Below are 113,902 nucleotides of genomic sequence, written 5' to 3'. Positions count from 1 at the left end.
CCCAGGGCGAGGCCGGCTCGGAGACGAGTTACGGCGACCCGGTCGACGCGGCGGCGGAGTGGGCGGACCAGGGCGCGGAGTGGATCCACCTGGTCGACCTGGATGCGGCGTTCGGCCGGGGCGACAACCACGCCATCCTGAAGAAGGTCATCAAGCAGGTCCGCGGCGTGAACGTGGAACTCTCCGGCGGCATCCGCGACGACGCCTCCCTGGAGTCGGCGCTCGAGATCGGTGCGAAGCGCATCAACCTCGGCACGGCGGCGCTCGAGAACCCCGAGTGGGCGGCGAACGTGATCGGCCAGTACGGCGAGGCCATCGCGGTCGGCCTCGACGTGCGCGGCACCACCCTCGCCGCGCGCGGCTGGACCCGCGACGGCGGCGACCTGTGGCAGGTCCTCGACCGCCTCGAAGACGCGGGATGCGCCCGCTACGTCGTCACCGACGTCACCAAGGACGGCACCCTCCGCGGCCCCAACCTCGACCTGCTGCGCGAGGTGATGGACCGCACGACGCGCCCGGTGGTGGCCTCCGGCGGCATCTCCAACCTCGACGACATCGCCGCCCTGCGCGAACTGGTTCCGCGCGGACTCGAAGGCGCGATCGTCGGCAAGGCCCTCTACGCCGGCGCGTTCACGCTGCCCGAGGCGCTGGATGTCGCAGGGAACTGAGCCGGGCGACGGGTCGGGCGACGACCACGCATCCACGGGCCCGAGCGCGAAGGGCGCCGCGCGGCTGAGCGGGTTCGCGGCGCAGCTGGCGGCTGACGCCGGTCGCCTGGCGGACTCGGCGGGCCAGCCGTGGGAGGGCCGGGAGTTCGACGAAAACGCGTTCGGCGACGACGACGGCAGCGCGCCTCCCGCGCTGCTCGGCGCCCTGGCGGCGTTCCGAGCCGGCGAGGTGGGTGCGGAGGCCGTCGTGGACGCCGTGCGTGCGTCGCGGTTGCTGATCCCGCTGATGGCGCGGCTCGGCGAGAGCGACACCACCGACGACGGGCTGCTGATCGACAAGACCCAGGAACTCGCCATCGTGACCGTCGCCGGTCCGGACGGACGCACCGTGCTGCCCGTGTTCTCGTCGGTGACCGCGATGCAGACCTGGAACCGGGATGCGCGTCCCGTGCCGGCAGACGGGATGCGCGTCGCGCTCGCCGCCGCCGCGGAGGACACCGAGCTGGTCGTGCTCGACCCGACCTCGGAGACGGAGTTCGTGCTGCGGCGCCCAGCGCTGTGGGCGATCGCGCAGAGCCGCCCCTGGCTGCCGAGCGACCGCGACCCGGAGGTGTTCACGGCGTTCACCGCATCCATCGGGTCGGAGCTCGGCGTGCACGACATCGAGCTGATCGCCGGCGACCCCGGCGCCCGGCTGGCTGGGGAAGAACTGGTTGTGCGCCTCTCGCTCTCCGCCGGGCTGACCAGGGAGGAACTGGATGCGGTCCTCGGCCGGCTCGCTCAGCGCTGGGCCGCCGACGACGTGATCGCGACCCGCGTGGACTCGCTGCGCGTGCAGCTGCGCGCCGCCGACTGACGCGAGCCGCAGGAAGCGCCGCGCGGGTCCGCCCGCACGGCGCTCCGATCCACCCCGCCCCGCTCAGCGGCGCAGCATCCGCAGCCCGCCCGCGAGCGACAGCGCGCCCACCACGATCACGAACACCACCAGCACCGGCACCACCGGCCACACGATCAGCGCCACCCCCACCAGCAGCACCGGCACCGCGAGGCCGACGTACGCGATGAGGAAGATCGCCGCGAGCACCTCGCCGCGGTGATCCGGAGACGACAGCGAGGCCGCGACCGCGATGGAGGAGCGGAACAGCAGGCCGACACCCGCCCCCGCGATCACGCCGCTCGCCACGAACAGCCAGAGTCCGGCGACCAGCACCCCAACCGCGAGACCGGCGAGGCCGAGCACCACCAGCGGGATGGCCAGCACCAGCTGGGCGTGGGAGGACAGCCGGGCGAATACGATCTGCGACACCGCGGACGCGGCGAACACCGAGAACGGGACGGCGCCGGCGACGAGGCGCGAGGTCTCGTGCAGCACGCCGGAGAGCACGGTCGGCGCGAGCGAAGTGAAGAGCCCGAACACCGCGAAGCCCGCGAACGCCGCGACGGCTGCGGCGGAGAAGGTGCTCCGCGCATCCCGTGGCAGCGAGATCCGCTGGGGCCGGTATGCGGGGCGCTCCTCAGCACGCTCGACCGTCTCCGGCACCAGGGCGACCGCCACCGCGGCGACGGCGAGGATCACCAGGAACACCGCGTACGGGAGCACCAGCGGGGCGGGGAGGAACTGCGCGAACGCTCCGGCGATCAGCGGGCCGACGGCGAGTCCGCCGGTGTTCACGACGGTGGAGACGGTTCCGGCGAGGCGGGGACCTTCCTCCGGGCGGGCGGTGGAGCGCAGTTCGCTGAGGTGTGCGGTCGCGCTGGCCGTCAGCGCCCCGACGCCGACGCCGGAGATGACGCGCGCCACCAGCAGGCCGGGGATGTCGTTCCAGAACAGGAACAGCACGGCGGCGACGATTTCGAGGGCGATGGCGACGAGGATCATCCGGCGGCGTCCGGCCCAGTCGCTGATGTGGCCGATCAGGAACAGGCTCGCGAGCACGCCGATCGCGTACGCAGCGAACACGACAGTGACCACCCAGGTCGGGAACCCGTCGCGCTGCTGATAGAGCGCGTAGAGCGGGGTCGGCAGGGTGGAGAACGCCATCACCGCGAGGAACGCCGCCGCGATCACCCAGAACCCGGCGCCGTGACGAAGCCGCCACGGCCCACGAGGGGCGCCGGGTTCGCCGGAGGCGCCGGATGCGCGGGAGCTGCTGGATGCGCTGGTGGGGGAGGTCATGAGTGCCATACCGCTATCGTGCTCCCACCCGGCAATCGAGTCCAACGAATATCCCCGATGCTGGTGATCGACCACTACGATTACCCCGTGGACACCCGCCAGCTCGAATACTTCGTCGCCGTCGCCGACGAACTCAACTTCACCCGCGCCGCCGACCGGGTGTTCGCCGCCCAGTCCACCGTCTCCGCCGGCGTCCGCTCGCTGGAACGCGAGCTCGGCGGCGACCTGTTCGAGCGCGACAGGCACCGGGTGCGGTTGACGCCGCTCGGCCGCCAGGTGCTGGATGCGGCCCGCACCACCCTCGAGGCCACCGAGCGGATGCGCCTGCTCGCCGACAGCACGGGCGGCCTGCGCGGCGAGGTGCGGGTCGGGATCTTCACCAATCTCACCACCATCGACCTGCCGGGCATCATGGGCGAGTTCCACGAACGCCATCCCCTGGTCGATCTGCGGCTGGGGCCGTCGCCCAGCGGGTCCACCGGGCTGGCCAGGGATGTGCGGCTCGGCAGGATCGACGTGGCCTTCCTCGGGTTGCCCGGCCGGGTGCCCGACCTGCTCTACCGGGATCTCGCGGTGTCGCCGTTCGTTGCCGTGCTGCCGGAGGAGCATCCACTGGCCGCCGCGCAGAGCGTGTCGCTGGCCGAGCTCGCCGACGAACGCTGGGTGGATGCGCGGGAGGGGTTCGGCAACAGGGCGACGCTCGACCGCGCCCTCGACGAGCGCGGGATCGCGAGGCGGGTGTCGACCGAGCTGTCCGACCTGGGGGAGATCCCGCGGTTCGTCGCCGCGCGCCTAGGCGTGGCCGTGATGCCGGAGCTGACCGTGCTGCGGGCGGACGGGACGGTGGTGGTCCCACTCACCGAGCGCATCGACTGGGTGCTCAGCGCGGTGGCGCGCACGCGTCCGAGTGCGGCGGCCGTGGCGTTGCTCGACCTGCTGAGCGAACGGTTCGGGGCGCACTGACCCTATCCACCGCACCGCGCGTTGGCGTACTCTTTCCCCGTCTCACGCCGCATCCGGATCGGAGCAGATCATGGGCTGGACAGCACGCAACCTGACGGACACGTTCCACCTCCCGCCCGGCATCTTCGCCCCGTCGGCGTACGACTTCCCCGACGACCGGACGCGGCACGTCATCTACCTCGGCGGCACCGGCGTCTCGGACAGCACCGGCGTGCTGCACGAGCTGTACTGCGGGACGGACGACGTCTGGCACGAGAAAGACCTGCTGGCGGAGAGCGGAGGACCGCACGCGTCATCGGCCCCGCGCGCCTACCTGTTCGTGCTGGAAGGGACGCAGCACGTCCTCTATCTGGGCACGGCGGGCGACGGACGCCTGCGCGAGCTGTACCAGGACGACGGCTGGCACGCGAACGACCTCACTGCCGACTCCGGTTCGCAGCCGGCGCGGAAGGTCGCGCAGGGCTTCGAGTACGCGTCGGGGCGCGCGCAGGTGGTCGTCTTCCAGGGCATCGACAGGCACGTGCACGTGCTCACCAGGAAGTCGCGCGACGACGGTGACCCGAGCTGGGTGCACAAAGACCTCACCTCGGATCATGGCGGCCCGGTCTGCGCGCGGGCTCCCGGCGGGTACTCGTTCTCCCCGGGCGGGACCATGCACGTCGACTACCTCGGCGACGACGGCCGCCTCTACGAGTACACGGGAACCGCGAACCTCACCTGGGGCGAGCCGGTCGACATCGGCGCGGGGCTCGACGGGCCGGGCGGGTTCGCGGACGACGCGTACCGCGGCTACGGATTCGCGGCGGACGGCACGCGCCAGGTGGACGTCGTCGACACGGCGGGCGACGTGTGGGAGTACCGCTACGACGGGAGCTGGTCGGTCGAGAACCTCACCGGGCCGCTGGGCGCCGGCCCGGTGCTGGCGGGCACGAGCGTGTCCGCGTACGCGTTCGAGGCGACGGATGCGGTCCCCGTCCCCACGCAGCACGTCGTCTACGCCGGAGCGGACCACCTCATCCACGAGCTGTGGCGGGATCCGACCGGGTGGCACGAGAACCCGCTGACCGGTGCGGGGCAGCCGCCGGCCGCATCCACCCCGTCGGCGTTCGTCGACCACGCCAGCTCGACGCAGCACGTGTTCTACACGTCGCAGGCCAACGAGGTGGTCGAGCTGCGCTGGACGGACCGGCCGACCCTGTCGGAGACGGCACGCCCGCGGCACCGGCTCGACTGAGCGGACGCGCATCCACCGTCTCCTAGGCTGGAGACACCATGACCGTCTTCGCTGCCATCGTCCTGTTCGTCAACGCCGCCTTCAACGTGTTCGCGTGGCCCCGGTTCTTCGCCAGGGTCGCCAAAGACACCAGGGCACGGGATGCGGCGGGCACGCCGACGCCGTTCCTGATCGTCCACGGGGTGCTGATGGGCGTCGCGCTGCTGATCGCGCTGGTGTCGCTGGTGGCCGGGGTGCTGTTGCTGGTCGCCTGACCGGATGGCACCATGAACTCATGGCTGTGAACATCACCGGCGACCCCGAGGCTGACGCCGTCCTCGACCAGTCCGACTTCGCGCTCATCCTGGGGATGCTGCTCGACCAGCAGATCCCGATGGAGACGGCGTTCTCCGGTCCGGCGAAGCTGCAGGACAGGCTCGGCTCTCTCGACCCGGCGACCGTCGCGGCCGTCGAGCCGGAGAAGCTGGCCGAGGTGATGAAGCAGACGCCGGCGGTGCACCGGTTCCCCGGCTCGATGGCGGGGCGCGTGCAGGCGCTCGCCGCGGCGATCGTCGACGACTGGGGAGACGACACCTCCGCGATCTGGACGAAGGGCGACCCGGACGGCCCCGAGATCCTGCGCAGGCTGAAGGCACTGCCCGGCTTCGGGGAGCAGAAGGCGAAGATCTTCCTCGCGCTCCTCGGCAAGCAGCGCGGGCTGACGGCGCCCGGCTGGCGCGAGGCCGCGGGGGACTACGGAACGGAAGGCTCGTTCCGTTCGGTGGCCGACATCGTGAGCCCGGAGTCTCTGACGAAGGTGCGCGAGTTCAAGCGCGCGGCGAAGGCGGCGGCGAAGAAAGGCTGAGGCTGGCCGGGACTGTCGCGCCGGGCACTGGCGCGGAGCCCGGGATGCGGTCCACACTGGGGCGATGACCGACGAGAGCCGCGAAGGCATCCCACCCGTCGTCGCCGAGGCGATCGACGCGGCGAACGCGCACGACACCGAACGCTTCATGGACACGTTCGCCCCGACGGGCAGCGTGGACGACTGGGGCCGCGTGTTCACCGGCCGCGAGGCGATCCGCGGGTGGAGCGACGGCGAGTTCATCGGCTCGGCCGTGACGCTCGACGACCTCCAGTTCAGCGCGGTGCCGGACGGGGTCGCTGTGACGGCGCTGGTCGGCGGCGACGGCTTCAACGGACCCTCGACGTTCACCTTCCTGGTCGGCTCCGCGGGCATCGAGCGGATGACGATCACGGCCTAGGCAGGCCGCCGGGCAGTGTCGGTGGGTCCGGATAGGCTCGCAGACAGCGGCGGCCGCAGGGGCCGTCGGCGTCGCCGGAAGGAGCGGACGTGTTCCTTCTCGACGGGGTCATCGTCACGAGCGCCAGCGACCTGACCGAGGCGTCGAAGTGCGAGTTCGCCTTCCTGCGCACGCTCGACGTGAAGCTCGGCCGCATCGAGAAGACCGACGAGGTCGAAGATCCGATGTACGTGCGGTCGTCACGGCTGGGGGATGAGCACGAGCAGCACATCCTGGAGCGTTACCGCGAGCGGTTCGGCACAGGGGTGGCCGAGATCGAGCGTCCGGATCGCCTCGACGCCGACAGTCTCGCCGCCGCGGTCGCCGCGACGGCCGACGCCTTCGCCCGCTCGGCCGAAGTGGTGTTCCAGGCCACCTTCTTCGACGGCTCGTTCGTGGGGTTCGCCGACTTCATCGTCCGCCGCCCGGACGGCCGCTACCGGGTGCAGGACTCCAAGCTCGCCCGCAGCGCCAGGGTCACCGCGCTGCTGCAGCTCGCCGCATACGCCGGCCAGCTGCGGCGCATCGGGGTCGACGTGGAGGACACGGTCGAGCTGCTGCTCGGCGACGGCTCCGTCAGCGAGCACAGGGTGTCCGAAATCGAGCCCGTCTACCGCAAGCGGCGCGCCCGCCTGCTCTGGATCATCGAGCAGCACCTCGCCGAGGAGGGTCCGGTCGCCTGGGGAGACCCGCGCTTCACCGTCTGCGGGCGCTGCGACACCTGCGACGCCGAGATCCAGGCCACCAGGGACGTGCTGCTGGTCGCCGGGATGCGCGTCACCCAGCGGGCGAGGCTGTTCGAGGCCGGGGTGTTCACGATCGACCAGCTCGCAGCATCCACCGGCCAGATCGACGGGGTGCCGGAGGGAACGCTCGACGGTCTGCGCGAGCAGGCGCGCCTGCAACGGGATGCCGTCGAGGGCGAGCCGCCGCCGATCCGGGTCTTCAACGCGCCGGTCCTCGCCGTGCTTCCGCATCCGGATGCGGGCGACATCTTCTTCGACTTCGAGGGCGACCCGCTCTACACCGAGGGCGCTGGGGAGCGCTGGAACCTCGACTACCTGTTCGGGCTGGTGGACGAGAACGCCGAATTCACGGCGTTCTGGGCGCACGACTTCGCCGCGGAGCGGGTGGCGCTCGAGGCGTTCCTCGCGTTCGTGCGCGAGCGGAGGCAGCGCTACCCGAACCTGCACATCTACCACTACGCCGCATACGAGCAGACGCACCTGCTCGCCCTCGCCGCCCGGCACGGCGTCGGCGAGGAGGAGGTCGACGCCCTGCTCCGCGACAACGTGATGGTGGACCTCTACCCTCTGGTGCGCAAGGCGGTGCGGGTCGGTTCCCGCTCCTACTCGATCAAGAAGCTGGAACCGCTCTACATGGGCGACGAGCTGCGCGAGAGCGACGTGACGAACGGCGCGGACTCGATCACCCAGTACGCCAACGCGCGCGACCTCATCGCGGTCGGCCGCGAAGACGAGGCGCAGCCCATCCTGGATGCGATCGGCGACTACAACAGGTACGACTGCGTGTCGACGCTGCGGCTCCGCGACTGGTTGATCGCGCGGGCGCAGGAGAACGGCGTCCCGATCGGCCAGGCGCCGGTCGACGATCTCGAGATCGCTCCCGAGGAGTCCCCGCTGCGTGCCGGGCTGCTCGCCTACGCCGGCGATCCGCTCGACCCGCACCGCACGCCGGACAGGGAGGCGATGGCGCTGGCGGCAGCGGCGATCGACTTCCACCGCAGGGAGCAGAAGAGCTTCTGGCAGTCCCACTTCTCCCGGCTCATCCAGCCGGTGGAGGAGTGGGCGGACAACCGGGATGTGCTGGTGGTCGAGTCCGCACAGGTGCTGCGCGACTGGTACCAGGACGACGGCCAGCGCGTCGAACGCCGGGAGCTGCTGCTGAGCGGGCGGTGGGGGCCGGGGAGCGCCATCCGGGTCAGCGAGCGCACCGGGCCGTTCCTGCTCTACGAATACCCCGGACCGTTCCGCCAGCCGCGCTCCCAGCCGGGCGCGCGGGCGGTGCGGTCTGTCGCCGTGATCGCGGCGACGGATGACGGCGCGGTGGTGGTGCGGGAGACCCTGCCGAAAGACGTGCTGCCCTACGACGACCTGCCGAGCGCGCTGACGCCCGCCGGGCCTCCGGATGCGCGCCGCCTGGCCGAGGCGATCCGCGAGTGGGGAAGCGACCTACTGGAGGCGCGGCGCGCGGGGGATGCTGGCGCCACCGCCGAGTCGCAGCGCGCTGGGAACGCTGCTGGCGCATCCCGCGCTGACGGGTGGCCGCGCAACGCGATGGTCGACGTGCTGCGGCGTACGCCACCGCGCACCCGCTCCGGACGCCTCGCCCCCGAAGGGCCGGACGACGGCAGCGGGCGCATCGACGCCGTCATCGCGAGCCTTCTCGACCTCGACCGCTCCTACCTCGCCGTGCAGGGGCCTCCCGGCACCGGCAAGTCGTATCTCGGGGCGCACGTGATCGCCGGCCTCGTCCAGCGGCACGGCTGGCGCATCGGCGTCGTGGCGCAGTCGCACGCCGTCGTCGAGAACCTGCTCGACCGCGTCGTCGCGGCCGGGCTGGATGCGCGGCTCGTCGGCAAGGTCCCCGGCGGCGACAGCGACAGGGAAGCGCACGCCTTCACCCCGCTGGAGCACGACGGCCAGCTGCTGTTCGCCCTCGACAACGAGGCGACGGGCTACGTGGTCGGCGGCACGGCGTGGGACTTCGCGAACGCCGCGCGCATCCCGCGCGACAGCCTCGACCTGCTGGTGGTCGACGAGGCAGGCCAGTTCTCGCTCGCCTCCACCATCGGTGCGGGGGTGTCCGCGGCCAACCTGTTGCTGCTCGGAGACCCGCAGCAGCTTCCGCAGGTCAGCCAGGGCCAGCATCCGGAACCCATCGACGGCTCCGCCCTCGGCTGGGTGAGCGACGGGCACGACGTGCTGCCGCCCGAGTTCGGGTACTTCCTCGCCGAGAGCAGGCGGATGCATCCCGAGCTGGCGGCCGCGGTGTCCCGGCTGTCGTACGAGGGCAAGCTGCACGCGCATCCGGAGGCGGCGCGCCGGTCGCTCGACGGGGTGACGTCCGGGCTGCATCCTGTCCCGGTGGAGCACGTCGGCAACTCGACGGAATCGCCGGAGGAGGCGGCCGTGGTGGTCGCCATCGTGCAGGACGTGCTCGGGCGCGCGTGGACAGACCCGAGCGCAGGCCGGGAACGGGACGCGCTCGGCGAGGAGGACGTGATCGTCGTCACGCCGTACAACGCGCAGCTCGCCGCGGTGCGTGCGGCCCTCGACGATGCGGGGCTGGAGCGAGTGCGGGTCGGGACGGTGGACAAGTTCCAGGGCCAGGAGGCCGCCATCGCCATCGTCAGCCTCGCTGCGTCGTCGTCGGCGGACGTGCCGCGCGGGATGTCGTTCCTGCTCATGAAGAACCGGCTCAACGTGGCCGTGTCCCGCGCGAAATGGGCGGCGTACCTCGTCCACTCGCCCGAGCTGACCGAATACCTGCCGCACACACCAACCGGCCTCACCGAGCTGAGCGCGTTCATCCGGCTGGTCGAGCAGGACGCGTGAGCCGGTGGGCGGCGCGGGATCGGCCCGGACCGCTGTGCGGGCGCGGTGCTACGCTCGTGGCGTGTCACCGGAGGAGATCGAGACGCTCGTGCACCTGCGCAGGGCGCGCGACCTGATCGACCGCGAGTATGCGCGGCCGCTCGACGTGCCCACGATCGCCAGCAAGGCGCTCATGTCTCCCGCGCACTTCTCCCGCCGGTTCCGGGCTGCGTACGGCGAGACCCCGTACAGCTACCTGATGACCCGCCGCATCGAGCGCGCGATGGCGCTGCTCCGGTCCGGGATGAGCGTGACCGACGCCTGCATGACCGTCGGCTGTACGTCGCTCGGGTCGTTCAGCTCCAAATTCAGCGAGATCGTCGGGATGTCGCCCACCGCGTACCGCGCCCGCGAGCATCAGGCCGTCGAGGCGATGCCGTCGTGCGTGGCGAAGCAGCGCACCCGCCCCGTGAAGTCCGCCTCCGCCTGAGCCGCATCTCGCCTCATCGAGCAGGTTTGGAGAAGCGTCCGCGCGCCGGGATTTCTACAGTGGACCCATGACCGTTTCACTGCAGTACTACCAGATCACCGTCAGCGACCCCGAAGAGTCGCTCAGCTTCTACCGGGACGCCCTCGGGCTCGATGTCGTGCGCGACGTCGAGTCGGGCGGCCACCACTGGATCACCCTCGGCAGCGCCGACCAGCCGGGGTTGGAGATCGTGCTCTCCGACCCGTACGGCGGCCGGTCGAAAGCCGACGGCGACACCATCCTCGAACTGATCACCAAGGGCGTCCTGCAGAACATCGTGTTCCGCACCGACGACATCGACGGCGTGTTCGAGCGGGTCCGCGCATCCGGGGCCGAGGTGTTGCAGGAGCCCATCGACCAGCCGTGGGGTCCGCGGGACTGCGCGTTCCGCGACCCGTCCGGCAACATGGTGCGCATCCAGGCCGCCATGCAGCCGCAGAACGCCTGACCGGAAACGAGAAGCCAGTAACTGTGCGGAATCCGTGCGATTTCGCGACAGCTACTGGCTTTTCGCTGCCTCGGCCGGGTCGGCGGGGCCAGCAGCGCCGGCTGCACCGCCGGCCGCACCGCCGGCCGTAAGCGACGCGAGCAGCGCCGCCGGAGTCTCCGGGTCGGCGAGCGTCACCGCGAAATACTTATCCGCCGTCGTTCCGACCACGAGCGCCGGTCCGCGGCGCAGCACGATCGCCGAGCGCCCGGGCATCACCCGGTAGCCCCAGCCGCCCCACTGCGCGGGCCGCAGGTCGTCCTCGGCCGACACCGTCGCCACGCGCGACAGCGGGATGCTCTTCACGCGCATCCCGAACAGCAGCGGCAGCGTCACCCGCAGGCCGCGCCCGTCGACCGACACCCGGATGCGCGTGAAACCGCACAGCAGCACCACGCAGACCACCATGACCACCGTGCTGAACGCGGCCCCGGCGACGCGGGCGCCCTGGTCCTCGCCCGGACCGGCGTCGACCAGCAGCAGCGGGAGCACGCACACCACCCCGACGAGCACCAGGGCAGCGGCCGCCCACCCGAAAAGTTTCGCCGTCACCGTCTGGGACCAGGAATCTGACATTCCACCAGCCTATCCCACGCGGGCTGTCACATTTCGGAACACGGTTTGGGCATCCGGCGCACAGCAGGCAGGCTCGAATAGCCGCCAACCGTTCGCCGGCACACCCCCACCCCTTCACAAGAGAGGCACAGCCATGTCCGAGGCCACCCCGCCCACCCCATCCCTGCCGGAGAAGCCGAAGTCGAAGACCGGCTGGATCGTCGGCATCGGGATCGCTGTTGTCGCGATCGTCGTGGCCGTGGTGCTCGTCGTCGTGAACCTGTCGGCTCCGGCATCGAGCGGCGCGGAGAAGCGGGTGAGCGTGAAGATCGGCACCACCGAGCAGTCGGCCCCCTACTGGCCGATCCTGAAGAAGGCGGCGGCGAAGGAGGGCATCGACATCACGGTCGTCGGCTTCCGCGACTACACGCAGGCCAACCCGGCGCTCGCGGACAAGCAGATCGACCTGAACCTGTTCCAGCACCTGCAGTTCCTCGCGAACTACAACGTGAACGCCAACCAGCACCTGGTGCCGGTCGCCTCGACCCTCGTCGTGCCGCTTCCGCTGTACTCGAAGAAGTACACGAAGTTGGACGAGATCCCGCAGGGCGCGAAGATCGCCATTCCGAACGACGCGACCAACCAAGCCCGCGCGCTTCTCGTGCTGCAGGAGGCCGGGCTGCTGAAGCTGAAGGACGGCGGCAGCACCCTGGCGACCCCCGCCGACATCGTCGCGTCCGACTCGAAGGTCTCCGTCATCCCCGTGGATGCGGCGCAGACCGCCCCCGCGCTCGACTCCGCCGACGGCGCGATCGTCAACAACAACTTCGCGCTCACCGCGGGCATCGACCCCACGACCGCGCTGTTCCAGGACGACCCCAAGAGCGACGCCGCCGAGCCGTACATCAACGCGTTCGTCGCCCGCGAGGCCGACAAGAACAACAAGACGTACCTGAAGATCGCCGAGCTCTACCACACCACGGCGGTCACCGACGCGGTGCTGGCCGAGTCGAAGAACACCGCGGTGATTGTCGACCGTCCGCAGTCCGACCTCCTCTCGATCCTCGACAAGCTCGAGACCACCATCAAGGCGGCGAAGTAGCGCGGATGAGCCCCATCATCGAGTTCCGCGACGTCTCGAAGGCGTTCCGCTCCGGCGACACGACCATCACGGCGGTCGACGGTGTCAGCCTCGCGATCGAGCGCGGTGAGATCTTCGGCATCATCGGATACTCGGGGGCGGGCAAGAGCACGCTGGTGCGCCTCATCAACGCGCTCGAGCGGGCGACGTCCGGCAGCATCCTGATCGACGGCCAGGACATCACGCAGCTTCCCGAACCGAAGCTGCGTGCTGTCCGGGCCCGGATCGGGATGATCTTCCAGCAGTTCAACCTGTTCCGGTCGCGCACGGTGTTCGGCAATGTCGCGTACCCGCTCAAGGTGGCCGGCTGGCCGAAGGAGAAGCGCAAACAGCGTGTCGCGGAGTTGCTGGCGTTCGTCGGACTCACCGACAAGGCGTGGGTCTACCCCGACCAGCTCTCCGGCGGCCAGAAGCAGCGCGTCGGCATCGCCCGCGCGCTCGCGACCAACCCGGCGATCCTGCTCGCCGACGAGTCCACGTCGGCGCTCGACCCGGAGACGACGGCCGACGTGCTGCGGCTGCTCAAGCGCGTCAACGACGAGTTGGGCGTCACCATCGTGGTCATCACGCACGAGATGGAGGTGGTCCGCTCGATCGCCGACCGCGTCGCCGTGCTCGACTCCGGCCGGGTGATCGAGACCGGCAGCGTGTTCGAGGTGTTCTCGGCCCCGCAGACTGGCACGGCGCAGCGCTTCGTCGGGACGGTCCTCAAGAACCGGCCGGACGAGACCGAGGTCGAGCGTCTGCGCGGCAAGCACGCCGGACGCATCGTCTCCGCGCGCATCCACGACGACGGGCGGCTGGGGGCCGTGCTGTCGGATGCGGTCGGCAGGCACAACGTGCGGTTCGAGATCGTCTACGGCGGCATCTCCGCGCTGCAGGGCCGCTCGTTCGGCAGCCTCACCCTGGAACTGATCGGCGACGACGCCGGGGTGGATGCGCTGATCGCCGACCTCCGCCAGGTCACCGAGGTGGAGGAGGTGGCGGCATGAACGACTGGGACACCCTGTGGCCGGTCTTCGTCCAGTCCATCGGGCAGACGCTCTGGATGGTCGTGGCGACGCTCGTCCTCGGCGGCATCCTGGGCCTCGCGCTCGGCGTGCTGCTCTACACGACCAGGCGCGGCGGGCTGCTGGAGAACCGGGTGCTCTCCGCGGTGCTGAACGTGGTGGTCAACTTCATCCGGCCCATCCCGTTCATCATCTTCATGACGGCGGTCGCGCCGCTGACGCAGCTGGTGCTCGGGACGTTCCTCGGCACCCCGGCGGCCATCTTCCCGATGACGATCGCGGCGACGTTCGGCATCTCCCGCATCGTCGAGCAGAACCTGGTGACGATCGACCCCGGCGTGATCGAGGCGGCACGCGCGATGGGTTCGAGCCCGTGGCGGATCATCACGACGCTGCTGATCCCCGAAGCGCTCGGCCCGCTCATCCTGGGATACACGTTCGTGTTCGTGGCGATCGTGGACCTGTCGGCCATCGCGGGCAGCATCGGCGGCGGCGGACTCGGAGACTTCGCGATCTCGTACGGATACCAGCGGTACAACTGGGCGGTGACGTGGATCGCGGTGATCACGATCGTGGTGCTGGTGCAGGCGGCGCAGTTCCTCGGGAACTGGCTGGCGCGGAAGGCGCTGCGGCGGTGAGTGCTGCGGCGCTGGGGGTGCGGCGGTGAGGCGCGGTCAGCCGACGTAGCGGCCGACGGGGCGCAGGCGTAGCGGCGGCTGCTCGTACTCGTCCAGGGCGTGCACGACCCAGCCGATGGCGCGGGCGGTCGCGAAGACCACCTCGCCCGCGTCGTCTGCCATCCCGGATGCGATGGCCAGCGCGGCGATGGCCAGGTCGATGTTGGGGCGCAGCCCGGTGCGGCGGTGGACGATGGCGGCGACCTGGTTGACGGCTGCGGTGGCGACTGCGGCTGCGGTGGCATTTGCGGCTGCGGAGGTGTCCCCGAGCATCCCGAGCAGGATGCGCGCCCGCGGGTCGCCCTGCGGGTAGAGGACGTGGCCGAACCCGGGGACGGGACCGCGCCCGGCGACCACCGTGTCGGCGACAACGCGCTCGGCCGGTTCTCCGGCGACGACGCGGGCGAGCATCCGGTGGGCGGCGCGGCTGGCGTTGCCGTGCAGGGGCGAGTCGAGGGCGCCGAGCCCGGCGGTGACGACCGCATACGGGTTGGCGCGCGCCGACGCCGCGGCCCGGGCGGCGAGGGTGGAGACGGCGAGATCGTGGTCGAGGAGGAGCACGAGCGCGGCGTTCAGTGCGGCGAGCGACGTCGGCGGTACGTCGGTCATGGCGGCCCAGAGGCGCGCGGCCAGGGATGCGGCGGCGGGGTCCAGCGCGCCGCGGGCGGGCAGCGCATCCACCATCCCGGCCACCAGTCCCTCTGCCGCCCCGACCACCGTGGCGCGGTCGAGCGAGTATCGCAGCGGGTCGGCGGCGGCCAGCGCGGTCACCGCCACCTGTTGCCGGTCGCGTGTGGTCGCCGAGTCCGGCAGGGCGTCGCCCACCCGGCGGGCGGCGGTCAGCCCGGCGGCGGCAGGGAATCGCGCGCCCGCATCCCACTCTCCGGTCAGCGCCCAGTGCGCGACGGTCTCGAACCGTTCGCCGAAGAGCGTGCCGACGTTCCTGCCGCGGTAGAACAGTTCGCCGTCCTCGATCAGCGCGAACGAGGTGTCCACCACCATGAGAGGGCGTCCGTCCGAGTGCCCGTGCGGACCGGCGACCGGCCGCCGCCTCCTGTCGGCCGCAAACCGTTCGACGTCGAGCGGGTCGAAGGTCGACCCGTCCGGGGTCCGGATGCGGTCGAGCCGGCCGCGCGCCACGTACGCGTACAGGGTCTCGAGCTTCACGCCGAGCCGCTCGGCGGTCTGCTCCGCCGTGAGCCGGGGGAGCGCAGGGCCGAGCGTGCCGTCGTCGCCGAGTGCACCGACGCTCTGGTGCGCCCCACCATCCTCGCGTTCCACGTCAGACGCCTCCTGCATGGCACTCCCCACATTGATCCAATCAACGTTGACGCACCGAGAATCCATGCGCATGCTCATACTATGCAGAACGCACGGATGGACGACACCCTCATCGACGTTCCCCGCGGCCTCACGAACGTGGTCGCCGCGGAGACCGCCCTCGGCGATGTGCGCGGGCACGAAGGCTTCTATCACTACCGCCAGTACTCCGCGGTCGAGCTGGCCGCCGAGCGCAGCTTCGAGGAGGCCTGGCACCTGCTGCTGTTCGGCACGCTCCCGGATGCCGCAGACCTCGCCGCCTTCCGCGCTCGCATCGCCGCCGCCCGCACCATCCCCGACGAGGTCGCGGAACTGCTCCCCGCCATCGCGCGACTCACCACCGGGACCCCGGACGCCCTCGCCGGCGTCCGCATGGCGCTCGCCGCCGTGGCAGCGGCCGACCGCATCCGGCCCCTGTACGACGAGGACGCCGACGCCCGCATCGCCGACGCGATCCGCGTCAGTGCCATCACGCCCGTGCTGCTCGCCGCCCTGCACGCGCTCGCGTCCGGCCGCACCCCGCTGCCCAGCCGCGACGATCTGGGGCACGTCGCCAACTACCTCTACCTCGTCACCGGACGGGTCCCGGATGCGCGGAGCGAGCACGCGGTGAGCGCGTACATGACCGCGGCGATCGACCACGGCTTCAACGCATCGACGTTCACCGCGCGCGTCATCGCCTCCACGGGCGCCGACCTCGCTGCCGCCGTGACGGGCGCGATGGGCTCGCTGTCCGGACCCCTCCACGGCGGCGCGCCGAGCAGGGCGCTCGACACCCTCGACGAGATCGCCACCCCCGACCGCATCGACGACTGGGTGACCAGCGCCGTCGAGTCCGGTGGGCGCATCATGGGGTTCGGGCACGCCGTCTACCGCACGGAGGATCCACGTTCCCGGATGCTGCGCGGCATCGCCGAGGGATTCGGCGGGCAGAGGGTGGCGTTCGCCGTGCAGGTGGAGCGCAGGGTGCAGGAGCTGCTGGACGAGCTGAAGCCGGGCAGGGAGCTGCACACCAATGTCGAGTTCTACGCGGCCGTGGTGATGGAGGCATGCGGCATCCCGCGCAGCATGTTCACGCCCACGTTCGCGTCGGCCCGCGTGGTCGGCTGGACGGCGCACATCCTGGAGCAGACGGCCGAGGGCAAGATCGTGCGGCCGTCGTCCCGGTACGTCGGGCCGCCGGCGCCCGCGCCGCTGCCAGCGCAATCCGCGGCTTGAGCGTAGACCCAGGAAGGACCATCCTGGTACCAAGGCGGTGGTCGGGATGCGCGGAGCGGTCAGGCAGGTCGAGTGGGTCGGCGACGACGACCCCGAGCGGGTGGAGGCGGCCACGATCACGCTCGCGGCCGACCGGCTGGATGCGCTGGGCACGTCGCGCAGCACCGACTACGTCACCAGCTGGTCGCTGGAGACAGGGCCGGACTGGGTCACCAGCAGGCTCGATGTCGCCGTGTTCGGCCGCGGGTTCACCCGCCGTCTGGCGCTCGCCCGGGATGCGCACGGCCGCTGGACCAGCGAGGCGACCCAGGAGGGCGTCGGCGTCTACCACGACGAGGAGCTGGCCGATCCCGGCATCGACGCCCGGGATGCGGCGGACGGCGCATTCGACGGAGCGCTGGACTGCGACCTCGCGCTCTGCCCGGTGACGAACACCATGCCGATCCTGCGGCTCGGCGCCAACCGGCACGAGGTCGCAGAGACCAGGTTCGTGATGGCGTGGGTCGCGCTGCCGTCGCTCGCGGTGAGCCGCAGCGAGCAGCTGTACAGCGCTACCCCGTACGACGAGGAGGCCGGCCACGCCGTCGTCCGCTACAGCAGTGAGAGCCGCGACTTCACCGCCGACCTCACGGTCGACCCGGACGGCATCGTCATCGACTACCCCCAGCTCGCCCGGCGTATCCGGACCCGCGCCCGCCCGTAGCGCACAGCAGAGTGCGCAGCGCACCCCTACGGCGTCGGCGCCAGCGCGTCATACCGCCGGAACGCGCCCTGCACCCGCACCACCGTCGCCACAAGCACCATGATCACCAGCCCGCCGAGGAGGGGCGGGAACCACAGCGCGCCGGTGAGGGCGAGCAGTCCGATGTACAGGTCGCCGAGGCGCGGGCCGCCGGTGACGACCACCGTGAACACGCCCTGCAGTCTGCCGCGCATCGCATCCGGTGCCGAGGCCTGCAGGATGGTCATGCGGAAGATCGAGCTGATGTTGTCGGCCGCGCCCGACCCGGCGAGCAACAGGGCGGCGAGGATCAGCGCCGGGAGGTTCGCGTCGGCGAAGTTCTGGTCGCTGCCGCCGAGCCCGGCGAACGCGATCACCGCCAGCACGATCCCGAAGCCCAGGATGCACGCTCCGTAGACGATGATCGCGCGCGCGACGGCCCTGCCCTGCCAGCGCACATGTCCGAGCCGTCCGGAGAACACGCTCGAGAGGAGGGTGCCGACGGCGCCCGCCGCGGTCAGGATGCCGACCGTGACAGGGCCACCGCCGATCAGCAGGGCGCCGACGGCGGGGAAGAGGGCGCGCGGCTGGCCGAAGGTCATCGCGATCAGGTCGAGCACGAACGTCATCGACAGGTTCGGCGCCGTCTTCAGGAAGCGCAGGCCGTCGAGCACGCCCGCGATGCCCGCGCGCTGCTGCTCGCCCTCCGGGACGATCTTCGGCAGGGTGAAGATGCCGAGGAACGCCGCCGTGAAGAGAACCACGTCGACCGTGTACGTCCAGCTGATGCCGACGCTCGCGACGAGGAGCCCGGCGAGGGCCGGGCCGATCGTGACCTGCACGCCGAAGCCGATGCCGCCGAGGGCGCTCGCCGCGGGGAGCAGCCTGGCGGGGAGGAGGCGCGGAGTGATGGCCTGCCTGGTGCCGCCGATGACCACCGTGGCGACGGCGTTGATGGTGGTGAGGACGTACAGCGGCCACACCACCTGGATGTCCAGCCAGGCGAACGCGGCGATGCCGGCCGTCGACACCCAGGCGACGATGGCGGTGACCAGTGCGACGAGGCGGCGGTCGAACGCGTCGGCGAGCACGCCGCCGTAGAGTCCGAACACGACCATCGGCAGCAGGGCGAACAGCGCGACCAGCGAGACGGCGAGCGTCGACTGGGTGAGGTCGTAGATGTGCAGGCCGACGGCGACGATGGTCATCTGGCCGCCGATGCCGGCGATCGAGCCGCCCACCCAGAGCCGGGCGAAGGCGGGGGACTCTTTCAGCGGCGAGAGGTCGACGAAGTGACGGCGGCGCGCGAGCGTCGTGCCGTCAAGCTCGGTCGGCCGTCCGGGTCCGGACGTGCGGGGAGCTGGGTGGTCCGCTTCGGAGCGGCCGGTGCGGGGGCCTGAAGGCTCGCCGCTCAGAACCGCGGCTTCTTGCTCAGCGCAACGGCAGCGGTGGAGAAGACGACGCCGGCGGCCATGATCATCACGGTCACACCCTGCAGGAGGGTCTGCCAGAACGGCTCGAACGGGGTGACGGACACCCAGAGCCAGAGCACAGCGCCGATGAGGGTGATGACGTAGCTGAAGGTCCTGTACGCGAACAGCGCGTTGAGCGAGACGACCGTGCCGGCCACGAACACCTGGAAGAGCGGGAGGAACGCGTCAGGGTCGCCGCTCCAGGTGAAGACCAGGCTGATCACGAAGAAGACCGCCGACACCAGTGCGACCAGCGTCGCGATGAGCTTGCCGACCGGGCCGGGCAGCACAGCGCTCAGGCTGCGGACGAGGCTGCCGTGCTCGTCGTCGAGGTCTGCGGTGCGTGGTTCTTCAACGTGTGTGCTCACGTCCACGATCCTAGCGCCGAGGGACCCCCAGCCAGAAAAACGGCACGGTTCGCGGCGAGGCTATGGTGGGGGACATGTGGCGAGTGCGAGTGCGACGCGTGGACGAACGAGTGGCGCAGCGGGTGAACGCGCGGAAGACCGGCAGGGGGGTCGACACCTTCTGGCGTCGCGTCTCCTCGGCGGCGAACCACGGCAAGCTCTGGTTCGTGGCCGCTGCGGTCCTCGCACTGCTCGGCCGCCCGCGTGCCGCTGTGCGCGGCCTGGCGTCGCTCGGCATCGCCAGCCTGGTCGCCAACCTGATCGGCAAACGGCTGGTCGGCGGGGAGCGGCCGGCGCTCACGTCCATCCCGATCAGCAGGCGGCTGCAGCGCACGCCGACGTCGCCGTCGTTCCCGTCCGGGCACACCGCCAGCGCGGTCGCCTTCGCCACCGGCGCTGCCCTCGAATCCCCGGTGGCCGGTGCGGCCCTCGCCCCGGTGGCCGCCGGCGTCGCATACTCGCGGCTGCACACCGGGGCGCACTGGTTCTCCGACGTGGTCGGCGGCGCGGCGATCGGCGCGGGCGTCGCCCTCGCGCTCAAGGCGGTCGTCCCTGCGCCGAAGCCCTCCGCGCTGCTCAACGCGGAACCGCCGACGGCCACGACCATCGACCTTCCAGCGCTCGCCGACGGGGACGGAGCGTTCATCCTGGTCAACCCCGGCTCCGGCCGCGGGCTCGGCCGCCCGGACCCCCGGCCGCTGCTCGCCGAGCGCCTCCCGAAGGCGACGGTGCACGAGCTGTCCGACGGCGACGATTTCGCCGAGCTGGTGGATGCGGCTCTCGCGTCCCCGAACCCGCCGCGCGTCATCGGCATCTACGGTGGGGACGGTTCCGTCGGCGCACTGGCGACGATCGCCCGGAAGCACGACCTCCCGCTGCTCGTGTTCCCCGGCGGCACGTTCAACCACTTCGCGAAGGCCGCGATGCTCGACAGTGTCGACACGGCCATCGACGCCCTGCAGACCGGAACCGGCAGGGCGGTCGACATCGCCGAGCTCCGCTTCGCTACCGGCGACCCCGTCGTCGTGCTCAACACGCTGTCCGTCGGCATCTACCCGTCGTTCGTGGAGGAGAGGGAGAAGTACGAGAAGCGCATCGGCAAGCCGCTGGCTGCGCTGGTCGCCGCCATCCGGGTCGTCCGCCGCACCAGTCCGCTGCGCGTGGAGATCGAGGGCGGACGCCGCACGATCTGGTCCGTCTTCGTCGGCGTCGGCCGCTACTACCCGGTCACCGCCGCCCCGATCGAGCGCAGGCGCCTCGACGACGGCGTGCTCGACGTGCGCGTACTGTTCGCCGGCGGTAAGCCGCGCACGCGCGGGACGGTCGCGCTGGCCCTCGGCGGCCGGGTGGACGCACTGGTCGCGCGCCTGCCGTTCCTGCAGGGCCCGCCGGTCCTGGACGCGTTCACCAGCACCGGCCTGACCATCCGCTCCCGCGACGACGACCCCGGATATGCGCACGACGGCGAGGCGTCGACGGAGACGCCAGGCGGCACGGACGACGACGGCGCGAAGCGCCTGAACGTCACCCTCGTGCCCGGCGGCCTCCGCGTCTACTCGCCGGTCACTCCACGTTGATGTCTTCGACGGACTTGTCCGGCCGCAGCCCGCGCCACGACGGCTGACGCAGCCTGGCCGTCGGCGTCCACTCGGCGAACTCCACCTCGCCGACGAGTTCGGGCCGCACCCAGTGCGCATCCCGGGCGTCGGCGGACGGCACATCGGTGAGCGGGCTGGTCTTCCGTGGATGCGCTGCCAGGCGTTTCGCGAGGTCGTCCAGCATCGCGTCGGTGAACCCGGTGCCGACCTTGCCGACGTAGCGCAACCCGTCGCCGTCCGGGATGCCGAGCAGCAGCGACCCGACGGTGTTCGCCCTCCGGCCGTTGCCCGGCTTCCACCCGGCGATCACGACCTCCTCCGTGCGGTGGTGCTTGATCTTGATCCAGGTGCGGGAGCGGCGGCCGGTGGCGTATGTTGCGTCGCGCTGCTTGGCCATGACGCCTTCGAGGTCGAGCTCCCTGCTCGCATCCACGGCGTGCCGGAGGTCGCCGTCGAACGCGGGCGGCACCTGCACGGGGTCGCCCTTCGGCGGGCGGAGGACGTCTTCGAGGGCAGCGCGACGCTCGTCGTAGGTCTTGCCGCGGCAGTTCTCGCCGTCGAGTTCGAGGAGGTCGAAGACCATGTAATGCACGGGCGCCCTGCTGACAGCCGCATCCACGTCGGACGGCCTGGTGAGGCCCATCCTGGTCTGCAGCAGGCCGAAGTCGGGGCGGCCGGTCTTGTCGAGGGCGACGATCTCGCCGTCGAGCACCAGCTCGTGCCCGTCGGCGACCTCGGTGAGCGTGCGCAGCTCCGGATATGCGACGGTGACGTCGTTGCCGTTGCGGGTGCTCAGCCGGAGCGCATCGCCGCGCACCTCCGCGATGGCGCGGATGCCGTCCCACTTCATCTCGAACGCCCACTCGGACTCGTCGTGCACGTCCTTCTCGGAGCCGAGAGTGGCGAGCATGGGGGAGATGGGCTTGGCGGAGAGCCTGGCGGGTGTGGTGCGGTTAGGTGTGGTGCGGGTGGGCGCGTCGGCCTTGGCGGCCTTCGCGGGCTTGGTGCCCTGGCCTTTCGCCGCATCGTCTTTCATCAGGTGGATGAGCCAGTTCTGCTCCGCCTTGCCCGCCCCGCCGGTGTGGATGAGTGCGAACTTCCTGTCGCCGCCGAGCCCGCCGCCCTTCGTGCCGTGCAGGGTCACGATCACCTCGTCGTCGCGCCACTTCTCGAGGTCGTAGTCGCCCGCATCCCAGATCGTCACATGCCCTGCGCCGTACTCGCCGTGCGGGATATCGCCCTCGAACGCACCGTATTCGAGCGGGTGGTCCTCCACGTGCACGGCGAGATGGTTCTGTCCGGGATCGGTCGGCGGGCCCTTGGGAAGCGCCCAGCTGACCAGCACGCCGTCGTGCTCCAGGCGGAAGTCCCAGTGCAGGCGACGGGCGTGGTGCTCCTGGATCACGAACGTGCGCCCGCTGGTCGAGTGCTGCAGCTTCTCCGGAACAGGTTCCGGCGTCTTGGCGGCGTCGCGCTTGCTGCGGTAGGTCGTCAGCCTGTCCTCCGCCGCGCCGTGCACCTCCTCGTCGAGGTGCCCGGCGGACAGATCGGCGAGCGGGTCGCCCCTCCGCTTCACGCGGGCGAGCGCCTCCGTGAAGTCGAGCTGGGCGAGGTCCTTCCGCGCGAGCTCCCGCCAGGTGCGGGGCGCCGCGACGGTCGGGCGGAACCGCCCGCGCAGCGAATACGGCGCGATCGTGGTCTTGGCCGCGTTGTTCTGGCTCCAGTCCACGAGCACCTTGCCGACCCGCAGCGCCTTCTTCATGTCGCTCACGACGAGGTCGGGATGGTCGGCTTCGAGCACCCGGGCGAGTTCGTGGGCGACGGCGGAGACCTGCTCGCTGGTCTGGCTGCCGTCGAGCGCCGCATACAGGTGGATGCCTTTGGACCCGCTGGTCACCGGCATCGGGTCGAGCCCCATGTCGGTGAGGATGCCGCGGGCGAGCACGGCGATCTCGGCACAGTCGGCGAGCGTGACCCCCTCGCCGGGATCCAGGTCGAGCACCAGCCTGTCCGGATTCTTCGGCGTGCCGTTCCTGGACACCCGCCACTGCGGCACGTGGATCTCCAGCGATGCGATCTGCGCCAGCCAGATCAGCGTCGCTCTGTCGTTGACCAGCGGATAGTCGTTGGAGTGGCTCTTGTGCGTGATCGTCCTCCGTTTGACCCACGACGGCGTCGACGACGCATCCAGGTTCTTCTGGAAGAACACCTCGCCGGGTTCATCCGGCGTCCCCACCCCGTGCACCCACCGCTTGCGGGTGACCACCCGATCCCGGATGTGCGGCAGCATGACCTCGGCGATGGCGTTGTAATACCCGATCACATCGGCCTTGGTGGTACCGGTCTCCGGGTACAGCACCTTGTCCAGATTGGTCAGCTTCAGCCGATGCCCATCGATCTCGACGGACTCGGTGTCAGTGGCGGCCATGCGCCAGATCGTACGCCGGGACGCGAGGCGCGTCACCTGGTGCGTCGCCGGCCGGGGGTGCGAACTACGGGTCTCTGCGGTCCGGATCCTGGACACCGGCCGCTCTGACGAGCATCCAGGTCGCCAGCCCCAGCATCGTCCCGGCGGCCAGCCAGAGCACGGCGGCCAGAGACTGGGCCACCTGACTCAGGGCCGTGGCACCGCCCGCCGCGATCAGGAAGCCCACTCCGAGGCTCCGGTATGTGCTGCTTTTCGTCACGGATGCGCCCGAGGAGCACGTGCTCCCACGTTTTCGTGAAAGCCCTTGCTGATCATGCCGCCAGCATAGGAAGGGTCTGAAACGACAGCACGACAAATGCCAAAGAATACTGAAGTTGTCTACGGGGCCCCGGCCAGCGCTGAAGGTTCACCATTTCTCTAGTCCCTCCCTGGCGTGCCATAGCCTGGAACACATGTCTTTCGTCGTCGAATCACTTCCCCCTCTCACCTGGAGCAACGGCACCGGCACCGCCGAGCAGGCGGGTCCCGGCCAGCTGACGCTGACCGCCGCCGCGGGCACCGACTGGACGAACAGTGCGCTCGGCGGGCCGCAGCAGCACGCCGCGACGTCGCTCGGGTTCGTGCCGACGGAGGACTTCACGCTGTCGGCCCGGGTGAGCGTGCAGCACCCGCGCAGCACGTTCGATGCGGGTGTGCTCGCCATCTGGGGCGACAAGGATCACTGGGCGAAACTCTGCTTCGAGTATTCGCCGCAGGGGGAGGCGATGGTCGTCTCCGTCGTCACCAACGGGTTCTCCGACGACTGCAACTCCACCGTCGTCACCGCCGACCACGTCTTCCTGCGGGTGGTCAAGACCGGCGCCGGATGGGCGTTCCACTCGTCGGCCGACGGGGTCACCTGGGATTTCGTCCGCGTCTTCCGGCTGGACTGGGACGGCGACGTGAACGTCGGGTTCATGGCGCAGGCTCCGCTCGGCGACACCTGCGTCGCGCGGTTCGACGCCATCCGGTACGCGAACACGGTGCCGGGCGACCTCAGAGACGGTTCGTAGGCCAAACCTCGATCACTGGTTGAAAATCGCGCCGTCCACGGTCACGATGGGGGCATGAGGGCCATATGGACGGGTGCGATCACTTTCGGGCTGGTCAACGTGCCGGTGAAGGTATACAGCGCGACCGAGGATCACGATGTCGCGCTGCACCAGGTGCACGACGCAGACGGCGGGCGCATCCGGTACAAGCGGGTGTGCGAGATCGACGGCAAGACGATCCCGTACGAGCACATCGCGAAAGCGTACGACGACGGGGAGCGCACCGTCGTGCTCACCCCCGACGACCTGGCGTCGCTGCCCGCTGAGCGCAGCAGGGAGATCGACGTGGTCGAGTTCGTGCCGAACGATCAGCTCGACCCGCTGATGTTCGACCGCAGCTACTACCTGGAACCGGACTCCAAGTCGCTGAAGGCGTACGCGCTGCTGCGGCGCACCCTCGAAGACTCGGAGCGCACCGCCATCGTCAACTTCGCGCTGCGGCAGAAGACCAGGCTCGGTGCGCTGCGGGTGCGCGGGGATGTGCTCGTGCTGCAGACCCTCCTGTGGAACGACGAGGTGCGCGAGGCGAGCTTCCCGTCGCTGGAGGACAGCCCGCGCATCACCCAGCGGGAGCTCGACCTGTCCGCCGCGCTGATGGAGAGCTTCGCCGGCGACTTTGAGCCGGAGAAGTTCAGCGACGAATATCAGGATGAGCTGCGGAAGCTGATCGAGGCGAAGCTCGAACAGGGCGACACGATCGACACGGCGGAGACGTTCGGCGAGCAGGAGGAGAAGAGCTCGGGCGGCGGTGAGGTGATCGACCTCATGGAGGCGCTGCAGCGCAGCGTCGAGCGCAGCAGAGGTTCGGGCAGTGGGAAGGGCTCCGGCGGGGAGAAGTCCGCGGCGAAGACGTCGACGGCGAAGAAGTCCGCCGCAGCGAAGTCCGGCGCGAAGTCCGCGAAATCGGCCACCGCGAAGTCCGCAGCGAAGTCCTCCGGCTCGGCGACCGCGGGCAAGACGGCGAAGACCGCCGCCAAGAAGCCCGCGTGACGCGCCTCCGCCGCAGCGACCCGTCCGGGCCCGGCTACCGCAGGATCAGCACGAAGAAGGCGCCGACGTACCAGGACGAGGCCGGCAACACGATCGTGGACGAGCGCGAGCTGGAGCGCATCCGGTCGCTGGTGGTCCCGCCCGCCTGGCAGGACGTGTGGATCTCGCCGGACGCGCGGGGGCACATCCAGGCCGTCGGCTACGACCAGGCCGGGCGGAAGCAGTACCTCTACCACGAGTCCTGGCGCCTGCATCAGGACAGGGTCAAGTTCGAGCGGGCGGCCCAGCTGGCCGAGACGCTGCCCGCCGCGCGCCGCCGCGTCACGATGGACCTGCGGCAGGAGGGCTTCGGCAGGGACCGGATCCTGGCGGCGGCGCTCAGGATCATCGACCTCGGCTCGCTCAGGATCGGCAGCGAGGAGTATCTGCACGCCAACGGCAGCAGGGGACTCACCACGCTGCTCTGCCGCCACGTCGCCATCGACGGGGACGACGTGACGCTGACGTTCCCGGCCAAGAGCGCGCAGAAGTGGACGAGCACGATCACCGATCCGGATGTGGCGGCTCTGCTCTCCGAGATCGTCGCGGCGCGCGGCCAGCGCTCGCGGCTGCTGTCCTGGAAGGACGGCACCTGGCACACGATCCGTCCCGCGTCGCTCAACGAGTACATCCGGCGGCAGACGCGCGGCGAGTTCACCGCGAAGGACTTCCGCACCCTGCACGGCACGATCACGGCGGCGGCGACGCTCGCCGGTCTCGGAACGGGCGGCACGGAGCGGGAGCGGACGAAGCGCATCACCGCGGCGGTCGCTGCGGCAGCGGACGCGCTCGGCAACACCCCGGCGATCGCGCGCAACAGCTACATCGACCCGCGCATCTTCGACCGCTACCGGCAGGGTGAGGTGATCGACCTGTCCAACGGCCGCGCACCGGAGCCCGCACTGCTGGAACTGCTCGCCTAGCGCTTCGGAGCGTCCTCCGTCGCGCCCTCCGACGCCTCCGACGACAGCGGAGCAGCGATGTCCTCCAGCGACTTGCCCTCCGCATCCACGCCGAGGAACAGCTCGACCAGCCCCGCCGCGATCATCAGCCCAGCGCCGATGTAGTACCCGATGGCCACCGCGTGCATGCCGTCCTCGATCAGGTGCCCGAACAGGATCGGGCCGATGATGCCGCCGAGGCCGGTGCCGACCGCGTAGAAGAACGCGATCGCCATCGCCCTGGTCTCCATCGGGAAGACCTCGCTGACGGTCAGGTATGCGCTGCTCGCGCCGGCGGAGGCGAAGAAGAACACCACCATCCAGCACGCCGTCAGCCAGAACGCGTCGAGGATGCCCGCGTCGAACATCAGGGCGGTGCCCACCAGCAGCACGCCGCTTCCGACGTAGGAGAGGGTGATCATGAAGCGGCGGCCCACCGAGTCGAAGAGGTGCCCGAGGAGGGCGGGGCCGAGGAAGTTGCCGATCGCGATGGGAACGAGCGCCCACGGGGCGACGTCGTCCGGCACCCCGAGCAGCTTCGTCAGCACGAGCGAGTATGTGAAGAACACGGCGTTGTAGAGGAACGCCTGACCGATGAACAGCGAGAGCCCGAGCACGAACCGCTTCGGGTAGCGGGTGATCGCAACGCGCACGATCTCGCCGAACCCGGTGGACCTGCGCTGCTTGATCCGGATGGCCTTGTCGGCGGGCACGGCGTCGAGGTGCTTCCCCGTGTCCTCCTCCACATCGTGCTCGATCTCGCCGACCAGCTTCTCCGCCGCCTCGTCGCGACCGTGGATGAACATCCAGCGCGGCGACTCCGGCACGTTGCGGCGGACCAGGAGGATCACCAGGCCGAGCACGGCGCCCAGGCCGAACGCGATGCGCCAGCCGATGTCAGCGGCGAAGATGTCGGTGTTCAGCAGGAAGACGGTGAGCACGGCGCCGAACGCCGTGCCGAGCCAGTACGAGCCGTTGATCGCGAGATCCACCAGGCCGCGGCGCCGGGCGGGGATGAGCTCGTCGATCGCCGAGTTGATGGCCGCGTACTCGCCGCCGATGCCCGCGCCGGTGAAGAAGCGGAACAGGAAGAACATCCACGGCGCGAAGGAGAACGCGGTGAGCACCGTCGCGAGCAGGTAGAGGCCGAGCGTGACGATGAACAGCTTCTTCCTGCCGAAGCGGTCGGTCAGATAGCCGAACACGAGCGAGCCGACGCAGGCGCCGGCGACGTAGATGGCGGCGGCGAGACCGATGTCGGCGGTGGACAGCCCGAGACCGCTGGACGGCTCGGTCAGGCGGGAGCCGATCGCGCCGACGATGGTCACCTCTAGCCCGTCGAGGATCCACACGGTGCCGAGACCGATCACCACGAGCCAGTGGAACTTCGACCAGGGAAGTCTGTCCATCCTCGCCGGGATGGTCGTTTCGATCGTCTTCAGCGACGGTTCCTGGGTATTCGATGTATGCGCGCTCACGTCGCGCACGATACGACGTGCATCCCGATCCCAGCAGGGGCTTGACAAATGGATGCATTGGAAGCGCTTTCCGACACGCCTAGCGTCTGGTTACCACCCTTGTCAACCCCTTGTTGGGGGTCAAGCCGATTTGCTTACCTGTCAGAAGATTCCCCGCCCGACCGCGGGACTCGCACCGCAGTGATGCAGAGCGAAAAAATGAACACGAGTGATGGGAAGACGAGACATGACAGTCCTCGAAGTGACCAACGATCCGGTGCGCGACTACCTGAACTCGATCGGGCGCACGCGCCTCCTGACCGCCGAAGAAGAGGTGTCGCTGGCCAAGCGCATCGAGATCGGCGTGCTCGCCGGAGAGCGCCTCGCCAAGCGTCCCGGCCTCACCCCGGTGGAGCGCCGCGAGCTGCAGTGGCTCGCCGACGACGGCAAGCGCGCGTTCGAGCGTTTCATCGAGGCGAACCTCCGCCTCGTGGTCAGCATCGCCAAGCGGTACGCGGGCCGCGGCCTGCCGGTGATGGACCTCATCCAGGAGGGCAACCTCGGCCTGGTGCGCGCGGTGGAGAAGTTCGACTACCGCACCGGCAACAAGTTCTCGACGTACGCCACCTGGTGGATCCGCCAGTCGATCCTCCGCGGCATCGCGGACACCGCACGGCTCATCCGCATCCCGGTGCACACGGTGGAGAAGATCGACAAGCTCGACCGCATCCGGCGCGACCTGGGCGGTGAGCTCGGTCGCACCCCCACGCTGGAGGAGATGGCCGAAGCGTCCAACCTGACGCCCGCCGAGGTGCACAAGCTGCAGATGAGCGACTCGGAGACGGTGTCGCTCGCGGTGCCCGTCGGCGAGAACGAGGGAGCGGAACTCGGCGACCTGATCGAGGACGACGACTTCCCGACGCCCGCAGAGGCCGTCGAGGTCGGCTTCCGCCACCGCGACCTCGAAGAGCGCCTCAAAGACCTGCCCCCGCGCGACGCGAAGGTGGTCAGGATGCGCTTCGGGCTCGACGGCCAGAAGCCGATGACGCTGGATGAGGTCGGCGAGGTCTACGGCATCACCCGCGAGCGCGTGCGCCAGCTGGAGACCCGCAGCCTCAAGCGCCTCCGCTGCCCCGAACTCCTCGAGTACCTGCGCTGAGCGGGCCGTTGGCCGGCCAGTGCACGACAGACATGGACGAACCCCGCGCCTGGCGCGGGGTTCGTTCGTCTTCGCTCCGGGACTCAGCGGCCGGGAGGAGTGTCCGCGTTGACTTCGTCGGCGCCGAGCGCGCCGATCTCCTCGGTCAGCTGCAGACCCTGGGCGCTGTTGGACGACAGGGTGAGCGCTTCCAGCCACACCTTGTTGATCTTGGGAGGGCGGCCGCCGCTGTAGCGGAACAGCAGAGGAACGGACGGGTCGATCCAGATGGCGCTGCGGCCGTCTCCGACGCCCTGCTCGTCACGCCAGGAGAAGAAGAACCCCTCTTTGCGTCGCAGCTTCAGGCCGACGACGATCTGCAGATGCGCAAGAACCCGATCGTCGAAACCGATCTCCGTCGTTCCAGCGTAGACAAGCTTTCCCATGCCTCGAAGTTACAGGACGGGCGAACGCACCGCGCGCATCCGGCGCCGGGACACGAGCGTATGGTCGCAGCATGACAGGCAGACGCGCACTCGTCACCGGAGCGACGGGCTACATCGGCGGCCGGCTGGTGCCCCGGCTGCTCGCCGACGGATTCACCGTGCGCGTGCTCGCGCGCTCGCCGCAGAAACTCACCGACGTGCCCTGGCTGCAGCAGGTGGAGGTGGCGGAGGGCGACCTGCACGACCGGGATGCCGTCGCAGCAGCCATGAAAGACGCCGATGTCGTCTACTACCTCGTCCACTCGATGCGGGCGTCGGGGGACTTCGACGAGGAGGAGGCCGACGCCGCGCGCATCGTCGCCGAGGAGGCCGCCACCGCGGGCGTCAGCCGCATCGTCTACCTCGGGGCGCTGCACCCGGAGGGCGAGCTGTCCAGGCACCTCCGCTCCCGGGTGGCCGTCGGGCGCATCCTGCTCGACTCCGGCGTGCCGACGGTCGTGCTGCAGGCGGGGGTGGTGATCGGCTCCGGCTCCGCGTCATTCGAGATGATCAGGCACCTCACCGAGGTGCTGCCGTACATGCCCGCGCCGCGCTGGGTGCGCAACCGCATCCAGCCCATCGCGATCCGGGATGTGCTCCGCTACCTGATCGCGGCGGCCGACCTGCCGCCGGAGATCAACAGGGCGTACGACATCGGCGGGCCGGACATCCTGCGCTACGGGCAGATGATGAACGGGTTCGCGCTGGAGGCCGGTCTCCGGCAGCGTCCGATCGCGTCGCTTCCGGTGTTCACGCCGTGGCTGGCGTCGCAGTGGGTGAACCTGGTCACGCCCATCCCGCGCAGCCTCGCCGTGCCGATCATCGAGTCGCTGCAGTACGACTGCGTGGTGCGTGAGCACGACATCGACGAGGTCATCCCGCCGCCGGAGGGCGGACTCACGGGCTACCGCACCGCCGTGCGCCTGGCGCTCGCCCGGATGCGCGACGGCGACGTCGAGACGAGCTGGCGGAACTCGACGGTCGGCAATGCGCCGAGCGACCCGCTGCCGAGCGACCCGGACTGGGCGGGCCACACCGTGTACACCGACGTGCGGGAGCGCAGCAGCAGCGCATCCGCCGACCGGCTGTGGCGCGTCGTCGAAGGGATCGGCGGGGAACGCGGCTGGTACTCGTTCCCGCTGGCGTGGGCGCTGCGCGGCTGGATGGACAAGCTGGTCGGCGGCGTCGGGCTGCGCCGCGGCAGACGCGACGCCGACCGGCTGCAGACCGGGGACGCGCTCGACTGGTGGAGGGTCGAGCGGATCGACAGGGGCAGGGAGCTGCGGCTGCGCGCCGAGATGCTGGTGCCGGGGAAAGCCTGGCTGGAGATGCTGGTGGAAGAGGCGGGGGAGGGCTCTCGCTATCGGCAGAGGGCGATCTTCTTCCCGAAGGGGCTGGACGGGCGGCTCTACTGGTTCGCGATCCTGCCGTTCCACGGCGTGATCTTCAACGGGATGGCGAACAGGATCGTGGCCGAGGCCGCGGAGGAGCCTTCGTCAGAGTCGGCGTCGGCGAGGGAGCCTGCCGGCTGATGGTTCAGCGTGCGGGGGTCTCGGCCGCTTCCGGTTCCTCGGCGTCTTCCGGATCCTCCGGGAGCTGCGGGATCGCAGCGAGGTCGGTGAGGAAGCGGATCACGACCTCGCGCTCGTCGCTGTTCAGTCCTTTGGCCACCTCGAAGCGGTGCGCGTGCTGCGCCCCCATCACCCGCCGCACCTCGCGGTGCGTCTCCTCGGTGATCGCGACCGTCACCGCGCGGCGGTCTGTCGGGTGCGGACGCCGCTCGATGTGGCCTGCACGCTCCAGCCGGTCGAGCATCTTGGTCGTCGACGCCGTCGAGATGTGCAGGTGCTCGGAGAGGGCGCCCGCCGTGACGGCGACGTCGGCGTTGGCCGACGCGATGATGTACCGGAGCGCCTTCATGTCCGTGTCGTTGAGCTTCATCTTGCTGCGCGAGTCGAAGCTGAGCTTCTGCTCGGCCTCCCGCCAGGATCGGAGCGCGGTGAGGAGCACGACCACTCGCTCGAGGTCGACCTCGGTGAGGTCGTCGTGGCGGACGAGTTCCTGCCGAGGGTCGATCACGCGGGGGTCGAGCATCGACCCGGAGACGCGGCGTGCGTCCTCATTGAAACCCATGCGCACATCCTATGCCCGCTAGTAAGAAGCGTGCTAAGTTATTTACTTACTTGGCTAGACAAAGGAGCGTAGGATGACCCAGATCCATCAGGGAGCACCGCGCATCGGTCTGCCGGAGGTGGATGCCAGGCTCGCCGCTTTCTTCACGGAGCGGTCGGAGCAGGCGACCCGGTACGGCAGCGAATACCAGCGTCTGTGGAGCAGCGCGCGGAGCGCCAGCGAGGGAGGCAAGCGCATCCGTCCCGGCTTCGTGCTGAGCGCCTTCGACGCCATCGGCGGCGAGGCCTCCGGCGTCGCGACCGCGGCCGACGCCGTGGACACGGCCGTCGCCTTCGAGCTGCTGCACACCGCGTTCCTGCTGCACGACGACGTGATCGACGGAGACACGGTGCGGCGAGGACGCCCCAACGTGGCCGGCGAGTTCGCCGGGGATGCCGCCGCCCGCGGCATCGACGGGGAGCGTGCCACCCTCTGGGGCGAGACCGCCGCCATCCTCGCCGGCGACCTGCTGCTGCACGCCGCGGCCTCGCTGATCGCCCGGCTGGATGTGCCGTCGCCGACCCGCACGGCGCTGCTCGACCTGCTCGACCACAGCATCTTCGTCACGGCGGCGGGGGAGCTGTCGGACGTGTCGTACAGCCTGCGACTGGACGAGGCGCGACTGCCGGATGTGCTCGCCATGACCGAGCGCAAGACGGCCGCGTACTCGTTCGCCGGGCCGCTCGCCGCCGGCGCCATGCTCGCGGGGGCGGGCGGCGACGTGCTGGCGGCGCTGGGTGAGTACGGCAGGCTGCTCGGCATCGCCTTCCAGCTCGGCGACGACCTCCTCGGCGTGTTCGGCGAGGAGGATGCCACCGGGAAGAGCATCGTCAGCGACCTGCGCGAGGGCAAGGAGACCTCCCTCATCGCGTACGCGCGCGCGACCTCGGCCTGGCCGACCATCGAGCAGCACTTCGGACGGCCGGACCTCGATCACGACGACGGTCGCCGTCTCGCGGCCCTGCTCGACGCGTGCGGTTCGCGCGCCTTCGTGGAGGGGCTCGTCGCCGAGTACGCGGACGCCGCCGTCGCGGCCCTCGCCGTCCCCGGGCTCCCTTTGTCGCTGACCGACGAGCTTTCGGCGGTGGCCCGCTCCTGCGTCGGGAGGATCGCGTGACCAGGGAGGCCGAGCTCACCACCGCCGGCGGTGCCCGACCGGCCGCCCCCACCGATCTGTCCCTCTACACGCGGGCAGCGCACACCAGCTCCGCCACGATCATCCACGAGTACTCCACGTCGTTCGGGATGGCGACCAAGCTGCTCTCCCCGGAGGTGCGCCCCCAGGTCGAGGACATCTACGCCCTGGTGAGGATCGCCGACGAGATCGTCGACGGCGCGGCGGCGGAGGCCGGTCTCGCCGTCGACGACCAGCGCGCGCTGCTCGACGCGCTTGAGGCGGACACCGAGCGGGCGATGCGCACCGGATACAGCGCCAACGTCGTGGTGCACTCGTTCGCGTGCACGGCCAGGGCCGTCGGGATCGAGCCGTCGCTGACCGCGCCGTTCTTCGCGTCGATGCGCCGCGACCTCAGCCCGGTGGACTTCAGCTCGGACGAGCTGAGCGCATACATCTACGGGTCGGCCGAGGTGGTCGGGCTGATGTGCCTGCGCGCGTTCCTCTCCCACGAGCAGGTCGCCACCGACCGCCGGATGCGGTTGGAGAGCGGCGCCCGCCGACTCGGCGCGGCCTTCCAGAAGATCAACTTCCTCCGCGATCTGGCCGTCGACTGGACGGAGCTCGGCCGCAGCTATTTCCCCGGCATCGACCCGGGCAGGCTCACGGAGCGGCAGAAGCTGGAGCTCGTGGTGGACATCGAGCGCGACCTCGGTGCCGCCCAGGACGCCATCCCGGAGCTGCCGGACAACTGCCGCCGCGCCATCGCCGCGGCGCACGGCCTGTTCGCGGAGCTGACCGACCGCATCCGGTCGACGCCGGCCCCTCTGCTGCTGTCGACGCGTGTCAGCGTCCCGACCAGGACGAAGCTTGCGATCCTGATGCGCGCGACGGCCGGATGGGGCGCGGGGTCGTCGCGATGACCGGCGACCGCCCCAGCGCTGCCCCGGCGTCGGTCGTCGTGATCGGCGGAGGCATCGCCGGTCTCGCGACCGCCGCCCTGCTCGCCGTGGACGGCCACCGGGTCACCCTCCTGGAACAGCACGACCAGCTGGGCGGCCGGGCGGGAACCTGGTCAGCGGACGGTTTCCGCTTCGACACCGGGCCGTCGTGGTTCCTGATGCCCGAGGTCTTCGACCACTTCTTCCGGCTGCTCGGCACCAGTTCGGCCGAGCAGCTCGATCTCGTCACCCTGGATCCCGGATACCGCGTGTTCTCGGAGTCCGGTGCTGCGCCCCTGGATGTGCGGGCGGACTACCCGGCCAACCGCGCGCTCTTCGAGTCCGTCGAGCCCGGCTCCGGCCCCCGCCTCGACCGGTACCTGGCCAGCGCCCGCGAGACGTACCGGATGGCCGTCGACCGGTTCCTCTACGGAACGTTCGCTTCCTTCCGCCCGCTGTTCTCCCGCGACCTGGTGACGAAGCTCGGCCGCCTCGGCCGTCTGCTTCTGGAGTCTCTGGAGCGTCGGGCGGCGCGGACGGTTCAGGACACCCGGCTCCGCCAGATCCTCGGCTACCCCGCGGTGTTCCTCGGCACGTCGCCCGACAGGGCGCCGAGCATGTACCACCTGATGAGCCACCTCGACCTGGAGGACGGCGTCCGCTACCCGCAGGGCGGGTTCGGCACCATCATCGACAGGATCGCGGCGATCGCCCGCGCCGACGGCGCCCACCTGCAGACCGGCGCCCGCGTGACGGCGATCCGCACGGAGCCGGGCGCCGCCCGCGCCAGGGTCACCGGAGTGGAGTACCGGGATGCGTCCGGCGGCCTGCACTTCGTCCCTGCAGACACCGTCGTCTCGGCCGCCGACCTGCACTTCACGGAGACCACCCTGCTGCCCGAGGCGCTGCGCACATACCCGGAGTCGTACTGGGAGCACCGCGACCCAGGCCCCGGCGCCGTGCTGGTGATGCTCGGCGTCCGCGGAGCCCTCCCGGAGCTGACGCACCACAACCTCTTCTTCACCACGGACTGGGCGGACAACTTCGACCGCATCTACGGCGCGGAGCCGTCCATCCCGGATCCGGCGTCGCTCTACGTCTGCAAGCCGAGCGAGACGGACCCGACCGTCGCCCCGGACGGCAGCGAGAACCTGTTCGTGCTCGTCCCCGTGCCCGCCGACGTCTCCATCGGTTCGGGCGGCGTCAACGGCACGGGCGACCGCCTGGTGGAGCGGACGGCGGACGCCGCCATCGCACAGGTCGCCGCCTGGGCGGGCATCCCGGACCTCGCCGACCGCGTCATCGTGCGCCGCACGGTCGGCCCGGACGATTTCGCCACCGATCTCAACTCCTGGCGGGGTGGAGCCCTGGGACCGGCGCACACACTGCGGCAGAGCGCCTTCTTCCGCGGACGCAACGCTTCGGCGAAGGTCGACGGCCTCCTCTATGCCGGAGGATCGACGATCCCCGGCATCGGCCTGCCGATGTGCCTGATCAGCGCCGAGCTGGTGCTGAAGCGTCTCCGCGGCGACACCAGCACCGGACCCCTGCCGGAGCCACTCGCTGCGGAGACCCGCTCGGAGTCGGTGGCGTGAGCATCCTGTATCTGCTGTTCATCCTCCTGTCGCTGGGGGCGATGGTGCTGATCGACCACCGCTTCCGTCTGTTCTTCTGGCGGGATGCCCGCCGCGCCACGTTCGTGCTGGTGGCCGGGGTGCTGTTCTTCCTCGCCTGGGACCTGGCCGGCATCGGCCTGCACGTCTTCGCCCGCGGAGAGTCTGGCTACATGACCGGCATCGTGCTCGCCCCGGAGCTCCCGCTCGAAGAGGTCTTCTTCCTCACTTTCCTCTGTTACCTCACGATGGTCCTGATTACCGGCGCCCGTCTTGTGCTCGACCGGCGTGGCGACCGTGGCAGCGATCGTGACCGCAACCTCGCCCGCGACCGTGACCGCCTCCGCGATCGGGGGCGCGCATGACCTACCTCCTCCTCAGCCTCGCCTTCCTCGCACTCGCACTCGTCGTCCTGGCCGTCGCGCTCGCCACCGCCAGGGACCGCGCAGCCATCGTCCGCCGCTGGTGGCTGCCCGTCCTGATCGCCGGTGTGCTGCTGGCTGTCCTCACGGCCGTCTTCGACAACGTGATGATCGGCTCCGGCCTGATGACGTACGGCGAGACCACGATCAGCGGCACCCGCATCGGGCTCGTGCCCATCGAGGACTTCGCGTACCCGCTGGCCGGTCTCCTGCTGCTTCCCGCCCTCTGGCTCCTCGTCCGGAAGCGGAGACCGGAATGACGATGGCAGCCCAGACGTCCTCCCCGTTCCGCCAGCTCGTGCTCGCCTCCCGCCCGCTCAGCTGGATCAACACCGCCTTCCCGTTCGCCGCCGCCTATCTCCTCACCACCCGGCAGCTCGACCTCACCTTCGTGCTCGGCACCCTGTACTTCCTCATCCCGTACAACCTCGCGATGTACGGGATCAACGACGTCTTCGACTACGAGTCCGACCTGCGGAACCCCCGCAAGGGAGGCGCGGAGGGCGCCGTGCTCGACCGCGGGATGCACAGGCGCATCCTGATCGCCGCCGCCGTCACCAACCTCCCGTTCCTCGTGTATCTGGTCATGGTCGGCTCCCCGCTGTCGTGGCTGGTGCTCGCGGTGAGCGTGTTCGCGGTGATCGCGTACTCGGTGAAGGGCCTCCGCTTCAAGGAGATCCCGTTCCTCGACTCGGTCACTTCGAGCACCCACTTCGTCAGCCCGGCCGTGTACGGGCTGGTGCTGGCGGGCGCCGCCTTCACCCCGCAGCTGCTCGCGGTGCTGCTCGCATTCTTCCTCTGGGGGATCGGAAGTCACGCGTTCGGCGCCGTGCAGGACGTCGTGCCCGACCGGGAGGGCGGCATCTCCTCGATCGCCACGGTGCTGGGTGCGCGCAGCACCACCCGCTTCGCCATCGCGGCCTGGGCGCTCGCGGGCCTCGCGATGCTGCTGACCGCGTGGCCGGGACCGATCGCCGCCGTCCTCGCCATCCCGTACATCGTCGCCGCCGCGCCGTTCTGGTCGGTGAGCGACGAGGACTCCGCGTCGGCCAACCGAGGCTGGCGCCGCTTCCTCTGGATCAACTACGCGTGCGGCTTCGTCGTGACGATGCTCCTCATCCTGTACGCGACGCTGACCGCCTGACGCGCCCGCCGCGGGCCGCCGCCCCGCCCCCGGGCTCACCCCCGCTTCGGCAGCTCCTGCAGTGCCCACGTGTTCCCATCCGGGTCGGAGAACGTCACGAACCGCCCCCAGTCCAGGTCGGCCACGCCCTCCGCCGCCACCCCGTTCTCACGCAGGTGCGCGAGGGCGTCGTCGGCGCTCTGCACCACGATCTGCAGTCCGCGCTGGCTGCCGGGCTCCATGTCGGTGAGCCCTTCGCCGAACGCGATCGAGCACGCGGAGCCGGGAGGGGTGAGCTGCACGAACCGGAGGGTGTCGGAGACGCGGTGGTCGTGATCGGCGATGAAGCCGACCTGGTCGACGTAGAACGCCTTCGCGCGGTCGACGTCGGTGACCGGGATGGTGATGAGCTCGATGCGCCAGTCTGTGATGGCCATGATCGGTGCCTTTCTGTCGGGTGCTGCCCTGTTCTTTCTTCGTACTTCCACGCTAGAGAGCAATGCGGACAAGAACCGGCCTCAATAGGAAATTGTGGATAACATCTCTCTCCCGGCCGCTGGGGAGGAAGCTCACAGCGCAGGGACGGTATCGTCGGAAGACACGCGCAGCAACAGCACGCACCACACCGGCCGAGAAAGACGAACGAGCGATGAGCGACAGCCCGGCTTCGCCCACTCCATACGAGGTGCTCGGCGTCGCATCCACCGTCAGCCACGAGGAGCTGCGCCGCGCCTACCGCAGGCTCCTGCGCGAGACGCACCCGGACACCGGCGGGACTGCCGCCCGTTTCCAAGCGGTGCAGGACGCCTGGGAGCTCGTCGGAGAGCCGGACGACCGCGCCCGCTACGACCGCGGCGAGGCGGCATACGCCGGCGACGTCAGCGTCGACGGGGCGGCGGGCAACGGCTTCAGCGCCACCTTCCACGCCACCCGATCCCAGTCCCGCGGCGCCACCGTCCGTGCCCGCAGCTACGGCCACCCCGGCGGCCAGGCCCGCGAACGCTACCTGCACCTGATACGCGAGTGGATGGGCAGGGGCACCGAGCTCGACGACCCGTACGACCCTGGACTGGTCCGCTCGGCGCCGCGCGAGATCCGCCATCTGCTCGCCGTCGCGCTCGCCGAGGAGGCCACGGCGCGCGCCGTCGCCGGGCTCGGCATCGGGTTCACGATCTGGAACGACGTCTCCGTGCATCCCCGCTCCGACGCGAAGCTCGATCACGTCGTGCTCGGCCCGGCCGGCCTGTTCGCGATCCGCTCCGCCGACTGGGGCAGCGAGGTGAAGCTCTCCAAGGGTGACATCGTCGGTGAGGCCGTCGACCGCGACGAGGAGCCGTTCCACGACCTCCTGCGCGACTCCAAAACCTTCTCGCGCCAGGTCGGCGTGCGCTTCACCGGCCTGATCATCGTCGTCCCGGACGACGCGCTGGCCGTGCCGTATGACCGCATCGAGCGTGGCCGGCTCTCCGGATCGCTGCTCGTGCGCCGGTCCCTGCTGCCGCAGGTGCTCCGCAACGGCGCGAACGCGGCGGGCAGGGAGAGCGTCGACCGCGCGTTCGAGCTGCGCACCCGGCTGCAGGAGAGCATCCGGTTCGTTTGACCCAGGATGTCGGGCACCAAGACCTCGGCCCCTGGACGCGGCAGGCGCGGGGGAGCAGAGTGGGCACATGGTCACTTCACTCGACATCTTCAGCGGTTTCAGCGTCGACGACATCCCTGCGGCGAAGGCGTTCTACGGCGACACCCTCGGCCTGAACATCACCGACGGCCCGATGGGCAACCTCGACCTCGCCCTGCCGGCCGGCGGTCACGTGTTCATCTACCCCAAGCCGGATCACAGCCCGGCGAGCTTCACCATCCTGAACCTGGTGGTGCCGGACATCGACGCCGCCGTCGACGAGCTCAACGCCAAGGGCGTGAAGACCGACATCTACGACGACCCGAACCTGCCGACCGACGCCAAGGGCGTCCTGCGCGGCAAAGAGGTGGACCGCGGCCCGAACATCGCCTGGTTCCGCGATCCGGCCGGCAATGTGGTGTCCGTGATCGAGGACTGAGCGCTCAGCCGGCCAGGAGCGCCCGCAGCGCCATCGCGTCGACGGGTGAGCGCACCTTCGCGTCGTTGTCGAAGTACGCGTACACGTCCAGCCCGTCGCTGAGCCAGCCCCGGATGTCCGCGGCCCAGCGCGCGAGCGCCTCCGGCGTGTACCCGCTCGTGTACAGCTCCTCGTCGCCGTGCAGCCGCACGTACTGGAAGTCCGTGGTGGTCTCCCGGATCACGGGGAAGCGCCCTGCGGTGTCCGCGACGACGATGGCGACCCCCGCATCCCGCGCGATGGCGGTGAACTCCGGAACGTCGAACGACGGGTTCCGCACCTCCATCGCGTGCCGGATGGGCCGCTCCGCGCCCGGGTCGAGGAACGTCCTGTCCTCGTCCAGGCTCGTCTCCGCCGCGAGGGCGGCAGCGGCGGTCGTCGTGCGGGGGAGCATCGCGAAGAACGCGGTCACAGCCTCCGGGTCGAACGCGAGGTTCGGCGGCACCTGCCAGAGCATCGGCCCGAGCTTCGCGCCGAGCGCGAGCACGCCGGACGCGCAGAAGTTCGCCACCGCCTCCCGCGCGTTCTTCAGCCGCAGGATGTGCGTGATGTACCGCCCGCCCTTCACGGAGAACACGAAGTCGTCGGCCGTCTCCTCCGCCCAGCGCCGGTAGCTCGCCGGTTTCTGCAGGGCGTAGAAGCTGCCGTTGATCTCGATCGAGTCGAGCCGCTCCGCTGCATATTCAAGCTCCGCCCGGTGCGGAAGTCCCTTCGGGTAGAACGTGCCGCGCCACGGCGCATACGTCCAGCCGGAGATCCCGATCCTGGCGACCGCCATCAGCGCCCCCGCAGCTGATCCAGGATGCGCCTGTCGCGCTTGGTCGGACGCCCGGCGCCGCGCTCGCGCAGCACGGCGGACGGCGCCTCCACCTTCGGGGGAGGCGGGGGAGTCAGGTCGTCGAAGCACTCGGCGGCGACGACGGCGCCCACCCGCTTCACGATCAGCCGCTTGGCGATCAGGATGCGCTCGGTGTCGCCCACCCTCGCGCGCACCTCGTCGCCGATCCTGACCGGCGTCGCCGGCTTGGCCTTGTCGCCGTTCACCCGCAGGTGCCCGGCTTTGGTGGCAGTGGATGCGGCGGAGCGTGTCTTGTAGAGGCGCACGGCCCACGCCCAGGAGTCGACGCGGACGCTCGCAGGTTCGGCCACGATCAGACCGCTTCGGTCAGCTGGCTCTTCCACTTCACGAGGCTGCGGACGGTCTTGCTCCTGTCAGTGGCGAGCTTGTCCATCACGTCGGCGGGCACGAAGTAGTTGATCGCCACCCAGCCGCGCACGGTCTCGGAGCGGTCGTCCGCGAGCATCCGGAGGATGTCGCAGGGGGTGGCCTCGTTCTTCGCGACGCAGCCGCGCACGCCGGCGTCCGGGTCGTTCGCGAGGGTGAGGAAGAGGTCGTCCGGGGTGTTGTAGCTGCTCGCGACGCTCTCCCGGATCTTGGGGTTCGGGTCGGAGGCGAGCAGCCTCAGCCGACGGATCTTGCTCTCGGTGACCGGGGGAGACGGGTGCAGTGCCGCCGCCTCCTCCGCGGTGAGCATCGCCGGTCGGTGCTCACGCATCGCCTGACGCTGGGCCGGGGTGTTGAACCGAATGCACGACATGCGTCAACGGTACGCGCTCGGTCCGACCTTCGCGCGGCTGGCACGCCGGGGCCGGCACGCCGCGGTCACGGAGCAGCGGGTGCCGGCTCGTCGCCGTTGCGCCGCGGCGGCCACGGCACGATCGGCGACGTGCGCCGCTGGTACTGCGCGTACTCGGGGTAGCGGGACACCGAGATGCTCTCGGTGAAGACCGTCGACCCGATGAACAGCCCGGTCAGCAGCAGCGGCCCGATCACGGTCCACTGCAGGATGGACCCGGCCGCCACGCAGCCGAACAGGAAGAGCACCCACCACTGGGCCTGCTCGAAGAAGAAGTTGGGGTGCCGGGAGACACGGAACAGCCCACTCTGCAGGAAGCGCGGCTGCGGGTCGCGCCCCGCAGCCTTCTCCGCGTTCTTCCACTGGTGGAAGTTCCACTGCTGCTGGTCGGCCACGGTCTCGCCCACCAGGAACGCGAGGAACACCACGGCGCAGACGATGTCGAGCACGCCGAGCGGCGTCTGGTGCAGGTAGGCGGTCCAGGCGGGGAGGGTGATGAGGAACAGCAACACATTCTGGTAGATCACGATGAAGAACAGGTTGAACAGCCAGAACTGCCAGCCGGGCATCCTGCCGCGCAGCACCGCCCAGCGGTAGTCCTCTCCGCCGGGCGCGTACCCGCCCTTGCGCGCGAAGTTGAAGGTGAGCCGGATGCCCCAGAGGGTGACGAGGATCGCCATCAGGTCGAGCCGCGCATCCTGCAGTCCGGCGAATCCGGCGTACACCCAGACGTATGCGACGGGCACGATCGACCAGATGCGGTCGACCCAGGAGTGCTCGCCGGTGATGAGCGAGAGCACCCAGGTGACGACGCAGACGCCGACGAGTATCCAGAGACTGACGATGAATGGCTCCACGCCCACATCTTATGCACGCATTCGCCGCGCGCCGGGGAGCCTCCCGGCACGGAGAACGGAATCACTAGACTCGTATCCCGTGGATGGTGTCGGTGCGCGCGAGGTCAGTTCGCGGGTCCTGACGATCCCGAACATCCTGAGTTTCTTCCGGCTCGCCCTGGTGCCGGTGTTCCTGGCGTTCGTGATCGACGGTCAGGATGCGTTCGCGCTGCTCGTTCTCGTGGTGTCGAGCATCACCGACTTCCTCGACGGTTTCCTCGCCAGACGGCTCAACCAGGTGTCGAGGCTCGGTCAGCTGCTCGACCCGGCCGCCGACCGCCTGTACATCTTCGCAGCCTTGATCGGGCTGGCCTGGCGGGACGTCATCCCGTGGTGGCTGGTGACGATCATCGTGGCGCGGGATGTGATGCTCGCGGTGCTCGGGGTCATCCTCGCGAACCACGGCTTCGGCCCGCTTCCCGTGCATCACCTGGGGAAAGTGGCCACATTCTGCCTGTTCTGGGCGCTCCCGCTTCTCATGCTCGGAGAGGCATTCGATGCTCTCGCGCCCTTCTCCCTGCCGCTCGGCTGGGCGTTCGCGCTGTGGGGGGCCTTCCTCTACTGGTGGGCCGGTTTTGTGTATATCGGAGAAACAGCCCGCGTAATCCGCCTTCCGGCGAACGACGGGGCCGGACGATCCGATACGCTGGAATAAGAGGAGGTTGACGGTGCCTGACGAGACTTACCCGAATGGGCCGGCGGATGACGCCGAGAACAACCCCCTGCGTAATTCAGCCGCGGGGAACGAAGACACGACCGCACGCTTCGGCGAGGAGTTCGTGTCGAAGATGTACCCGATGGATGGGGAGATCTCACCGGAGGAGCAGGAGGCCATCGCGGCCCTGCCGTCCGGTTCGGCTCTGCTGATCGTCCGCCGCGGTCCGAACACCGGCGCGCGCTTCCTGCTCGACGCCGATGTGACGAGCGCAGGGCGACACCCCAACGCCGACATCTTCCTGGACGACGTGACCGTCTCCCGCCGCCACGCGGAGTTCACGCGTCGCGGCACGGCGTTCGAGGTCCGCGACCTCGGGTCGCTGAACGGCACGTACTACGACGGGGTCCGCATCGAGAGCGCTCTGCTCTCCGACTCCGCCGAAGTGCAGATCGGCAAGTTCCGCCTCACGTTCTACGCCTCGCGCCTCGACCTCGCAGCGTCGGCCCCGAACTAGTGGCACGGCAAGCAGCGAGCGCACGGGCTGGCTCGCCTGCGCTGCTCAGTATCGGCCAGGTGCTCGCGCGTCTGACGCCCGAGTTCCCCGACCTGTCGTCGTCGAAGCTGCGCTTCCTCGAGGAGCGCGGGCTGGTGTCCCCGGCGCGCACAGCATCCGGGTACCGCAAGTTCTCGCCGGACGACGTCGAGCGACTGCGCATCGTGCTCGGGATGCAGCGCGACCACTACCTGCCGCTGAAGGTCATCAAGGCGTACCTGGCCGACCTGGATGCAGGCCTCAACCCGCCGATGCCGGGCGCAGCCCCCAGTGCTGGGCCGTCGATGCTGCCGACCGGCAGGCGGTTCAAGCGCGGCGAGCTGCTGCGCGAGGCGCAGGCCACCCAGGAGCTCCTGCAGGACGCGATCACCGCCTCCGTCATCGCTCCCGCCGAGGTCTACGGCGAGGAGACGCTGGCCGTGCTCCGCGCGCTCGTCGAGCTGCAGCGGCACGGCATCGAACCCCGCCACCTGCGCGGCTTCCGGGCCGCAGCGCAGCGCGAACTCGGGCTCATCGAGACGGCCCTCGTGCCGATCGCCCGGCGCAACGACGTGTCGAGCAGGGCGCAGACCGCCGAGCTCGCCCGCGAGATCGCCGGACAGCTGGATGTGGTGCGCGGCAGCATCATCCGGTCGGCTCTGTCGCGCATCCAGCCGTGACCGCGCGACCCCCACTGACGGATCGGCTCGACACGCCGATAGTCAAACTGCGAATGTCGTTGCCCGCGACCCTGAGCATGGGTACCGTGGATGATGCGCCTGTCGAACATGCGCATCCCAAGATCGGGCGAGAGGCGAACCCATGAGTGAACTGAGTCGTGACAACGACGCGGCCCGGTACGATCTGGGGTTGCTGTTCACCGACGGCCTCCCCGAGATGGACGACGCGAACGGGTACCGAGGAGCCGTCGCCGCCCGCGCGGCTGGCATCTCGTACCGCCAGCTCGACTACTGGGCGCGCACCGGACTCGTCGAACCGACGGTCCGCGGTGCCGCGGGCTCCGGCTCGCAGCGCCTCTACGGCTTCCGCGACATCCTGGTTCTGAAGCTCGTCAAGCGCCTCCTCGACACCGGCATCTCGCTGCAGCAGATCCGCACCGCGGTCAACCAGCTGCGCGAATCCGGGGTCAACGACCTCGCCCAGACCACGCTGATGAGCGACGGCGCGAGCGTCTACCTCTGCACTTCCAACGACGAGGTCATCGACCTCGTCAGCCGCGGCCAGGGCGTCTTCGGCATCGCCGTCGGCAAGGTCCTCCGCGAGGTCGAGTCGAGCCTCGTCGAGCTCGACACCCAGACCGACTCCATGGACGAGCTCGCCGCTCGTCGCGCCTCCAAGGCCTCCTGAGCCGAACCCTCAGCACGCGCGGAGGGTCAGCCGACTCTCGGGCGAGTGCCCGGCTTCCGGCAGGGCTGGCTAGGGCGCGACCGCGTACTCGCCGATGCGGGCCGTGCGCAGCACGCGCTCCAGCAGCATGTCGAAGTTGTGCGCCATCTCCTGCGCGCTCTCGCCCGGCCAGACGTGCAGCGGCTTCGCCGCGCCCTGCGCCTGCTGCAGCGACGTGCGCTCCGGCAGCTGAGGGGAGAGCACGAGCGGGCCGAACATGTCGCGCAGCTCCTTGATGCGGAACTGGTGCTCCAGCGACTGGACGCGGGCACGGTTCACGATGATGCCGAGCGGCTGCAGGCGGGGGGAGAGGCCGCGGCGGATCTCCTCGATCGCACGCAGCGCACGGTCGGCGGCGGCGACGGAGAACAGGCCGGGCTCCGTGACGACGGCGACGCGGTCGCTGGCCGCCCACGCCGTGCGGGTGAGCGCATTCAGCGACGGGGCGCAGTCGATCAGCACGAGCTCGTAGTCGTGCTCGACGTTCGCCAGCGCCTCCTCCAGCTTCCAGATGTCCCGGATGCTCGGGTGCGGGCCGTCGAAGTTGATCGCGGACGGGCTGCCGATCATGACATCGATCTTGCCGCTGCGGCCCTTCGTCCAGCCGGAGGGGGCGATCGCCGCACGGACGATCTTCTCCTTCGGAGACGCCAGGACGTCGGCGACATTGAGGTGGCCTGCCACCTGGATGTCCATGCCCGTGGACACGTCCGATTGCGGGTCGAGATCGACCACGAGCGTTCGGAGCCCCTTGGCGAACGCCGCGGAGGCCAGTCCAAGCGTCACTGTGGTCTTTCCGACACCGCCCTTGAGGGAACTAACGCTGAGTACGTGCACAAGAAGCCACGTTACCTTCACTAGTCTTAGAGAACCTAACCGTTTGCTGTGTGGCGTAGCCCCCTGCTCGAAAGGTCCCCATGTTCCGTAAGATCCTCGTTGCCAACCGCGGTGAAATCGCCATCAGGGCCTTCAGGGCCGCTTACGAGCTCGGCGCTCAAACTGTGGCGGTGTTCCCGTATGAGGACCGCAATTCCATGCACCGCCTCAAGGCGGACGAGGCGTACCAGATCGGCGAGCCCGGCCACCCGGTGCGTGCGTACCTCGACGTGCAGGAGATCATCCGCGTCGCGAAGGAGTCCGGCGCAGACGCGATCTATCCCGGATACGGCTTCCTCTCCGAGAACCCCGAGCTGGCGGAGGCCGCCCGCGAGGCCGGCATCACGTTCATCGGCCCGCCGCCGCGCGTGCTCGAAATGGCGGGGAACAAGGTCACGGCCAAGGAGCACGCCATCGCTGCCGGCGTCCCCGTGCTCAAGTCGACGCCCCCGTCGAAGGACATCGACCTCCTGATCTCCCAGGCGGACGAGATCGGCTTCCCGATCTTCGCCAAGGCGGTCGCAGGCGGCGGCGGACGAGGGATGCGCCGCGTCAACACCAAGGACGACCTCCGCGGAGCCCTCGAAGAGGCGATGCGCGAGGCGGACAGCGCGTTCGGCGACCCGACCATGTTCCTGGAGCAGGCCGTGCTGCGCCCGCGCCACATCGAGGTGCAGATCCTCGCCGACTCGCACGGTGCGACCATGCACCTGTTCGAGCGCGACTGCTCCGTGCAGCGCCGTCACCAGAAGGTGATCGAGATCGCTCCGGCGCCGAACCTCGACGACGCCACCCGCCAGGCGCTCTACGCCGACGCGATCGCGTTCGCGAAGTCGATCGGCTACGAGAACGCCGGAACCGTCGAGTTCCTGCTCGACACCGCCGGCGAGCGCGCAGGCGAGCACGTCTTCATCGAGATGAACCCGCGCATCCAGGTGGAGCACACGGTCACCGAGGAGATCACCGACGTCGACCTCGTCCAGTCGCAGATGCGCATCGCGGCGGGGGAGTCGCTGGCCGACCTCGGCCTCAGCCAGGAGACGGTGCACATCCGCGGCGCCGCCCTGCAGTGCCGCATCACCACGGAGGACCCGACCGCGGGCTTCCGTCCGGACACCGGCAAGATCACCACGTACCGCTCGCCGGGTGGCGGCGGCGTCCGCCTCGACGGCGGAACGATCAACCCGGGCGCGCAGATCAGCCCGCACTTCGACTCGATGCTCGCCAAGATGACCTGCCGCGGCCGCGACTTCGCCGCTGCGGTCAGCCGCGCGCGCCGCGGTCTGGCCGAGTTCCGCATCCGCGGCGTCGCCACGAACATCCCGTTCCTGCAGGCTGTGCTCGACGACCCGGACTTCATCGCCGGCGACGTCAGCACCTCGTTCATCGAGGAGCGCCCGGAGCTGTTCAAGGGCCGCGCATCCAAGGACCGCGGCACGAAGGTGCTCAACTGGCTCGCCGACGTCACGGTCAACCAGCCGAACGGCGCCCGCCCGGAGACCCACGCACCGGTCGACAAGCTGCCGAAGATCGACCTGAGCGCTCCTGCACCGTCCGGCTCGCGCCAGAAGCTGCTGGAGCTCGGCCCCGCCGGCTTCGCGCAGGCCCTCCGCAACCAGACGGCCCTCGCCGTCACGGAGACCACGTTCCGGGATGCGCACCAGTCGCTGCTGGCCACGCGCGTCCGCACCCGCGACCTGCTCGCCGTCGCTCCGTACGTCGCACGCATGACGCCGGAGCTGCTGTCCGTCGAGGCCTGGGGCGGGGCGACGTACGACGTCGCTCTCCGCTTCCTCGGCGAGGACCCGTGGGAGCGCCTGGCCGCCCTGCGCGAAGCGCTGCCGAACGTCAACATCCAGATGCTGCTGCGCGGCCGGAACACGGTCGGGTACACGCCGTATCCCACCCAGGTGACGGATGCGTTCGTCCGTGAGGCCGCTGCGACCGGGGTGGACATCTTCCGCATCTTCGACGCCCTCAACGACGTGTCGCAGATGCGCCCGGCGATCGAGTCCGTGCTCGCGACGGGAACCGCCGTCGCCGAGGTGGCCGTCTGCTACACCGGCGACCTGCTCGACCCGAACGAAGACCTCTACACGCTCGACTACTACCTGAAGCTCGCAGAGCAGATCGTGGACTCGGGCGCGCACATCCTCGCGATCAAGGACATGGCGGGCCTGCTGCGTCCCGCTGCGGCCGAGAAGCTCGTCTCCGCGTTCCGCGAGCGTTTCGACCTCCCGGTGCACGTGCACACGCACGACACCCCGGGCGGCCAGCTGGCGACCCTGCTCGCGGCCAGCCGCGCAGGTGCGGACGCAGTGGACGTCGCGAGCGCGCCGATGGCGGGCACCACCAGCCAGCCGAGCGCGTCCGCCCTCGTCGCGGCCCTCGCGCACACCGAGCGCGACACAGGCATCTCGCTCGCCTCGGTGAACGCGCTGGAGCCGTACTGGGAGGCCGTCCGCCAGGTCTACCGTCCGTTCGAGTCCGGCCTGCCGGGTCCTACAGGCCGGGTGTACAAGCACGAGATCCCGGGCGGCCAGCTCTCCAACCTGCGCCAGCAGGCCAAGGCACTCGGCCTCGCGGAGGACTTCGAGCTGGTCGAGGACATGTACGCGGCTGCGAACCAGATCTTGGGCCGCATCCCGAAGGTGACGCCGTCGTCGAAGGTCGTCGGCGACCTCGCGCTGCACCTCGCCGCCGTGCACGCCGACCCGGCCGACTTCGCCGAGAACCCGCAGAACTACGACATCCCGGACTCGGTGGTCGGCTTCATGGCCGGCGAGCTGGGCGAGCTGCCCGGCGGCTGGCCGGAGCCGTTCCGCACCAAGGTGCTCGCGGGCAAGACCGTCAAGGTCGGCGTCGAAGACCTCTCGGCCGCCGACGCGAAGGCGCTGGAAGGCTCCAGCGAGGAGCGCCGTTCGACGCTCAACCGCCTGCTCTTCCCGGCTCCCACGCGCATCTACGAGCAGATGCGGGAGCTCTTCGGAGACCTGTCCGTCGTCGACTCGCTCGACTACCTCTACGGCCTCAAGCAGGGCACGGAGCACGTCATCGAGATCGACAAGGGCGTTCGCCTCTACATCGGCCTGGAAGCCATCGGCGAGGCCGACGAGAAGGGGATGCGCACGGTCATGACCACGCTCAACGGCCAGCTCCGGCCGGTGTTCGTGCGCGACCGCGGCATCGTCGTCGAGTCCAAGGCCGCCGAGAAGGCCGACAGCGCCAAGCCCGGCCAGGTGGCCGCCCCGTTCTCCGGAGTGGTGACCCTGCAGGTCGCGGTCGGTGACACGGTGGCGGCCGGGCAGGCCGTCGCCTCCATCGAGGCGATGAAGATGGAGGCGGCCATCACCGCCCCCATCGCCGGCACCATCGAGCGCCTCGCCATCCCGAAGACCCAGCAGGTGGATGCGGGCGACCTCCTGGTCGTCGTCGCCCCCGCCTGATCCCCCCCCTCACAATCGAGTCCGGACTTATTCACGCTTCACCCGGCGTGTCGCGTGAACAAGTCCGGACTCGATTGCTGTGCGCGGCGGCCAGCTAAACTGGTGGGCGCCGCGTGCAGCGGCAGAAAGAGACGTGATCCGTGCCAGACAACCTCAAGCCCGAGCGCCCCGAACCGGGGCCGCTCGTGTCGCCTGACGACGATCTGACCATCTCGGTTCCGGAGAATCTCAGCATCGCCGTCGACCTTCCGCCCGCCCCGGCGCCCGAGGTGCCGGAGGACGAGGCCGCCGTCGCGATCGACGAGGTCCCGGTCGACCCCGGTTTCGTCGCGTCGCCCGCCGAGCCGACCACCATGTCGGTCGCCATCGTCGCCTCCCGGCACGCCACCGGTCCCACCGGCACCATCGCAGCGGACTCGGTCCAGGACGCGCAGCGCGACGTGCCGGATCTGCCGTCGTCCGACCCGTTCTCGCAGTCCCGCCGCGGGCGCCTGCGCGGCGAGCACTCGCAGCAGCCGGAGCCGGCCGCCATGCTCACCGCCGACCGCCTGCTGGAGGTCAACCGCAACACCCGCCCCGGCCCGGAGGGCGGCTGGCAGCGCTTCGTCTACAACGTCACCTTCCGGATGGTCAACCTCGGCGACTCCGCCAAGGCGCGCGCCCGCAAGGAGCTCGACCACCGCATCCAGAAGCAGTTCGAGGGCGGAACGCGCTTCGTCCCCGTGCTCACCCGCAAGGGCGGCGTCGGCAAGACCACCGTCACCACCCTGCTCGGGATGGCGCTGGCCGATGCCCGCGAAGACCGCATCGTCGCGATCGACGCGAACCCCGACCGCGGCACCCTGTCGGAGCGCGTCCCCAAGCAGACCCGTGCAACGGTGCGGGATGTGGTGCACAAGGCCGCGAGCATCGGCGGCTTCACCGACTTCTCCGCCCTCGTCTCCCGCGATGAGACCAGGCTCGACATCCTCGCCTCCGACACCGACCCTCTGCTCTCCGAGGCGTTCGACGAGAACGACTACAACGTGGTCGCCGACCTGTCCGCCCGGTTCTACTCGATCGTGCTCACCGACTGCGGAACCGGCATCGTCCACTCGGTGATGCGGGCCACCCTGCAGCGCGCAGACTCCGTGGTGATCGTCTCCGGCGGCAGCGTCGACGAGGCGCGTCTCGCGTCCGAGACGCTGACCTGGCTGGAGGCGAACGGCTACGGCGACCTCGTCAGGAACGCCGTCGTGGCGCTCAACACAGCCACCCAGGGAACCAACCTGGTGAAGCTCGAGGAGATCGAGTCGCACTTCCTGTCGCGCGTCCGCGACGTCGTGCGCATCCCGTACGACCCGCAGCTGGCCGCGGGCTCCGTCGTGTCGTACAAAGACCTGAAGCCCCTGACCAAGCAGTCGGCGCGCACGCTCGCCGCCCTGGTGGTCGAGGGCCTGCCCACCACCCGCGCCTGAGCCGCGCATCCCGTGCCCCTGCCAAGGAGACAGTTGTGACCGAACGTCAGATCCGCCTGTTCGGCGACCCCGTCCTGAAGACCGTGTCCGAGCCCATCGGAGACATCGACGACGGCGTGCGCGGCCTGGTGGAAGACCTGGTGGACAGTGTGCTGCCGCCCGGGCGAGCGGGCGTCGCCGCCCCGCAGATCGGCGTGAACCTGCGCGCGTTCAGCTACAACGTCGACGGCGAGATCGGCTACGTCATCAATCCGGTGCTCGTCGAGGTGTCCGGAGAGCCGGAGCTGGTGGACGAGGGCTGCCTGTCCGTCCCTGGCCTCTGGTTCAAGACCGCCCGCTACCCGTCGGCGACAGTGCGCGGCATCGACCTCGACGGCAACGAGATCGAGGTGTCGGGCACCGGCGTCATGGCGCAGGCGCTGCAGCACGAGACCGACCACCTCGACGGAAAGCTCTACCTCGACCGGCTGGACAAGGACAGCAGGCGCGAGGCGATGAAGCAGGTCCGCGAGTCGGACTGGTTCTGATCGGCCGCCTGGGTCCGTCTGACGCCTAGACTGGCGATATGCGTATCGCGGTCACCGGTGGATCAGGAAAACTCGGGCGCACGGTCGTCCGCGAGCTGAGGGCGGCGGGCAACACCGTCGTCAATCTGGATGCGACGGGGGAGCGTGGTCCCGGCTTCGTCCGTGTCGACCTCACCGACTACGGCCAGACCATCGACGCTATCCTCGGTGTCAACGACGTGCACGACGGCTTCGACGCGATCGTGCACCTCGCCGCGATCCCCGCACCGGGCATCCTGAGCGACGTCGCGACCTTCCACAACAACATCCGGGTCACGTACAACGTGTTCCAGGCGGCGCGCAGGGCGGGCATCCGGAACATCGTGTACGCGTCGAGCGAGACCGTGCTCGGCCTGCCGTTCGACGTGCCGCCGCCGTACATCCCGGTGGACGAGGACTACCCGGCCCGTCCGGAGAGCACGTACTCGCTGGTCAAGCACCTCGAGGAGCAGCTGGCCATCGAGCTGGTGCGCTGGGATCCAGCGCTCAAGATCGTGGCGCTGCGGTTCTCGAACGTGATGAACCCGGAGGACTACGCGGCGTTCCCCGGCTTCGATGCGGACGCGCAGGCGCGCAAGTGGAACCTGTGGGGCTACATCGACGCCAGAGACGGCGCGCAGGCGATCCTGCGGGCGCTGGAATGGGACACCACCGGGTTCGACCGCTTCATCATCGCCGCGGCCGACACCGTGATGACCCGCCCGAACGCCGAGCTCGTCGCCGAGGTGTTCCCCGGCGTGCCCCTGAAGGGCGAACTGGGGGTCAACGACTCGCTGCTGTCGATCGCCAAGGCCCGCAGGGTGCTCGGCTATGAGCCGGAGCACACCTGGCGGGACGAGGTCTGACCTGCCGCTGCGCTAGTGCGCCAGTGAGATGCCCTGCGTGGCCGGGGCTCCGCTGTAGATCCCGTCGATCACGTCGGCGAAGTCGGCCAGGATCACGTTGCGCTTGATGCTGAGCTTCGGCGTGAGGTGTCCGCTCGCCTCGGTGAGGTCCGTCGACAGGATCACGAACTTCCGGATGGACTCCGCGCGGGAGACCTTGCCGTTCGCCGCCTCGATGGCCCGCTCGATCTCGGCGTAGACGGCCGGGTTGACCGACGCTTCCGCGAGCGTCATGTCTTTGTCCTCGCCGTTGTTGGCGAGCCAGGTGGGCAGCATCTCGGTGTCGAGCGTGACCAGCGCTGCGATGAACGGCTTCTGGTCGCCGACGACGATCACCTGGCTGACCAGCGGGTTCGCCCGCACCGGGTCCTCCAGTGCAGCGGGGGAGACGTTCTTGCCGCCCGCGGTGACGATGATCTCCTTCTTGCGGCCGGTGATCGTGAGGAAGCCGTCGTCGTCGAACGAGCCGAGGTCACCCGTGCGGAACCAGCCGTCGTCGAACGCCGCCTCCGTCGCTTCCGGGTTCTTCCAGTACTCCTTGAAGACATTGATGCCCTTGACCTCGATCTCGTCGTCGTCCGCGAGACGCAGGGAGACGCCGGGGAGCGCGGGGCCGACCGTGCCGATCCGGAACGTGTCCGGCCGGTTCACCGTGGCGGGCGCCGTGGTCTCGGTGAGGCCGTAGCCCTCCAGGATCTTGATGTCGAGGCTGTGGAAGAAGTGGCCGAGGTGCGCGCCGAGCGGCGCGGAGCCGGACACGGCGTACTTCACCCTGCCGCCCATCGCGGCGCGGAGCTTGCTGTAGACCAGCCGGTCGAAGATCGCGAAGCGCAGGCGCAGGCCGAACGGCACGGCTCCGGCCTCGACGGCCTGGGAGTGCTCGACGGCCACGGCGGCGGCCTTGCGGAAGATCTTGCCCTTGCCGCCGGACTCCGCCTTCTGCTCGGCCGAGTTGTACACCTTCTCGAACACCCGGGGGACGGCGAGGAGGAATGTCGGCTTGAAGCTCGCGAGCGCGGGAAGCAGCTGCTTGGTGTCCGCCTGGTGGCCGACCTTCACCCCGGCCGTCACGCAGAGCACGGCGATGAAGCGCGCGAAGATGTGCGCCGTCGTGATGAACAGCAGAGTGGATGCGCCACCCGGCTGCATCACGACCTCCTTGAGCGCCTCGGCCGAGTTGCGGGACAGCTCGACGAAGTTGGAGTGCGTGAGGACGCATCCCTTCGGCCTGCCGGTCGAGCCGGAGGTGTAGATCAGCGTCCCGATGTCGTCACCGCGCGCGAGGTTCCTGCGGCGCTCGATCTCGCCGTCCGGGATGGCCGTGCCGGAAGCGGCGAGCTTGTCCAGGTCGCCGAGGTGGATCTGCCACACGTTGCCGATGTCGGGGAGGTCGGCGTGCACCTCGTCGAACCTGGCGAACATCTCCGGCGTCTCCAGGATCACGGCGATGGCGCCGGAGTCGCTCATGTTCCACTGCACCTGGGCGGGGGAGGAGGTCTCGTAGATCGGGACGAGCACGCCGCCGGCGAACCAGACGGCGAAGTCGATCAGCGACCACTCGTAGCGGGTCTTGCACATCAGCCCGATCTTGTCGCCCGGCTGGATCCCCGCCTGCACGAAGCCCTTCGACAGGGCGACGACCTGGCGCAGGAACTCCGCCGCCGTGAGGTCCTTCCAGCCGTCGCCGTCCGGGAGGCTGAACAGGGGCGCATCCGGAGTCGCAGCGACACGATCGACCAGAAGGTCGGTGGCGTTCGCCTCTGGGTCTGCTGGAACGATGGCGGGTGAATCGAACTGTTTCACGGTAGCTCCCTCGGTACCGGGGTGGACATCAGGCGGCCAGATGGCTTCCGCCGAACTGGGTAACTACACTCTAGATGGTGCGGATGTGAGTCTTCTGGCGCTCGCCGACTCCCGCGCGTTACCCGCAACTGAACGAAAGGCTGTCTGTGCACGCGATCGGTATCGACATCGGCGGAACGAAGATCGCAGGGGCAGTCGTCGACGAACTGGGCACGATCATCCGGGAGGACAGGGTGCCCACCGACGCAGCACAGCCGCACGAGATCGAGAACGCCGTCGTCGAGATGATCGAGCGGCTCTCCGACGGCCCGGAGGAGATCGCGGGGGCCGGAGTCGCCGCCGCCGGCTTCATCGACGCCGCGCAGTCCACCGTCTATTACGCCCCCAACATCAACTGGCGCAACGAGCCGTTCCGGGAGAAGCTCGAGAAGCGCCTCGACCTGCCGATCCTGATCGAGAACGACGCGAACGCCGCAGGATGGGCCGAGTTCCGCTACGGAGCAGGACGCCTGGTCAGCGACATGGTGATCCTCACGATCGGCACAGGCGTCGGCGGCGCGATCGTCAGCGGCGACCGGCTGTTCCGCGGCGGCTTCGGCGCCGGGGCGGAGGTCGGCCACATGCGCGTCGTCCCCGGCGGCCTGCCGTGCGGCTGCGGCGCCCACGGGTGCATCGAGCAGTACGGCTCCGGCCGCGCCCTGCAGCGCATGGCGAACGAGCTCGCTGACGCGGGCGGCATCGGGCAGACCCTCGCGGACGTGCGCTCCAGGAAGGGCTCGCTCAGCGGCACCGACATCAGCGAGCTGATCATGGCGGGCGACCCCGGCGCGCTCGCAGCGCTCCGCCAGCTCGGCGACTGGCTCGGCCAGGCGTGCGCGAGCCTCGGCGCCGTGCTCGACCCCCAGCTGTTCGTGTTCGGCGGCGGCGTCGCCCAGGCGGGGGAGCTGCTGCTCGAGCCGATCAGGCTCGCCTACCTGGAGAACCTCCCAGCGCGCGGCTTCCACCCGGAGCCGGAGTTCCGCATCGCCGAGCTCGTGAACGACGCCGGAGTGGTCGGCGCCGCCGACCTCGCGCGGCTGCACGCGACCGCACGTTAGGCTGAGCCGGTGTTCTACTGGCTGATGAAGCACCTGATCGCGGGCCCCCTGCTGAAGGGGATCTTCCGCCCGTGGGTCGTCGGGCTCGAGAACGTGCCGGCGAACGGCGCCGTCATCCTGGCCAGCAACCACCTGTCGTTCATCGACTCGATCTTCCTGCCTCTCGTCGTCGACCGGCACGTCTCCTTCCTCGCCAAGAGCGACTACTTCACCAGGAAGGGCTTCAAAGGCTGGGCGACCAAGTCGTTCATGACCGCGACCGGCCAGATCCCGATCGACCGCTCCGGCGGGAAGGCGTCGGAGGACTCGCTCAACACCGGCCTCGCCGTGCTCTCGCGCGGCGAGATCCTCGGCATCTATCCGGAGGGAACGCGCAGCCCGGACGGCAAGCTCTACCGCGGCCGCACCGGCGTGGCCAGGATGATCCTGGAGGGCGAGGTGCCGGTCGTCCCCGTCGCGATGGTCGACACCGAGAAGATCATGCCGATCGGAACGCGCCTGCCGAAGATCGGCCGCATCGGCATCATCATCGGCGAACCGATCGACTTCTCCCGGTTCGAAGGGATGGAGGGCGACCGGTTCATCCTGCGCTCGGTCACCGACGAGATCATGTACCGGCTGCACGCGCTCAGCGAGCAGGAGTACGTGGATGTCTACGCCAGTAGCGTGAAGGAAAAGCGCGCAGCGCTTTCACGGTAGGCTCAAGTACCCGGCGCCGCCCGTGCGCCGAACCCACCCATCGGCATGCCGATTTCGAGGCACGCCCTGAACTGAGCGGAAGACCAGTGCTAGACACCTCCGATCCCGTCGTTTTGGCTGACGAGTCTGTGATCGAGGGCCTGGACTATTGGCGCACGCTCGAGATCAAGCAGCAGCCGACCTGGCCAGACCCGGATGCGGCGGCAGCGGCCTCCGCGGAGATCGCCACGCTGCCCCCTCTCGTCTTCGCGGGCGAGGTGGACCAGCTGCGTGAGCGGCTCGGCCGCGCGGCAGACGGCAAGGCGTTCCTGCTGCAGGGCGGCGACTGTGCAGAGACCTTCGCAGGCGCGACGGCCGACCAGATCCGCAACAGGGTCAAGACCGTGCTGCAGATGGCCGTGGTGCTGACCTACGGCGCATCCATGCCTGTCATCAAGATGGGACGCATGGCCGGGCAGTTCGCCAAGCCGCGCTCCAGCGACACGGAGACGCGCGGCGGCGTGACGCTGCCCGCATACCGGGGCGACATCGTCAACGGCTACGACTTCACGCCGGAGTCGCGCCAAGCCGACCCGCGCAGGCTCGTGCAGGGCTACCACACGGCCGCATCCACGCTGAACCTCATCCGAGCGTTCACGCAGGGTGGTTTCGCCGACCTGCGCCAGGTGCACAGCTGGAACAGGGGCTTCGCCGCGAACCCGGCCAATCAGCGGTACGAGGGTCTCGCCAAGGAGATCGACCGCGCGATCAAGTTCATGGAGGCGGCAGGCGCCGACTTCGACGAGCTGAAGCGCGTGGAGTTCTACTCCAGCCACGAGGGCCTGCTGATGGACTACGAGCGTCCGATGACGCGCATCGACTCGCGCACGGGCACCCCGTACAACACGTCGGCGCACTTCATCTGGATCGGGGAGCGCACGCGCGACCTCGATGGAGCGCACGTCGACTTCCTGTCCAGGGTGCGCAACCCGATCGGCGTGAAGCTCGGCCCGTCGACCACCCCGGAGACGATGCTGGAGCTCATCGAGAAGCTCGACCCGAACCGCGAGCCTGGGCGTCTGACGTTCATCACGCGGATGGGCGCAGGCAAGATCCGCGATGCGCTTCCCCCGCTGCTCGAAGCGATCAAGGCGTCCGACGCCCGCCCGCTTTGGGTCACCGACCCGATGCACGGCAACGGCCTGACGACTCCGAACGGCTACAAGACGCGTCGCTTCGACGACGTGGTGGACGAGGTCAAGGGCTTCTTCGAGGCGCACCGCGCCGCGGGAACGCACCCGGGCGGCATCCACGTGGAGCTGACCGGCGACGACGTCACCGAGTGCCTCGGCGGCTCGGAGCACATCGACGAGGAGACGCTGGCCACCCGCTACGAGTCGCTCTGCGACCCGCGCCTCAACCACATGCAGTCGCTCGAGCTCGCCTTCCTCGTCGCCGAGGAGCTCGCGGCCCGCTGACCCCACCCTGCCGAAGCCATCGAGCCGGGACTTATGCACGCGACACGCCGTCCGCGAGTGTGCATAAGTCCCGGCTCGATTGCGTGATCAGCCGAAGATGGGCTTGAACGCGACCTTGACGGTCGAGCCCTTCTTGACGTCGGTGCCCGCTGCCGGGTTGGTGCTCGCGACGATCGCGACACCCGGGAGGATGTCTGCGGTCTTGTCGTAGTCGAGCTGGAAGCCGGCGTCCTGCAGCATCTTCTTGGCGTCGATCCAGGTCTTGCCGGCCACGTCGGGCACCGGCACGGGCTCCGGGCCCTTCGACGTCTCGAGCAGTAGGGTGTCGCCCGGCTTCACCGGGGCGTCGCTCTGCGCCTGGGCCTGGATGACGTCGCCCTCGGGGACCGTGTCGCTGTAGCTCTGCGGGCCGGCGTCGACGAGCAGCCCGACGTCTTTGAGGATCGCCGTCGCGTCGGCGACCGACTTGCCGGCCACCGACGGGATGGGGCCGGCCGAGACCACGAGGCTCACCTTCGCGCCCTCGAAGTACTTGCCGCCGCCGGACAGGTCGGCGCCCTCCGCCGTCGAGGCGGCGAGCACCGTGTCCTTCGGCACCTTGGCGTCGAACTGCTCCGCGATCGGGCCGACCTGGGCGCCCGCGCTCGTGATCAGCGTCTTGGCCTTGTCGATCGGCTGGCCGGCGAGGGCGGGAATGTCGATCGGCTTCGGCCCCTGCGAGACCTTGATGGTGACGGTGCTGCCGCGGTTCGCGGACGCGCCGGGCTCAGGATCGGTGTTCGAGACCAGGCCGGTCGCGATCGTGGTGCTGTACTCCTGCCCGAGCGCCGTCTGGAAGCCGAGCGCCTTCAGCTGGGCCGCCGCCGCCTCGGGAGTCTTGCTCGCCACGTTCGGGATCTGCACCATCGAGCCGGGCCCCGAGCCGAAGTACCAGCCCGTGCCGCCCGCGACGCCGGCGAGCAGGATGACCAGCGCGAACAGCCACCATCCCTTGCCCCTCCTGCGCTTCGCCGTGGCGGTGAGCGTGTCGATGCTGCTCGGGGTGGTGGATGCGACCTGCTGCCGGATGGCGGGGTTGATGATCTGGGTGTCGCCGTCGGCGATGCCGGGGCCGAACGCCGGAGGCATGACCATCGTGGGCTGGAAGGACGCGGTCTCGCCCCTGATCGCCTTCTCCGCCTCGACGAGACGGTCGAGCATCTCCCTGGCGTCCTTCGGACGCTGGTCGGGGTCTTTCGCCGTCGCCCAGAGCACAAGGTCGTCGAGCTCGGGAGGAACCGAGGGGTTCTTGCTGCTCGGCGACGGCACGGCGTCGTTGGCATGCTGGTACGCGATCTGCATGGGCTGCTCGCCCTTGAACGGCTGCTCGCCGGTCAGCATCTCGAACATCATGATGCCGAGCGCGTAGATGTCGCTGCGCGCGTCGGCCACACCACGGGTGACGAGTTCGGGGGAGAGGTAGGCGATGGTGCCGAGCAGCGCCTGCCCGGTGGCCGTGTTGGCGCTCGCGGCGCGGGCGAGGCCGAAGTCGCCGATCTTGATGCGGCCGTCGTCGGCCAGCAGCACGTTCTCCGGCTTGAGGTCGCGGTGCACGATCCCCGCCTTGTGCGCGGCGGCGAGCCCGGAGAGCACGGCCTCCATGATGTCGATGGTCTGCTCGGGGGTGAGCTTGCCGTAGTCCTTGAGGAGGTCGCGCAGGGTGATGCCCGGCAGGTACTCCATCACCAGGTACGCCATGTCGGAGTCCTGGCCCTGGTCGAACACGTTGACCACGTTGGGATGCGCGAGCCTGGCGGCCGAGCGCGCCTCCTGGACGAAGCGGCTCTTGAAGGTGCTGTCGTCGGCGAGGTGGCCGTGCATGACCTTGATGGCGACCCGGCGCTCGAGGCGCAGATCGGTGGCGAGGTACACCGTCGCCATGCCGCCTCTGGCGATCCGCGAGCGCACCTGATAGCGGCCGTCGATAAGACGGCCGATCATGGGATCGGTCTGGCTCGTGGTCACGAGTCGAGTTTAGGGAAAGGGGTCTGCGCGAAGCCTGCAAAACACCGTGAACGGCCGGGCCGTGATCGCGTTGTGACCATCCGGCGCCCGATCAGCCGAGCTGGGCGAGCCAGGCCCGCGCCGACGCCTCCCATTTCGCGTACGCGTCCGGGTACGCGGAGATCTGGACGGCCTGGGCGGCCTGGGTCACGGTCATCGACGTCCAGCCGGGGATGTCGAGCAGACCGCGGGTGCGTCCCGCGTTCGGATTGTGCGGGCCGCCGTAGAAGGCGGTCGCTGCGAAACGCGGGTCGAGGATCTGGTCGGGCGTGCCCCATCCGGTGCTCGGGCGCTGCTGGAACAGGCCGAGCGAGTCGCGGTCTCCGTAGCGCACGTTGCGCATCCCGGACTCCTGGGCGGCGGCGGCGAGAGCGATGACGATGCCCTGGTCGCTCACGCCCTCCTGTCGGCCGACCTGCACGATGACGGCGGCGTTCGCCCGCATCTCGTCGGTCAGTGCGACGACGGCGCCGGTGGCCGGGGCGGGGATGGGGGCGGGAGCGACAGGCGCCGGAGCCGGAGCCGGCGCGGGAGCAGGGGCCACGGCGTGCGGCGTGTTCACCGCGGCGGTCGCCATCCCGGGGATGGTCACGAGCTGACCGGGGAAGATGAGGCTGGAGCTGCTGAGGCCGTTGGCGCTCAGGACGGCGCTGGTCGCCACGCCGAACCGGGCGGCGATGCCGCTGATGGTGTCTCCGGACGCGACCTTGTACTTGCTCGCGGCGGGAACGGGCGACGGAGCGGTGACGGGGGTGGCCACGGCCCCTCCGCTGAGGGCGAGCACCTGGCCGGGGAAGATCAGGCTCTTCCAGCTGAGCCCGTTGAGGGCGAGGATGCTCGCGGTGGAGAGGCCGAAGCGTCCGGCGATACCGGAGACGGTGTCTCCGTTCTGCACGCGGTAGCTCGCGGGAGCGGATGCGACGGCGGTGCGGGCGGTGGATGCGGTCTGGCCGCCGCCGATGGAACTCACGGTGGAGTTCTCGCCGGTCTTCTGCGGCGCCTTCTCCTTGGCGCGCTCCGCCTCACCGCTCTGCACCTCTGCGTGGGCGGGGGGCACCAGTCCGAGCGTGACGGCCACCGAGCTGGCGATGGCGATGGGCACGGTGCCGAAGAGCGAGCGCGTCGTGCGGCGCTGAGCGCGCGTCGGAGTGTCCGTCGTTGATTCGGCGCTGCTGTCGAGAATCGACATAGAACCTCCACCTCCGTGCTGTGTTGCGAGCCTCCACGCTGACACACAATGAATAAGGAGTCAATTAGTGTGACGGATGTGATTTGAGTTTACATGATCGTAACAATTGGATGCGCTCACGCTCCGCCCCGTCTCGTGGGAGGCTTGAGACGTGACTGAGCAAGCCCCAGCCCGTGAGTGGCTGACCATTCCCGACCTCGTCGACTCCCTCGGACTGGGCGTCAGCCGGGTCCGCCGCCTGATCGACGACCGCCACCTCGCGGCCAAGCGCATCGACGGCGTCCTCAAGGTCCCGTCCGACTTCATCAAAGACGGCCAGCCGCTCGGAGAGCTCCGCGGCACCCTGATCGTCCTCGGCGACGCAGGGTTCGACGACGAAGAGGCCGTCGATTGGCTGATCGAGGAGGAGGAGACCCTCGGAGCCGCTCCCATCGACGCGTTGCGCGCCGGCCGCAAGGCCGAGGTGCGGAGGGTCGCCCAGGCTCTCGCCTGAGTGGTCGCGCTCTGGCGCGTCAGTAGTTCCTGCGGGTCACCGTCACGGCCAGCTCGCGCAGCTGAGCCTTTGCCTGGACGCCGATCGGTGCGGACTCGAGTGCCTCGATCGCCCTGGCCACGTTGTCGGCGATCAGCTTCTCCACCTTGTCGACGGCTCCGGATGCCCGGATCGTCATCTGCATGGTCTCGATCTGCTGCGCCGTCAGCGACGGGTCGCCGAGCAGTTCGTCGAGGGTGGAGCGCGCTCCGCTCGGGATGGCCTCCCTGGTGAGCGCGATCAGCACCGTGCGCTTGCCCTCGCGGAGGTCGTCGCCGCTCGGCTTTCCGGTGACGGACGCGTCGCCGAACACTCCGAGCAGGTCGTCGCGCAGCTGGTACGCGATCCCGAGCGGGAGGCCGAACGAGCGCAGGGCATCGAGCTGGCCGAGCGTCGCCCCGGCGAGGCTCGCGCCGATGAGGAGGGGAGCCTCGATGCTGTATTTGGCCGACTTGTAGACGATCACGCGCTCCGCGCGCTCCAGCTGGTCCGTGTCCGGCTGGCTGCTCCAGCCGATCTCCTCGAAGATGTCGAGGTACTGACCGGCCATCACGTCGATGCGCATCCTGTTGAACTCGGCCCGCGCCGCGCGCCTGGCCGACGGGCTGACCACCTCGGTGAGCGATTCGTCGAACAGCTCGTCGCTCAGGATCAGCAGCAGGTCGCCGAGCAGGGTCGCAGCCCCTGTGCCGAACGCGGCGCCGGAGCCCTGCCAGCGGTTGGTCGCGTGCAGCTCCTCGAAGCGGCGGTGGGCGGCCGGTGCGCCACGGCGGGTGTCCGAGTTGTCGATGATGTCGTCGTGCACGAGCGCGGCGGCGTGGAACACCTCCAGGGCGCTCGCGGCGGAGACCACGGCGTCGAGCGGACCGCCCGGTGTGATGGGCGCCTCGGCGTCATCGTCTCCGGCCGATCGGACCGCCTGCCAGCCCCAGAAACAGAACAGGGCTCGGAAACGCTTGCCGCCGCTGAGAAAATCCCGGGAGTAAGCCGCGATCGGGGAGAGTTCGTCCGCTATGGAGACGAGAATGGATGCGCGTGCATCGAGGAACCCATCGATTCTGGACTGGATGAGGTCGACGAACCGAATGCTTTCTGACACACGCCTAGCCTAGCCATCGCGGCGGGACTAGAATCAGGCTCACAACGCCACGAACCCGGGAAAGAGGGGGAAACGGATGCCGCTTTCGGAACATGAGCAGCGCCTCCTCGAAGAGATGGAGCGCAGCCTCTATCAGAACGACGCAGATTTCGTCGCGAAGGTCGGGGGCACGCGAGCTCGCCCCGCATACCGGTCGATCGTCCTCGGCATCCTGATCGCCGTGGTCGGCATCGGAACCCTGGTCACCGGGGTCTTCGTGCAGCAGCCGCTCGTCGGCATCCTCGGCTTCGTGGTGATGTTCGCCGGCGTCCTGCTGGCCATCGCCCCCGGCAAGCGCATCGCGCCGGATCCGGATGCGGCCACGTCGTCGTCGTCCCGGGGCGCCAAGCAGGGCAAGGCAGCCCAGGCCGGGTTCATGAACAAGCTCAACGACCGCTGGGACAAGCGCCAGGACGGGCAGGGCTAGCCCGCCACCCACCGCGCTCCACCGCACTCCCTTTTCGGGCCGATCTTCGGATCGGCCCTTTTTTTGTGCCCTTTTCACGCCACTGGTGCCCCAAACCCATCCACTTTCCTCCACCGTGAAAATCCTTGATTTTCTGGGGTAGTTTGACCCCACAACGGGGATTTGTTCCCGAAGTTGCTGATTTTGTGGATGGTTGTGGAGTAAAGTGGAGCCACACCGCAACCTTGGCCGGAAGAGTGGGGGGAGTCACCGATGTTTCTCGGTACGTACGCCCCCAAACTCGACGAAAAAGGGCGCATCATCCTGCCGGCCAAATTCCGGGATGAGCTCGCGTCCGGCATCGTCCTCACTCGCGGCCAGGAGCACTGCGTCTACGTCTTCAGCCAGCGCGAGTTCGAGGCGCTGCACGAGAAGATCCGCCAGGCGCCGGTGACGAGCAAGCAGGCCCGCGACTACCTCCGCGTCTTCCTCTCCGGGGCGAGCGCAGAGGTTCCGGACAAGCAGCACCGCGTGACGGTGCCGACGGCCCTCCGCTCGTACGCGGGACTCGATCGCGACCTGGTCGTGATCGGCGCGGGAAGCCGCGCGGAGATCTGGGACGCACAGGCATGGGAGACCTACCTGGCCGAGCAGGAAGCAACATTCGCCAACACCACAGAGGAGGTGATTCCGGGACTCTTCTAGCCCCTGACGCCTGACTCCCAGCCATTCATCGCCCTGACGCACTTCCCCGGCGCCAGGTACCGAATGGATGGGGATCAGGATTCAGGAGCCGGTCCTCTCGCATCATGACCGACGATCAGATTCACACCCCGGTACTCCTCGAGCGCTGCATCGAGCTGCTGGCCCCCGCCCTCGACAAGCCGGGAGCCGTCTTCGTCGATGCCACCCTCGGCATGGGAGGGCACTCGGCCGGCATCCTCGAGCGCTTCCCCGACGTCACCCTGGTCGGCCTCGACCGCGACCCGGACGCCCTCGCCATCGCGGGGGAGCGGCTGGCGCGGTTCGGCGACCGCATCCACCTGGTGCACACGGTCTACGACGGCATCCAGGATGCGCTCGACGGGCTGGGCATCGACGAGGTGCACGGCATCCTCTTCGACCTGGGCGTCTCATCGCTGCAGCTCGACAGGGTGGAGCGCGGCTTCTCGTACTCGAAGGATGCGCCGCTCGACATGCGCATGGACGGCACGAGCGAGCTGACGGCGGCCACGATCCTCGCCGAGTACAGCGAGGCGGACCTGCGCCGCATCTTCCGTGAGTACGGCGAGGAGAAGCTGGCGGCGCGCTACGCCCAGAAGATCGTCGCGGCCCGCGAGGTCGAGCCGTTCGTGCGGTCGGCCCAGCTGGTCGACGTGATCACCAAGGCCACCCCGGTGGCCGTCCAGCGTCAGGGACACCCGGCCAAGCGCGTCTTCCAGGCGCTGCGGATCGAGGTCAACCAGGAGCTGTCCGTGCTCGAGCGGGCGATTCCCGCCGCCATCGATGCGCTCGCGGTCGGGGGCCGCATCGTCGTCGAGGCGTACCAGTCGCTCGAAGACAGGATCGTGAAGCGCGAGCTGCAGACGAGGTCCACCTCCAGCGCCCCAGCCGGACTGCCGGTGGAGCTGCCGGAGCACCGGCCGGAGCTGAAGCTGCTGATCCGCGGCGCCGAGCTGGCGAATGACGAAGAGAAGGCGGCCAACCCGAGAGCGACACCCGTTCGTCTCCGTGCAGCCGAACGCGTGAGGAGGGGCTCGTGAGCACCAATCTGGCCGAGAAGCGCCCATCCGTCGGCTGGATCGGCCGCACAGCACCGCAGCAGGAGGTCGAGGAGCGGCCGAGCCACCTCGAGGTCGTCACCACCAGGAGCCAGCGCCGCGCCCGCCCGCGCACCGTCTACGCGATCATCGCGGTCGGCGTGCTGTTCGGCGTCGTCGTCGCGCAGCTGCTGATGAGCATCGCCGTCTCGCAGGGCGCGTACCAGCTCAACACGCTGCAGGACAAGCAGACCGAACTGCAGCGCTCGTACCAGGCCGCGTCGGAAGACCTCAACCGGCTCTCCTCCCCGCAGAACCTGGCGGCGAACGCCAACGCGCTCGGGATGGTGACCAACAGCAACCCCGTCTACCTCCGGCTGTCGGACGGCGCAGTCCTCGGCGCTCCGATCCCGGCCAACGGGGCAGCGGGCACGGTGACCGGCGGTCAGGGCAACCTCGTCCCGAACTCGCTGCTCGCCGGCGTGCCGCTCGCCGCGGCGAAGACCCCGGCCGCCAACGCGACGGCGACGCCGCTCAGCGGCGCGGCCGCAGGGCAGAGCGCTGGCCAGGGCACCGGCCAGACGGCAGGCGCGACGTCCACGGGCGCCGAAGCTGGGAATTCCGGAGGCACGAGCGCGCCGGACAAGGCGGCGACACCTCCGCCCGTACCGTTGGACGGAGCGTTGCCGACCCCGGTGACGCACTGACGCGGGGACGAGTTCCAATCGTGCTTACGAGAAAGATGATGCGGCGCAGGACCGCCATCACCGTCGTCGCCGTCGCGGCGACCGTCGGCATCCTGGGCGGCAAACTGGTCGACATCCAGGTCGTCAACGCCGCCGAGCTGCAGAAGAAGTCCGTCAACGCCAAAGAGGTCGAGACGAAGCTCCTCGGGGCACGAGGCAGCATCGTCGACGCGAACGGCACCGTGCTGGCGGACACCGTGTACAAGTACACCGCCGCCGTCTCTCCCAAGGACGCGGTGGCCGGCAAAGACGGCCAGGCCAAGATGGTGGAGGCGGCAGGCAAGATCGGCGCGATCACCGGCCAGGGCGGCGCCGCGGTGCAGAAGATCATCGAGGACGCCCTCAAGGCCAACCCGAAGTCGCAGTACGCGCTCGTGAAGACGGGCATCGACGTCGGTGCGTTCACCAAGCTCGACAAGCTCCCGTATCCGTGGCTCACCTTCACCAAGGTGCCGGCGCGCACCTACCCGAACGGCGCTGTCGCCGGCAACCTCCTCGGCTTCGTCTCGGCCGGAGGCCTCGGCGGACTCGAGGACAGCGAGAACACCTGCCTCGCCGGCGAGAACGGGTCGCAGACCTACCAGCGCGGCGCCGACGGCGTCGCGATCCCCGGCAGCACCGTCACGCAGAAGCCCGCGAAGGACGGCGGGACGCTCAAGCTCACCATCGACCGCGACCTGCAGTGGTTCACCGAGCAGACACTCGCGCAACAGGTCGCATCCACCGGCTCGAAGTTCGGCTTCGTCACGGTCGCGGAGGCGAAGACGGGCAAGATCAAGGCGATCGCGCAGTGGCCGGCCCTCGACCCGAACAACATCGACGCGACAGATTCGCAGTACTGGGGTCTGCTCCCCTTCACCACGCCGTACGAGCCGGGCTCGACGTTCAAGGCGCTCACCGCGAGCATGCTCATCGACCAGGGCAAGGCCAGCCCGACGAGTGAAGTGCTCGCACCGTACCGCTTCGTCTCCGGCCAGGGCGCCGACCTGCACGACTCCGGCTACCACGACCCGGAACGACTCACCCTCACCGGCGTGCTGATGAACTCGTCCAACGTCGGGATGTCACTGCTCGGCAAGGCGCTCACCGACCAGACCCGCTACGACTACCTCAAGAAGTTCGGCATCGGCGACGCCACCGGCGTGCCGTACCCCGGCCAGTCCGACGGCATCCTGAACCCGGTGGCCGACTGGGACGACCAGACCAAGTACGCGACCATGTTCGGCCAGGGCGTCTCCGCGACCCAGGTGCAGATGGTCGGCGCGTACCAGGCCCTCGCCAACGGCGGCAAGCGCATCCCGCTGTCGCTCGTCGAGGGATGCACCAAATCCGACGGCACGGTCGTCGACGCTCCGAACCGGAAGCCGACGCAGGTCGTCTCGGCCGACGCGGCCAACACGACGCTCGGGATGATGGAGAGCGTCGTGACCAGCGGAGAGCTCGCGAAACAGCTGCAGATCCCCGGCTACCGGGTCGCCGCGAAGACCGGAACGGCGCAGCAGCCGGACGGCAACGGCGGCTACCTCCCGTCGTACTACGTCTCGGTGATGGGCGTCGCTCCCGTCGACGATCCGCAGTACGTCGTTTCGGTCAACCTCGGATACCCGACTACCATTACTTCGTCGGCAGCAGCCGCTCCGCTGTTCCACACGATCATGAGTCAGGTGCTGAAGACCTACCGGGTGAAGCCTTCGACGTCCACCCCGGCCGACTACCCTCCGTACTACTGAAAGTGAGCCCCGTGACAGGACCGGCGCCTACGTCCCTGCGCCCCGAACATCCCGTCGCCCGACCGCTCGCACAGCTGGCCAGGGAGTTCGGGCTGGAATGGCGCGGCGATCTCGATGCTGTCGAGGTCACCGGAGTCGCACTCGCGACGACGGCGATCGAGCCAGGAGACCTCTATGTCGGCGTGCCAGGGCGCAACGCCCACGGCGCGAGCTACGCGGCCAAGGCCGCTGAGGCCGGCGCCGTCGCGATCCTGACCGACGAGGAGGGGGCGGAGCTCGCGGCAGACAGCGGCCTGCCCGTGATCGTCACCCAGGATGCGCGTGCAGCGCTCGGCGCTGTCGCCGCGTGGATCTACCGCACGGACGAGAACGCGGCGACGCTGTTCGGCGTCACCGGCACGAACGGCAAGACCAGCGTCGTGTACCTGCTGAACGCGATCCTCGGCCAGCTGGGCGTCGTGTCCGGCCTCAGCTCCACCGCGGAGCGCAGGATCGGCAGCACGGCGATCACCAGCAAGCTGACCACCCCGGAGGCGAGCGAGCTGCACGCCCTCCTGGCCAGGATGCGCGAGGAGGCCGTCCGGGCCGTCGCCATCGAGGTCTCTGCGCAGGCGCTCAGCCGCCACCGCGTGGACGGGATCGTCTTCGACGTCGTCGGCTTCACCAACCTCAGCCACGACCACCTCGACGACTACGACGCGATGGACGACTACTTCGCGGCGAAGCTCGAACTGTTCCAGCCCGACCGCGCGCGCCGCGGCGTCATCACCGTCGACTCCGACTGGGGCCGTGCCCTGGTCGAGCAGTCGCGCATTCCGGTCACCACGCTGTCGACCTCGCCCGGCGCCGACGCGGAGTGGACCATGACCGTCACCGACGAGACCCTGGAGCACACCGGGTTCGTCCTGGAAGGCCCGGAGGGCGCCAGACTCGAGTCGCGGGTTCCGCTGCTCGGCGCGTACATGGCGGCGAACGCGGCGCTCGCGATCATCATGCTGGTGGAGTCCGGCTACGACCTGCACGCCATCGGAGCAGCCCTCGACCGCGACGGCGGCATCGACGCGTACATCCCCGGCCGCGCTGAGCGCATCTCCGGAGACCGCGGCCCCGTCGTGTTCATCGACTACGGCCACAGCCCCGACGCCTTCCTGTCCACCCTCAGCGCGCTGCGCAAGGTCAGCGAGGGCAAGATCGTGATGGTCTTCGGCGCGGACGGAGACAGGGACACCACCAAGCGCACCGACATGGGCGCCATCGCGGCCAGAGGGTCGGATGCGGTGGTCATCACCGACTTCCACCCGCGCTGGGAAGACCCGGCGGCCATCCGCCAGACGCTCCTCGACGGAGCGCGCGGAGCCGTCCCCGACCTGGAGCTGTACGAGGTCGCCGACCCCCGTGCCGCCTTCCGGACCGCCCTCTCCCTCGCTGGAGAAGGGGACGTTGTGCTCTACGCGGGTCCAGGACACGAGGACTACCAAGAAGTGGCGGGGGAGCGCATCCCGTATTCGGCACGCGACGACGCCAAGCTGGCGCTCCGAGAGGCAGGGTGGCTCTGATGATCGGCCTGACGCTGGCGGAGATCGCCTCCGCCACCCGCGGCTCCCTCGTGCTCGACGGCACGGGAGCGACCGAGGAGACCGTCGTCGATGGGCTCTCCACCACCGACTCCCGCGAGGTCGTCGACGGCACCATCTTCTATGCCAAGCGCGGCGAGTTCACCGACGGGCACCTGTTCGTGCCGCAGGCGGTGGATGCGGGAGCATCGCTCATCGTCGTCGACCACGCCCTCGACACCGCGGAGTGGAGCCGTCCGGTTCCGCAGCTGGTGGTGGAGGACACCGTCGTCGCCCTCGGCGACCTCGCGACCGAGGTGATCGCGCGCGTCCGCGCCCTCGGCCTGCTGAAGATCGTCGGCGTCACCGGCTCGAACGGCAAGACGACCACCAAGAACCTGCTCCGCGAGATCCTGGAGCAGGTCGGCCCCACCATCGCGCCGCGCGCCTCGTTCAACAACGAGGTCGGCGCTCCCGTCACCATGCTCGAAGTGACCGAGCAGACCGAGTTCCTGGTGGCGGAGATGGGCGCGAGCGGCATCGGCGAGATCGCCAGGCTCGTGCGCATGGCCCGGCCGGACATCGGCATCGTGCTCAAGGTCGGGCTCGCCCATGCCGGGGAGTTCGGCGGCATCGAGGCCACCCTCGCCGCGAAGACCGAGATGGTCAGCGACCTGCTCGACTCCGACGTCGCGATCCTGAACCTGGACGACCCGCGAGTCGCGTCGATGGCCGACAAGACCGTTGCGCGCGTCCTGTGGTTCGGGCTGGACGAGCGTGCCGACGTGCGTGCGACCGGCATCGTGTCCAGCGCTCGCGGCACGTCCTTCGAGCTGCACCTGCCGAACGGCGAGAGCCGTGCCGTGCAGTTCCGCGTGCTCGGCGAGCACCACGTGATGAACGCCCTCGCCGCCGCTGCTGCCGCGCACACGCTCGACGTCGGCATCGACGCGATCGTCGCCGGGCTGCAGAACGTGACCCGTGCCGAGCGCTGGCGGATGGAGGTCATGGGCGGTGCCCGCGGCGTCACCGTCATCAACGACGCGTACAACGCGAGCCCGGACTCGATGGCCGCCGCCCTCAAGACCCTCGCGCAGATCGCGGAGCCCGGCGGACGCACCGTCGCCGTGCTCGGCGAGATGAGCGAGCTGGGCGAGTTCTCCGGCGAGGAGCACGACAGGATCGGTCTGCTCGCCGTCCGTCTCAACATCGACCAGCTGATCGTGGTCGGCCCCGCCGCGCGCCGGATGCACATCTCGACCATCAACGAGGGGTCGTGGGATGGCGAATCCAAGTACTTCGACACGCCGGACGCCGCCTTCGAGCACCTCCAGGGCTCCCTCGCCGCGGGCGACACGGTGCTCGTGAAGTCGTCGAACTCCGCAGGGCTCCGCTTTCTGGGCGATCGACTGGGAGAATTGTTCTCGTGAGAGCTCTGCTGACATCCGGTGCGCTGTCGATGGCGTTCACCCTGTTCCTCACACCCGTCTTCATCCGGTTGTTCCGCCGCCTGCAGTGGGGCCAGTTCATCCGCGACGACGGGCCGCAGAGCCACCACGCCAAGCGCGGCACCGCCACGATGGGCGGCATCGTCGTCATCCTCGGCACGCTGTTCGGCTACTTCGTCGCCCTGCTGCTGACCGGCGACGGCACGAGTGTGTCTGCACTGCTGGTGCTGTTCCTCATGGTGGGCCTCGGCGTCGTCGGCTTCATCGACGACTTCCTCAAGACCAGACGTGAGCGCAGCCTCGGCCTCACCGGCTGGGCCAAGGTCGCCGGCCAGGTGGTCGTCGCGACCGTGTGGGCGTTCCTCGCGATCATGTTCCCGAACGGCAATGGGGATACCCCGGCAACGATGAGCGTCTCGCTCATCCGCGACCTGCCGATCGACTTCATGTCGATCACCAAGTTCGGCGCCATCGGCGTGATCGTCGGCTACGGGCTGTACCTGATCTGGATCAACTTCATCGTGGCGGCCACGTCCAACGGCGTGAACGTCACGGACGGTCTCGACGGGCTGGCGTCCGGCGCATCCATCCTCGCCATCGGCGCGTACATCATCATCGGCTTCTGGCAGTCGATCCAGTCCTGCTCCAACATCAAGCTCGATCCGGCGAACGTCGCCAAGTGCTACGACGTGCGCGATCCGTTCGACCTGGCGATCGTCGCGACGGCCATCGTCGGCGCCGTCGTCGGGTTCCTCTGGTGGAACACGTCGCCTGCGCAGATCTTCCTCGGCGACACCGGATCCCTGGCCCTCGGCGGTGCCGTCGCCGCGCTTGCGATCCTCAGCCGCACGGAGCTGCTGCTGGTCCTCATCGGCGGCCTGTTCGTCATCGAGGCCGGTTCGGTGATCGTGCAGCGCGCGTACTTCAAACTCACCCACGGCAAACGCATCTTCCTGATGAGCCCGATCCACCATCACTTCGAACTGAAGGGATGGGCGGAGGTGACGGTCGTCGTCCGGTTCTGGATCATCGGCGGCCTGCTCGTCGCGGCCGGGGTCGGAAGCTTCTACCTCGAATGGCTGGCGACGTGACAGACCTCGACGACCGCCTGGCGGCCCTGAACAGCTGGCACGCGGACTGGCGCGGCCTCCGCGTCGCCGTGTACGGCCTCGGCGTGACCGGCTTCTCGGTGGCGGACACCCTGGCGGAGCTGGGCGCAGAGGTGCTCGTGGTCACGGCGAAGGCCGACGACGAGCGCGCGATGCTGCTCGAGGTCATCGGGGCGGAGCTGCTGGAGGAGTCCGACCTGAGCGCGCCGCCCGCGCGCCTGACCGAGTTCGACCCCGAGCTCGTGATCGCATCGCCCGGCTTCCACCCCGACCATCCACTGCTCGCCTGGGCGGACGGCCGCGGCACGCAGATCTGGGGAGACGTCGAGCTGGCCTGGCGTCTGCGCGACAAAGTGGGCGCGCCGGCCGACTGGATCGCCGTCACGGGCACAAACGGCAAGACCACGACCGTGCAGCTCACCGCGACCATGCTCGTCGCCGGCGGATACCGCGCCGCCCCGTGCGGCAACATCGGCATCCCGGTGCTCGACGCCATCCGCGACCCGCAGGGATTCGACGTGCTCGTGGTCGAGCTGTCCAGCTACCAGCTGCACTGGGTGAACAGGAACGCGGGAGGGGAGCTCTCTCCCTATTCCGCTGCCTGCTTGAACATCGCGGACGACCACCTCGACTGGCACGGCTCGCTCGACGCGTACAAGGCGGCGAAGGCGAAGGTCTACCAGAACGCCCAGGTCGCCTGCGTCTACAACAAGGCCGACCTCGCGACGCGGGAGATGGTCGAGGAGGCCGAGGTGATCGACGGCGCGCGCGCCATCGGCTTCGGGCTCGACGTCCCCGGCCCGAGCGACTTCGGCATCGTCGATGGCATCCTCTGCGACCGCGCCTTCCTCGAAGACCGGTTCACGACCGCCATCGAGCTGACCACGCTCGACGAACTGCGCGAGGCCGGGCTCGCCGCCCCGCACGTCGTCGCCAACATCCTCGCGGCCAGCGCGCTCGCCCGCTCGTACGGGGTCGAGCCCATCGCCATCCGGGATGTGCTGTCCGCGTTCCGCCTGGACGCCCACCGCATCGAGCTGGTGCGCATCGAGGCCGGCGTGCACTGGGTCGACGACTCGAAGGCCACCAACCCGCACGCGGCGGATGCGTCGCTGCGCGCGTACGAGTCCGTGGTCTGGGTGGCGGGCGGCCTGCTCAAGGGCGTCGACATCGACGAGCTGGTCCGCGCCCACGTCGGCCGGCTCCGCGCCGTCGTGCTGATCGGCGTCGACAGGGATGCGCTGCGCTCGGCATTCGCGCGACACGCCCCCGGCCTGCCCGTCTACGAGGTGGACGCCGACGAGACTGATGATGTGATGCCGACGGCGGTCAGGCTGGCCGGCGGCGTCGCACAGGCGGGGGACACCGTCCTCCTCGCTCCTGCTGCGGCGTCGATGGACCAGTTCTCCGACTACGCAGAGCGAGGCCGCCGCTTCCAGGCGGCCGTCAACGAGTTCTTTGGAGGTGAGGCGGGTGACCAATCCGCCTCGCACCCTGGAGAGGCCTGACCTCGGGAAATCCGGAGCCTCCTCGTCGAAGCTCGCCGGTCTGACGGCACGGATCTCGCTCGGCAAAGCCGTCCAGGCCGAATCGGCCAACTACTTCCTGCTGCTCGGCATCACCCTGTTCATGGTGGTGTTCGGCCTGGTGATGGTGCTCTCGTCGTCGTCGGTCGAGTCGCACAACGACACGGACAACTTCTTCTCCCGGTTCTGGTCCCAGGGCGCGTACGCGCTGATCGGCCTCCCGCTGATGTTCCTCGTCTCGCGCCTGCCCAGCAGGTTCTGGAAGAAGACCATCTGGTTCTTCCTCGCCATCGCCTGCTTCCTGCAACTGCTCGTGCTCTTCACCCCGCTCGGGATGGAGATCGGCGGCAACCGCAACTGGCTGAAGGTCGGATCGCAGACCCTTCAGCCGTCCGAGGCGATCAAGGTCGCGCTCGTCGTCTGGCTGGGCGTGGTGCTGGCCCGCAAGAAGGACATGCTCTGGCAGTGGAAGCACGTCGCCGTGCCCGTCGTGCCGATCGGCGGAGGCGCCATCCTGCTCGTCACCCTCGGCGGCGACCTGGGAACGACCATGATCATGGCGGCCATCGTGCTCGGTGCGCTGTTCTTCGCCGGTGTGCGGCTCAGGCACTTGGCCGTCGGGACGCTCGGGATCGCCGTGCTCGCGTTCCTCGTCGCGATCTCCAGCGAGTCGCGGCTCGGCCGCATCGCCGCGCTCTTCGGCGGATCGTCCGCGGCCAACCCCGACGTCAACTGGCAGATCGACAACGGCTTCTACGCGCTCGCCTCCGGCGGCGTGTTCGGCGTCGGGCTGGGAAACTCGCACTCCAAGTGGTCGTGGCTCCCCGCGGCGGACACCGACTTCATCTTCGCGATCATCGGCGAGGAGCTCGGACTCATCGGCGCGGCGGTCGTGCTCATCCTGTTCGTGCTGCTCGCCATCGTGTTCCTGCGCATCATCCACGCCTCCACCGACCCGTTCGCGCGGGTGACGACGGCGGCGATCATGGTGTGGCTGATCGGCCAGGCGTTCGTGAACATCGCGGTGGTCCTGGGGGTGATCCCGGTGCTCGGCGTGCCACTCCCACTGATCTCTGCGGGAGGCACTGCGATGATTAGTTCCATGATCGCCATCGGTATCGTCCTGTCCTTCGCCCGGGAGACCGGCCGGGAGGCGCGCCGCGAGCGCGTCGCGAACGGCTCGGCGGAGTGACCAGCTACCTTCTGGCCGGCGGGGGCACCGCCGGTCACGTGAACCCGTTGCTCGCCGTCGCCGATCGGCTCCGCCGCGACGATCCCTCGGCGGAGGTGCTCGTCCTCGGCACGGCGGAGGGCCTCGAGGCCCGGCTGGTGCCCGACCGCGGGTACGAGCTCGCGACCATCCCGAAGCTGCCGTTCCCGCGGAGGCCGAACGCTGCGGCTCTGCGGTTCCCCGGCGAGTACCGCAAAACGATCCGCACGGTGACCTCCCTCATCCGGGAGCGCGGCATCGACGCCGTCGTCGGCTTCGGCGGATACGCGTCGGCTCCCGCGTACTCCGCGGCGCGGAAGGCCGGTGTGCCGCTGGTGCTGCACGAGGCGAACGCGAAGCCGGGGCTCGCCAACCGGCTCGGCGCCCGGTACACCTCCCACGTCGGCGTCGCGTTCGACGGCACGAAGCTCCCGCACGCCACCTTCGTCGGCATGCCGCTGCGCGTGGAGATCGAGGAGCTGGACAGGGCGGCAGCGCGGCCGCTCGCCGCCGCCGAGTTCGGCCTCGACGCCGCTCGTCCGACGCTGCTCGTCACCGGAGGCTCGCTCGGCGCCCGCCGGATCAACAGGACCATCGCAGACCGTGCGGACGCCATCGTCGCCGCCGGGTACCAGATCCTGCACATCCAGGGCGGCCGCGGCGAGCTGACGGACCCCGGCATCGAGCACTACCGCCTGATCGAGTACTGCGACAGGATGGACCTCGCCTTCGCGCTGACCGACGTCGCCGTCGCACGCGCAGGAGCGGCGACCGTGTCCGAGTTCGCCGCCCTGGGCATCCCCGCCGTCTACGTGCCGTTCCCCGTCGGGAACGGCGAGCAGCGATTCAACGCGGCCGGTGTCGTGCAGGCCGGCGGGGGAATCCTCGTCGACGACGCCGCGTTCCTCCCGTCGTGGGTGGATGAGAAGCTGCTCCCTCTGCTCGGCGACGGCGACGGCCGTGCCGTCGCGGAGATGGGCGCGCGCGCCGCGAGCGCGGGAGTCCGTGACGGTTCCGACCGCATGGTGTCGCTCATCCGAAGCGCGCTCTAAGGCGCGTACCGTTCATACTTGATGGTGCGATTCCGTCCCGACCGAAAGCAGTTCCCGTGATCAAACCCGACCTCACCATGACGCTCCCCGACGAGCTCGGCGCCCTGCACTTCGTGGGCATCGGCGGTTCGGGCATGAGCGGCATCGCCCGCCTGTTCCTCGAGGCCGGGTACACGGTGACCGGTTCGGACGCCCGCGAGTCCGCCAACGTCGTCGCCCTCCGCGAGCTCGGCGCGACCATCGCGATCGGGCACGATGCGGCGAACGTCGGCGACGCGGACACGCTCGTGGTCACCGGTGCGCTCTGGCAGGACAATCCGGAGTACCAGCTCGCCCTCGCCAAGGGACTGCCGGTGCTGCACCGCTCGCAGGCACTCGCCTGGCTGATCCACGGCAAGCGTCTCGTCTCCGTGGCCGGAGCGCACGGCAAGACCACGTCGACCGGCATGATCGTCACGGGTCTGCTCGGCCTGGGCGAGGACCCGAGCTTCGTCAACGGCGGTGTGATCGAGTCGCTGGGCAAGAGCTCGCAGGCCGGCTCCGGCGAACTGTTCGTCGTCGAGGCCGACGAGTCGGACGGCTCGTTCCTCCTCTACGACACGGCGGTCGCGCTGATCACCAACGTCGATCCCGACCACCTCGACCACTACGGCTCGCTGCAGGCCTTCGAGGACGCCTTCGTCACGTTCGCCCGCGAGGCGAGCGAGCTGGTGGTCGTCTCGTCCGACGACGCGGGTGCCACCCACGTCACGGCGAAGCTGCGCGCCGAGGCGCCGGACAAGCGCATCGTGACCTTCGGCGAGGCCCAGGATGCCGTCGTCCGCGTCCACTCGATCGTCACGGACGGCCCCGTCGCCTTCACGCTCTCCTACGACGGCGCGGAATACTCCGCGCAGTTGCGCGTGCCCGGCCGTCACAACGCGATCAACGCAGCCGGCGCCTTCGCCGTGCTCACCGGACTCGGCTTCGAGCCCGCAGCGTCGCTCGCCGCCATCGCCGAGTTCGGCGGCACGGAGCGCCGCTTCGAGCTGCACGGCACCGTCGGCGGCGTGAGCGTCTACGACGACTACGCCCACCACCCGACCGAGGTCGCCGCCGCCCTGTCCGCTGCGCGCACGGTCGTCGGCTCCGGCAGGATCATCGCCGTGCACCAGCCGCACCTCTACAGCCGCACCCGCCTGTTCGCGCAGGAGTTCGCGGAGACGCTCGAGACGTACGCGGACGAGACGGTCGTCCTCGACGTCTACGGCGCCAGGGAGGATCCGGAGCCCGGCGTGACGGGGGCGCTCGTCGCCGACCGCTTCGCGCATCCGGAGCACGTCGCGTTCATCGCGGACTGGCAGGCCGCCGCCGACCACACGGCCGACATCGCCCGCGACGGCGACTTCGTCATCACGCTCGGCTGCGGCGACGTGTACCGCATCGTCCCGCAGCTGCTCGACTCGCTCCGCCGCGTCCGAGAGTAGCCGTCCCGTCGTGAAGCGTCCCCAGGGGTTCGACCCGTCGGCTGTCTCCGCGCAGCCGCCGGTCGCGCCGCCGACCCAGCAGGCGCCGGAGCGGAGGGCTCCGCGCAGCACGGCGACGACCGAGCCCATCCCGATCATCCCGCAGCGGGTGGATGAGCAGCCCGCCGCCCAGGAGACGACACAGCAGACGGCGCAGCAGCCCTCCACAGGCCACGCGGACGCGTACGATCGCCTTCCCTCCAACCGCGAGATCAGCCGCGAGCTGCGCCGCGCCAGGAAAGAGAGGGCGAAGGTCGAGCGCGGGGAGGTCCGCCGCTTCACCAAGCGGTCCAGGCGCAGGAAGATCGCCTGGTTCTCCGCCGCCGGCGTGGTGGTCGCGCTCGTGCTCGGTGTCGCACTGACCGCGTTCTCCCCGCTGATGGCGCTGCGCACGATCGACGTCACGGGAACCTCCCGGCTCGACGTCTCCGCGGTGAAGAAGGCGCTCTCCGACCAGCTCGGCAAACCGCTCCCGCTCGTCGACCAGGGTGCGATCCGCGGCGACCTGGCCGCGTTCCCGCTGATCAGGAGCTACAGCGTCGAGAGCCACCCGCCGAACACCATCGTCGTCAGGATCGTCGAACGCCAGCCGATCGGCGTGCTGCAGAGCGGGAACACCTTCACCCTGGTGGATGCGGCGAAGGTGTCGATCGCGACCGCTCAGGCCAGGCAGGACGGCTACCCGCTGATCACCGCATCCGGTGCTGCGGCGGAGCGCGACGCCAAGTCGGGATTCGCGGCGGCCGCCGAGGTGCTCGGAGCGCTTCCCGCCGACCTGCTCGCGCGGGTGGACACCATCTCGGCGACGACGGCGGACGATGTGAGCTTCACTCTGCGCGACAGCGGTGCGAAAGTGGTGTGGGGAAGCGCGGAGGACTCGGATCTGAAGGCGGCGGACCTGTCCGCCCTGTTGAAGAGCGCATCCAACGCGAGCACCTTCGATGTCTCGTCGCCGCACAGCGTGACGACGGGATAGGGCGAGATCGCCCGGATGCGTGCCGACTTTTCCGACACGCCCCGCGCGCTACGGGGGCTGAGCCCGTGCGCACCTAACGTCGAATCAAGAATTGCATACTGAGCATAACTTTAAGCCTCGACTTGAGGTTGAAGGTTCCCAGTGGAGGCCGGACGTGACATCAAATCAGAACTACCTCGCCGTGATCAAAGTCGTCGGCATCGGCGGTGGCGGCGTCAACGCCGTCAACCGGATGATCGAACTCGGGCTTCGCGGCGTCGAGTTCATCGCCATCAACACGGATGCGCAAGCACTGCTGATGAGCGACGCGGACGTCAAGCTCGACGTCGGCCGTGAGATCACCCGCGGGCTCGGCGCCGGAGCGGACCCCGAGGTCGGCCGCCGTGCTGCGGAGGACCACGCGGAGGAGATCGAGGAAGCGCTCGCCGGCGCGGACATGGTCTTCGTCACCGCGGGCGAGGGCGGCGGAACCGGCACGGGCGGCGCGCCCGTCGTCGCGCGCATCGCCAAGTCGATCGGCGCGCTCACCATCGGTGTCGTCACCAAGCCGTTCGGCTTCGAGGGCAAGCGCCGCTCGGAGCAGGCGGAGGCCGGTGTGCAGCGCCTGAAGGAAGAGGTCGACACCCTCATCGTGGTGCCGAACGACCGGCTGCTGGAGATCAGCGACCGCGGGATCAGCATGCTCGAGGCGTTCTCCACCGCCGACCAGGTGCTCCTCGCCGGTGTCCAGGGCATCACCGACCTCATCACCACCCCGGGCCTCATCAACCTCGACTTCGCCGACGTGAAGTCGGTCATGCAGGGCGCGGGCTCCGCGCTCATGGGCATCGGCTCCTCGCGCGGCGCCGACCGTGCTATCAAGGCGGCGGAACTCGCCGTGGCGTCCCCGCTGCTCGAAGCGAGCATCGACGGAGCCCATGGCGTGCTGCTCTCCATCCAGGGTGGCTCGAACCTCGGCATCTTCGAGATCAACGACGCCGCCCGCCTGGTCCAGGAGGCCGTGCACCCGGAGGCCAACATCATCTTCGGCGCCGTCATCGACGACACCCTCGGTGACGAGGTGCGCGTGACGGTCATCGCCGCCGGATTCGACGGAGGGGAGCCGAACGCCAAGACGCAGCTCGCCGAAGCGCGCCGCACCACCTTCGTGGAGGCCGGAGACGACGACGGACTGGCGAGCACCGCTGCGCTCGACGCCGAGGACATCCCATCCCCGTCCACCGACGCCTGGTCGGCGGGGGAGAGCCCCGTGTCCGACGCCGCGCCCAAGGACCCAGCCTTCGACGACGAGAATGACGACCTCGACATCCCCGACTTCCTCAAGTAGCCCGCTCGCCGAGCGGCTCGGCGCCGTGCGGGCCGGCATCGACGATGCCGCCCGCGCCGCCGGGCGTTCGCCGGAGGAACTGACGACGATCGTCGTCACCAAGTTCCATCCGGCGTCGCTCGTGCGCGAGCTTGCCGGGCTCGGCGTGCACGACGTGGGGGAGAACCGCCACCAGGAGGCGCAGGCCAAGGCGGCGGAACTCGCCGACCTCGACCTGCGCTGGCACTTCGTCGGGCAGCTGCAGAGCAAAAAGGCGAGGCAGGCGCGTGCGTACGCGTCCGTCATCCACTCGGTCGACCGCGTGTCGCTGGTGGATGCTCTGCGCTCCGACGAGTCGGACGTCGACTGCTTCGTGCAGCTCAACCTCACCGACGACCCGGCACGCGGCGGCGTCGCCGACCGCGATCTCGAACCGCTGGTCGACCACGTCCTCGCCACACCCGGGCTGCGCCTGCTCGGTGTGATGGCCGTCGCTCCGATCGACGAGCAGCCGAGGCGGGCGTTCGAGCGCGTCCTGCTGGCGAGCGAGCGCGTGCGCCGCATCGCGCCGGACGCGGTGAGCATCTCCGCCGGGATGTCGCAGGACTACGCGGACGCCATCGCGGAAGGGGCGACACACCTTCGTATTGGCACCGCCATTACCGGGAATCGCCCGCAGCCCGGTTAATCTCGAAGAGAAAGTTCGTCGTGCCTGGAAAGCGACGGCGCACAGGTCTACACGGAGGATCGCATGTCCAACCCGCTGAAGAAGACGATGGTCTACCTCGGCCTCGCCGACGAAGAGCTCGAGTACGACGAGCAGGCTCAGGAGCAGCCGCAGCGCCAGCAGGCGCCGCAGCAGCACCCGGCCCCCGTCGCGCCCGTCCCCCACCCTGCACCGGTCGCTCCCGTGGCCGGTCGCGCTCCGGTGACCCCGCTGCGCAAATCGTCCACCGCACGGAATGTTTCGGTACAGGAAATGAACGAGATCCTCACGGTCCACCCCCGCCAGTACCGCGACGCCCAGGCGATCGCCGAATCCTTCCGCGAAGGCATCCCGGTGATCATCAACCTGTCGCAGATGAGCGAAGGAGACGCGCGCCGCCTGATCGACTTCGCCAGCGGCCTCTCGCAGGGCCTCTACGGCAAGATCGAGCGCGTGACGCCGAAGGTCTTCCTGCTGTCCCCGTCGCACGTCGTCGTCTCCGGCGAGCACGGCGGCCAGGACGCGGAGGTCGACGCCTCCTTCTTCGCCCAGGCCTGAGTCCTCACCCACGCCTGAGCCCGCTTCGCCGAGAGCGAAACGATAGCCGCAGACACTCCGAGAGCGCGCCGTTCCCAGCTGGGGCGGCGCGCTTTCGTCCATACTGAGACTCGTGTTTGTCCTCGCGATCGTCGCCACTGTGGCGTACTACCTGCTCCTGATCTATTTCTTCGTGCTCTGGGCGCGCTTCGTGCTCGACCTGGTGCGCACCTTCAGCAGGGGATGGCGCCCCCGCGGCTTCGGCCTGGTGCTCGCGGAGTCCGCATACGTCGTGACGGACCCGCCGATCAAGTTCTTCCGCAGGATCATTCCGCCGCTGTCGATGGGGCCGATCGCGATCGATTTCGGCTGGAGCCTCACCATGCTGGTGGTCATCATCGGCCTGTACGTGACTGTCGGACTTACCTGAGAGTCGGTCGCCAGTCGGGCGTTGCTCGGGATGTAGTGTTGACGAGCCGACGACCGATGAGCGACGGCGGAGTGCGCACCCCCAGCGCTCTTTGCTAGCGTTGGCTGAACGCAATTTTTGTTCGTACCCCAAGATCTAAGGTGGCTTGCCATGGCGCTGACTCCGGAAGATGTAGTCAACAAGCGGTTCCAACCGACGAAGTTCCGTGAGGGCTATGACCAGGACGAGGTCGATGACTTCCTCGATGAGGTCGTCGTCGAACTGCGTCGTCTGAACCAGGAGAACGAGGAGCTCAAGCAGCGCCTCGTGGCGAGCGATTCGCGCATCGCCGAACTGCAGCGCAGCGGTGGTCAGGGCGGCGCAGCCCCGGCTCCCGTCGCGGCGGCCCCCGCGGCCGACAACGGCGAGGTCGCTCGCCTGCAGAAGGAGAACGAGGAGCTCAAGCAGCGCCTCGCGGAAGCGCAGCAGGCCGCTCAGGCCGCCCCCGCGACCGCAGCGGCTCCCGTCGCAGCGGCAGCGGCAGCGGGCGGGGCATCGGCCGCGTACACCGCGCCGGACGCCAACGCCTCCGACCCGAACAGCACCAACAACCTCCTGCAGCTGGCTCGCCGCCTGCACGAGGAGCACGTGCGCGAGGGCATCGAGAAGCGCGACTCGCTGATCGCGGAGGGGCACGCCACCGCCGCCCGCATCGTCGCAGAGGCCGAGTCGAAGCAGCGCGCGCAGATCAGCGCCCTCGACCAGGAGCGCACGGCACTCGAGAGCCGCATCGACGGCCTCCGCTCGTTCGAGCGCGAGTACCGCGAGAAGCTGAAGGGCTACATCGAGGGCCAGCTCCGCGACCTCGAGAGCTCGTCGGTCTCCGGCACGGGCAGCTACGCAGCGCCGCGCACCGGTTCGCAGGACGCGTCGGCCAACGTCAACTCCGGTGCGGTCCCCGCCCCGGTCTCCGCCAACGCAGGCGACAACGCCAGCGGCCAGGACCAGGGCCAGCAGCCCCCGGTCTTCCCCGGCTTTGGAGGCTAGTACCTCCCGCGCCAAGGTCAGCATCCGGGCCTTGGCGGTCCTCGGCGTCGTCGCGCTCGTCGTGTACCTCGTCGACCAGATCGCCAAGGTCCTGGTGGTGCAGAACCTGTATGAGGGTCAGCGGGTCGAGGTGCTCGGCCAGCTGTTGCAGTTCAACTTCGTCAAGAACGCGGGAGCTGCGTTCTCCATCGGCAGCGGGTCCACCTGGATCTTCTCCATCGTGGGCGTCGGTGTCCTCGGCTTCGTGATCTGGTACGCCCCGCGCATCCGGTCGGCGGCCTGGGCGGTCCTGTTCGGACTGCTGCTCGGTGGCCTGCTCGGCAACCTGACGGACAGGCTCTTCCGGGAGCCGGGCTTCGGGGTCGGCCACGTGGTCGACTTCCTGCAGATCCCGCTCCTGCCGGCGATCTTCAACCTCGCCGACGTGGCCATCGTGTCGAGCATGGTGCTGTTCCTGATCCTCACGATCCGCGGCATCGGCCTGGACGGCAAGCGCACGGACGACGAGGAGGAGGCGGAGGCGGAAGCCGTCGCCGCCGAGGCGGAGCCCGACCCGCACGACAAGCCAGCCGGCTAGCCATGGAATCCCGGAGTTTCCCCATCCCGGACGGCCTCGAAGGCTCCCGGGTGGATGCGGGCCTCGCCAAGCTCCTCGGCTTCTCCCGCAGCTTCGCGGCCGAGATCACCGAGGCGGGCGGCGTGAGCGTCGACGGCCGCCAGGTCGACAAGTCCGACCGGCTCTCCGCCGGGAGCTGGCTCGAGGTGAGCTGGCAGCCGAAGACCGAAGTGAAGATCGTCCCGATCGCGGTGCCCGAGCTCACGATCGTGCACGACGACGACGACATCGTCGTGATCGACAAGCCCGTCGGCGTCGCAGCGCATCCGGCAGCCGGCTGGGAGGGACCGACGGTGCTCGGCGCCCTCGCCGCCGCCGGCTTCCGCATCTCCACCTCCGGTGCTGCGGAGCGGGCGGGCATCGTCCACCGGCTGGACGCGGGCACGAGCGGCCTGATGGTGGTCGCCAAGTCCGAGCGGGCGTACACGCACCTCAAGCGGGCGTTCCACGACCGCACCGTCGTGAAGATCTACCACGCGGTCGTGCAGGGTCACCCCGATCCGCTGGTCGGCACCGTGGATGCTCCGATCGGCCGCCACCCGAAGTCCGACTGGAAGTTCGCGGTCGTCGCCGGCGGGAAGCCGTCGGTGACGCACTACGAGACCATCGAGGCGTTCCCGTCGGCCAGCCTGCTCGAGGTGCACCTGGAGACCGGGCGCACCCACCAGATCCGCGTGCACATGGCTGCCCAGCGGCACCCCTGCGTCGGCGACGCCATGTACGGCGCAGACCCGACGCTGTCGGCCAGGCTCGGCCTCACCAGGCAGTGGCTGCACGCCGTGCAGCTCGCGTTCGAGCATCCGTCGACAGGGGAGTGGGTGACCTTCACCACGACATACCCGGAGGATCTGCAACACGCTCTCGACGTGCTCCGCGCGTCGTAGGTCCGACGTAGTCTTAAGCCCTCACCTCGACCCGGAGAAACAGTGCCGACCGACTCCTTCGTCCATCTCCACGTCCACAGCGAGTACTCGATGCTCGACGGTGCCGCGCGCATCAAACCGCTCGTCGACGCCGCCGTCGAGCAGGGCATGCCCGCCGTCGCCGTCACCGACCACGGCAACATGTTCGGCGCCTTCGACTTCTGGCGCACCGCCACCGAGGCCGGCATCAAGCCGATCATCGGCACGGAGGCGTACCTCACGCCGGGCACGCACCGCACCGACCGCACCCGCATCCGGTGGGGAGACGGTGGCGGCGACGACGTCTCCGGCTCCGGCGCGTACACGCACATGACGATGTTCGCGGCCACCACGGAGGGGATGCACAACCTCTTCCGGATGTCGTCGCTCGCCTCCACGGAGGGCTACTACTTCAAGCCCCGCATGGACAGGGAGCTGCTGAACCGCTACTCCAAGGGCATCATCGCCACCACGGGCTGCCCGTCCGGCGAGGTGCAGACCAGGCTGCGGCTCGGCCAGTACGACGAGGCGAAGAAGGCGGCCGCCGAGTTCCGCGACATCTTCGGCAAGGAGAACTTCTTCGCCGAGATCATGGATCACGGTCTCGGCATCGAGCGCCGCATCATGGCCGACCTCATCCGGCTGGCGAAGGAACTGGACATCCCGCTCGTCGCCACCAACGACCTGCACTACACGCACGCCGCCGACGCGAAGAGCCACGCCGCGCTGCTCTGCGTGCAGTCCGGCTCGACGCTCGACGACCCCAACCGGTTCAAGTTCGACGCCGACGAGTTCTACCTCAAGAGCGCGGAAGAGATGCGTCAGCTGTTCCGCGACCACCCCGAGGCCTGCGACAACACGCTCGCCATCGCAGAGCGCTGCGACGTGAAGTTCGACACCTCCGCCAACTACATGCCGCGCTTCCCGGTGCCGGAGGGCGAGACGGAGCAGAGCTGGTTCGTCAAGGAGGTCGAGAAGGGGCTGCACGAGCGCTACCCCGAAGGCATCACCGAGGAGGTCCGCAAGCAGGCGGACTACGAGATCGGCGTCATCTCGCAGATGGGCTTCCCCGGATACTTCCTGGTGGTCGCCGACTTCATCAACTGGTCGAAGCGCAACGGCATCAGGGTCGGCCCCGGCCGTGGCTCCGGTGCAGGCTCGATGGCGGCGTACGCCATGCGCATCACCGACCTCGACCCGCTGCGCCACGGACTGATCTTCGAGCGCTTCCTCAACCCCGACCGCGTCTCCATGCCCGACTTCGACGTCGACTTCGACGACCGGCGCCGTGGCGAGGTGATCAAGTACGTCACGGAGAAGTACGGCGAGGAGCGCGTCGCCCAGATCGTCACGTACGGCACCATCAAGGCCAAGCAGGCTCTGAAGGACTCCTCGCGCGTGCTCGGCTTCCCGTTCGGGATGGGCGACAAGCTCACCAAGGCGATGCCGCCGCCCGTGATGGGCAAGGACATCCCGCTCACCGGGATCTTCGACAAGAACCACCCGCGCTACAAGGAGGCGGTGGACATCCGGGCGGTCGTGGAGAGCGACCCGGAGGCCAAGACCGTCTTCGACACGGCCCTGGGGCTGGAGAACCTGAAGCGCCAGTGGGGTGTGCATGCGGCGGGCGTCATCATGTCGTCCGACCCGCTGATCGACATCATCCCGATCATGAAGCGCGAGCAGGACGGCCAGATCGTCACGCAGTTCGACTATCCGGCGTGCGAGTCGCTCGGGCTGATCAAGATGGACTTCCTGGGGTTGCGCAACCTCACGATCATCAACGACGCCCTCGACAACATCGAGGCCAACCGCGGAGAGAAGCTCGTCCTCGAAGACCTCGAGCTCGACGACCGCGGCGCGTACGACCTGCTCTCCCGCGGAGACACGCTCGGCGTGTTCCAGCTCGACGGCGGCCCGATGCGCTCCCTGCTCCGGCTGATGAAGCCGGACAACTTCGAGGACATCTCGGCGCTCATCGCCCTGTATCGTCCTGGTCCGATGGGCGCGAACTCGCACACGAACTACGCGCTGCGCAAGAACGGTCTGCAGGAGATCACGCCGATCCATCCCGAGCTGGCCGAACCGCTCGCCGAGATCCTGTCCACCAGCTACGGCCTCATCATCTACCAGGAACAGGTGATGGCGATCGCACAGAAGGTCGCCGGCTTCTCGCTCGGCCAGGCGGACATCCTGCGCCGCGCGATGGGCAAGAAGAAGAAGTCGGAGCTGGACAAGCAGTTCGAGGGCTTCGCGGGCGGTATGCGCGACAACGGGTTCTCGATGGATGCGGTCAACAAGCTCTGGGAGATCCTGCTCCCTTTCTCCGACTACGCGTTCAACAAAGCGCACTCCGCCGCGTACGGCGTCATCTCGTACTGGACCGCCTACCTCAAGGCCCACTACCCGGCCGAGTACATGGCCGCGCTGCTGACGAGCGTCGGAGACTCCAAAGACAAGATGGCGCTCTACCTCAACGAGTGCCGCCGTATGGGCATCAAGGTGCTCCCGCCGGACGTCAACGAGTCCAACCTCTACTTCGCCGCCGTCGGCACCGACATCCGCTTCGGGATGGGCGCCGTGCGCAACGTGGGCGCGAACGTCGTCGAGGGCGTGCGGGAGGCGCGTGAGACCAAGGGCAGGTTCGACTCCTTCCACGACTTCCTCACCAAGGTGCCGATCCACGCGGCCAACAAGCGCACGGTGGAGTCGCTGATCAAGGCCGGCGCGTTCGACTCGCTCGGCCACACCAGGCGCGCGCTCGTCGAGGTGCACGAGGACGCGGTCGAGTCCGCGGTGAAGATCAAGCGCAACGAGGCGAACGGCGATGTCGGCTTCGACTTCGACAGCCTCTGGGGCGAGGACGAGCAGACGGCGTCGCAGCACCACATCCCGGATCGGCCGGAGTGGGGCAAGCGCGACAAGCTGGCGTTCGAGCGCGACATGCTCGGGCTGTACGTCTCCGACCATCCACTGGCCGGGCTGGAACTGCCGCTTGCCAAGCTGGCGAGCACGTCGATCGCCGACCTCGTCGGCTCCGACAACATCCAGGACGGCGAGACGGTCACGATCGCCGGTCTCGTCACGAGCGTGCAGCACCGCGTGGCGAAGGCCTCCGGCAACCAGTACGGGATGATCCAGGTCGAGGACTTCGGCGGCGAGCTGACCGTGATGTTCATGGGCAAGGCGTACCAGGAGTTCTCGCCGATGCTGCAGGGCGACGCGATCGTCGTGGTGCGCGGCAGGGTCAGCCTCCGCGACGACGGGATGAACCTGCACGCGTTCAGCCTGATGACGCCCGATCTCGGTCAGAGCGTCGGCACGGGGCCCCTCATGATCACGATGCCGGATCAGCGGGCCACGACGGACACGGTCACCACCCTCGCCGAGGTGCTCGCCAGGCACCCGGGCGACAACGAGGTGCGCCTGCGCCTCGTGAAGGGCCAGGTCGCGCGCGTCTTCGAGGTCCCCAAGCCGGTCACCATCAGCGCCGACCTCTACGGCGAGCTGAAGGGCCTCCTCGGCCCCAACTGCCTCGTCTAGCGGCCGGTCAGGCGGTTTCGCCGGGGGTGAGGTAGCGGCGCTCGTGGTAGAGCAGGGCGGCGTCGTCGTCTCCGACCTCGCCGTCCTCGATCTGGACGACCACGACCGCGTTGTTGTGCACGGAGACGCGCTCGACGATGCGGCCGACCATCCAGCTGGTCACGTCTTTGATGATGGGGAGGCCGTGCGGGCCCGGGTACCAGTGGTCGCCGTCGAAGCGGAGCGCGTTGTCGCCCGCGAGCTTCTCGGCCACGGCACGGTTGCGCACGCCGAGCATGTGGATGACCACGCGGTCGGTCTCGGAGATGGCCGGCCAGCTCGATGCCGAGCGGGCGATGTTGAACGTCGCCAGCGGCGGCACGGCGGCCAGCGACGCCAGCGAGGTGGCCGTGAAGCCGACTGGGGTGCCGTCCTGTGCGAGAGCGGTGATGATGGCGACGCCCGCCGCGTGCCGGCGGAACGACTGGCGGAACGCGGTCAGGTCGGGCGTGACATCCGGCTCGATGCGGTCGGACGGCCGCGGTGCCTGCTCGGGCGTCGGGTTCTGAGACTGCGGCGAACTATTCATACGTATACAACAAGCACGGGTGGGCTCCTGGGTATTCCGGGTTGCGGATAGTCTTGTCTGGTCATGATGCACACCATTGATCTCCGCGGAATCCAGCCTACCCGTGCCGCGTTCCAGCGCCTCGTGCCCCGTCCCGTCGTGGATGTGTCCGTCGCACTCGACGTCGCCTCCGGTCTGATCGACGACGTGAAGGCGCATGGTTCCTCCGCCCTCGCCGCCCAGGCGGAGCGGTTCGACGGGGGAGCGCCGGCGTCGATCAGGGTGCCGCAGGAGGACATCGACCGCGCGGTCGAGAACCTTCCCGCCGACGTCCGGGAGGCGCTCGAAGAGGCCATCGCCCGCGTGCGCGAGGCGACGGCAGCACAGGTGCCCCCGGCCGCGGAGACCCGCATCGGACCGGGAGCAACGGTGGTTCAGCGCTGGCAGCCGGTCGAGCGCGCAGGGCTCTACGTTCCGGGCGGCAAGGCCGTCTACCCGTCGAGCGTCGTGATGAACGCGGTTCCTGCGCAGGTCGCAGGCGTCGCATCCATCGCCCTGGCCAGTCCACCGCAGCGCGAGTTCGGGGGCGCGGTGCACCCGGCCATCCTCGGCGCAGCAGGGCTGCTCGGCATCGACGAGGTGTACGCGATGGGCGGAGCAGGCGCGATCGGCGCGCTCGCGTGGGGTGTCGAAGACATCGGGCTCGATCCCGTGCAGGTGATCACCGGACCCGGGAACATCTACGTCGCCGCCGCCAAGCGCGTCGTCCGCGGCCAGACCGGCATCGACTCCGAGGCGGGCACGACCGAGATCCTGGTCATCGCCGACGACACGGCGGATGCGCGGTTCGTCGCGGCCGACTTGGTCAGCCAGGCGGAGCACGACGAGGCGGCAGCGTCCGTGCTCGTCACCGACAGCCCGGCGTTCGCCGACCGCGTCGCCGCTGAGCTGGAGACCGTCGCGGCCGCCACCAAGCACACCGAGCGCGTGCGCACAGCGCTGTCCGGCCAGCAGTCGGCCATCGTGCTGGTCGACGACCTCGCCGCCGCCGCTGCCTTCAGCAACGCATACGGTCCTGAGCACCTGGAGATCCAGACCGAGAACCCGGATGCGGTGCTCGCCACGATCGAGAGCGCCGGCGCCATCTTCCTCGGCCCGCACTCCCCGGTGAGCCTCGGCGACTACCTCGCCGGCTCCAACCACGTGCTGCCCACCGGCGGACAGGCGCGCTTCTCGTCCGGACTCGGTGCGTACTCGTTCCTGCGCCCGCAGCAGGTCATCCGCTACGACCGGCCTGCCCTACAGCAGGTCGCCGACCGCATCGTCGCCCTGTCCGGCGCCGAGGATCTGCCCGCCCACGGCGAGGCCGTGACCGCGCGTTTCCTCTAGAGCACCGCAGCATCCCCCGGATGGGGTCTGCCGGACGGTAGAATCGGTGTCACCATGTTCTGCCCTTTCTGCCGCCACCCGGATTCCCGTGTCATCGACTCCCGCACGAGCGACGACGGCCTCTCGATCCGTCGGCGCCGGCAGTGCCCGGAGTGCGGCCGTCGCTTCTCCACCACGGAGACGGCGAGCCTCAGCGTGATCAAGCGCAGCGGGGTCGCCGAGCCGTTCAGCAGGGAGAAGATCGTGCTGGGCGTCCGCAAGGCGTGCCAGGGCCGTCCGGTGACGGACTCCGACCTCGCCGTGCTGGCGCAGAAGGTGGAGGAGACCATCCGCTCCACCGGTGCGTCGCAGATCGAGGCGAACGACATCGGTCTCGCAATCCTCCCTCCGCTCCGCGAGCTGGACGAGGTCGCCTATCTGCGGTTCGCGAGCGTCTACCAGGGCTTCGACTCCCTCGACGACTTCGACGACGCCATCCAGCAGCTGCGCATCGAGCACCACGGCGCACCGGTGGATGCGCAGGCGGGCACAGCCTGACCCACGCCCGGTATCCTCGTACAGGCATGTATCGCACACTCTTCTCCCTCGTCCTGTCGAAGCTCGATCCCGAACGCGCGCACCACCTGGCGTTCCTGGTCATCCGAGCCCTCCCTGTGCTCGGTCTCGGCCGCCTCGTGCGCCGGTTCACCGCGCCGGACCCGTCGCTCGCCGTCGAGGCGCTCGGACTGCGGTTCGACTCGCCGTTCGGCGTCGCCGCCGGGTTCGACAAGAACGGCGAGGCCGTGATCGGTCTCGGTCAGCTGGGCTTCGGCCACGTCGAGGTGGGCACCATCACCGCCATCGCGCAGCCGGGCAACGACAAGCCGCGCCTGTTCCGTCTGATCCCGGACCGCGCCGTCATCAACAGGATGGGCTTCAACAACCAGGGCGCCGCCGTCGCGGCCAACCGTCTGCTCGGCGTCGTGCGCAGCAGCCGCCGCCCGGTGCTCGGCGTGAACATCGGCAAGAGCAGGGTCGTCGCCGTCGAGGATGCGACCGCGGACTACCTGACCAGCGCCCGCGCACTCTCTCCGGTCGCCGACTACCTCGTCGTCAACGTCAGCTCACCCAACACGCCCGGCCTCCGCGGACTGCAGGAGTTGGAGCTCCTCTCCCCGCTGCTCGCGGCCGTGAAGGAGGTGGCGGGGCAGAAGCCGCTGCTGGTCAAGATCGCGCCGGACCTCACCGACGAGCAGGTCGTGAAGATCGCCGGCCTGGTCGTCGAGCTGGGCCTGGCCGGCATCATCGCCACCAACACGACCATCTCGCGCGAGGGTCTGCTCACCGATCCGGCCGTCGTCGAGGCCGCGGGAGCGGGAGGCCTCTCCGGCGCCCCGCTCGCCGACCGGTCGCTCGAAGTCCTCCGGCTGATCCGCGCGAACGTCCCGGCCGACCTGTGCGTCATCTCGGTGGGCGGCGTCGAGTCCGCCGCCGACGTGCAGGCGCGACTGGATTCCGGCGCCACCCTGGTGCAGGGATACACCGCGTTCCTCTACTTCGGTCCGCTGTGGGCGAGGCAGATCAACCGCGGGCTACTCCGCCTCCGGCGTCCCCTGGTGGAAGCGTAGCCGCCAGCGGCCGTTGACCCGCAGCCACAGCGAGCTGCGCAGCGAGCTGCCACGCGCATCCACGGTGCGGGCGGTGAGCAGGATGATCTCGGGGGAGAGCGCCTCGGTGCCGAGCAGCTCGAAACCCGCTGCGGCTTCGTCGGTCTCCGCCGACAGCTCCTGCACGATGGCATCGCGTCCCCAGAGGCGTCCGGAGCGGCCGATCTCCTCGAAGTCGGGGTGCAGCAGTGCCGCGACGCGCGAGGCGTCCGCGCGCACGGCCGGATCGAGCAGTTCCTGCTCCAGCCGGGCGACGACTTCTGCGTCGGTCTCCGCGGGCGCCAGGTCGGCGAACAGGTCGAGCTCGACGCTCTCCTGAGCCGGGCCGCCGGTCCCGGTCGCCTCGATGACCTCTCCCGTCGCCTCGTCCGTGCGCGAACGGCCGGGCCAGCCCGGTCCGATTGGGATGGGGTCGCCCTTCTGGTACGCCGTCGCGACCGCGCGGGCGCGCACGTCGGCCGCCTCGTTCAGCGCGTGACCGGCGTGGCCCTTGACCCACTCGAAGGTGTACCGGCGACCCTGCACAGCGCGGTCCAGCCGCTCCAGCAGTTCGCGGTTGAGCACGGGGGAGCCGTCGGCCTTGCGCCAGCCCTTCCGCTTCCAGCCGGGCATCCACTTGGTGACGGCGTTGATGACGTACTGGCTGTCGCACAGGATGCGCAGGTCTTCGTCGAGGTGCGCCGTGGAGTCGAGCAGGTCGATCACGGCCATCAGCTCGCCCTGGTTGTTCGTGCCGTGCGGCCATCCGCCGGCCGCCCAGGTGGTGTCGTCGACGTACCACGCCCACCCTGCCGGACCCGGATTGCCCAGTGCGGAGCCGTCCGCCGCTGCGACGATCGTCACGGTCAGCTGGGGTACTGGCCGCGCTTGACCTGCGGCTTCGGCAGGCGCATGACGCGCAGCTGCAGAGCACGCATGGCCGCGTACCAGCGCACGCCGCGCTCGACCTTGCTCTCTCCGAACTTCTCGCGCAGGCGCTTGCGCACCAGCATGCCGAGCACGAAGCAGTCGATCACGGCGATGGCGAAGAACGCCCAGAGCGCGAGCAGGCCGTAGACCTGGAAGTACCCGGGAAGGAAGGAGAGCACGATCACGAGCAGCATGACCGGGATGAGGTATTCGCCGATGCTGAAACGCGCATCCACGTAGTCGCGCACGTAGCGTCGCTGCGGGCCGCGGTCGCGCGCGGTGAGGTAGCGGTCGTCGCCGGCGGCCATGCCGACGCGCGCCTTCTCGCGGGCCTCGGCGGTCTTCGCGCGGGCCTGGCGGGCGGCCTCCTTGCGGTCCTCGGGCACCAGGGGGCGCTTGCGGGCGGCCTCCTGCTCACGGCGGGTCGGGGTCGGGGCGCCCTTGCCCTGCCTCAGACGCTCTTCCGTCTCTTCTGCGGTCTCGACGGCCGGGGCTTCTGCCTTGGTCGCCTGCGGGTTCTCTCGTTTTGCCAACGTCAAGCCTTCGATAGTGGGGTCCGCTTAAGATTACCGTCATGACGAACGGACAGCAGACCCCGCCCACCGAACCCACAGCAGCGGAGGAGGCGGTGCGCTCCAGCGTGGAGGCCGCCCTGCCGTCGACCGTCGCCGACCTGGCGGCGCTCGTGCGCATCCCGTCGGTGTCCTGGTCGGCGTTCGACCCGGCGAACGTCGCGGCCAGCGCCGACGCCGTCGCGACGCTGCTGCGCGACACGGGGGCGTTCGAGAGCGTCGAGATCAAGCGCGCGCCGATCGGAGACGGCGAGGAGTCCGGCCAGCCCGCCGTGCTCGCCACCCGGGCGGCGAAGAACGGCCGCCCGACCGTGCTGCTCTACGCCCACCACGACGTGCAGCCGCAGGGCAAGGACGAGGACTGGAACACGCCGCCGTTCGAGCCGACCGTGCGCGGGGACCGGATGTACGGCCGCGGGGCGGCGGACGACAAGGCGGGCGTGATGGCGCACGTCGCGAGCGTGCGGGCGCTGGTGGATGCGCTCGGGAACGACTTCGACCTCGGCCTCGCGGTGTTCATCGAGGGGGAGGAGGAGTTCGGCTCCCGCTCCTTCGCGAACTTCCTGGAGCAGAACAAGGCGGCGCTCGAAGCAGACGTGATCGTGGTCGCCGACTCGGACAACGTCGACGTCGACACTCCCGCGCTCACCGTGTCGTTGCGCGGCAATGTGACCTTCCGGCTCACCGTCTCCACCCTCGAGCACGCGTCGCACTCCGGCATGTACGGGGGAGCAGCACCGGATGCGATGCTCGCCATGGTCAAGCTGCTCGCCACCCTGCACGACGACAACGGCTCCGTGGCCGTCGACGGCTTCACCGCCAGGACGGACGCGGCGGAGCCGCCCGCCCTCAGCGAGGAGCAGTTCCGCGAGGAGGCGGCGCTGCTCGACGGCGTGACGCCGATCGGCACCGGCCCCATCCTGTCCAGGATGTGGTCGCAGCCGACCATCACGGTCACCGGCATCGACGCTCCGAGCGTCGCCAACGCATCCAACACCCTGCTGCCGAGCGTCTCCGTGCGGATCAGCGCGCGCGTGGCTCCCGGCCAGCCGGCCGCGGATGCGTACGCGGCCCTGGAGCGCCACCTGCGCGCCAACGCGCCGTTCGGGGCGCACGTCGCCATCGACGACGTCGACACCGGGGAGGCGTTCCTGGTCGACACGAACGGCTGGGCGGCGACGGAGGCCAAGCGGGCGATGACGGACGCCTGGGGCAAGGAAGCGGTCGAGACCGGCATCGGAGGGTCCATCCCGTTCATCGCCGACCTGGTCCGCGAGTTCCCGGAGGCGCAGATCTTGGTCACCGGCGTCGAAGACCCCGACTCCCGTGCGCACAGCCCGAACGAGTCCCTGCACCTCGGCGTCTTCAAGCGCGCGATCCTCGCCGAGGCCCTGCTCCTCGCGCGGCTCGACGGCCGCACGGGGGCGTAGTCGCGCCGATTGCGGAATGCGCGGGGCGATTTCCCGGTTTTCCGACGTAGAATCGTCCCAGATTTCGTCCAGAAGTCCGAACAAGACCCGTAAGAGGAGTCCCATGACCGACACAACGCTGACCGAGACGAAGGCGCACGGCGTCGGGCTGTCCGATGCCGCGGCGAGCAAGGTCAGGAGCCTGCTCGAGCAGGAGGGCCGCGACGACCTGCGTCTGCGCGTCGCCGTCCAGCCCGGTGGATGCTCCGGCCTGATCTACCAGCTCTACTTCGACGAGCGCATGCTCGACGGCGACGCGACCGTCGACTTCGACGGTGTTGAGGTCATCGTCGACAAGATGAGCGTCCCGTACCTGGATGGCGCGTCCATCGACTTCGAGGACACCATCCAGAAGCAGGGCTTCACGATCGACAACCCCAACGCATCCGGTTCGTGCGCCTGTGGAGACTCGTTCCACTGAGTCGCTATAACACACGAAAAGGTTGAGGGCCGCCCCATCGGGGCGGCCCTTTCTGTTCAAATCGGCGCGTGCGGCGGAGTAGGGTGGATACAGCCAAATACAGTTACGTGTGAACTGTCCATGAGTCACTCGAAAGGTCACCGGTGCGTCACAATCGCCGTCTCCGATGGGCTGCCATCCCGATCGCAGCGACGCTCGTCGTCGTTCTTGCGGGATGCACGCAGGCACAGCTGAACGGATTCCTTCCCGGATTCGTCGAGGGTAAGGAGCCCGTCACCAACCACACCGAGCGCATCAGCGGTCTGTGGGTGACGAGCTGGATCGTCCTCCTCATCGTGGGCGTGATCGTCTGGGGTCTCATCGTCTGGGCGGTCATCGTGTACCGCCGCCGTACGGGTCAGACCGGTCTCCCGGTCCAGATGCGCTACAACATGCCGATCGAGATCTTCTACACGATCGTGCCGCTGATCCTCGTCCTCGGCTTCTTCGCCTTCACGGCGAGGGACCAGAACGCGATCGAGCAGCCGTACGCCAAGCCGGACCTCAAGATCCAGGTCTACGCCAAGCAGTGGGCGTGGGACTTCAACTACGTGAGCGACAACGTCTACGACCCGGGCATCCAGGTGCAGCCGGACGACGCGAGCGCCACCCCCGGTTCCGTGCAGGAGGGCGAGATCCCCACCCTGTACCTGCCCGAGGGCAAGAAGATCACGATCCAGCTCGACTCGCGCGACGTGATCCACTCGTTCTGGGTCCCCGCGATGCTCTACAAGAAAGACATCATCCCGGGCAAGACCAACTACATGTACTTCGAGACGACCGGCCGCACCGGCACCTTCGTCGGAAAGTGCGCCGAGCTCTGCGGCGAGTACCACTCTGCGATGCTCTTCAACGTGAAGATCGTTCCGCAGGACGTGTACGACGCCCACATCAAGAGCCTCCGCGACAAGGGCTTCGAGGGCCAGCTGGGCTCCGAGTACGACCGTAATCAGAACCTGCCCGGAACGGGCGCTCCCAAGGGTAACGAGTAGGGCATCCACGAATGACGACGACAGCACCGGCCCCAGCGGCCACCACGGCGCCGGCACCGAAGGCCAATCCGGCCCTCGGCGCCAACCAGGTGGAGCGCAAGGGCAACATCCTCGTGAACTACATCACGTCGACCGACCACAAGACGATCGGGTACATGTACCTGATCTCGTCGTTCATCTACTTCCTCATCGGCGGTGTGATGGCGCTCATCATCCGTGCTCAGCTGTTCGAGCCCGGACTGGAGGTCGTGCAGACCAAGGAGCAGTACAACCAGCTCTTCACCATGCACGGCACGATCATGCTGCTCATGTTCGCGACGCCGCTGTTCGCCGGCTTCGCCAACGTGCTCATGCCGCTGCAGATCGGTGCTCCTGACGTCGCGTTCCCGCGTCTGAACGCCTTGGCGTACTGGTTCTACTCCTTCGGATCGCTGATCGCGGTCGCCGGCTTCCTCACCCCGCAGGGTGCGGCATCGTTCGGCTGGTTCGCATATGCGCCACTATCGAGTACCACGTTCTCACCAGGCGTCGGCGGCAACTTGTGGGTGGTCGGCCTCGGTCTGTCCGGTTTCGGAACGATCCTCGGCGCGGTGAACTTCATCACCACCATCATCACGATGCGCGCCCCCGGCATGACCATGTTCCGCATGCCGATCTTCACCTGGAACACGCTGGTCACCTCGATCCTCGTGCTGATGGCCTTCCCGGTGCTCGCCGCCGCCATGTTCGCCCTCGCGGCCGACCGTGTCTTCGACGCGCACATCTACGACGCGGCCAACGGCGGAGCCCTGCTCTGGCAGCACCTGTTCTGGTTCTTCGGTCACCCGGAGGTCTACATCATCGCGCTGCCGTTCTTCGGCATCGTGTCCGAGATCTTCCCGGTGTTCAGCCGCAAGCCGATCTTCGGATACAAGACCCTCATCTACGCGACGATCGCCATCGCTGCGCTCTCCGTCACCGTGTGGGCGCACCACATGTACGTGACCGGCTCGGTCCTGCTGCCCTGGTTCTCGCTGATGACGATGCTCATCGCCGTCCCGACCGGTGTGAAGATCTTCAACTGGATCGGCACCATGTGGCGCGGCTCGCTCACGTTCGAGTCTCCGATGCTGTGGTCGATCGGCTTCCTGATCACCTTCACCTTCGGTGGTCTGACGGGCGTCATCCTGGCCTCCCCGCCGCTCGACTTCCACGTGTCCGACACGTACTTCGTCGTCGCCCACTTCCACTACGTGGTCTTCGGCACCGTCGTGTTCGCGATGTTCGCCGGCTTCTACTTCTGGTGGCCGAAGTGGACGGGCAAGATGCTCAACGACCGCCTCGGCAAGTGGCACTTCTGGCTGCTGTTCATCGGCTTCCACACCACGTTCCTCGTGCAGCACTGGCTGGGTGTCGTCGGCATGCCGCGTCGGTACGCCACCTACCTGCCGTCCGACGGCTTCACCTGGATGAACCAGCTGTCGTCCATCGGCGCCGGAATCCTGGCGGTCTCGATGATCCCGTTCTTCGTGAACGTGTACCTCACGGCGCGCAACGCTCCCAAGGTCACGGTCAACGACCCGTGGGGCTACGGCCGCTCGCTCGAGTGGGCCACCAGCTGCCCGCCGCCCCGCCACAACTTCACGTCGATCCCGCGCATCCGTTCGGAGTCTCCCGCGTTCGACCTGAACCACCCGGAGGCCGGCATCCCGATCGGTGTCGGCGGTGCGAAGGACGCCCCTGACGCCCCCGTGCTCGACATCGCGAACAACGAGGTGAAGTAACCCATGAGAGCCAACGCGATCCTCTTCTGGATTCTGTCGATCTTCTTCCTGCTCTCCGCCATCGTGTACACGGTGTGGAGCCTGCTCGACCCGATGCACATGAAGGTCGAGTGGGTCGGCACCGTCGCGCTGCTGCTGAGCGCGATCCTGGCTGCCTTCATCGCCTTCTACGTCGGCCGCTCGCACGCCTCGCAGGGCGGCGAGCTCCCGGAGGACCGCCTCGACGCCAACATCGACGACGGCGACCCGGAGCTCGGGCACTTCAGCCCGTGGAGCTGGTGGCCGGTGGCCCTCGCCTTCGGCGCCGGTCTCGTGATGCTCGGCCTCGCGGTCGGCTTCTGGATCTGCTTCATCGGTGTGGCCTTCGCGCTGATCTGCATCGTCGGCTGGACTTACGAGTACTACCGCGGATACTTCGCGCGCTGATTCATCGGCACGCGCCGGCACGCACGGAGCGCCGCATCCCGTTCGGGGTGCGGCGCTTTCGCGTTCCCGGAGGGACGCGCGAGACTGGGAGCATGAGCATGGACCTGATCCTCACCGAACTCCGGAGTCTGCCCGGGGTGCTGGAGCTGGCGCCGCAACCGGGCAGCGAGCATCCGGAGCTGTCCTGGGGCGATTACTTCTTCTACTACGCCCCGGATGGCGCGGTGCCGCAGAACAGGCAGCCGTACGCCACCATCGTCACGAAGGACTACCCGGACGACACCGCCTCCCGGCTGTCCGATCCTGACCGGTGGAGGCTGAACATCCATACGGGGCCGCGCCTGTTCACCGAGCTCGTTGGTTCCGCGCCGGAGGACATCGACGCCGAGACGGTCGACTACGGCGAGACCGACGTGTTCCTGCCGCATCCGCTGTACGGCGCATACGGCTGGGTCGCGGTGGTGAACCCGGGGGAACGCACGACGGCGCGCACCATCGCCGCACTCCGGGATGCGCACGACGCCGACCGGCAGCGCGTCGAGCGCCGCCGGGCAAGCGGCAGCTAGCGGCAGCTAGCGGCGGCTAGCGTCGCGTGAAGCGGAGGACGTCGACGGAGAGGGTCGCCGTCTCCACGTCCTCGACGGGGGAAGCGCTCCCGTGGTGTGCGGAGGGTCCCATGCCGACCAGCGCCGCGCGCAGAGCGTCGTCGAGTGTCAGGGCCTGGGCCACGTGTTCGCGCGTCTGGAGGGCGAACAGGGGCTCCGCGGACGCGATCAGGTCGTCCGCCTTGTCGGCGGGAACGTCGAGCATGGCGCCGGTGGCGCGCAGCTCGGCCAGGTGATCGGCCCGGGGCACCACGACGACGAGCGTGCCGCCCGGCCGGAGCACCCGGTGGAACTCGGGCAGGTTGCGCGGGGCGAACACGTCGAGCACCGTGTCGGCCGCGCCGGTGCGCACCGGGAGCGGCTGCCAGGTGTCGGCGACCAGTCCGTCGATCCGGTCGGAGCTGCGGGCGGCGCGAGCGACGGCGGCGGGGGAGAGATCCATCGCGAGACCGCGCGCCTCCGGATGCTCGGCCAGCGCTGCCCGGAGGTAGTAGCCGGTGCCCGCTCCGGCGTCGAGGATGCGGGGGCCGATCGACGCGCGCGCCACCGCCGCGGCGACCGCGGCGTACGTGTCGTTCTCGAGCACCGCATCCCGGGCGTCGAGCATGGCGGCACTGTCGCCCTGCACCTTGGTTCCCGCGGGCAGGAGCGTCACGTAGCCGCGTTTGTTCACGTCGAAGCTATGAGCACGCACGCAGGCGAGCCTGAGGCGTCCAGCGGGCTCCAGCGGCTCCGCGCAGACCGTACAGCGCAGCCAGCCCGCCAGCCGGGACAGCGGATCGCCGTCGGTCGTGCTCATTCTCGGCCTCTCGTCTGGATGCGCGAAAGCGCCGGCGCGAAGATCGCGGCCGGCGCTTTCACGTCGGTGGAGCTGGTGCGGCTCAGTGGTGTCCGTGGCCGGACTCGAGCTCGCCCTTGGTGGGCGGGACGATCCTGTCCTCGAAGAACCAGCGGGACATGCTTGCGCGCATCCGGTTGCCGACGGTGATCTTGCCCTTGCTGTTCGGGCGGATCATCAGCGGCTCGTAGCTCTCGAAGCTGACCAGGCGCCACAGCTCGTACTCGTCGAGCTGCTCGTGCACCTCGATGAACTCGCCACCGGGGAGCTTGACGATGCGGCCGGACTCGTAGCCGTGCAGCGCGATCGAGCGGTCCTTCTTCTGCAGCGCGAGGCAGACGCGCTTCGTAACGAAGTAGGCGATGATCGGGCCGAGGATGAGGAGGGCCTGCAGGGCGTGGATGACGCCCTCCATCGTGAGCTTGAAGTGCGTCGCGATGATGTCCGAGCTGGCCGCGGCCCAGAAGACCGCGTAGAACGTGACACCGGCCGCGCCGATGGCGGTGCGGGTGGCTGCGTTGCGCGGACGGTCCAGGATGTGGTGCTCACGCTTGTCGCCCGTGATCCACGCCTCGATGAAGGGGTAGATCAGGACGGTCACGATGAACAGACCCAGGATCGCGACGGGCACGATGATGTTGAACGACCAGGTGCGGTCCAGCCAGACGAATTCCCAGCCCGGTGGCACCAGGCGCAGAGCGCCGTCGGCGAAGCCGATGTACCAGTCGGGCTGCGTTCCCGCGGAGACCGGTGACGGGTCGTACGGGCCGTAGTTCCAGATCGGGTTGATGGTGAAGAACGACGCCATGAGGGCGACGACACCGAACACGATGAAGAAGAATCCGCCGGCCTTGGCCGCGTAGACCGGGAGGACCGGGTAGCCGACCACGTTGCCCTGCGTGCGGCCGGGAGCCGCGTACTGGGTGTGCTTGTGGATGACCACGAACATCAGGTGCAGCGCGATGAACGCGAGCACCAGCGCAGGCAGCAGCAGGATGTGCAGCGTGTACAGACGTCCGACGATCGCCGTACCGGGGAACTCGCCGCCGAAGAGGAGGAATGAGATCCAGGTGCCGACCACGGGGAGACCCTTGATCAGACCGTCGATGATGCGGAGGCCGTTGCCCGAGAGCAGGTCGTCGGGGAGCGAATATCCGGTGAAGCCCTCTGCCATCGCGAGGATGAAGAGCACGAAGCCGATCACCCAGTTGAGCTCGCGCGGCTTGCGGAACGCACCCGTGAAGAAGATGCGGAGCATGTGCAGGCCGATGGCGGCGACGAAGAGCAGAGCAGCCCAGTGGTGGATCTGGCGCATGAGCAGTCCACCGCGGATCTCGAACGAGATGTTGAGCGTGCTCGACATCGCGGCCGACATCTCGACGCCCTTCAGCGGGACGTACGAGCCGTGGTAGACGACCTCGGCCATCGACGCCTGGAAGAAGAACGTCAGGAACGTTCCGGAGAGCAGGATGACGATGAACGAGTAGAGGGCGACCTCACCGAGGAGGAAGGACCAGTGGTCGGGGAAGATCTTGCGACCGAACTCCTTGACGGCGCCCGAGATGCTGGTGCGGTCTTCCAGGTAGTTCGCGGCTGCTGCCGTGAACCCGCCCTTCTTGGCCGGTGCTTGTGCCGCGGCAGGTGCGGCGGTCGTGGTGCTCAATGACGCTCCCAGAAGCTCGGGCCGACAGGCTCGGTGAAGTCGCTGCGAGCGACCAGATAGCCATCGGCGTCCACGGTGATCGGCAGCTGCGGCAGCGGACGCTTGGCCGGGCCGAAGATCACCTCGGCCTCGTGCGTGATGTCGAACTGCGACTGGTGGCACGGGCACAGAAGGTGGTGGGTCTGCTGCTCGTAGAGTGCGACGGGGCACCCGACGTGCGTGCAGATCTTGGAGTACGCGACGATTCCGTCGTAGTTCCAGTCCTCGCGGCCCTTGGAGACGTGGAGGTCTTCGGGCTTGAGGCGCATGAGGAGGACAGCGGCCTTTGCCTTCTCCTCGAGACGGTTCTCCTTCTCGTTCAGCCCCTCGGGGATGACGTGGAAGGCGCTGCCGAGCGTGACGTCGGACGCTTTGATCGGCGTGCCGGACGGGTCGCGGGTGAGGCGCGTGCCCTTGGCCCACATCGTCTGCGAGAGCAGCTCCACCGGGTCTTCGTTCATCGGAGCGAGTCCGCGGAAGAGCACGACGGCGGGGAGCGGGAAGGCGATGAGCGCGCCGATCAGGCTGTTGCGGACGAGGACGCGACGGCTGAAGCCGGACTCCTCGTCTGCCTGGCGGAAGATCTCGGCCGCGCGCTCGGTTGTGGTCTCCGATCCACGGACCGGGTGACGGAGGTCGACGCCCTCCTTCTCGTGCATGAGGGCCTTGCCCCAGTGCACGGCGCCGATACCGATGGCGAGGAGGGCGAGCGCGATCCCGACACCGATGAACAGGTTGTTCAGACGGACGGAGCCCGGGTCGTTGTCGTTGATCGGGAAGGCCATGTATGCCGCGACGGCCCAGACGCTTCCGACGATCGACAGGTAGAACAGCGTGTAGACGGTCCGCTCTGCCCGACGCTCCTTCTTCGGGTCGAGGTCGGTGACGCGTGGCCGGTGCGGCGGGAAGCCGGGGTTCTCCAGCTCGTCGCGGATGATCAGCGCCGTTCCCGGGTCGCCCGTCCTGTGCACGTCGACGGCTGACGAACTGGCAGAGGTCAGCTCGTGACCGCTGTTATCGTCGTGTGCCATTGTTCTCCTTCTTACGCTGTGACATGTCCCGAGTACCGGCTAGTTCGACTTCGCCGTGATCCAGACGGTCAGCGCGACGATGGCGCCGAGTCCGAAGATCCAGAGGAAGAGACCCTCCGCGACCGGGCCGAGCGAACCGAGCTCGAAGCCGCCGGGCGACGGGTTGTTCTGGATGTACTTGAGGTACGTGATGATGTCGGCCTTGCCCTGGGGCGTGATGTTGAGGTCGTTGAACACGGGCATGTTCTGCGGACCGGTGACCATGGCCTCGTAGATGTGCTGGGCGCTCACGCCGGTGAGCGGGGGAGCGTACTTGCCCTCGGTGAGTGCACCACCGGCGCCGGCCACGTTGTGGCACATCGCGCAGTTGATGCGGAAGAGCTCGGCGCCGTTCGCGGCGTCGCCCTTGCCATCGAGGTACTTCTGCTCCGGGATGGACGGGCCGGGAGCGAGGGAGGCGACGTACGCCGCGAGCTGCTTGACCTGCTCGTCGGTGAACTGGACCGGCTTCTCCGGGGCCTGCGGGCCCTGCATCTGCATCGGCATGCGGCCGGTGCCGACCTGGAAGTCGACGGAGGCCGCACCGACGCCGATGAGGCTCGGGGCGTTGACCGTTCCCTGGGCGTCGAGGCCGTGGCAGGTGGCGCAGTTCGACTGGAAGAGCTTCTTGCCCTGGTCGACCGTGTCCTGGGACGCTGCCTGGACCTGCTGGGTCTCTGCGGAGGCGGTGGTCGTGTTGAACGCCGCGTACGCGCCTCCGGTGAGGCCGAGGCCGACGGCGATCAGCGCGACGGTGGCGAGGGGATGACGACGGCCGCCCTTGCGGACTGTCTTCGTCTTGGTACGGATATTCGGACGCATGGTGGTGGGGTCAGCTCCTGTTGTTCTATCTGATGATGTAGATGACCGCGAACAGTCCGATCCACACGACGTCGACGAAGTGCCAGTAGTACGAGACGACGATGGCGCTCGTCGCCTCCTTGTGGCCGAAGGTCTTGACCGCGAACGCGCGGCCGATGACGAGGAGGAACGCGATGAGGCCGCCCGTGACGTGGAGACCGTGGAAGCCGGTGGTCAGGTAGAACGCCGACCCGTATGCATTGGAGCTGAGGGAGATGCCCTCGGAGACGAGCGTCGCGTACTCGAGGATCTGCCCGGAGACGAAGATCGCGCCGAGCGCGTACGACAGCGTGAACCACTCGACCATGCCCCACTTGACCGGGCTCCAGCCGGTGGCACGCGGCTGCAGGCGCTCCGCCGCGAACACGCCGAACTGGCAGGTGAACGAACTGGCGACCAGGATGATCGTGTTCGTCAGCGAGTACGGGATGTTGAGGTGCGCCGTCTCGGCCGCCCACAGGTCGGGAGACGTGGACTTGAGGGTGAAGTAGATCGCGAACAAGCCCGCGAAGAACATGACCTCACTGCCCAGCCAGACAATGGTGCCGACGGCCACGACATTGGGCCGGTTGATCGTAGGCGCACTCGCCGTAGGAGATATTGAGGTGCTCGTCACGGTAACCATTATGGCTGAAAAGAAGCCGTGGTTTTCTCATCCGACAGGCCGGAATGGGGGTTAAATTTGGTTAGGATGCCCTAAATTCGCCGGTTCCACGCGGGTTGTCGCACCTGGTCGCCCGCTCAGTAGGATCGGTACATGTCGGAAATGCAGTCCTGGTCGTCCGTGCTCACCACGCTTCTCGCCGGAGAAGACCTCAGTGTGGCGGACGCGGCGTGGGCGATGGACCAGGTCATGACCGGCGAGGCGACGGAGGCCCAGGTCGCCGGATTCCTCATCGCGCTGCGTGCGAAAGGCGAGACCGTCGACGAGATCGTCGGGTTCCGGGATGCGATCCTCGACCACGCGGTCGCCCTCCCCGTCGACCCGATGGCTCTTGACATCGTCGGTACGGGAGGCGACAGATTCGGCACCGTGAACGTGTCGACCACCGCATCCATCGTCGCCGCCGCGGCCGGGGTGCCGGTGATCAAGCACGGGAACAGGGCGGCCAGCTCGTCCTCCGGGTCGTCCGACGTGCTCGCGGCGCTCGGGATCGACCTCACGCTTCCCGCGGAGAAGGTCGCCGAGGTGCTCGAACGCGCAGGGATCACCTTCGCCTTCGCGAGCGCCTTCCACCCCGGATTCGCCAATGCGGCGCCCGTGCGCGCTCAGCTCGGCGTCCCCACCGTCTTCAACTACCTCGGCCCGCTCTGCAACCCGGCCAGGCCGGAAGCGTCCGCCGTCGGCGTCGCGACGCTCGACCGGGTTCCGCTGTTCGTCGGCGTCTTCCAGACCAGAGGGGCGACGGCGCTGGTCTTCCGCGGTGACGATGGCCTCGACGAGCTGTCGACCACCGGCCACAGCCATGTCTGGGAGGTCTCCAGGGGCCTCGTCACCGAGCACGACATCGATCCGCGCGATCTGGGCATCCCGCGCGCGAAGATGAGCGATCTGCTCGGAAAGGACGCCGCGTACAACGCCGGCGTCGTACGTGCCGTGCTGGCGGGCGAGACAGGCCCCGTGCGCGACATCGTGTTGCTCAACGCGGCGGCAGGGCTCGTGGCATACGAGCTCGCGTCCGACCCGTCGAGGGTTCAGGAAGCCATCCTGGATCGGTTCCGTTCGCAAATGGCGATCGCCGCCGAAGCGATCGACTCCGGGGCTGCGGCCGCGAAGCTCGAGGAATGGATAGCGGCGACGCACTGACAGCAGTGGAAAGGGTTTCGATGAAGAAGCTCATCAACGGCGTACCCGACGTCGTGGACGAATCCCTCGACGGATTCGCCCGAGCTCACTCGGACATCGTGAAGGTGTCCCACGACCCGCGTTTCGTGTCCAGGGCCGACGGTCCTGTGCAGGGCAAGGTCGGCCTGGTCAGCGGCGGCGGAAGCGGTCACGAACCCCTCCACGCCGGATTCGTCGGCAAGGGGATGCTGGACGCCGCCGTCCCCGGCGAGGTCTTCACCTCCCCGACGCCCATGCCGATCGTCGAGGCCACCAAGGCGGCCGACGGCGGGGCGGGGGTGCTGCACATCGTCAAGAACTACACAGGGGACGTGCTGAACTTCGAGACGGCGGCCGACCTGGTCGCCGCGGAGGGCATCACGGTCACCTCGGTGGTCACCAACGACGACGTCGCCGTGCAGGACTCCCTGTACACGGCGGGCCGCCGCGGCGTGGCCGGCACCGTGCTCGTCGAGAAGATCGCCGGAGCAGCCGCCGACAGAGGAGACGACCTCGCCGGGGTCACCGCCATCGCCGAGCGGGTGAACGCCAACGTCCGGTCGATCGGACTCGCGCTCTCCGCGGGTACGGTGCCGCACGCCGGAGAGCCGGGCTTCGACCTCGCGGACGACGAGATCGAGTTCGGTGTCGGCATCCACGGCGAGCCGGGCCGCGAGCGCGTGAAGGTGCAGCCGGCCGACGCCCTGGTGGACAGGATGATGGCGGCGATCCTCGACGATCTGCCGTTCTCCTCCGGCGACTCCGTGCTGCTGTTCGTCAACGGGATGGGCGGCACCCCGTTGTCCGAGCTGTACATCGTGTTCCGGCGCGCTGCACAGATCCTGGACGAACGCGGCATCACGCTCGGCCGTTCCCTCGTCGGCAGCCTGGTCACCTCGTTGGAGATGCAGGGCGCATCCATCTCGGTACTGAAGCTGGACGACGAACTGACCGCCCTCTGGGATGCGCCGGTGCACACCGCCGCACTCCGCTGGGGACTCTAGAGAATCGACGAGGAGAGGAGGCGCTCATGGCGCTCGACACGAACTGGGTGAAGGCCTGGATGACGGCCGCTGCGGCGGTCATCGCCGAGCACAAGCACGAGCTGAACACGCTCGACCGCGAGATCGGCGACGGCGACCACGGCGAGAACATGGACCGCGGTATGCACGCCGTGGTGGATGCGCTCGGGAAGCTGCCGGAGGACGCGACGCCGAACGCGGCGTTCCGGTCGATCGCCATGACCCTCATCTCCACCGTCGGCGGCGCATCCGGCCCGCTCTACGGCACGGCGTTCCTGAAGGCGGGGGACCCGATCGGCGACGCGACGGAGATCGACGCCGCGACGCTCGTCGCCGTGCTCGCCGCCGCCCGCGACGGCATCGTGTCGCGCGGCAAGGCCGAGGTCGGCGACAAGACCATGATCGACGCCTGGACGCCGGCGGTCGATGCGGCCAGGGCGGCGCAGGAGGCCGGGGCGTCCGCCGCCGACGTCCTGCGCGAGGCGGCGGACGCCGCAGAGGCCGGAGCCGTCGCGACCGAGCCGCTCGTCGCCCGCAAGGGGCGCGCGAGCTACCTCGGGGAGCGGTCTGCGGGGCACCGGGACCCCGGTGCGCAGTCGACCGCGCTGCTGCTGCGCGCTGCGGCGGAGGCGGCAGCCGATGACTGAGCGCGTCGGGATCGTGTTCGTCTCGCACAGCGTGCAACTGGCGGAGGGGGTCGTCGCCCTGGCCGGGCAGATGGCGCCGTCCGTGCGGTTCGTCGCTGCCGGCGGGACGGACGACGGCGGGATCGGGACGAGCTTCGCGAAGGTCAGCGCAGCGGTCGGCGATGCCGAGGCCGGGGCGGGGGTCGTGGTCATCAGCGACCTCGGCTCCGCTCTGCTGACGGCGGAGACGGTGCTCGACCTGCTCACCGACGAGCAGCGCGCGCAGGTGGCCGTTGTGGACGTGCCGTTCGTGGAGGGCGGTGTCGCCGCGGCCGTGGCCGCGGAGAGCGGCGCCGACCTGGCCGCCGTCGTCGCGGCGGCGGAGGACGCGCGGTCGGCGTGGGCGGAGGCGGCGTCGTCCGCATCCGGTGCTGCGCCCGCATCCGGTGCTGCCGCATCCGCCGGACCGGGTGGCCGCTACGTGCGCGAGGTCGTCCTGCGCAACAAGGACGGGCTGCACGCGAGGCCAGCCGCCGAGTTCGTGAAACTCGCGAACACCTTCGGCGCGTCCGTCACCGTCAACGGCAAGGATGCGAAGAGCCTGCTCGGCATCATGTCGCTCGGTCTCACGGCGGGTACGACCGCGGAGATCGCGTCCTCCGACGACGACGGCGTGCCCGCAGTGGATGCGCTGGCTGCCCTCATCGAGACCGGTTTCGGGGAGGCCTGAAACCCGCTAAATACATGTAATGACAGACCGCCCTCCTCGCGGCCAGAATGAAGCCAGTTCCCACCAGGGAGACAACCGAACAGCAGAGGAGGGCGGAGCGATGAGCTCACCCGCTACCACAGTCCCGACGACGGCAGCCAAGACGTCGTGGCTGCCGCTCATCGTGGTCGTGCTGACGCAGATCCAGGCGTCGTTCGCCGTCAACACCCTCACCGTCTCGATGCACGGCATCACGACCGACCTGCACATGGCCGCGACGTCGGTGGGCACGGCGATCACCGCCGGCACCTTCGCGATGGCGGCTTTCATCCTGCTCGGTGCGAAAGTGGGCGCGCGGTTCGGCACGCGGCGCGTGTTCCAGATCGCGGTCGTCATCCACGCGGTCGCGATGGCGGTGGTCGCGCTGAGCGTCACCCCGGCCATGCTGTTCATCGCGCAGGCGGTCTCCGGCGCCGTGATCGCGCTCGTGGCCCCGGCGCTCACGGTGTTCATCGCCACCAACTACAAGCGCGAGCAGCAGGCGACCGCCATCGGACTCCTCGCCGCCGCCATCCCCGCCGCCGGTGTTCTCGCCCTCCTGATCGCCGGCACGTTCGCCTCCACCATCGGCTGGCGCTGGTCGTTCTGGCTGATCGTGGCGCTCGGCGTGATCAACTTCCTGCTCAGCTTCCGCTTCAAGGTCGTTCCGCCGCAGCGCGACCTCGCGATCGACTGGACCGGAGCGCTGATCGCCGCCGTGACGATCATCCTGCTGAGCTTCGGCTTCAGCGGCCTCGAACCGTGGGGCGTCGTGCTGGCGACGGACGGAGCGCCGTTCACCATCCTCGGGCTGTCTCCCGCGCCCGTGCTGATCCTGCTCGGCCTCATCGGCGGCCAGCTCTTCTTCGTCTGGCTGCGCAAGCGACAGACGGAGAAGAAGCCGCGCATCTTCGACCTGCGCGTGCTCGCGACCGGTTCGGAGCGCGCCGTGACGATCTGCATGGGGACGATGCTCTTCGTCGGCACGGCCGCCAACTTCCTCATCCCGCTGTACATCCAGGTGGTTCAGGGCAGAAGCAGCTTCGAGACCTCGATCGCCGTCATCCCGTACACGCTGTCGATCTTCGTGGCCAGCACGTTCGTGGCGACCCTCTACAAGCGCTTCTCGCCGCGGGTGCTCGCCCGGTTCGGCTTCATCGTGGTCGCGGCCGGGCTCGTGATCCTCGCGTTCAGCGTGCGGAACGAGTGGGAGCAGTTCGTGGTGGTGGTCGGGCTGATCGTGCTCGGTATCGGCCAAGGCTCGATCGTCGCCCTCGTCTTCAACACGCTGCTCTCCGCTGCCCCGAAGAAGCTCGCCGGGGATGTCGGAGCCTGGCGAGGGCTCGTGCACAACCTCTCCGGCAGTGTCGGGATCGCGGTGGCGAGCGTGTTCGCGGTCGGGATCCTGGGCAGCCTGCTCTCGTCGAGCCTCGCCGACCACCCGACCCTGCCGCCCGCGCTGGTCTCGCAGGTGAACCTCGACGACGCCAACTTCGTCACCAACGATCACCTGAAGGACTTCCTGGCGACGAACACGGACGCGACACCCGCGCAGGTCGACGAGGCCGTCGCCGTGAACGCCGACGCACGCCTCCGGGCGCTCAACATCTCGCTGCTCGGCCTCGCCGGTATCGCTCTCCTCGCGATCATCCCGGCGGGCAGGATGCCCGGACGTCGCCCTGGCGACCTGCCCGAGCAGCTCGAACCGTCCGATCCGGAAGACATCCAGTCCCCGGACGACCCCGTCGCCGAGCAGGGCGACACCGTGACCACCCTCGCAACCTCGAAGGACTGAACCCATGACTTCCAGCGCGTACAAACTCATCCCCGGCTCGTTCACCTCCGTGCCGTCGATCGTCCCCGAGCGGGTCGTCGACTTCGACGCCGTCGCCTCGTTCTCCGCCGACCTGGATGCTGTCGGCGTCACGGTCGGCTCCGACGGCGACGTGGATGCGTCCATCGGTCTCGACAGGGACGCCCTCTCCCGCGCCGGCTTCGACGGGAAGGCAGGCCAGACGCTGCTGGTGCCGACCGGCTCGGCGCCGCTGCTCTACGCGATCGGCACGGGGGACGCCTCCGGGATCGACGCGGACGCGCTGCGCGACGCGGCCGCCGCCTTCGCCCGCGCGGCGTCGTCGTCCGCGCGCGTCGGGCTGCGGCTGACCGACGTCGGCTCCGTGCCCGCCGAGCGGGTCGGACAGGTGGCGGCGGAGGGCGTACTGCTCGCCCGATACCGGTTCAGCGAGCTGAAGCGCGACCCGAAGGTGACCGAGCTCACGGCGGTGGAACTGCTCGCCGACGGCGTGGACGCGTCCGGGGTGACGGCGGGCATCCCGAGCGGCGTCGTCAGCGCCCGGGGAGCGAACGTCGCCCGCGACTTGGCGAACACGCCTCCCGGCCACCTCACCGCCACCGACTTCGGCGACCTGGCGCTCTCCCTGGCCGAGCGATTCGGCATCGAGGTGGAGGTGTTCGACAAGCAGCAGCTGATCGAGCTCGGAACGGGTGGCCTGCTCGGGGTGAACGCGGGAAGCGCGGAGGAGCCGCGCATGATCAAGCTCCGGTACACCCCGAACGGCGAGCCGACCGGGCACCTGGCGATGGTCGGCAAGGGCATCATGTACGACTCGGGCGGCATCAGCCTCAAGCCGTCCGATCCGATGCACCTGCTGATGAAGATGGACATGGGAGGGGCTGCGGCGATCTTCGGCGCCTTCACGTCCCTCCGCGACCTGGGCTGCACCACGACCGTGACCGCGTTCCTGATGTGCACGGACAACATGCCCTCCGGCAGCGCGTACAAGCTCGGCGACGTGCTCACCGCCCGCAACGGCACCACGATCGAGGTGAAGAACACGGATGCGGAGGGCAGGCTCGCGATGTGCGACGGACTGGCGCTCGCGGCCGAGGAGAAGCCGGATGCGATCGTGGACATCGCGACGCTCACCGGGGCGGCGCTGATGGCGCTCGGCCCGATCCGCGCCGCGCTGTTCGGAAACGACCAGGCGTTGGTCGACCAGGCCACCGCCGCAGCCACGGCAACGGACGAGAAGGTGTGGCAGCTGCCGCTGGAGAAGAAATACCGCAAGGCGCTCGACTCCGACATCGCGGACATCGCCAACCTGGGCGGCCCGTTCGCGGGGGCGACGACGGCCGCGCTGTTCCTCAACGAGTTCGTCGACGGCGTGCCGTGGGCCCATCTCGACATCGCGGGCACGATGAACTCCGAGACGGACGACTCCTGGCGCTCCAAGGGCGCAACCGGCTTCGGCGCCCGCCTCCTGACCGACCTCGCGCTCGGCTTCCGTCCGGTCCGCTGACGCCTCTCCCAAACCATCGAGTCCGAACTTATTCACGCCCTGCACCGGCGTGTCGCGTGAATAAGTTCGGACTCGATTTTCAGGGGAGGAGGGGGAGGGACATCTCGAGTTCGCGGGTGCTGGGGTCAAGCGGGTACGGGACGGTGCTGCCCGTGAGGGCGAAGCCGCGGCGGGCGTAGAAGCGCTGGGCGGGTGTGTTGGCCTCGTGCACCTGCAGGAGCAGGCGTGAGCCGCGCGGACGCGCCCAGGCGATCACCGCATCCAGGAGCGCGTCGGCCATGCCGTGCACGCGGCCGCGGAACTCCGGCGTGATGTAGACGCCCACCAGGTGCGGGGCCGGAGCGCCCGTCGCGTGGAAGCCGCCCATCGTGCCGAGCCAGCGGCCGTCGTCGGCGACGGCCGCGAACAGGCGGCTCGTCGTCGTGGGGTTCGCCGCCCGGTTGCGCCAGTGCTCGTCCGGATGCGCGCGGGCGTGGTCGAGCGTTTCGAGGAACGCGATGGGCGTGTCCTCGAGCATCTCCAGCCGGAGGGCGCGGTACGCCTGCCAATCGTCCTCGACGCTCGCGCGCACGGTCCAGCCGGTCATGCCTGCCCGGCGTCGCCGTTCGCCAGCAGCAGCTCGGCCTCGGCGAGCAGGATGGCCGTGCAGAGCCCGTCCAGCGCCGTCTCCAGCTCCGCGAGCGGAGGGAACGTCGGCGCGATCCGGATGTTCGTGTCGCGCGGGTCGTCGCCGTACGGGAAGGTCGCACCGGCGGGGGTGACAGCGATGCCGGCCTCCGCGGCGAGCTGCACCGCGCGCTTCGCGCAGCCGTCGAGCACGTCGAGGCTGACGAAGTATCCGCCCTTCGGCGCCGTCCAGGTGCCGCCACCGTACGGCGCGAGACGGCGCTCGAACGCTTGGGAAACGGCGGCGAACTTGGGTTCGAGGATGGCGCGGTGCTTCTCCATCTTCTCGGCCAGCCCGTCCGCATCGCGGAGCAGCTGGACGTGACGGAGCTGGTTGAGCTTGTCCGGGCCGATGCTCTGCGCCGACAGGTTGTGCAGCATCCACTCGACGTTGGCGGGCGAGCCGCCGGCGAACGCGACGCCCGCGCCGGGGAAGGTGACCTTGGACGTGGAGGCGAACACCAGAGGGCGGTCGGGGTTGCCGGCCTCGGCGGCCAGGGCGAGCACGTCGATCGGCGCCGGGCGCTCGTCGGTGAGGTGGTGCACGGCGTACGCGTTGTCCCAGAACAGGCGGAAGTCGGCCGCCGCGGGCAGCGAGACGAGGGCGCGGACGACCTCCTCCGAGTACACCGCCCCGCTCGGGTTCGAGTAGACGGGGACGCACCACATTCCCTTGATGCTGTCGTCGGTGGCGAGCAGGGCGGCCACCGCATCCACGTCGGGGCCGTCGTCGTTCAGCGGGACGGGGATGAGGCGGATGCCGTAGCGCTCGCAGATCGTGAAGTGCCTGTCGTAGCCGGGCACGGGGGCGAGGAAGCTGATCGGCTGGGCACCCCACGGACGCTCGCCGCCCGGCACGCCGTGCAGCAGCGCCTGGACGATGACGTCGTGCATGACCGTGAGGCTGGCGTTCCCGAGCGCGAGGAGCTGCGGCACGGGAACCTGCATCGCGTCCGAGAAGATGGCGCGCAGCTCGGGCAGCCCCGCCGCTCCTCCGTAGTTGCGGAGGTCGGTGCCCGCCGCATCCCGGTACGCGCCGTCCGGCAGGTGCAGCAGGTCGTTCGAGAGGTCGAGCTGCTCGGCGGACGGCTTGCCGCGCGTGAGGTCGAGCTTCAGACCGGCGCTGCGCAGTTCGTCGTACGCCGCGGCGAATTCGGCGTGAGCGGCGCGGAGCGCGTCGGGGGACAGGGCAGCGAGGGCAGATGGCGCGGAAGTCACCATCCGATCGTAGCCGCGCCCGCAGTGGCGTGGGCTCCTGGCGGCGAGCGTGTGCGAACATCGCAGGTGTGGCGGAAGATGTGAAGACGCGCGGCCGTTCGAGGCTGCGGATGAGCGCGGCGTTCCTGGTCGGTTTCATCGTGGCGATGATCACCGGGGTGCTCGGAGCGTGGCCGTTCGCGGCGATCACCGGATGGGCAGCCGCCTGCGTGGTCTACATCGTCTGGGTGTGGGCCATCGTCTGGCGGATGGACGCGGACAAGACGCGCAGCCACGCGACCAGGGAGGATCCCGGCACCAGGACCTCCGACCTGCTGCTGCTGATCGCCAGCCTGGCCGGCGTCGTCGCCATCGTCGTCGTGCTGGTGGCCGCCCGGCAGGTGCACGGCGCCCCGCAGGCCTGGCTCGCGCTCCTCGCGATCGCCTCCGTCGGGCTGTCCTGGACCCTGGTGCACACCATCTACACGCTCCGGTACGCCCGGATGTATTACCACAACCCGGTCGGCGGCATCGACTTCAACCAGGAGGCGCCGCCCCGGTACAGCGACTTCGCCTATCTCTCGTTCACCCTCGGGATGACGTTTCAGGTGAGCGACACCAACATCGGCAACCCGCACATCCGGCGCGCCATCCTGCGGCACACGCTGCTGTCGTACCTGTTCGGCTCCGTGATCCTGGCGACGACCGTGAATCTGGTGGCCGGGCTCACCTGATCCAGTGGACGAAGCGGTAGCGCATCCCGTTCGCCGCGGTCTGCCAGTCCTCCCGCTCGACGGTCCAGCCGGTCGGATCGAGTTCCGGCGCCCAGGTGTCCCCGTCGACGGCGATGTCGATCTCGGTGACCTCGATGCGGTCTGCGGTCTGCGCGGTGAGCGCGAACAGCTCGGAGCCGCCGATCACCCAGGTGGCCGCATTGGGGGAGGCGGCCAGCGCCTCGTCGATGCTGTGCGCGACGACGGCGCCGGGCGACGACCAGTCGGCCTGACGGGTGACCACGACGTTCGTGCGGCCGGGGAGCGGACGGAACCGCTCCGGCAGCGACTCCCAGGTGCGCCTGCCCATCACGACGGTGTCGTCGCCGGTGAGGGCGCGGAAGTGCTTCAGGTCTTCCGGCAGGTGCCAGGGCATGGCGCCGCCGGAGCCGATCACGCGGTCGTGCGCCTCGGCCCAGATGAGCGCGACCGTCATACGGCGACCAGCGCCCGGATGGCCGGGTGGTGCTGGTAGTCCTCGATCACGAAGTCCTCGTAGCGGTAGTCGAAGATGCTCTCCGGCTCCCTGGCGAACCGCAGCGTCGGTGCGGGGTACGGGTCGCGGGACAGCTGCTCCTCCACCTGGGCGACGTGGTTGTCGTAGATGTGGACGTCACCGCCCGTCCAGACGAACTCTCCGGGCTCCAGGCCGACCTGCTGGGCGACCATCATGGTGAGCAGCGCGTAGCTGGCGATGTTGAACGGCACGCCGAGGAACATGTCTGCACTGCGCTGGTAGAGCTGGCAGGAGAGCTTGCCGTCTGCGACGTAGAACTGGAAGAAGGCGTGGCAGGGCGCGAGCGCCATCTGCGGGATGTCCGCGACGTTCCAGGCGGACACGATGATGCGGCGGGAGTCCGGGTCGCTGCGGAGGGTGTCGATCACCTGGCTGATCTGGTCGATGTGGCTGCCGTCGGGCGCCGGCCAGGATCGCCACTGCACGCCGTAGACCGGTCCGAGCTCGCCCTGCTCGTCTGCCCACTCGTCCCAGATGGTGACGCCGTTCTCGCGCAGCCAGCCGACGTTGCTGTCGCCGCGGAGGAACCAGAGCAGTTCGTAGGCGATCGACTTGAAGTGCACCCGCTTGGTGGTGATCAGCGGGAAGCCGTCCGCGAGGTCGAATCGCAGCTGGCGGCCGAACACGCTGCGCGTTCCTGTGCCCGTGCGATCGGACTTCTGGGCGCCGTTCGCGAGCACGTCGCGCAGCAGGTCTTCGTACGGTGTCTCGATCGTCTCGCTCATCGAGTAGATCGTAGCCCCGAACCGGCGTGTGGACCTGTCACATCGCTAGGCTTTCGTCATGGAAGGCGACGAGGTCGAACCGGACCCCGGCTCCCTCACCGACGACGAGGTGAAGGAGCTCGTCGGCCACGACCTGGCTGCACACGACACGCTCGCGGCGATCGAGCACCTGGAGAGCGTGCTGGTGGCCCGCGCGACCGCTGCGATCCCGATCCAGTACCCGCCTGATGCTGACGACGCGGACGCCGCCGCGGACGCCGACGCCGAGGAGCTGTCGGACACCGACGGACTCCCCACCCAGCTCATCAGCTTCGACGACCTCCCCACTCCGCGTGTCGAGCCCGGCGCCCAGCCGACCTTCAGCGCGTGGATCGCACCGTCCGCGCGGGTCCCGCCCGCCGGGCAGCGGAGGCCGGAGCCGCTCGATCTCGTGCCTCTCGAACTCGCGCCGCGGGACTCGGAGCCCGTGCCCGTCGTGCCGCTCGCCCCGCTGCCGGTCGAGCATCCGGATGCGCTGAGCCTGGACTCCGTGCCGCTCCCGCTCGTCGGCACCGGCGCCATCGCCGCCCACGACCTCGGGGTCGCAGGGCCGGTCGGCGACGCCATCGACGACGACCTGGTGGACGACGCCGACGACGTGCGCCTGCCAACCGGATCGCTCGCGGCTCCGGTGGCGAGCGCGCGGGTGGCGACCGGGGAGCGCATCCTGTTCGGCGACGAACCCGTGCCAGCCCCTCCGTTCGAGGTGGAGGACGCCGACCTGCGGCCGACGCCGGTGGAGCGGCGGGTGGGGCGCGCATCCCGGCTCTTCTGGCTGTGGTTCGCGGCGACATCGTCGCTGATCAGCGTCGGCGTCGGTGCGACCCTCTTCACGCTGGGCCTCAGCCTGCGGCAGATGCTGGTCGCCACGCTGGTCGGGGTGGCGCTGTCGTTCCTGCCGCTCGGACTCGGCACGCTCGCCGGGAAGTGGAGCGGGCAGCCGACGATGGTGGTGTCCCGGGCGACGTTCGGCCTGCGCGGGAACGTGGTGCCGGCAGCCCTCGCGCTGCTCACCAGGCTGTTCTGGGGCGCCGTGCTGCTGTGGCTGGCCGGAGCGTCTGCCGGCACGCTGTTCACCGCGGAGGGCTGGGCGGCCGACCCCGTGCTGCCGACGACGGCGGGCATCGTGGTGACGATCGGCGCGGCGCTCGCGGTCGCATACTTCGGCTACGCGCTCGTCGCGCGCGTGCAGCTGGTACTGACCATCGCATCCGGTGTACTCATCGTCGTGATGGTGGCCGTCACCTGGCGCTTCGTCGACCTGCCGACCGCGCTCGCCGCGCCCGACGCGATCTGGCTGAGGGTCATCACCGGCGCCGTGCTCGTCTTCAGCTACCTCGGGCTCGCCTGGGCGAACAGCAGCGCCGACGTCGCCCGCTACCAGCGGCCGACCTCGTCGGGTGCGACGGGGATGCTCTGGGCCACCTTCGGGGCCGCCCTCCCGCCGTTCGTCCTCATCTCGTACGGCGGCCTGCTCGCCGCGTCGAACAGGGCGCTCGCCGAGGACTTCGCGAGCAACCCGGTGAGCGCGTTCTCCCGGCTCGGCCTCCCGGGCTGGTATCCCGTGCCGCTGCTGCTCGCCGTCGGCCTCGGCCTGATCTCGGGGCTCGTGCTGAACATCTACTCCGGCGGGTTCACCCTGGAGGCGCTGGGCGCTCGCCTGGGCAGGAGATGGAGCACGGTCGCCGTCGGCGGCGCCATCGCGCTCGCCGGGTTCGTGCTCGC

111 protein-coding genes (2 of these 111 cut by a window edge) are annotated in these 113,902 nt (G+C 69.2%); 79 read left to right on the top strand and 32 right to left on the bottom strand.

Features of this window, described 5'->3' with window-relative positions; all coding sequences use genetic code 11:
* A protein-coding gene (gene priA, locus HF024_RS11940; RefSeq protein WP_168689683.1) for a bifunctional 1-(5-phosphoribosyl)-5-((5-phosphoribosylamino)methylideneamino)imidazole-4-carboxamide isomerase/phosphoribosylanthranilate isomerase PriA crosses the window boundary here: on the top strand, window positions 1-668 show its 3' portion. The gene continues 79 nt to the left of window position 1, outside the view; only the last 668 of its 747 coding nucleotides appear in the window; the start codon falls outside the window, past its left edge; its stop codon occupies window positions 666-668.
* The gene (locus tag HF024_RS11935; protein WP_168689682.1) at window positions 652-1,524 is read left to right on the top strand and encodes an SseB family protein; all 873 of its coding nucleotides are present in this window, start codon (window positions 652-654) and stop codon (window positions 1,522-1,524) included. Before priA ends, HF024_RS11935 begins: the two co-directional genes overlap by 17 nt.
* A 63-nt stretch (window positions 1,525-1,587) precedes the next feature.
* Here HF024_RS11935 and HF024_RS11930 read toward each other — a convergent pair whose 3' ends face one another.
* Window positions 1,588-2,853, bottom strand: a complete 1,266-nt coding sequence (locus tag HF024_RS11930; protein WP_168689681.1) for an MFS transporter — start codon at window positions 2,851-2,853, stop codon at window positions 1,588-1,590.
* Between the two features lie 78 nt (window positions 2,854-2,931).
* Between HF024_RS11930 and HF024_RS11925 the strand changes: the two genes are divergently transcribed.
* From HF024_RS11925 to HF024_RS11890, 8 genes are all read left to right on the top strand, one after another.
* Window positions 2,932-3,807, top strand: a complete 876-nt coding sequence (locus HF024_RS11925; protein ID WP_168689680.1) for a LysR family transcriptional regulator — start codon at window positions 2,932-2,934, stop codon at window positions 3,805-3,807.
* 70 nt (window positions 3,808-3,877) lie between these two features.
* Window positions 3,878-5,041, top strand: coding sequence for a hypothetical protein (locus HF024_RS11920; protein ID WP_168689679.1), 1,164 nt, complete (start codon window positions 3,878-3,880; stop codon window positions 5,039-5,041).
* 38 nt (window positions 5,042-5,079) lie between these two features.
* Entirely contained in the window at window positions 5,080-5,295 is a 216-nt protein-coding gene (locus HF024_RS11915; protein WP_085368085.1) for a hypothetical protein, read from the top strand.
* A 20-nt stretch (window positions 5,296-5,315) separates the two neighbouring features.
* Complete coding sequence (locus tag HF024_RS11910; RefSeq protein ID WP_168689678.1) at window positions 5,316-5,885, top strand: HhH-GPD-type base excision DNA repair protein; 570 nt, start codon at window positions 5,316-5,318, stop codon at window positions 5,883-5,885.
* A 64-nt stretch (window positions 5,886-5,949) separates the two neighbouring features.
* The gene (locus tag HF024_RS11905) at window positions 5,950-6,285 is read left to right on the top strand and encodes a nuclear transport factor 2 family protein (protein WP_168689677.1); all 336 of its coding nucleotides are present in this window, start codon (window positions 5,950-5,952) and stop codon (window positions 6,283-6,285) included.
* Between the two features lie 89 nt (window positions 6,286-6,374).
* On the top strand, window positions 6,375-9,902 hold the full coding sequence (locus HF024_RS11900; RefSeq protein ID WP_168689676.1) for a bifunctional RecB family nuclease/DEAD/DEAH box helicase: 3,528 nt from the start codon (window positions 6,375-6,377) through the stop codon (window positions 9,900-9,902).
* 61 nt (window positions 9,903-9,963) lie between these two features.
* Complete coding sequence (locus HF024_RS11895) at window positions 9,964-10,371, top strand: helix-turn-helix transcriptional regulator (RefSeq protein ID WP_085368077.1); 408 nt, start codon at window positions 9,964-9,966, stop codon at window positions 10,369-10,371.
* Between the two features lie 67 nt (window positions 10,372-10,438).
* The gene (locus HF024_RS11890) at window positions 10,439-10,858 is read left to right on the top strand and encodes a VOC family protein (protein ID WP_085368075.1); all 420 of its coding nucleotides are present in this window, start codon (window positions 10,439-10,441) and stop codon (window positions 10,856-10,858) included.
* Window positions 10,859-10,909: 51 nt separating this feature from the next.
* Here the strand turns inward: HF024_RS11890 and HF024_RS11885 are convergent, their stop codons facing one another.
* Complete coding sequence (locus tag HF024_RS11885) at window positions 10,910-11,473, bottom strand: hypothetical protein (RefSeq protein ID WP_168689675.1); 564 nt, start codon at window positions 11,471-11,473, stop codon at window positions 10,910-10,912.
* Between the two features lie 133 nt (window positions 11,474-11,606).
* Here HF024_RS11885 and HF024_RS11880 point away from each other — a divergent pair, with 133 nt between their 5' ends.
* From HF024_RS11880 to HF024_RS11870, 3 genes are read left to right on the top strand one after another with little or no spacing between them, the layout of a single operon-like run.
* Window positions 11,607-12,554 carry a MetQ/NlpA family ABC transporter substrate-binding protein gene (locus HF024_RS11880; protein WP_168689674.1) on the top strand — a complete coding sequence of 316 codons (948 nt, stop codon included), beginning with the start codon at window positions 11,607-11,609 and terminating at the stop codon, window positions 12,552-12,554.
* A gap of 5 nt (window positions 12,555-12,559) precedes the next feature.
* Window positions 12,560-13,585, top strand: coding sequence for a methionine ABC transporter ATP-binding protein (locus HF024_RS11875; RefSeq protein WP_168689673.1), 1,026 nt, complete (start codon window positions 12,560-12,562; stop codon window positions 13,583-13,585).
* Complete coding sequence (locus tag HF024_RS11870) at window positions 13,582-14,241, top strand: methionine ABC transporter permease (RefSeq protein ID WP_085368068.1); 660 nt, start codon at window positions 13,582-13,584, stop codon at window positions 14,239-14,241. The genes HF024_RS11875 and HF024_RS11870 overlap by 4 nt, the downstream gene beginning before the upstream one ends.
* 36 nt (window positions 14,242-14,277) lie before the next feature.
* On the opposite strand, the gene HF024_RS11865 is transcribed toward HF024_RS11870, so the two are convergent.
* Entirely contained in the window at window positions 14,278-15,561 is a 1,284-nt protein-coding gene (locus HF024_RS11865) for a citrate synthase (protein ID WP_247597095.1), read from the bottom strand.
* An 81-nt stretch (window positions 15,562-15,642) separates the two neighbouring features.
* Between HF024_RS11865 and HF024_RS11860 the strand changes: the two genes are divergently transcribed.
* Together HF024_RS11860 and HF024_RS11855 are read left to right on the top strand one after the other, a co-directional pair.
* On the top strand, window positions 15,643-16,818 hold the full coding sequence (locus HF024_RS11860) for a citrate/2-methylcitrate synthase (protein ID WP_247597094.1): 1,176 nt from the start codon (window positions 15,643-15,645) through the stop codon (window positions 16,816-16,818).
* 46 nt (window positions 16,819-16,864) lie between these two features.
* Complete coding sequence (locus tag HF024_RS11855) at window positions 16,865-17,521, top strand: putative glycolipid-binding domain-containing protein (RefSeq protein WP_168689671.1); 657 nt, start codon at window positions 16,865-16,867, stop codon at window positions 17,519-17,521.
* 26 nt (window positions 17,522-17,547) lie between these two features.
* On the opposite strand, the gene HF024_RS11850 is transcribed toward HF024_RS11855, so the two are convergent.
* Together HF024_RS11850 and HF024_RS11845 are read right to left on the bottom strand one after the other, a co-directional pair.
* Window positions 17,548-18,813, bottom strand: coding sequence for an MFS transporter (locus HF024_RS11850; RefSeq protein ID WP_168690881.1), 1,266 nt, complete (start codon window positions 18,811-18,813; stop codon window positions 17,548-17,550).
* A 137-nt stretch (window positions 18,814-18,950) separates the two neighbouring features.
* Window positions 18,951-19,379, bottom strand: a complete 429-nt coding sequence (locus tag HF024_RS11845; protein WP_085368060.1) for a hypothetical protein — start codon at window positions 19,377-19,379, stop codon at window positions 18,951-18,953.
* Window positions 19,380-19,477: 98 nt separating this feature from the next.
* Here HF024_RS11845 and HF024_RS11840 point away from each other — a divergent pair, with 98 nt between their 5' ends.
* The gene (locus HF024_RS11840) at window positions 19,478-20,995 is read left to right on the top strand and encodes a bifunctional phosphatase PAP2/diacylglycerol kinase family protein (protein ID WP_247597092.1); all 1,518 of its coding nucleotides are present in this window, start codon (window positions 19,478-19,480) and stop codon (window positions 20,993-20,995) included.
* Here HF024_RS11840 and HF024_RS11835 read toward each other — a convergent pair.
* The gene (locus tag HF024_RS11835) at window positions 20,982-23,444 is read right to left on the bottom strand and encodes an ATP-dependent DNA ligase (RefSeq protein ID WP_085368057.1); all 2,463 of its coding nucleotides are present in this window, start codon (window positions 23,442-23,444) and stop codon (window positions 20,982-20,984) included. The two genes, HF024_RS11840 and HF024_RS11835, sit on opposite strands and share 14 nt — an antisense overlap.
* 64 nt (window positions 23,445-23,508) lie before the next feature.
* Window positions 23,509-23,703 carry a hypothetical protein gene (locus tag HF024_RS11830; RefSeq protein ID WP_168689670.1) on the bottom strand — a complete coding sequence of 65 codons (195 nt, stop codon included), beginning with the start codon at window positions 23,701-23,703 and terminating at the stop codon, window positions 23,509-23,511.
* Window positions 23,704-23,896: 193 nt separating this feature from the next.
* On the opposite strand from HF024_RS11830, the gene HF024_RS11825 reads away from it, so the two are divergent.
* From HF024_RS11825 to HF024_RS11815, 3 genes are read left to right on the top strand one after another with little or no spacing between them, the layout of a single operon-like run.
* On the top strand, window positions 23,897-24,496 hold the full coding sequence (locus HF024_RS11825; RefSeq protein ID WP_168689669.1) for a DUF1349 domain-containing protein: 600 nt from the start codon (window positions 23,897-23,899) through the stop codon (window positions 24,494-24,496).
* Between the two features lie 54 nt (window positions 24,497-24,550).
* On the top strand, window positions 24,551-25,525 hold the full coding sequence (locus HF024_RS11820) for a Ku protein (protein ID WP_168689668.1): 975 nt from the start codon (window positions 24,551-24,553) through the stop codon (window positions 25,523-25,525).
* Window positions 25,522-26,487: a DNA topoisomerase IB gene (locus tag HF024_RS11815; protein WP_168689667.1), complete on the top strand. Its 966-nt coding sequence runs from the start codon at window positions 25,522-25,524 to the stop codon at window positions 26,485-26,487. Before HF024_RS11820 ends, HF024_RS11815 begins: the two co-directional genes overlap by 4 nt.
* On the opposite strand, the gene HF024_RS11810 is transcribed toward HF024_RS11815, so the two are convergent.
* Window positions 26,484-27,914, bottom strand: a complete 1,431-nt coding sequence (locus HF024_RS11810; protein ID WP_168690880.1) for an MFS transporter — start codon at window positions 27,912-27,914, stop codon at window positions 26,484-26,486. The genes HF024_RS11815 and HF024_RS11810 overlap by 4 nt on opposite strands.
* Before the next feature lie 295 nt (window positions 27,915-28,209).
* Between HF024_RS11810 and HF024_RS11805 the strand changes: the two genes are divergently transcribed.
* Complete coding sequence (locus HF024_RS11805) at window positions 28,210-29,121, top strand: sigma-70 family RNA polymerase sigma factor (RefSeq protein ID WP_085368048.1); 912 nt, start codon at window positions 28,210-28,212, stop codon at window positions 29,119-29,121.
* 83 nt (window positions 29,122-29,204) lie between these two features.
* Here HF024_RS11805 and HF024_RS11800 read toward each other — a convergent pair whose 3' ends face one another.
* Window positions 29,205-29,546, bottom strand: a complete 342-nt coding sequence (locus HF024_RS11800) for an ATP-dependent DNA ligase (protein ID WP_085368045.1) — start codon at window positions 29,544-29,546, stop codon at window positions 29,205-29,207.
* A 71-nt stretch (window positions 29,547-29,617) separates the two neighbouring features.
* Between HF024_RS11800 and HF024_RS11795 the strand changes: the two genes are divergently transcribed.
* Entirely contained in the window at window positions 29,618-31,117 is a 1,500-nt protein-coding gene (locus HF024_RS11795) for an SDR family oxidoreductase (RefSeq protein WP_168689666.1), read from the top strand.
* Between the two features lie 4 nt (window positions 31,118-31,121).
* Here the strand turns inward: HF024_RS11795 and HF024_RS11790 are convergent, their stop codons facing one another.
* The gene (locus HF024_RS11790; protein ID WP_247597091.1) at window positions 31,122-31,718 is read right to left on the bottom strand and encodes a MarR family transcriptional regulator; all 597 of its coding nucleotides are present in this window, start codon (window positions 31,716-31,718) and stop codon (window positions 31,122-31,124) included.
* Between the two features lie 73 nt (window positions 31,719-31,791).
* Here HF024_RS11790 and HF024_RS11785 point away from each other — a divergent pair, with 73 nt between their 5' ends.
* Genes HF024_RS11785 through HF024_RS11760 form a run of 6 tightly spaced genes read left to right on the top strand, consistent with a single transcriptional unit; the run spans window position 31,792 to window position 36,991 of the window.
* Window positions 31,792-32,874, top strand: a complete 1,083-nt coding sequence (locus HF024_RS11785; protein WP_168689665.1) for a polyprenyl synthetase family protein — start codon at window positions 31,792-31,794, stop codon at window positions 32,872-32,874.
* Window positions 32,871-33,794 (top strand): phytoene/squalene synthase family protein, encoded by a 924-nt coding sequence (locus HF024_RS11780; protein ID WP_085368039.1) that lies wholly within the window; start codon window positions 32,871-32,873, stop codon window positions 33,792-33,794. Before HF024_RS11785 ends, HF024_RS11780 begins: the two co-directional genes overlap by 4 nt.
* Window positions 33,791-35,407 (top strand): phytoene desaturase family protein, encoded by a 1,617-nt coding sequence (gene crtI, locus HF024_RS11775; protein WP_168689664.1) that lies wholly within the window; start codon window positions 33,791-33,793, stop codon window positions 35,405-35,407. The genes HF024_RS11780 and crtI overlap by 4 nt, the downstream gene beginning before the upstream one ends.
* Window positions 35,404-35,790 (top strand): lycopene cyclase domain-containing protein, encoded by a 387-nt coding sequence (locus HF024_RS11770; RefSeq protein ID WP_168689663.1) that lies wholly within the window; start codon window positions 35,404-35,406, stop codon window positions 35,788-35,790. The genes crtI and HF024_RS11770 overlap by 4 nt, the downstream gene beginning before the upstream one ends.
* Window positions 35,787-36,107, top strand: coding sequence for a lycopene cyclase domain-containing protein (locus HF024_RS11765; protein WP_085368035.1), 321 nt, complete (start codon window positions 35,787-35,789; stop codon window positions 36,105-36,107). Before HF024_RS11770 ends, HF024_RS11765 begins: the two co-directional genes overlap by 4 nt.
* Window positions 36,104-36,991 (top strand): prenyltransferase, encoded by an 888-nt coding sequence (locus HF024_RS11760; RefSeq protein ID WP_168689662.1) that lies wholly within the window; start codon window positions 36,104-36,106, stop codon window positions 36,989-36,991. Before HF024_RS11765 ends, HF024_RS11760 begins: the two co-directional genes overlap by 4 nt.
* 35 nt (window positions 36,992-37,026) lie before the next feature.
* On the opposite strand, the gene HF024_RS11755 is transcribed toward HF024_RS11760, so the two are convergent.
* Window positions 37,027-37,407 carry a glyoxalase superfamily protein gene (locus tag HF024_RS11755; RefSeq protein WP_168689661.1) on the bottom strand — a complete coding sequence of 127 codons (381 nt, stop codon included), beginning with the start codon at window positions 37,405-37,407 and terminating at the stop codon, window positions 37,027-37,029.
* A 212-nt stretch (window positions 37,408-37,619) separates the two neighbouring features.
* Between HF024_RS11755 and HF024_RS11750 the strand changes: the two genes are divergently transcribed.
* Window positions 37,620-38,570 carry a nuclease-related domain-containing protein gene (locus HF024_RS11750; RefSeq protein WP_168689660.1) on the top strand — a complete coding sequence of 317 codons (951 nt, stop codon included), beginning with the start codon at window positions 37,620-37,622 and terminating at the stop codon, window positions 38,568-38,570.
* Between the two features lie 67 nt (window positions 38,571-38,637).
* Window positions 38,638-39,027, top strand: coding sequence for a VOC family protein (locus tag HF024_RS11745; protein ID WP_168689659.1), 390 nt, complete (start codon window positions 38,638-38,640; stop codon window positions 39,025-39,027).
* Between the two features lie 4 nt (window positions 39,028-39,031).
* Here the strand turns inward: HF024_RS11745 and HF024_RS11740 are convergent, their stop codons facing one another.
* From HF024_RS11740 to HF024_RS11725, 4 genes are all read right to left on the bottom strand, one after another.
* On the bottom strand, window positions 39,032-39,844 hold the full coding sequence (locus HF024_RS11740; RefSeq protein WP_168689658.1) for a DUF72 domain-containing protein: 813 nt from the start codon (window positions 39,842-39,844) through the stop codon (window positions 39,032-39,034).
* Window positions 39,844-40,215, bottom strand: a complete 372-nt coding sequence (locus tag HF024_RS11735; RefSeq protein ID WP_168689657.1) for a S4 domain-containing protein — start codon at window positions 40,213-40,215, stop codon at window positions 39,844-39,846. The genes HF024_RS11740 and HF024_RS11735 overlap by 1 nt, the downstream gene beginning before the upstream one ends.
* A gap of 2 nt (window positions 40,216-40,217) precedes the next feature.
* Window positions 40,218-40,664, bottom strand: a complete 447-nt coding sequence (locus HF024_RS11730) for a HEAT repeat domain-containing protein (RefSeq protein ID WP_168689656.1) — start codon at window positions 40,662-40,664, stop codon at window positions 40,218-40,220.
* A gap of 65 nt (window positions 40,665-40,729) precedes the next feature.
* Window positions 40,730-41,566 (bottom strand): DUF1295 domain-containing protein, encoded by an 837-nt coding sequence (locus tag HF024_RS11725; protein ID WP_085368019.1) that lies wholly within the window; start codon window positions 41,564-41,566, stop codon window positions 40,730-40,732.
* Window positions 41,567-41,639: 73 nt separating this feature from the next.
* On the opposite strand from HF024_RS11725, the gene HF024_RS11720 reads away from it, so the two are divergent.
* The 4 genes from HF024_RS11720 (at window position 41,640) to HF024_RS11705 (ending at window position 44,157) form a co-directional block, all read left to right on the top strand.
* Window positions 41,640-42,254, top strand: a complete 615-nt coding sequence (locus tag HF024_RS11720; RefSeq protein WP_247597090.1) for a CDP-alcohol phosphatidyltransferase family protein — start codon at window positions 41,640-41,642, stop codon at window positions 42,252-42,254.
* A 13-nt stretch (window positions 42,255-42,267) separates the two neighbouring features.
* On the top strand, window positions 42,268-42,771 hold the full coding sequence (locus HF024_RS11715; RefSeq protein ID WP_281727763.1) for an FHA domain-containing protein: 504 nt from the start codon (window positions 42,268-42,270) through the stop codon (window positions 42,769-42,771).
* Window positions 42,771-43,469: a MerR family transcriptional regulator gene (locus HF024_RS11710; RefSeq protein WP_168689654.1), complete on the top strand. Its 699-nt coding sequence runs from the start codon at window positions 42,771-42,773 to the stop codon at window positions 43,467-43,469. Before HF024_RS11715 ends, HF024_RS11710 begins: the two co-directional genes overlap by 1 nt.
* Window positions 43,470-43,611: 142 nt before the next feature.
* A complete protein-coding gene (locus HF024_RS11705) occupies window positions 43,612-44,157 on the top strand; it encodes a MerR family transcriptional regulator (RefSeq protein ID WP_085368013.1) in 546 nt (181 codons plus the stop codon).
* A gap of 69 nt (window positions 44,158-44,226) precedes the next feature.
* Here HF024_RS11705 and HF024_RS11700 read toward each other — a convergent pair whose 3' ends face one another.
* Window positions 44,227-45,033, bottom strand: coding sequence for a ParA family protein (locus HF024_RS11700; protein ID WP_085368010.1), 807 nt, complete (start codon window positions 45,031-45,033; stop codon window positions 44,227-44,229).
* Window positions 45,034-45,113: 80 nt separating this feature from the next.
* Here HF024_RS11700 and HF024_RS11695 point away from each other — a divergent pair, with 80 nt between their 5' ends.
* From HF024_RS11695 to HF024_RS11680, 4 genes are all read left to right on the top strand, one after another.
* Window positions 45,114-48,518, top strand: a complete 3,405-nt coding sequence (locus HF024_RS11695) for a pyruvate carboxylase (protein WP_168689653.1) — start codon at window positions 45,114-45,116, stop codon at window positions 48,516-48,518.
* Between the two features lie 185 nt (window positions 48,519-48,703).
* On the top strand, window positions 48,704-49,975 hold the full coding sequence (locus tag HF024_RS11690) for a MinD/ParA family protein (RefSeq protein WP_247597434.1): 1,272 nt from the start codon (window positions 48,704-48,706) through the stop codon (window positions 49,973-49,975).
* A 35-nt stretch (window positions 49,976-50,010) separates the two neighbouring features.
* Complete coding sequence (gene def, locus HF024_RS11685; RefSeq protein ID WP_085368004.1) at window positions 50,011-50,502, top strand: peptide deformylase; 492 nt, start codon at window positions 50,011-50,013, stop codon at window positions 50,500-50,502.
* Window positions 50,503-50,540: 38 nt separating this feature from the next.
* A complete protein-coding gene (locus tag HF024_RS11680; protein ID WP_085368002.1) occupies window positions 50,541-51,386 on the top strand; it encodes an NAD(P)-dependent oxidoreductase in 846 nt (281 codons plus the stop codon).
* Between the two features lie 12 nt (window positions 51,387-51,398).
* Here the strand turns inward: HF024_RS11680 and HF024_RS11675 are convergent, their stop codons facing one another.
* Entirely contained in the window at window positions 51,399-53,228 is a 1,830-nt protein-coding gene (locus tag HF024_RS11675) for an AMP-dependent synthetase/ligase (RefSeq protein WP_085368000.1), read from the bottom strand.
* Window positions 53,229-53,374: 146 nt separating this feature from the next.
* Here HF024_RS11675 and HF024_RS11670 point away from each other — a divergent pair, with 146 nt between their 5' ends.
* The 3 genes from HF024_RS11670 (at window position 53,375) to HF024_RS11660 (ending at window position 56,481) form a co-directional block, all read left to right on the top strand.
* On the top strand, window positions 53,375-54,325 hold the full coding sequence (locus tag HF024_RS11670; RefSeq protein WP_085367999.1) for an ROK family glucokinase: 951 nt from the start codon (window positions 53,375-53,377) through the stop codon (window positions 54,323-54,325).
* 9 nt (window positions 54,326-54,334) lie between these two features.
* Window positions 54,335-55,024: a lysophospholipid acyltransferase family protein gene (locus tag HF024_RS11665; protein ID WP_085367997.1), complete on the top strand. Its 690-nt coding sequence runs from the start codon at window positions 54,335-54,337 to the stop codon at window positions 55,022-55,024.
* Between the two features lie 128 nt (window positions 55,025-55,152).
* Window positions 55,153-56,481, top strand: a complete 1,329-nt coding sequence (locus HF024_RS11660; protein ID WP_143465573.1) for a 3-deoxy-7-phosphoheptulonate synthase class II — start codon at window positions 55,153-55,155, stop codon at window positions 56,479-56,481.
* Between the two features lie 87 nt (window positions 56,482-56,568).
* Here the strand turns inward: HF024_RS11660 and pknB are convergent, their stop codons facing one another.
* Entirely contained in the window at window positions 56,569-58,485 is a 1,917-nt protein-coding gene (pknB, locus tag HF024_RS11655) for a Stk1 family PASTA domain-containing Ser/Thr kinase (RefSeq protein ID WP_168689651.1), read from the bottom strand.
* A 91-nt stretch (window positions 58,486-58,576) separates the two neighbouring features.
* A complete protein-coding gene (locus HF024_RS11650) occupies window positions 58,577-59,713 on the bottom strand; it encodes a LysM peptidoglycan-binding domain-containing protein (RefSeq protein ID WP_168689650.1) in 1,137 nt (378 codons plus the stop codon).
* A 151-nt stretch (window positions 59,714-59,864) separates the two neighbouring features.
* Between HF024_RS11650 and HF024_RS11645 the strand changes: the two genes are divergently transcribed.
* Window positions 59,865-60,206 carry an Rv2175c family DNA-binding protein gene (locus tag HF024_RS11645; protein WP_085367990.1) on the top strand — a complete coding sequence of 114 codons (342 nt, stop codon included), beginning with the start codon at window positions 59,865-59,867 and terminating at the stop codon, window positions 60,204-60,206.
* A gap of 19 nt (window positions 60,207-60,225) precedes the next feature.
* Here the strand turns inward: HF024_RS11645 and HF024_RS11640 are convergent, their stop codons facing one another.
* Window positions 60,226-61,344, bottom strand: a complete 1,119-nt coding sequence (locus HF024_RS11640; protein ID WP_168689649.1) for a polyprenyl synthetase family protein — start codon at window positions 61,342-61,344, stop codon at window positions 60,226-60,228.
* Window positions 61,345-61,420: 76 nt separating this feature from the next.
* Here HF024_RS11640 and HF024_RS11635 point away from each other — a divergent pair, with 76 nt between their 5' ends.
* The 21 genes from HF024_RS11635 to dnaE all read left to right on the top strand — a co-directional run bounded on the left by HF024_RS11635 (window position 61,421) and on the right by dnaE (window position 85,470).
* Window positions 61,421-61,810, top strand: coding sequence for a DUF3040 domain-containing protein (locus HF024_RS11635; protein ID WP_085367987.1), 390 nt, complete (start codon window positions 61,421-61,423; stop codon window positions 61,808-61,810).
* 252 nt (window positions 61,811-62,062) lie between these two features.
* Window positions 62,063-62,494, top strand: coding sequence for a division/cell wall cluster transcriptional repressor MraZ (mraZ, locus tag HF024_RS11630; protein ID WP_085367985.1), 432 nt, complete (start codon window positions 62,063-62,065; stop codon window positions 62,492-62,494).
* A gap of 104 nt (window positions 62,495-62,598) precedes the next feature.
* Complete coding sequence (gene rsmH / locus HF024_RS11625) at window positions 62,599-63,552, top strand: 16S rRNA (cytosine(1402)-N(4))-methyltransferase RsmH (protein ID WP_168689648.1); 954 nt, start codon at window positions 62,599-62,601, stop codon at window positions 63,550-63,552.
* On the top strand, window positions 63,549-64,256 hold the full coding sequence (locus tag HF024_RS11620; RefSeq protein ID WP_247597089.1) for a hypothetical protein: 708 nt from the start codon (window positions 63,549-63,551) through the stop codon (window positions 64,254-64,256). The genes rsmH and HF024_RS11620 overlap by 4 nt, the downstream gene beginning before the upstream one ends.
* 20 nt (window positions 64,257-64,276) lie before the next feature.
* A complete protein-coding gene (locus tag HF024_RS11615) occupies window positions 64,277-66,025 on the top strand; it encodes a penicillin-binding protein 2 (protein WP_085367981.1) in 1,749 nt (582 codons plus the stop codon).
* A gap of 11 nt (window positions 66,026-66,036) precedes the next feature.
* A complete protein-coding gene (locus tag HF024_RS11610; RefSeq protein ID WP_085367979.1) occupies window positions 66,037-67,581 on the top strand; it encodes a UDP-N-acetylmuramoyl-L-alanyl-D-glutamate--2,6-diaminopimelate ligase in 1,545 nt (514 codons plus the stop codon).
* Window positions 67,581-69,008, top strand: coding sequence for a UDP-N-acetylmuramoyl-tripeptide--D-alanyl-D-alanine ligase (murF, locus tag HF024_RS11605; RefSeq protein ID WP_168689647.1), 1,428 nt, complete (start codon window positions 67,581-67,583; stop codon window positions 69,006-69,008). Before HF024_RS11610 ends, murF begins: the two co-directional genes overlap by 1 nt.
* Window positions 69,005-70,117, top strand: coding sequence for a phospho-N-acetylmuramoyl-pentapeptide-transferase (gene mraY, locus HF024_RS11600; protein WP_085367974.1), 1,113 nt, complete (start codon window positions 69,005-69,007; stop codon window positions 70,115-70,117). Before murF ends, mraY begins: the two co-directional genes overlap by 4 nt.
* Entirely contained in the window at window positions 70,102-71,643 is a 1,542-nt protein-coding gene (murD, locus tag HF024_RS11595; RefSeq protein ID WP_085367972.1) for a UDP-N-acetylmuramoyl-L-alanine--D-glutamate ligase, read from the top strand. Before mraY ends, murD begins: the two co-directional genes overlap by 16 nt.
* On the top strand, window positions 71,609-72,853 hold the full coding sequence (gene ftsW, locus HF024_RS11590; RefSeq protein WP_247597088.1) for a putative lipid II flippase FtsW: 1,245 nt from the start codon (window positions 71,609-71,611) through the stop codon (window positions 72,851-72,853). The genes murD and ftsW overlap by 35 nt, the downstream gene beginning before the upstream one ends.
* Window positions 72,850-73,923: a UDP-N-acetylglucosamine--N-acetylmuramyl-(pentapeptide) pyrophosphoryl-undecaprenol N-acetylglucosamine transferase gene (locus HF024_RS11585; protein ID WP_168689646.1), complete on the top strand. Its 1,074-nt coding sequence runs from the start codon at window positions 72,850-72,852 to the stop codon at window positions 73,921-73,923. The genes ftsW and HF024_RS11585 overlap by 4 nt, the downstream gene beginning before the upstream one ends.
* A gap of 56 nt (window positions 73,924-73,979) precedes the next feature.
* Entirely contained in the window at window positions 73,980-75,389 is a 1,410-nt protein-coding gene (gene murC / locus HF024_RS11580) for a UDP-N-acetylmuramate--L-alanine ligase (RefSeq protein ID WP_210723944.1), read from the top strand.
* Window positions 75,390-75,399: 10 nt separating this feature from the next.
* Window positions 75,400-76,404, top strand: coding sequence for an FtsQ-type POTRA domain-containing protein (locus HF024_RS11575; protein WP_247597087.1), 1,005 nt, complete (start codon window positions 75,400-75,402; stop codon window positions 76,402-76,404).
* Between the two features lie 154 nt (window positions 76,405-76,558).
* The gene (gene ftsZ / locus HF024_RS11570; protein WP_085367964.1) at window positions 76,559-77,731 is read left to right on the top strand and encodes a cell division protein FtsZ; all 1,173 of its coding nucleotides are present in this window, start codon (window positions 76,559-76,561) and stop codon (window positions 77,729-77,731) included.
* Window positions 77,697-78,398, top strand: coding sequence for a YggS family pyridoxal phosphate-dependent enzyme (locus HF024_RS11565; protein WP_168689645.1), 702 nt, complete (start codon window positions 77,697-77,699; stop codon window positions 78,396-78,398). The genes ftsZ and HF024_RS11565 overlap by 35 nt, the downstream gene beginning before the upstream one ends.
* A gap of 63 nt (window positions 78,399-78,461) precedes the next feature.
* Window positions 78,462-78,974 (top strand): cell division protein SepF, encoded by a 513-nt coding sequence (gene sepF / locus HF024_RS11560; protein WP_085367960.1) that lies wholly within the window; start codon window positions 78,462-78,464, stop codon window positions 78,972-78,974.
* Window positions 78,975-79,086: 112 nt separating this feature from the next.
* On the top strand, window positions 79,087-79,383 hold the full coding sequence (locus tag HF024_RS11555; protein ID WP_085367958.1) for a YggT family protein: 297 nt from the start codon (window positions 79,087-79,089) through the stop codon (window positions 79,381-79,383).
* A 150-nt stretch (window positions 79,384-79,533) separates the two neighbouring features.
* Window positions 79,534-80,409 (top strand): DivIVA domain-containing protein, encoded by an 876-nt coding sequence (locus HF024_RS11550; protein WP_168689644.1) that lies wholly within the window; start codon window positions 79,534-79,536, stop codon window positions 80,407-80,409.
* Between the two features lie 31 nt (window positions 80,410-80,440).
* Complete coding sequence (gene lspA / locus HF024_RS11545) at window positions 80,441-80,986, top strand: signal peptidase II (protein WP_085367954.1); 546 nt, start codon at window positions 80,441-80,443, stop codon at window positions 80,984-80,986.
* A 2-nt stretch (window positions 80,987-80,988) separates the two neighbouring features.
* Entirely contained in the window at window positions 80,989-81,909 is a 921-nt protein-coding gene (locus tag HF024_RS11540; RefSeq protein WP_168689643.1) for an RluA family pseudouridine synthase, read from the top strand.
* Between the two features lie 42 nt (window positions 81,910-81,951).
* The gene (gene dnaE / locus HF024_RS11535) at window positions 81,952-85,470 is read left to right on the top strand and encodes a DNA polymerase III subunit alpha (protein ID WP_168689642.1); all 3,519 of its coding nucleotides are present in this window, start codon (window positions 81,952-81,954) and stop codon (window positions 85,468-85,470) included.
* 7 nt (window positions 85,471-85,477) lie between these two features.
* Here the strand turns inward: dnaE and HF024_RS11530 are convergent, their stop codons facing one another.
* Window positions 85,478-86,038 (bottom strand): flavin reductase family protein, encoded by a 561-nt coding sequence (locus HF024_RS11530; protein ID WP_168689641.1) that lies wholly within the window; start codon window positions 86,036-86,038, stop codon window positions 85,478-85,480.
* A gap of 63 nt (window positions 86,039-86,101) precedes the next feature.
* On the opposite strand from HF024_RS11530, the gene hisD reads away from it, so the two are divergent.
* From hisD to HF024_RS11515, 3 genes are read left to right on the top strand one after another with little or no spacing between them, the layout of a single operon-like run.
* Window positions 86,102-87,406 carry a histidinol dehydrogenase gene (gene hisD, locus HF024_RS11525; protein ID WP_168689640.1) on the top strand — a complete coding sequence of 435 codons (1,305 nt, stop codon included), beginning with the start codon at window positions 86,102-86,104 and terminating at the stop codon, window positions 87,404-87,406.
* Window positions 87,407-87,460: 54 nt separating this feature from the next.
* Window positions 87,461-87,943: a transcriptional regulator NrdR gene (gene nrdR, locus HF024_RS11520; RefSeq protein WP_085367944.1), complete on the top strand. Its 483-nt coding sequence runs from the start codon at window positions 87,461-87,463 to the stop codon at window positions 87,941-87,943.
* A 26-nt stretch (window positions 87,944-87,969) separates the two neighbouring features.
* Entirely contained in the window at window positions 87,970-89,013 is a 1,044-nt protein-coding gene (locus tag HF024_RS11515; protein WP_168689639.1) for a quinone-dependent dihydroorotate dehydrogenase, read from the top strand.
* On the opposite strand, the gene HF024_RS11510 is transcribed toward HF024_RS11515, so the two are convergent.
* On the bottom strand, window positions 88,978-89,895 hold the full coding sequence (locus HF024_RS11510) for a ribonuclease HI family protein (RefSeq protein ID WP_085367940.1): 918 nt from the start codon (window positions 89,893-89,895) through the stop codon (window positions 88,978-88,980). The two genes, HF024_RS11515 and HF024_RS11510, sit on opposite strands and share 36 nt — an antisense overlap.
* Window positions 89,896-89,897: 2 nt before the next feature.
* Window positions 89,898-90,494 (bottom strand): DUF3043 domain-containing protein, encoded by a 597-nt coding sequence (locus HF024_RS11505; protein ID WP_085367938.1) that lies wholly within the window; start codon window positions 90,492-90,494, stop codon window positions 89,898-89,900.
* 41 nt (window positions 90,495-90,535) lie between these two features.
* On the opposite strand from HF024_RS11505, the gene HF024_RS11500 reads away from it, so the two are divergent.
* From HF024_RS11500 to HF024_RS11475, 6 genes are all read left to right on the top strand, one after another.
* Window positions 90,536-91,963, top strand: coding sequence for a dipeptidase (locus tag HF024_RS11500; protein WP_168689638.1), 1,428 nt, complete (start codon window positions 90,536-90,538; stop codon window positions 91,961-91,963).
* A gap of 103 nt (window positions 91,964-92,066) precedes the next feature.
* The gene (gene erpA / locus HF024_RS11495) at window positions 92,067-92,423 is read left to right on the top strand and encodes an iron-sulfur cluster insertion protein ErpA (protein ID WP_085367934.1); all 357 of its coding nucleotides are present in this window, start codon (window positions 92,067-92,069) and stop codon (window positions 92,421-92,423) included.
* Between the two features lie 143 nt (window positions 92,424-92,566).
* Window positions 92,567-93,454: a cytochrome c oxidase subunit II gene (gene coxB, locus HF024_RS11490; RefSeq protein ID WP_085367932.1), complete on the top strand. Its 888-nt coding sequence runs from the start codon at window positions 92,567-92,569 to the stop codon at window positions 93,452-93,454.
* Window positions 93,455-93,465: 11 nt separating this feature from the next.
* The gene (gene ctaD / locus HF024_RS11485; RefSeq protein ID WP_168689637.1) at window positions 93,466-95,217 is read left to right on the top strand and encodes a cytochrome c oxidase subunit I; all 1,752 of its coding nucleotides are present in this window, start codon (window positions 93,466-93,468) and stop codon (window positions 95,215-95,217) included.
* Window positions 95,218-95,220: 3 nt separating this feature from the next.
* Window positions 95,221-95,643 carry a cytochrome c oxidase subunit 4 gene (locus tag HF024_RS11480; RefSeq protein ID WP_085367928.1) on the top strand — a complete coding sequence of 141 codons (423 nt, stop codon included), beginning with the start codon at window positions 95,221-95,223 and terminating at the stop codon, window positions 95,641-95,643.
* Window positions 95,644-95,735: 92 nt separating this feature from the next.
* A complete protein-coding gene (locus HF024_RS11475) occupies window positions 95,736-96,209 on the top strand; it encodes a DUF6194 family protein (RefSeq protein WP_168689636.1) in 474 nt (157 codons plus the stop codon).
* Window positions 96,210-96,225: 16 nt separating this feature from the next.
* On the opposite strand, the gene HF024_RS11470 is transcribed toward HF024_RS11475, so the two are convergent.
* The 5 genes from HF024_RS11470 to HF024_RS11450 all read right to left on the bottom strand — a co-directional run bounded on the left by HF024_RS11470 (window position 96,226) and on the right by HF024_RS11450 (window position 101,344).
* Window positions 96,226-97,047 (bottom strand): methyltransferase domain-containing protein, encoded by an 822-nt coding sequence (locus tag HF024_RS11470; RefSeq protein ID WP_168689635.1) that lies wholly within the window; start codon window positions 97,045-97,047, stop codon window positions 96,226-96,228.
* Between the two features lie 82 nt (window positions 97,048-97,129).
* Entirely contained in the window at window positions 97,130-98,749 is a 1,620-nt protein-coding gene (locus HF024_RS11465; protein WP_085367922.1) for a ubiquinol-cytochrome c reductase cytochrome b subunit, read from the bottom strand.
* Window positions 98,746-99,819 (bottom strand): ubiquinol-cytochrome c reductase iron-sulfur subunit, encoded by a 1,074-nt coding sequence (locus HF024_RS11460; protein WP_085367920.1) that lies wholly within the window; start codon window positions 99,817-99,819, stop codon window positions 98,746-98,748. Before HF024_RS11460 ends, HF024_RS11465 begins: the two co-directional genes overlap by 4 nt.
* A 39-nt stretch (window positions 99,820-99,858) precedes the next feature.
* Window positions 99,859-100,680, bottom strand: a complete 822-nt coding sequence (locus HF024_RS11455; protein ID WP_085367918.1) for a cytochrome c — start codon at window positions 100,678-100,680, stop codon at window positions 99,859-99,861.
* A gap of 25 nt (window positions 100,681-100,705) precedes the next feature.
* Entirely contained in the window at window positions 100,706-101,344 is a 639-nt protein-coding gene (locus tag HF024_RS11450) for a heme-copper oxidase subunit III (protein WP_179150703.1), read from the bottom strand.
* Window positions 101,345-101,476: 132 nt separating this feature from the next.
* Between HF024_RS11450 and trpD the strand changes: the two genes are divergently transcribed.
* The 6 genes from trpD (at window position 101,477) to HF024_RS11420 (ending at window position 108,260) form a co-directional block, all read left to right on the top strand.
* Entirely contained in the window at window positions 101,477-102,526 is a 1,050-nt protein-coding gene (gene trpD / locus HF024_RS11445; protein ID WP_085367914.1) for an anthranilate phosphoribosyltransferase, read from the top strand.
* A 20-nt stretch (window positions 102,527-102,546) separates the two neighbouring features.
* Window positions 102,547-103,548: a dihydroxyacetone kinase subunit DhaK gene (gene dhaK, locus HF024_RS11440; protein WP_168689634.1), complete on the top strand. Its 1,002-nt coding sequence runs from the start codon at window positions 102,547-102,549 to the stop codon at window positions 103,546-103,548.
* A gap of 26 nt (window positions 103,549-103,574) precedes the next feature.
* On the top strand, window positions 103,575-104,213 hold the full coding sequence (gene dhaL / locus HF024_RS11435) for a dihydroxyacetone kinase subunit DhaL (RefSeq protein ID WP_168689633.1): 639 nt from the start codon (window positions 103,575-103,577) through the stop codon (window positions 104,211-104,213).
* Window positions 104,206-104,922 (top strand): dihydroxyacetone kinase phosphoryl donor subunit DhaM, encoded by a 717-nt coding sequence (gene dhaM, locus HF024_RS11430; protein ID WP_168689632.1) that lies wholly within the window; start codon window positions 104,206-104,208, stop codon window positions 104,920-104,922. The genes dhaL and dhaM overlap by 8 nt, the downstream gene beginning before the upstream one ends.
* A gap of 100 nt (window positions 104,923-105,022) precedes the next feature.
* On the top strand, window positions 105,023-106,735 hold the full coding sequence (locus tag HF024_RS11425) for an MFS transporter (protein ID WP_168689631.1): 1,713 nt from the start codon (window positions 105,023-105,025) through the stop codon (window positions 106,733-106,735).
* 4 nt (window positions 106,736-106,739) lie between these two features.
* Complete coding sequence (locus tag HF024_RS11420; protein ID WP_168689630.1) at window positions 106,740-108,260, top strand: leucyl aminopeptidase; 1,521 nt, start codon at window positions 106,740-106,742, stop codon at window positions 108,258-108,260.
* Window positions 108,261-108,339: 79 nt separating this feature from the next.
* Here HF024_RS11420 and HF024_RS11415 read toward each other — a convergent pair whose 3' ends face one another.
* Together HF024_RS11415 and HF024_RS11410 are read right to left on the bottom strand one after the other, a co-directional pair.
* Entirely contained in the window at window positions 108,340-108,846 is a 507-nt protein-coding gene (locus tag HF024_RS11415; RefSeq protein WP_168689629.1) for a GNAT family N-acetyltransferase, read from the bottom strand.
* The gene (locus tag HF024_RS11410) at window positions 108,843-110,144 is read right to left on the bottom strand and encodes an aminotransferase class I/II-fold pyridoxal phosphate-dependent enzyme (RefSeq protein ID WP_247597086.1); all 1,302 of its coding nucleotides are present in this window, start codon (window positions 110,142-110,144) and stop codon (window positions 108,843-108,845) included. The genes HF024_RS11415 and HF024_RS11410 overlap by 4 nt, the downstream gene beginning before the upstream one ends.
* A 110-nt stretch (window positions 110,145-110,254) precedes the next feature.
* On the opposite strand from HF024_RS11410, the gene HF024_RS11405 reads away from it, so the two are divergent.
* A complete protein-coding gene (locus tag HF024_RS11405; RefSeq protein WP_168689627.1) occupies window positions 110,255-110,857 on the top strand; it encodes a DUF1345 domain-containing protein in 603 nt (200 codons plus the stop codon).
* On the opposite strand, the gene HF024_RS11400 is transcribed toward HF024_RS11405, so the two are convergent.
* Both HF024_RS11400 and HF024_RS11395 read right to left on the bottom strand, forming a co-directional pair.
* Window positions 110,850-111,332: a dihydrofolate reductase gene (locus HF024_RS11400; protein WP_168689626.1), complete on the bottom strand. Its 483-nt coding sequence runs from the start codon at window positions 111,330-111,332 to the stop codon at window positions 110,850-110,852. The two genes, HF024_RS11405 and HF024_RS11400, sit on opposite strands and share 8 nt — an antisense overlap.
* On the bottom strand, window positions 111,329-112,138 hold the full coding sequence (locus HF024_RS11395) for a thymidylate synthase (protein WP_168689625.1): 810 nt from the start codon (window positions 112,136-112,138) through the stop codon (window positions 111,329-111,331). The genes HF024_RS11400 and HF024_RS11395 overlap by 4 nt, the downstream gene beginning before the upstream one ends.
* 58 nt (window positions 112,139-112,196) lie before the next feature.
* Between HF024_RS11395 and HF024_RS11390 the strand changes: the two genes are divergently transcribed.
* Window positions 112,197-113,902, top strand: the 5' portion of a protein-coding gene (locus HF024_RS11390; RefSeq protein ID WP_168689624.1) for a cytosine permease. The gene runs 424 nt beyond the window's last position; the window shows 1,706 of its 2,130 coding nt (coding positions 1-1,706); the start codon lies at window positions 112,197-112,199; its stop codon lies off the right edge, out of view.

Origin of the sequence: Leifsonia sp. PS1209 (assembly GCF_012317045.1) — a bacterium.
Taxonomy (GTDB): domain Bacteria; phylum Actinomycetota; class Actinomycetes; order Actinomycetales; family Microbacteriaceae; genus Leifsonia.
This window is presented reverse-complemented; position numbering and strand designations above follow the sequence as displayed.

Bases quoted from the DNA above. Each gene is read 5' to 3' on its own strand.
- HF024_RS11935 (WP_168689682.1), top strand. From the start codon at position 652: ATGTCGCAGGGAACTGAGCCGGGCGACGGGTCGGGCGACGACCACGCA.
- HF024_RS11930 (WP_168689681.1), bottom strand. From the start codon at position 2,853: ATGGCACTCATGACCTCCCCCACCAGCGCATCCAGCAGCTCCCGCGCA.
- HF024_RS11920 (WP_168689679.1), top strand. From the start codon at position 3,878: ATGGGCTGGACAGCACGCAACCTGACGGACACGTTCCACCTCCCGCCC.
- HF024_RS11915 (WP_085368085.1), top strand. From the start codon at position 5,080: ATGACCGTCTTCGCTGCCATCGTCCTGTTCGTCAACGCCGCCTTCAAC.
- HF024_RS11910 (WP_168689678.1), top strand. From the start codon at position 5,316: ATGGCTGTGAACATCACCGGCGACCCCGAGGCTGACGCCGTCCTCGAC.
- HF024_RS11905 (WP_168689677.1), top strand. From the start codon at position 5,950: ATGACCGACGAGAGCCGCGAAGGCATCCCACCCGTCGTCGCCGAGGCG.
- HF024_RS11890 (WP_085368075.1), top strand. From the start codon at position 10,439: ATGACCGTTTCACTGCAGTACTACCAGATCACCGTCAGCGACCCCGAA.
- HF024_RS11885 (WP_168689675.1), bottom strand. From the start codon at position 11,473: ATGTCAGATTCCTGGTCCCAGACGGTGACGGCGAAACTTTTCGGGTGG.
- HF024_RS11880 (WP_168689674.1), top strand. From the start codon at position 11,607: ATGTCCGAGGCCACCCCGCCCACCCCATCCCTGCCGGAGAAGCCGAAG.
- HF024_RS11875 (WP_168689673.1), top strand. From the start codon at position 12,560: ATGAGCCCCATCATCGAGTTCCGCGACGTCTCGAAGGCGTTCCGCTCC.
- HF024_RS11870 (WP_085368068.1), top strand. From the start codon at position 13,582: ATGAACGACTGGGACACCCTGTGGCCGGTCTTCGTCCAGTCCATCGGG.
- HF024_RS11860 (WP_247597094.1), top strand. From the start codon at position 15,643: ATGCAGAACGCACGGATGGACGACACCCTCATCGACGTTCCCCGCGGC.
- HF024_RS11855 (WP_168689671.1), top strand. From the start codon at position 16,865: ATGCGCGGAGCGGTCAGGCAGGTCGAGTGGGTCGGCGACGACGACCCC.
- HF024_RS11835 (WP_085368057.1), bottom strand. From the start codon at position 23,444: ATGGCCGCCACTGACACCGAGTCCGTCGAGATCGATGGGCATCGGCTG.
- HF024_RS11825 (WP_168689669.1), top strand. From the start codon at position 23,897: ATGTCTTTCGTCGTCGAATCACTTCCCCCTCTCACCTGGAGCAACGGC.
- HF024_RS11820 (WP_168689668.1), top strand. From the start codon at position 24,551: ATGAGGGCCATATGGACGGGTGCGATCACTTTCGGGCTGGTCAACGTG.
- HF024_RS11810 (WP_168690880.1), bottom strand. From the start codon at position 27,914: ATGGACAGACTTCCCTGGTCGAAGTTCCACTGGCTCGTGGTGATCGGT.
- HF024_RS11805 (WP_085368048.1), top strand. From the start codon at position 28,210: ATGACAGTCCTCGAAGTGACCAACGATCCGGTGCGCGACTACCTGAAC.
- HF024_RS11800 (WP_085368045.1), bottom strand. From the start codon at position 29,546: ATGGGAAAGCTTGTCTACGCTGGAACGACGGAGATCGGTTTCGACGAT.
- HF024_RS11795 (WP_168689666.1), top strand. From the start codon at position 29,618: ATGACAGGCAGACGCGCACTCGTCACCGGAGCGACGGGCTACATCGGC.
- HF024_RS11790 (WP_247597091.1), bottom strand. From the start codon at position 31,718: ATGGGTTTCAATGAGGACGCACGCCGCGTCTCCGGGTCGATGCTCGAC.
- HF024_RS11785 (WP_168689665.1), top strand. From the start codon at position 31,792: ATGACCCAGATCCATCAGGGAGCACCGCGCATCGGTCTGCCGGAGGTG.
- crtI (WP_168689664.1), top strand. From the start codon at position 33,791: ATGACCGGCGACCGCCCCAGCGCTGCCCCGGCGTCGGTCGTCGTGATC.
- HF024_RS11765 (WP_085368035.1), top strand. From the start codon at position 35,787: ATGACCTACCTCCTCCTCAGCCTCGCCTTCCTCGCACTCGCACTCGTC.
- HF024_RS11760 (WP_168689662.1), top strand. From the start codon at position 36,104: ATGACGATGGCAGCCCAGACGTCCTCCCCGTTCCGCCAGCTCGTGCTC.
- HF024_RS11755 (WP_168689661.1), bottom strand. From the start codon at position 37,407: ATGGCCATCACAGACTGGCGCATCGAGCTCATCACCATCCCGGTCACC.
- HF024_RS11750 (WP_168689660.1), top strand. From the start codon at position 37,620: ATGAGCGACAGCCCGGCTTCGCCCACTCCATACGAGGTGCTCGGCGTC.
- HF024_RS11745 (WP_168689659.1), top strand. From the start codon at position 38,638: ATGGTCACTTCACTCGACATCTTCAGCGGTTTCAGCGTCGACGACATC.
- HF024_RS11740 (WP_168689658.1), bottom strand. From the start codon at position 39,844: ATGGCGGTCGCCAGGATCGGGATCTCCGGCTGGACGTATGCGCCGTGG.
- HF024_RS11730 (WP_168689656.1), bottom strand. From the start codon at position 40,664: ATGTCGTGCATTCGGTTCAACACCCCGGCCCAGCGTCAGGCGATGCGT.
- HF024_RS11705 (WP_085368013.1), top strand. From the start codon at position 43,612: ATGAGTGAACTGAGTCGTGACAACGACGCGGCCCGGTACGATCTGGGG.
- HF024_RS11695 (WP_168689653.1), top strand. From the start codon at position 45,114: ATGTTCCGTAAGATCCTCGTTGCCAACCGCGGTGAAATCGCCATCAGG.
- HF024_RS11680 (WP_085368002.1), top strand. From the start codon at position 50,541: ATGCGTATCGCGGTCACCGGTGGATCAGGAAAACTCGGGCGCACGGTC.
- HF024_RS11650 (WP_168689650.1), bottom strand. From the start codon at position 59,713: ATGTCGATTCTCGACAGCAGCGCCGAATCAACGACGGACACTCCGACG.
- HF024_RS11635 (WP_085367987.1), top strand. From the start codon at position 61,421: ATGCCGCTTTCGGAACATGAGCAGCGCCTCCTCGAAGAGATGGAGCGC.
- mraZ (WP_085367985.1), top strand. From the start codon at position 62,063: ATGTTTCTCGGTACGTACGCCCCCAAACTCGACGAAAAAGGGCGCATC.
- rsmH (WP_168689648.1), top strand. From the start codon at position 62,599: ATGACCGACGATCAGATTCACACCCCGGTACTCCTCGAGCGCTGCATC.
- murF (WP_168689647.1), top strand. From the start codon at position 67,581: ATGATCGGCCTGACGCTGGCGGAGATCGCCTCCGCCACCCGCGGCTCC.
- murD (WP_085367972.1), top strand. From the start codon at position 70,102: ATGGCTGGCGACGTGACAGACCTCGACGACCGCCTGGCGGCCCTGAAC.
- HF024_RS11565 (WP_168689645.1), top strand. From the start codon at position 77,697: ATGACGACCTCGACATCCCCGACTTCCTCAAGTAGCCCGCTCGCCGAG.
- sepF (WP_085367960.1), top strand. From the start codon at position 78,462: ATGTCCAACCCGCTGAAGAAGACGATGGTCTACCTCGGCCTCGCCGAC.
- HF024_RS11550 (WP_168689644.1), top strand. From the start codon at position 79,534: ATGGCGCTGACTCCGGAAGATGTAGTCAACAAGCGGTTCCAACCGACG.
- HF024_RS11540 (WP_168689643.1), top strand. From the start codon at position 80,989: ATGGAATCCCGGAGTTTCCCCATCCCGGACGGCCTCGAAGGCTCCCGG.
- HF024_RS11530 (WP_168689641.1), bottom strand. From the start codon at position 86,038: ATGAATAGTTCGCCGCAGTCTCAGAACCCGACGCCCGAGCAGGCACCG.
- hisD (WP_168689640.1), top strand. From the start codon at position 86,102: ATGATGCACACCATTGATCTCCGCGGAATCCAGCCTACCCGTGCCGCG.
- nrdR (WP_085367944.1), top strand. From the start codon at position 87,461: ATGTTCTGCCCTTTCTGCCGCCACCCGGATTCCCGTGTCATCGACTCC.
- HF024_RS11515 (WP_168689639.1), top strand. From the start codon at position 87,970: ATGTATCGCACACTCTTCTCCCTCGTCCTGTCGAAGCTCGATCCCGAA.
- HF024_RS11500 (WP_168689638.1), top strand. From the start codon at position 90,536: ATGACGAACGGACAGCAGACCCCGCCCACCGAACCCACAGCAGCGGAG.
- erpA (WP_085367934.1), top strand. From the start codon at position 92,067: ATGACCGACACAACGCTGACCGAGACGAAGGCGCACGGCGTCGGGCTG.
- ctaD (WP_168689637.1), top strand. From the start codon at position 93,466: ATGACGACGACAGCACCGGCCCCAGCGGCCACCACGGCGCCGGCACCG.
- HF024_RS11480 (WP_085367928.1), top strand. From the start codon at position 95,221: ATGAGAGCCAACGCGATCCTCTTCTGGATTCTGTCGATCTTCTTCCTG.
- HF024_RS11475 (WP_168689636.1), top strand. From the start codon at position 95,736: ATGAGCATGGACCTGATCCTCACCGAACTCCGGAGTCTGCCCGGGGTG.
- HF024_RS11470 (WP_168689635.1), bottom strand. From the start codon at position 97,047: ATGAGCACGACCGACGGCGATCCGCTGTCCCGGCTGGCGGGCTGGCTG.
- HF024_RS11460 (WP_085367920.1), bottom strand. From the start codon at position 99,819: ATGGCACACGACGATAACAGCGGTCACGAGCTGACCTCTGCCAGTTCG.
- HF024_RS11455 (WP_085367918.1), bottom strand. From the start codon at position 100,680: ATGCGTCCGAATATCCGTACCAAGACGAAGACAGTCCGCAAGGGCGGC.
- HF024_RS11450 (WP_179150703.1), bottom strand. From the start codon at position 101,344: ATGGTTACCGTGACGAGCACCTCAATATCTCCTACGGCGAGTGCGCCT.
- trpD (WP_085367914.1), top strand. From the start codon at position 101,477: ATGTCGGAAATGCAGTCCTGGTCGTCCGTGCTCACCACGCTTCTCGCC.
- dhaK (WP_168689634.1), top strand. From the start codon at position 102,547: ATGAAGAAGCTCATCAACGGCGTACCCGACGTCGTGGACGAATCCCTC.
- dhaL (WP_168689633.1), top strand. From the start codon at position 103,575: ATGGCGCTCGACACGAACTGGGTGAAGGCCTGGATGACGGCCGCTGCG.
- dhaM (WP_168689632.1), top strand. From the start codon at position 104,206: ATGACTGAGCGCGTCGGGATCGTGTTCGTCTCGCACAGCGTGCAACTG.
- HF024_RS11425 (WP_168689631.1), top strand. From the start codon at position 105,023: ATGAGCTCACCCGCTACCACAGTCCCGACGACGGCAGCCAAGACGTCG.
- HF024_RS11420 (WP_168689630.1), top strand. From the start codon at position 106,740: ATGACTTCCAGCGCGTACAAACTCATCCCCGGCTCGTTCACCTCCGTG.
- HF024_RS11415 (WP_168689629.1), bottom strand. From the start codon at position 108,846: ATGACCGGCTGGACCGTGCGCGCGAGCGTCGAGGACGATTGGCAGGCG.
- HF024_RS11405 (WP_168689627.1), top strand. From the start codon at position 110,255: ATGAGCGCGGCGTTCCTGGTCGGTTTCATCGTGGCGATGATCACCGGG.
- HF024_RS11400 (WP_168689626.1), bottom strand. From the start codon at position 111,332: ATGACGGTCGCGCTCATCTGGGCCGAGGCGCACGACCGCGTGATCGGC.
- HF024_RS11395 (WP_168689625.1), bottom strand. From the start codon at position 112,138: ATGAGCGAGACGATCGAGACACCGTACGAAGACCTGCTGCGCGACGTG.